Consider the following 112962-nt stretch of genomic DNA (forward strand, 5'->3'; position numbering starts at 1 on the left):
TTGGCCCGTGCCGCCCTCGCGACGACCGCCGAAACGGTTGTCGTGTCGAGGACAGGCACGGATCGCGGCGCACGCGCGGGATCACGCTAAAACGATTTCAGAAACGCGCATTCATAAATCTTGACTTGCCCCGTGCCGTCCGCTCTCGCCTCGCCGCGCAGGCAGCAGACGGGCGGCTGGCCCGCGGCCTGGCAGGGCCGATCGCCCACCCCCTCGAGCGTCCCGGTCTCGTCCTCGAAGAAGTAGAAGTATTTCTTGCCGCCGCGGACGTCCTTGCCCCGGGCGTCCACGACCCGGACGACCAGATCGATCGTGCGGCCGACGTGCCGGCCGAGGTCCTTGATCCGCAGGTCGGGCCGCTTGCCCTCGTAGAGGGCCAGCGGGTCGGAATCGGGGCTGAAGCCCAGCGACTCCAGGAGCATCTTGGCCTTTTCCCGGGCGTCCAGGTCCGAGTCGGGCTCCACCCCCTCGATGCCCTGGACGTAGCGCAGGACCTGCCGCGTCCGCCGGGCCTCGAGCGAATCGAAGACGCCGGCCTTGACCAGCGAGAAGAGCTCGGCTTTGGAAAGGCCGAGCCGGGCCAGGGCATCCTCCAGTGAGCGGTAGGGGCCCGACTCGGCCCGCGCCTCGACGATCCGCTCGGCCGTCTTCCGGCCCAGCCCCTTGATCGAAAGGAAGCCGACCCGGATCGCCCCCTCCTCGACCTGGAACTCGAATCCGCTGCGGTTTATGTCCGGACCCAGGATCCGCAGGCCCAGCCGCTTGGCCTCCTCGACGTACTCGGCTAGCCCGTAGTAGCCGCCTCCGGCATTGAGGACGGCCGTCATGTAGGGAGCGGGGTGGCGGGCCTTGAGGTAGACGGCCTGGTAGGCCATGGCCGCGTAGGAGGCGCTATGGGCCTTGTTGAAGGAGTAGGAGGAAAATGTCTCGAGCCCGGCCCAGAGCTTGTCCAGATCGGCCGCCGCGTAGCCGCGGGCCCGACCCTGCCCCAGAAATCGGGTCCGCCAACCCTCCAGAGCCGGCGTCCCCTTGCGCTTCAGAGCCCGCCGCAGGCCATCGCCTTCCTCGGGCGGGAAACCGGCCACCCGCTCGGCCACCTGCATGACCTGCTCCTCGTACAGCAGGAGCCCGCCCGTCTCCGGCAGAATCCGCCCCAGAAACGGATCGGGCGTCCCACCCCGCCCCTCCCGGCTGCGCAGCAGCGTCTCCTTCATCCCGCTCTCGGTCGGACCCGGCCGGATGAGGGCCAGGGCCTGGACCAGGTCGCGGATGTCGGCCGGCTTCATCCGCCGCAGCAGGTTCATCATGGCCGGGCTCTCAACCTGGAAGCAGCCGATCGTCCGGGCCTCCTTGAGCAGGGCGAAGGCGGCAGGGTCGCCGTCGGGGATCGTCGGGAGGTCCAGCCCGACCCGGGTGGCGGAGATCGCCGCCAGCCCCCGCACCGAGAGCAGGTCGAGCTTGATCAGCTTGAGGTCCTCGACGGCGTCGCGGTCGAAGTGGGACATGGCCAAGCCCTTGGCCGAGACGGCCAGCGGCAGCGAGCGGTCGGCCGGGGCGGGCGTCAGGATGACGCCGCCGACGTGAAGCGAGACTTCGCTGTGGACGCCGGTCAGGTCGGAGGCCAGGTTCCAGACCTCCAAATAGCCCGGCGGCGGCGGACCTTGGCGCAGGTGGGACGGCTCGGCGAAATAGGGCGCCTTCCGGCTCAAGGCCCGCGACTCGTCGGGCGGCAGGCCGAAGGCGCGGGCCGTCTCGTAGAGGGCGGAGCGGGCCCCGTAGCACTTGAGGCTGCAGACGAAGGCCGCCCCCGTCCGCCCCGCCCCGTAGGTCCGCAGGACATAGTCCAGGATCCGGTCGCGGAAGCGGGAGTCGAAGTCGAGGTCGATGTCCGGCGGGTCGTCCCGGCCGGCGTTGAGGAAGCGCTCGAAGTAGAGGTCGAAGGCGGCCGGGTTGACGTGCGACAGCCCGAGCAGCCAGGCCAGAAAGGACGAGGCGCCCGAGCCCTTGAGGTTGTGCAGGATGCCGTTGCGGCGGGCGAACGAGACGACGTCATGGACGATCAGAAAGTAGGGGCCGAAGCCCGACCGCTCGATCACAGCCAGCTCGCGCAGGGCCCGCTCGCGCTCGCCCCAGCCCAAGTCCCGCCGCGTGCGGAGGCGGGCCAGGACCTCCTCGCGCAGGCCGACCGGGAAGAGGTCGGACGGCAGAGGCGGCACGACGCGCGTAAAATCGAAGGCGCAAAGCCCGGCCACGTCCCGGGAGGCCCGAAAGGCCTCGGCCGCCTCGGGGCCGAGCTTGCGCAGCGCCAAGGCCTCCTGGTCCGGCCCGAAGCGGCCGAGCGAGCGCCCCAGGCGGGCCCACTCGGGCGGATAGGGGATCTTTTGTTCGAAGGCCCGCAGCAGGACCAGCCGCTCGGGCGAGCGGACGAATTTGAGCGGGTTGGCCCAGACGAGCGGCAGACCGTTTGTCCGGGCCAGCTCGCGGGCCCGGCCGAAGCGGGCTCCGTCGACACCGATGTAGAGGCCGCCCTCCCCCGCCCCGGACTTCAGCCTCTCGACCAGGGCGCGGAAGGCCGTCCCGCCGCCCTCTTCGCCGTTCGTCCACTCGTCGGCCGACGACGACGACGATGCTTTGATCGCCCTCGCAGCCGCGGTTTCCGTCGGCAACGAGGGTGCTTTGATCGTCCTCGCAACCACCCCATCCTCCACTCTTGGAGGATGGGGTGGAAGCGAGGGGAGGAGGATCGTCACCAACCCCTCCAGGACCCCGGCCTCGCGGATCCGGCGGCGGTTGAGAATCTCCATCAGGTTGGCGTAGCCGGCGGCGGCCCGAACCAGAAAGAGGAACGGCCGCCCTTCGACCTCAACCTCGCAGCCGAAGAGCGGGGCGAATCCGGCCGCGGCGGCGGCCCGCTTCCATTTGGCCCAGCCGTAGATGTTGTCGACATCCGAGAGGGCCATGGCCCCGGTCCGGCGCTCGGCCGCCCAGGCGGCCAGTTCCTCGAGCGTCGCCCCGCCCCGGCCGCGGCTGAAGGTCGAATGAACGCGCAGAGGGACGAACATGCGCCCTACCGGGTCAAGGACGCCGTCTTGAGGATGAAGCCCCGGCCGGGATCGAAGGGATAGACTTCGTCGAGCATCTTTTCGCGGACGGTCAGAACGGAGCCGAAGCCGTATTTGCCCCGGACCTCGTCCAGTGCGGCCCCCAGCCGCTCGCCCTTGTCCGAAGCCCGCTCGAAGAGGGGCAGAGGCTTGGTTCGGACCAGCTCGGAGGCCTTGACCCCGACCAGCCGCAGGGCCAGGCGCGTCCCCTGCAGGAGCGGCAGGAAGAGCTCCTCGGCGATCCGGAAGACGTCCCCCATCTCCTGGCACGGCGTCAGCAGCAGGCGGCGGCGGACCTCGGTCCGGAAGTCGGAGGTGCGGGTCTTGACCTCGATGACGTGGGCATAGCAGCGGCCCTGCCGCAGGGCCAGGGTCAGGCGGTCGCAGAGATAGGCCAGGTGGGCCAGCAGGAGGCGCTTGTCCCAGAGGTCCTCGAGAAAGGTCGTCTCGCGCGAGACGGACTTGGGGACGGACGAGGTGACGATCGGCCGGATGTCGATGCCGCGGGCGTGGAGGTAGATGTCGTCGCCGCCCAGGCCGAAGATCGAGTGCAGGGTGCTCCGCGGCAGGCCCCACAGGTCGCCGATCGTCTGGACGGCCAGCAGGCGGAGCAGGACCTGGGTTTTGGGGCCGATGCCGGGCAGGCTGTCGATGGGCAGCCCGCGCAGGAACTCCTCTTCGCCGCCGGGCGGGATCTCGAAATATCCGGCCGGCTTGGCCTTGCGGGTCGCCAGCTTGGCCAAGGTCTTGTTGGGGCCCACCCCGACCGAGACCCTGAGCCCGGTCTCGCGCTCGACGCGGGCCTGGAGGTCCCGGGCGGCCCGGCTGAACGAGGGGTAGAGGTGGCGGCAGCGGGTCAGGTCGAGGTAGGCCTCGTCGATCGAGGTCTCCTCGACGTCCGGGGTGGCCTGGCGAAGGATGCGGAAGAAGCGCTCGGAGAAGGACTGGTAGAGCTGGTAGTTGCCCCGGACAAAGACGGCTTGGGGGCAAAGCTTGAAAGCGGTCCGCAGGGCCATGCCCGAGTGGACGCCGAAGCGGCGGGCTTCGTAGGAGCAGGTCGAGGCGACGCCCCGCTCATGCGGCAGGCCGCCGACGACGACGGGCAGGCCCTGCAGGGCGGGGTTGAGGAGGACCTCGACGGAGGCAAAGAAAGCGTCGATGTCGACGTGGACGATGAAGCGGCGGGAGGCGAAGGCGGGGACGGCCGGAAGGAGGCGGACGGGAGCCTCCGCGGCGGCCACCAGGGGCAGGTCCAGGCGCAGAGCCGGGCGGACGGCCCGCTCCGCCGCCGCCCGGGCGGCCGCCGACGTGCCGTCGAACCGGGCCGGACCGAAAGCGGGTGCGGCGGCGCGGGAAGGACGGGAGCCCAAGGCCCCGTGGTTCGCGTTCATATGCCCTCGAGACATCCGGCGGCCGGCGGACTCCGACCCGCGGAAGTCAGAAACATGTCGTTCGTCCGGGATTTATGTCGGAAAGCAGTCTTGACGGTGGAAAAGACGGCGGCCGCGCGTCCTCTGGAATCTCGCTCCGGCGATTTTCTCTCGCCGCCGCGAGGAGCGGAACGGCGCGGCCGCCCAAATGGGAAGGAAATGGGGCATGGTTAGTACTTTCGGAGGACCCCGACGACCCGGCCCACCACCCGCAGGTCGTCGACCTCGAACGGGGCGAAGGCGGGGTTCTCGGGGACGAGGAGGGTCCGGCCGTCCTCGCGCCGGAGCCGCTTGAGGGTGACCGAGCCGTCCTCGAGCTGGGCCACGATCATCTCCCCGGAATTGGCGGAGTCGGTCCGCTCCAGGAGAACATGGTCGCCGTCATCGATGTAGGCGTCGATCATGCTCTTGCCCTCGACCTTGATGCAGAAGACGTTGCCCCGCCGCCGGCCGATCATCCAGTCGGGAATGTCCATGGACTCGCCCGAGACGTCAAACGACTCGCGGGGAGCGCCGGCGGGCACCAGGCCGAGAAGCGGCACGCGGACCCGACCCTCCGCCCCGGCCGGGCGCGCGGCCAAGCGCAGCTCGCCCCGCTCGCGCCGCAGGTAGCCCTTGTGCTCCAGGCTGGCTACGTGCTTGAACACGGCCGAGGGGCTGGCGATGCGGAGCCGGGCGCCGATCTGACGGATGGTCGGCCCATAGCCGTGTTCGAGAATGAAGGCCTCGACGGACTCCAGGATGTCCCGCTGGCGGGGGGTCAGCTCGCGGCGCATTGTGTTCACCATTTTGTTCACCATCGGTATAATAGGCGCCGGGAAGGCCTTTGTCAAGGGCCGGATAGCCTCTAGACACGAAAATTATTTCTCCCCCAAAATCTCGACTTGACAGCGCCTTGACCCCCTATATATAGTAGAAACGCGTTGTTAGATAATATTTTGAATTTTGGGAAAGTCAAGGCGACTAAACCTTTCTAGGGGGGCCGGGGACGAGAGAGACGGTATTCGACGGTAAAAGCCGAGGGCCAAGCATGACGGTGAAGGCGACCGATTCGTCTGTTCAGGCCAAGCCTCATCTCGTCATCGCCCATGAGGATGCCTCCAAGCGGCAGGCGTTGCGGGCCGCTTTCGAGCCCGATTTTTCCGTCCACACCGCCTCGAGCTGCCGGGAAGCCATCGGGTTCCTGGGCCGGCTGGCCCACATCGACGCGTTGATCGTCGACCGCCATCTTCCCTCCGCCGAGACCGGTACGTTGCTGCGCTACGTCCAGGAGATGGTCCGCAACCCCGAGACGATCGCCAAGCTCCTGCTCTCGGACAACGGCGCCGGCCGGGAAGCGCCCGCTCTGCCCGTCAACGGCTGGGTCGACGAGGTCTACGAAGGCGGCTTCGACGCCGACCGCATCCGGCGCCGCCTGCGCTCGCTGATCATCCGCAAGACGCGCGAGAAGCGGGGCATCATGCGCGCGCCGCTCGGCCCGGCTGCGGTCGAGGCCGACATCGGCCTTATCGGCCGCGTGCCGGTCGAGAACATCAGCGAAAACGGGATGTTCGTCAAGGCCGTCCTGCCCCGCGATTACATCCACCCGATCACCATCCGCATGCCCGACGGGTCCACCCTGCTGGCCACGGGCCGGGTCGTCCGGATCGACGAGGCGGCCGGCGGCACGGGCATCCAATTCCTGTTGATGGAGGAGGATAGCCGGCGGATCCTGCTGCGTCTGATCGCCGATTCCCAGATCGAGAAGGATCTGCCCGACCTGCGGGCCAAGTACCCGTTCCTGCGCCGCGACAGCATCGTGGCTTTCTCCGATCCGCCCCGGATCGATGTCCTCCTCTCAGAGGCGTTCGGCCGGCCGGAGACGGAGCTGACCGTCATCGGCGCCGGCCAGCGCTCCCCCGTCATCCTCCGCCCGGCCGGGATCGAGCCGGGCCGGATGTGCCGGCTGATCGGCGAGGGGCTGGCCGGCCGCTTCAAGACGTCCGACTCGATCTTCGTCTCCTTTCAGTCCGGCTACGCCACCTATACTTTCGAAACCGTCGTCTACCGGATCGACGACGGCGGCCGCGGGCTGGAATGCCTGTACCCCCGGATCCTCTTCTATTCAGAGAAGCGGGCCGCCCGGCGGGCCGCTTCGGATGAAGCCCTGGAGCTCGAGATCACCCTGCCGCCGCCGTTTCAACGGACCATCCGGGGCCCGGTCGCCGACATCAGCACGGGCGGCGCGAGCTTCCTCACCGGCGACCGCGAAGTGGCCCTCCTCATCGGGACGCCGCTCGCCTCCATCCGGATCATCCACGGCGGGCGGGTCGTCCGCGACGTCCGCGGCGAGATCCGCAATGTCCTCAAGGTCGACGATGGCAACGGCGGCCTGCTGCGCTACGGCGTCCAGTTCGGCATCGCCCGCATGGCCGTCCAGGCCGGCGAGATGCCGAGCTTCGAAGCGGCGGCCGAGAAGCCGCGCACCCGCGACACCGAAAAGCTGCGCCGGGGCCCGCGCCGGCAGTCCGATCTGAGCGAGCTGGCCAAGCGGCCGCCCCGGGTCGTGCGCCTGGAGAACGCGGCCGGCGAGGAGATCGTCGGACTGCTCAACACCTCGCTTGAGCTCGACGGCGGCCCCGTCCCCGTCGTCATCATCCCCCCCGCCTTCGGCAAGACCAAGGAAACCCTGTTCGCCCTGGCCGAGACCATCGTCGAAAACTTCTACACCCGCGGTAAGCCGGTGGCCGTGCTCCGGTATGACGGCGTGCGGCGCAAGGGCGAGAGCTACAAAGACCCGGATGCGTCCGAGCCGCCCTTCGAGATGATCCACGCCAGCGTCAGCCAGGGCGCCGACGACATCAAGGCCGTCCTGGACTGGCTCGACCTCAACCCCATGCTCAAGGCCAGCTCCATCGTTTTGGTGACCTTCTCGCTGTCGGCCCTGGAAGCCCGGGTCGTCCTCCGCCAGGAATCCTACCGGCGCAAGATCGGCTGCTGGATCTCCTGCATGGGGACGATGGAGTTCCGGGAACTGATGAACCGGGTCAATTGCGGGCTGGACCTGCTGGAGCAGTTCCAGCTGGGGATCGACCTCGGCGTCATCCCCATCCTGGGCAATCTCATCAGCATGGGCCCCTACGCCTCCGACGTGGTGGCCAACCGGGTTGCAACCCTCGACCAAGCCCGCGAGGACATGGCCCTCATCGACCTGCCGATCACCTGGATCTACGGCGAGCACGACCACTGGGTCAAGGCCGAATTCGTCCGCGATATCATGAGCGTCCAGGTCGACGCCCCGCGCGAGGTCGTCTCGGTCCCGCTCGGCCACAACGCCAGGACCTCCGAGGAGGCCCTGCAGCTGTTCGGGACCATCACCGATCAGATCCACCGCTTCCTGACCCGCGATTCGATCCGCCCGGCACCGCCCGACAAAGCCAACATGGAAATCATCCGCCGGGCCGAAAAGGACCGCCTGCCGGCCCGCCGCATCAAGGACCGCCGGGCCTACTGGCAGCGATACCTCGTCGGCGAGGACCGCCTCATCGGCTTCGACGTCATGGCCCTGTCGGACGACTACCGCCAGCTCATGGAGGACCAGCGGCGGGCACTCGACCTCCAGCCGGGCGACCGCTTCCTCGACCTGGGCGGCGGCACCGGCAACTTCGCCGAGCACCTCCTCGACGGCGGCCATCCCCTGCCCACCCTCCTAACGATCGCCGACCTCATCCCCAAGGCGATGGCCCGAGCCGCCGGCAAGCTCCTGTCCCGCTTCCCCGCCCTGCGCGAGTCCGGCCGCTTCGGCCTGCTGGCCCTGGACGCCGAGCTTAACCGGTATATCCCGGTGCGCCGCTTCCTGGACGGCGAGATCGGCCGCTTCAAGACCTTGGCCGAGGAGCGGATCGAGAATCTGGCCCTGGCCTCGGCCGAGCGGATCGACGCGGCTTTCTCGCCGCGCCTGCACCGCCTCCTGCGGGGCGAGACGATCTCGGCCGCCGACGACCGCTGGCTGAAAAGCCGCTTCGACATCCCCGAAGTCAGGGTCATCGTCGACTTCAACCTGGCCGTCCGCCAGCTCCAGGGCCGGGCCGGGGGCGAGGCGGGCTTCCGCAAGCTCGGCTTCCCGGGCGGCCTGCAGGCCGCCGCCCACCTGCCCGTGCGCCCCGGCGTCTACAACAAGATCCTGATGAGTCTCGTCCTCTCCTACATCTTCAACCCGGTCGAGACGCTGGCCGAGGCGCGCCGGATCATCGCGCCCGAGGGGCGGCTCGTCCTCTCGACGATGCGCCCCGACGCCGACGCCTCCGGCCTCTTCACCCGCCTGGTGGCTAAGATCGAAGCGGCCCCGGACTCGGATTTCCCGGGCCATCGATCCAAGGCCTTCCTGCTGGAATCCATCCGGTCTTTCCTCAATGACGCCCAGGCCCTGGTCGAACTGGAGGAGGCCGGCACTTTCGATTTCTTCGACCCCGATCGCCTGGCCGCCCTCCTCGAAGAGGCCGGCTGGGAATCCCTGTGCACAATCCCCTCTTTCGGAAACCCGGCCCAGGGCTACATCGTCGTGGCCCGGCCGAGAGCCGTCCATGGATGACGCCAAGCGATCCTTCGAAGAGCGGCTGAACGCCGAGTACGACCTGAAGGGGCGGGTCCGGCTGGTCATCCTCCTCAGCGCCATCCTGTACCTCTCGTTCCTCATCCTCGACGCCATCTACGCCTCGAACCTCTTCGGACTGTTCCTGGCCATCCGCCTGATCGTCCTGGCCGCCCACGGCGTCCTCCTGCTGATGCTCTCCCGGATGAAGACCCACCGCGGCTGCGCCAACCTGGCCATCGCCCTGACCGTCTTCGACGTGGCCGGCATCGCCATCATGATTCAGTTTCTGGGAGGATTCACCTCCGGCTATGTCCAGGGCCTGTACCTGATCATCCAGGGCATGGTCGTCGTCGTGCCGCTGGCCTTCCGGGAGACCGTCGTCCTATATGCCTTCATCTGGGCCAGCTACGCCGTGCCCAGCCTCTTCAACATTGCCCGGGCCGCGGGCGACTGGCGCGACATCTTCTCCAACCTCTTCTTTCTGACGGCCATCGTCCTGATCGGCGTCTTCGGCTCCTACATCATGGACATGATCCGGCGCCGCGAGCTGCGCAGCCGGGTCCAGCTCGAGGAGACATCGGCCAAGCTCCAGGAATCCAACCTCAAGCTCAGGGCCCTGGACGAGCTCAAAACCCAGTTCTTCGCCAACGTCAACCACGAGCTGCGCACGCCGTTGACCCTGATCCTGGCCCCGCTCGGGCCTATGATCGAGGGCGGCCTAGGCCGGCTGACCGCCAAGCAGAAGGACAGCCTCCTCGCCATCCGTCAGAACGGCCTCAAGCTGCTCAAGCTGATCAACAACCTCCTCGACCTGACCAAGCTTGAAGCGGGCAAGATGCGGCTGAAGACCAAGTCGGTCGATTTCGTCGACTTTGTCAACAGCCTACTGGCCTCGGTCAAGCCGCTGGCCGACCGCAAATCGATTCGGCTTTACTTCCAGCATCCCTCGCATGACCTGCCGCTGGTCATCGACCCCGACCAGTTTGAGAAGGTCGTCCTCAACCTGCTTTCCAACGCCGTCAAGTTCACCTCGGAGGGCGGCCGCATCACCGTTTACCTGGACGAATCGGCCGAGGCCGTCCAGTTCATCGTCGAGGACAGCGGCATCGGCATCCCGGCCGACATGCTGGATACGATCTTCGACCGTTTCTCCCAGGTCGACGGATCGCTGTCGCGGGCCCACGAAGGCACGGGCATCGGCCTGTCGCTCGTCCGCGAGCTGGTGGCGCTGCACGGCGGGAAGGTCCGGGCCGAAAGCGAGCTCGGCAAGGGCTCCCGCTTCGTCATCGACGTCCTCAAAGGCGACGCCCACTACGGCGATGAGGTCCTCGACCGCCGGATGGCGGATATGCCGGTGACGTTCAAGAAGCGGTCCAGCGACGCCGGCCAACCCAGGGTTCAGGACATCGTCACCGACTTCCGCAAGCTCCAGCTCATGGACTTGGAGCGCGATGAGCTCCTTCCCGCCGATAGCCAGTCGACCCGGTCTCACGACAACAACATCGTCGTCATCGACGACAACCCGGAAGTCCTCAAGCTGATGAAGCTGTTGCTGGAGGACGAGTTCGACCTCCACCTGGCTTCCTCCGGCGAGGAGGGCCTGAGTCTCATCCGGGACAAGATGCCCGACATCGTCATCAGCGACGTCATGATGCCGGGCCTGGACGGCCACGCCCTGACCAAGCGGATCAAGTCCGACGAATCGCTCCGTCACATCCCGGTCATCCTGGTCACGGCCCGCTCCGGGGCGGAGATGCTGAACCAGGGCATCGAGGCGGGCGCCGATGACTATCTGCCCAAGCCCTTCGACTCGGTCGAGCTCAAGGCCCGCATCCACAACCTGCTCCGGATGCGGCGGGCCGAGGCCGACTTGGCTCTGGCCAACCGCAACCTCAAGATGCGGACCTCGGACTTGGTCGAGCGCCAGCGCTCGCTGTTTCTATCCATGGTCCGCTCGCTCGTCTCGGCCTTGGAGGCCAAAGACAAATACACCCGCGACCATTCCAGCCGGGTGACCGAGTTCTCCATGCGCATCGCCCGCTCGCTGAAGCTCGACGAGCGCGAGCTGAACGACCTGGAAATGGCGGCGATCCTGCACGACGTCGGCAAGATCGCCATCCCGGAGCGCATCCTGCACAAGAAGACGCCCTTGACAGACGAAGAATACTCCATCATCCGGCAGCACCCGGTGATCGGCGAGAACATCCTCAAGCCGGTCATCGAATTGCAGCAGATCGCCCGCATCGTCCGCTTCCACCATGAGCGCTACGACGGCCGCGGCTACCCCGACGGCCTGAAAGGCCAGGCCATCCCGATCGGGGCCCGGATCATGTCGGTGGCCGATACCTACGACGCCATCACCTCGAGCCGGCCGTACCGGGACTCCGAGTCGCACAACTACGCGCTGAAAGAGATCATCAAGTGTTCGGGCCTGCAATTCGACCCGGAGATCGTCGAGCACTTCATCGAGGTCCTTAAAGCCGGTCCGGCCGCCGGCCTTACGGACTCGGGGACGCCGCCCCTCTTCGAAAACGAGCCGAGCTGACCCGGCTCAACCCTCGTCGCCGAAGCTCGTGCCGATCGTCCGGGCCGCCGCGATCAGCGGATGATCGAGCGACACCAGCCGCGGCCCCCGGCCCGGCACGGACAGCGGGACCGAAGTCATAGCCCCTCCCCGAACGGCGACCATGCGGCCGAACTCCCCTGCCGCGACGAGCCGGACGGCTTGGTCGCCCAACCGGGTGGCCAGGACCCGATCGGCCGCGGTCGGCGTCCCGCCCCGCTGGACATGGCCCAGGACGACGGCCCGCGTCTCTGTCCGCGCGGCCTTCTCCAGCTCGTCGGCCAGGACGAATCCGATGCCCCCCAGACGGATCGGCTCGGCGCTTCCGGCCACGATCTTGCGGACGACGACCTGGCCGCCCAGCGGCCTAGCCCCTTCGGCCACGACGACCAGGCTGAAAGCCTTGCCCCGCCGCCGCCGATCCAGGATTTTGGCCGCGACGGCCTCGATCCGATAGGGAATCTCGGGCATGAGGATGATGTCGCCGCCGCCGGCAACGCCGGCATGGAGCGCGATCCAACCCGCCCGCCGGCCCATAACCTCGACGATCATGACCCGGTGGTGCGACTGGGCGGTTGAGTGCAGGCGGTCGACGGCCTCCGTGGCGATCGAAACCGCGGTATCGAACCCGAAGGTGACATCGGTGCCGCGAAGGTCGTTGTCGATGGTCTTGGGGACGCCGACGACGGGCAGGCCGTCGTTCTGCAGCCGGGCCGCCGAGGCCAAAGTGCCGTCCCCCCCGATGAGAATCAGGGCGTCCAGCCCGATCTTGCGGGCGTTTCCGAGGAGGCGGCGCGAGACATCCCGCACTACCATCTGGCCGGACTTCAGCGTCGCATAGCGATAGGGGTCGGCCGTGTTGGACGTGCCCAGGATGGTCCCGCCCAGCGTCAGGATGCCCGAGACGTCGGCCGGCCGGAGGCGGCGCCAGCGCCCTCGGATCAGGCCCTCATAGCCGTCCTTGATGCCCACGACATTCCAGCCATGCTCCATGAGCGCGGCTTTGGCCACGGCCCGGATGACGGCGTTGATGCCGGGGCAGTCGCCGCCGCCCGTCAGCAGGCCAATCGTTTTCTTGCGTTGAATCATGGGCCGACTATAGAGAACGCCGGTCGGGCTGTCAATCGGGAAACGGCCGCGGCTTCCCGCACCGCCCCTCGATCTGGTATCATCCCGGCGAACAATTTCTTCGGGAGGATCCCCCATGACCCATCGCCGCCGCCTGTTCGCTTCCCTTTTGGCCCTGGCTCTGGCCGTCCCCGCGCTCGGAGCCACCGGACTCCGCTTCGATAAGTCCGAGTACGCGGCCCGCCGGGCCCGCTTGATGGACAAGATCGCCGACGGCACGGCGGTCCTCTTCGGCGCCCAGCCGATCGCGAGCTACTATCCTTATGCCCAGGCCAACGATTTCCTCTACTTGACCGGCGTCGAGCTGCCCAATGCCGCTCTGTTCGTCGACGGCCGAACCCGGACAAGCAGCCTCTTTTTGACCACGACGGAGGCTGCGGTACGGGCCGAGGGCCTCGACCCGGCCTTCGCCGCCGACCCGCGGGCTTGCACCGGGATCGAGCGGGTGCTGCCCGCCGAAAGTCTCGGCCCGATGCTTGCCGCCTTGGCCGGGCGCGGCCCGCTCTACGTCCCCTTCTCCCCCGAGGAGCTCTACCGCGAGGCCAGCCGGGAAAAGGCTTCGACCTTCCTCGGCAACGCCACCCTGAACCCGTGGGACGGACGCCTGACCCGGGAGATGCAGTTTGTCCGGATGCTCAAAGAGCGCTTCCCCCAGGTCGAGGTCCGCGACCTCTCGCCGCTCGTCTGGGATCTGCGGACGATCAAGTCGCCGGCCGAGATCGCGGTCCTGCGGCGGGCGGCGGCGATCGGCGTCAAAGCCCATACCGAGATTCTAAAGGCCGCCCGCCCCGGGATGCGCGAGTTCGAGCTGTCGGCCGTGCTCAACTATATCTGCGAACGGGAGGGGGCGCAGGAGAGCGCCTATGGGGTCATCATCTGCTCAGGCGAGAACCACCCCTATCTCCACTATGCCAAGCACGACCGGCTTTTGCGCGAGGGCGACATCCTCGTCGTGGACGCCGGCCCCGACTTGGATGCCTACGATATCGACATCACCACTTCCTTCCCGGCCGGGGCCGCCTTCACCCCGCGCCAGAAAGAGGTCTACGAAGCCTGCCTGGCGGTGCACGAAGCCTGCCTGGCCGTCTACCGGCCCGGGCTGACGGCCGCCCAGTGCCGCCAGGAAGTGGACGAGATTCTCAAGAAAAAGGGGTTCGACCTGACCAAAGACTACTTCCGCGGCATGCGGGGCGGATTCGGCCACTATGTCGGCATGGCCACCCACGACGTGGGCGGCAGCCCCCAGGCCTTGAAGCCCGGCATGGTCTTCGCCAACGAGCCGCTGGTTGTTTTGGCCGCCGAGGAAATCGGGATCCGGGTCGAGGACACCGTCCTGATCACCGAGACGGGCTGCGAAAACCTGACCGCGGGCATCCCCCGCTCGGTCAAGGAGATCGAATCGGCTAAGAAGACCGACGGCATCCCGCAGATCCTCAAGAAAAGCGGCCGTTAACGGCGGCCCGCGTCAGCGGAGGACTTTGCGGGCCTCCAGCCGAAAGCCCTTCTGCCACAGGACCAGGCTTTCGATCCGGCCGTCGGCGGCGCGGAAAAACTGGATCCGAACATAGGGATCGGTCGAATAGAACAGCGTCTGCCCCTCGGCGTAGAACCGGGTCGGCGCTTGGCCGGTCGGGGTGATGACTAAATAGTAATCCTCCGGCCGAACCTCCAGCACGTAGCTTTGATCGACCTCATAGCGCCCCGCAAAATCCGCGTAGGACTCTTGGGCCAGGCGCAGGACCGGCTTCTCGACCGGCTTGTAATCGGGCCATTCGTAGGCCGAGGAAAAGCCGGCCAGGATCTCCTCGATCAGGACATCCCCGTTGTCGCTGTTGGTCATGATCACGGCCCCTTGTCTCTTGGTCGGATAAACGACCATGGTGCAGGCGAAGCCCCGGGTCGTCCCCGAAGCCCGGAAATGAATCCCGTCGCCTTGGCCTTCGACAAAGAAGCCCAGGCCGAAGTTTTCGACCTGGGCCCGCAGCAGGGCCCGGGCCGCCGCCGGCGGGAGAAGCTTGGCCGGACGCTCCTCGGCGGCGGCCAGCAAGTCGAGGACGATGGCGGCGTAGTCGGACGGAGTCGTCCATAGTCCCTTGGCCGCATCTTCAGGATAGGTTGCGCCGCCGCCGGGCACGGCCTGGCCCTGGCGCAGAAAGCCCGCCGCCGTGGACGGCCGGAGGTCTTCGGTCAGGCTCGAGCCGAACGCGGAGTGGGCCAAGCCGAGCGGCCGAAAGATCTTCTCCCGGACCAAATCCGGATAGGCGCGCCCGGTCAGATCCTCCAACAGCACCTGGACGACGACATAGCCGGCCTCCGAAAGCCAGGCTTCGAGGCGGGCGCTTCGCTTAGGCGCAACCCACAGGGGGCCGTTCTTGGCGGGCTTGTCTCCGGCCAGAATTTGGGCCAGGCTGGGCTTCGGCTCGTCCGGGCCGTAGCCCGGCAGGACCTGATCCGAAAGGCCGGCCGCATGGGACAGGAGAGTCCGCAGGGTGACCCCGCCCGGACCGGGCTCGAACTCGCCGGGAAAGCGCCAGGTCCGCAAGCGGGGGCGGATGTCCTCGTCCAACCCGATCAGACCGTCCTCGACGAGCCGCAGGACCAGAGCCGCCGTCACCAATTGGGTCAAGCCGCCGGCCTGGAACATCGTCTCAGGCGTCGGTGGAGCCTCGACCTGCGGGTCGCGACGGCCGTAGACGCGTGTCCATTCCAGCCGGCCCTTGTCGAAGGCGGCCAGGCTGACTGCGGGAACCTTATAGAAGGCCATGCGCTCCTCGAGCCGGAGCGGCTCCGGCCGAAGGCCCTGCAGATAGACGGAGCGGAGCAATCCTCTCTCGACCGCCTTGGCCCGTTGCCGGGCCAGGCCGGCTTGGGCGTCGCAGCCGACCGCCGTCATCGCCACAAGCACGGACGCGGCGCCGAAGACGAACGGAAGGGGTTTGCTCATGGCCTTTTCCTTCCCGTCGGCCCGATCCGGAGGATGAAAGTTGCGATATCCTCCACGACGGCCCGGGCGACATTGCCTTGAACGCTCAGGTATTCATCCGGCGTCGGGAGGCCCCGGCCCTCGATGAACAGATGGTTGCAGGCAGGGTAGATCTGAAACGAGACGTTCGGCCGGCCGACCAGGGCTTTTTTCCAGTTCTCGAAATCCTCGACCGTCACCTGATAGTCCCGACCGCCTTGGAGGACAAGGAGCGGCTGCTCGATCGCCCGGGCGGCGGCGGCCGGGTCGTATCCTTTCAAATCGAGCCAATAGGCGGCGGGGGCGTTGAGCCAGCGGGCGGCCGATCCCCGATCGCTCTCTCGCAAGCCCTGGATCGCGGCGGCTTGGGCTTTCAGGTCGTTCAGCGTTTTTTGTTCGGCCTCCGAGACCGAGCCGTCCAGCGCCGATAGATATTGGATCTGCCGGATCATGGTCTCCGGGAGCGGCCTGGTCGCGCCGGCCAGGATGATGAATCCGGCCGGCTCCAAATCCCGGACCGCCGAAGCGATTCGAGGCAGCAGCATTCCCCCCAAGCTGTGGCCGAGAACGAAGATGCGGCCGGGATCGATCCCGGGCGTCCGCCGCAATAGCCCGACTGCCGCCGCCGCGTCGTCGATCGTCTCCTCCTTGACGGTGAAGAAGGCGGCCTTGGCGTCGGCGGCGATCTTCGGCCCATGGGCCCGGGTCCGTTTTTCGTAGCGCAGGACCGCGATCCCTCTGGCCGCCAGCCCCCAAGCCAAGTCCCGGAACGGCTTGTTGGGTCCGATCGTCTCGTCCCGGTCGTTGGGACCCGAGCCGTGGACGAGGACAAGCGCCGGGAAGGAACCGCCGCCGACGGGCCGGGTGAGGGTCGCCGGAAGGGCCCATGGACCCTCTCCGACGGTAAGGGCGATCTCTTCGAACCGATCCCGGGGCGCATAGTCCGGAGGCCGATCCACGGCCGGCGGGCGGACGGGCACGAGCTGGAAACCGGTGATCCGGCCTTCCTTGTCGAAGACGACCCTTACATCCAGCGCGGTCTTCTCGAACTCGCAGGTCACCAGGACGATGGCATAGGCGCCGAGCGTATCGCGGCGCGACGCGGTCCGCCGCCTGAACGAGCCCAGCCGCGAAGGGAGATCCTTCCAGAACGCGGCCAGCTTGTCGGGGCCGGAGACGCCGCGCATCACGGCGTCGAAGTCGCGGGCGGCCGACTCGAAATCGCCCCCCGCCAAGGCGTCGATAAAGGCTTCGGCCTTAAGGATGAGCGCATCCGGCGCCCGGGATGTCCGGCCGGCCGCGAGGCCCGGCAGCAGGGCCGCCGCGAGAAGTCCCGCGGCCCATCGCAAATGAGGCATTTTCGTCTCCCTCGGAAATGTTGCGGCCGGTGCCGATCCGACCTTGCTCATACGTTCGCGGCGCTGAAACCCCGATTTTCAAATCGGGGTCATAAGCGCCGCTCGGTATTAACCCTGTTAATACCCCGGGCTCGGCTTCCGCCCCGGCGGTTCGACGACGGGGTTGCCGTCCTCATTTGCGAACGGATGAGGGCGGGCTTCAGCCCGGAGTATCGAGCGGGTTTATTGTAGCGAAATTGACGGTTCGGAGCCAGGCCGCGACGGCTCCGTCAAATTCGACGCTCGCGGCGGACAAACAGAAATTCCCCGAGCTGGTAGAGGACGGCGATCGCGGCGCCTCCCAGGAGGGCCCAAATGCCCAGATCAACCCGGTCCGCCACTCCGAAGACCGCGATGAACGCCATCAGCCAAGCCCTGTTTTCGGCCGTCTCCGCCATGCGGCCATCCTTGCGGTAGGCCTTGATCAGGTAAAACAGAGTCAACTCCAAGTAATAGAGCGTCATGGCCAGAAGGCCCAGCCCCAATTGACGAACGCTGCCGAAGCGCGCATATTGCCCGGCCGTCGCGGCCCCCAGAAGGGCAAACTCGCCAACCCGGTCGAAGATGATATCGAGGGCCGCGCCATATTCGCTCTCCTGCCGGCGGGCGCGGGCCAGCATGCCGTCTGCACAGTCGATAATCGAGGACATCTGGGCCAGGATTCCGCCCGCAGCGAAAGACCAGCGTGTCCCCCCCAGGAAGAAGCCGGCCCCGGCCAAGCCGACCAGAAAGCCGGCCCAGGTGACCTGGTTGGGGGTCAGCCGGGTCCGAAAGAGGGCCTTGACAAGGAGAGCGGCCAGAGGCCTGTTAAGGAACTTGTTGATCCGCAGGGCGGGCGGAGTCCAGCGGGCCTCCTCTTTGGCCACGGCCGTTGCGTAGTCGAAGTCAGTCGCAGAGGAGGGGGGCGATGCGTCTTCGGGCATTCTCGTAATCCTCGGGCGTATCGATCTCGATCCAAGGCCGGCCGCCGGTCGCGATCAGGCCGAAAGCGTTCCGGCCGTCCTCGCCTTCCGCCGCCAACCGGTCGAATCCCGACTCGAAATAATGGCTCCGCTCGCCGCGGGCCTCGAAGTCCTCGAAGACCCGGACAAGGTCGGCCGCCGTGGCCGCTCCGATCTTATTCAGGCCGATCGCTTCGCCCAAACATTCGGCGGGCGCGAGATGCTTCCCGATCCGGACGACGCGGCCGTCGCGGGCCGCAACCTTGACTTCCTCGGAGGCCAGGCGACTCGTGTCGTCCATGACTACGACGTTCGTCCCCGGGTGGCGCAGGAGGTCGTCGAGCAGCGTCCCGTCGAAGACAACGTCGCCGTTGATCTGAAGGCCATCGAGCCCGGGCGAGACGGTCAGGGCGATCCGCAGGGACACGGCCGTATTGGTGTCCTCGTAGGCCGGATTGGAGACGAAGCGGAGGCCGGCCGTCCCGCTCCGCCGGGCCTCGGCCTCGACCATCTCGCTGCGGTATCCCGTCACGAGCAGAATGTCCTCAAGGCCGGCGGCGCGAAGCGCCGCCAGGCACCGCGCCAGAATCGTCCGGCCCCCGACTTCAAGGAGGCATTTGGGGCGGTCGTCCGTCCAAGGCCGAAGCCGTTGGCCGCGGCCGGCGCAAAGAACGATGGCTCTCATGCGGGCGGCCTTTTCACATTTTCCAGGTTCCGGCCACGGTCAGGTTGGTCCCGGTGATCCGGGCCGCCTCTGCCGAGGCCAGAAAGCGGACCGCCGCCGCGACGTCCTGTGGTGTGCCCAACGGATGCCGCGCAGCGTCGAGCCCCGACGGCCGAGCGCCGACCGTCAGCAGCCCCGGCGAGACCATGTTGATGGTGACGCCCCGGGCCGCTTCCGCGGCCCCGGCGGTGCGGGTCAGAAGGAGCAGTCCGGCCTTGGCCGCCGCGTAAGCCAGAATGCCGGGAAAAGCCGCCTCCTGTTCGACCCGGCCATAGCCGAAGAACACGACTCTCCCCCACTTCCGCCGGCGCATACCGGGCAGGACGGCCAAAAGGAGGCCGTGGGCCGAAACCAGGTTCGAACGGAACATGCCGTCCCAATCGGCCGGGGTGAGCCGATCCCATCGCTTTTGCAGGAAAGGGCCGATCGTATGGACCAGGATATCGATGCGGCCGCAGCACCGCCGAACCCGGGCGGCCAGAGCGGCGGGACTGGCGTCCCGGTCCAGAGCGGCCCGGATCAGGAAGGCCTCGGCGCCGCCTTCCCGAACGCCGGCCGCAGCGCGGAGCGCGCCGGCCCGGTCGGCCCGGTATTGGATCGCGACCGCGGCGCACTCGCGCCCCAGGGCCGCAGCCACGGCTCCGCCGACGGCGGATGAGCCCCCCGTTACGAGAGCGATCCGATTCGTGCGCGCCTGGGACATCGGTGATTCCGGGCTTAGTATCGCCGATCCCGGGTTTGATTTCAAACGGAGGGCTGTGCTATAAGAAGCGTCTTGCCGGCCGACCCCGCAAAATCCACGATCGAGGCGACCATGACCCAGACTATGACCCGCATTCTTGTCACCGGAGCCTCGGGCCAGATCGGCACCGAGCTGCTCAAAGCCCTCCGCCGCAAGCATGGCGGAGCGAACGTCCTGGCTACCGACATCCAGCCGTTGGCATCGCCGGAGATCCGGGAATCCGGCCCCTTCGAGTCGCTCGACGTGACCCAGGCTGCCCGGCTCGACGAGCTCATCGCCAAATACCGGATCGACACGGTTTACCACTTGGCCGCCATCCTCTCGGCCACCGGCGAAAAGAACCCCCACCTGGCCTGGGACGTGAACATGAACGGCACGTACAACGTGCTGGAGGCTGCCCGCCTGCACGGGCTCCTGCGCGTCTACATCCCCTCCTCCATCGCCGCCTTCGGGCCAGAGACGCCGCGCGACCGGACGCCGCAGGAGACCGTCCTGCGGCCGAAGACGATGTACGGCGTGACCAAGGTGGCGGGCGAGCTGCTGGCCGATTATTATGTCCGGCGCTTCGGTGTCGACGTCCGCGGCAGCCGCTTCCCCGGCATCATCAGCCACGAGACCCTGCCCGGCGGCGGGACGACGGACTACGCGGTGGCCATCTTCTATGAGGCCGTCAAGAACGGCCGCTACACGTGTTTTTTAGGCCCTGAGTCGTGTCTGCCCATGATGTACATGCCCGACTGCCTGAAGTCGGTCCTCGACCTCATGGAGGCGGATTTCGCGCGGCTCCGGCATCACGCCGATTTCAACCTAGCCGCCATGAGCTTCACCCCGGCCGAACTGGCCGCCGAAATCCGGCGCCACATCCCGGGCTTCGCGATCGACTACAAGCCGGACTTCCGACAGGCCATCGCCGACTCTTGGCCGCGGTCGATCGACGATTCCGCGGCCCGCGCGGAATGGGGATGGTCGCCGGACTTCGATCTCTCCGCTATGGTCAAGGACATGCTGGCCGTCCTGGGCGCCCGGCATGCCGCGGGGAAGCTGAACTACTAGTGTCCCGTCTCATAAATTTCAATCCCATAATCTCCCTGGAGACGGGACACTTCCAGGGGGGAGACGAGCTCCCCCCTCGGCGCTCCGCTGACCCCCTGAGGTGGGCCTCGCCGCCCCCCTCATACTCCCCGGCGGTTGTGCGTCCAGCTTGCTTGGGACTTGGTCAATGAATATCCGAGACGCACAACTAAGCTAGAAGCGCAGCGAAATCCCGGCCGCGGCGTCGAATCCGCCCAGGAGGATGTCGTCCTTTCGCTGGGTCGGGCCGATCTCCAGCCGGGAGAAGATCCCGAGAGGTCCGATCAGCGCGAAATCCAGGCTGGCCTCGAAGACCGCCCCGAATGAGGTCTTGTCGGCCATGAAGCCCGCCGCCGGCCAGGTCTCCCGGCAGGTCAGCCAGGCCGCCCCCGCCGCGGCGCCGAACGTCCAACGCCCCACAACCCACTCGTAGCCCACGCCCCCGCGGTAGGAGCGCAGCTCGAGGCGGACGCCGTAGGCCTCGCCGTCAAAGTTCGTTCCGATATCCGCCGCCTCGCCGTTCGCCCGGACGCTCCGGTATCCGGCGAAAACCGACCAGCCGCCGGCGAACTGGACCGAGGCCCGAGCCTGCAGGCCGAGCAAGGGGCTGCCGTAGATCTGTCGCAGAAGGCTTTCGCTGGGCAGGAAGGCCGAGGCGCCGAGAGCAAGGTTGAAGCGGGGACTCGCGGCCCGGACCGGAGCGGGCAGAAGAATCGCGGTAGCCGCCGCCAGGGCCAGAATCAGGCCGCCCGAGCGTTTCCGGATATTCAGTTCCATGTGGCCTCCGAATCGGCGACCTCGATCGAATAGCGGCTTTCGCGCCCCTGCGCGTCCACCGCCGAGACCGCGTAATAATAAGTGACGCCGGCGTCCAGAAACCGGTCCATGATCTCGGTGGCGGTCTGGGGAGCCGTGGTCAGACGCTCGTAGGGGCCGCCGGGCGTCGTGGTCCGGTAGACGTGGTACCCGACGACCGCGTCGGAATTGGCGTTCCAGCGCAGTCCGACGGTCTTGGTCCGGATATAGAGGGACCGGCTGATGCGCGAACGGACGACAACACCCGAGGGCGACACCGGCGTGCTGGCGGGCCGAGCCAGCTCGGCCGTCGTGGCCAGGGAGGCCTGGACGGTCCGCAGGGCATAACCCATGGTCAGGGTGCTCAGCGTATCCGTCGTCTTGTGATAGTAGGGGTTTCCGGGCTCCTCGTTTTCGATGGCGCAAAGGGCGGCGTAACCCGCGTTCCAGAACGGCGACTGGTCGCTGTACGGCCAGGAGGAGACGGCTACCGTATTGACCGTCAGCCCCGCGTAGGCGGAGGCGGCGGCGACAAAATGGCGGGCCAGATCGGCCGAGGGGGTGTTGCGAACGATGTCGAGCATCCACGGCGAGCGGTCCGGGAAAGCGATCATATCCATATTGATCACCGCCAGAATGACCTCTCCCGCCGCCTGGGCCGCGGCGGCGTAGTGTTGGCTGCCGTAGAGCCCCCACTCCTCGGCCGAGAAGCAGATAAACTTGACGGTGTAGTCGAACGCCGACCCGGCCAGGACGCGAGCGATCTCCAGGACGGCGGCCGTTCCGCTGCCGTTGTCGTCGGCCCCCGGCGCCAGGGTGGTGCGCTGGTTGCTCGTCGAATCATAGTGCCCGCAGACGATGATCTCGCGGTTCGGCTCGACCCGGCCGGGCAGTGTCGCGACGATGTTGCGGGTGGCGTAGCTGCTGAAAATGAACGGATCGTACTCCGTCCGGAGGCCGAGCCGGCTGAAGGCGTCGTAGAGATAAGCCCCCGCGGACTCGCACGCCGCCGTCGAGGCGTACCGCGTTCGGAATCCCTCCAGGTCGCTGATCGTCGCCGTCAAGCGGGCTTGCGAGACTTGGGCCACGAGCTGGACGATGGCCGGATCCAAGGCCCGCGCCGGAAGAGCGGGGAGAAGAGCCGCCGGCCCTCCCGCCTCGCGCAGCGGGATGGCCGTGTCCAGGAAGACCCGGGCGATCTCGAAATCGGCCGGCAGAATTTCGCGGGCCTCCCTGTCGCCGGCCCAGAAGAGCGCCGTCGCCGCGTCCAGCCGGACTGTCCGCCCCAACCGCTCCAAGACCGGCCAATCCCCCTGGCCGCGGACGCGGACCAGAAAATAGGCTTTCTTGGCCGGCTGGGCGTCCAGGATCTCGAGCCCGACGCCCGCGTCGGCCAAGCGTAAAGCGGTCTCTTCCGGCAGGACGGCCAGCCAGGCGTCCTGCAACTCGGCCACGGCAAAGAGCCCGGGTCGGATATCGGGGGGAACGAGAGGAAGAGAGGCGAACTCGATCCGGACGAGGACCGCTTCCGTCGAAGCGGCGCCGAAGCCGAGGAGGCCCAGGAGGCCGGCCGAGCCCAGCAGAAGGAGGGCAAAAAGGCGCTTGGTGGTCATGGGAAGGGATCCTTAATCATGCTCCCGTCATTATTATATACGATCCAGATGAAGGAATCCGCCACACCGGGAGGCGGCCGGCCTTGCCAGCCTGAAATCCTTTTGCCAAGTTCACGACAACATGTTATACGATGCGGGAAAGGAGTCCGCCATGCCTCTGCCGCTTTTTTTCGCCGCTCTTCTCCTGGCCCCGTCGCAAGCGGGCCCGGCCCCTGCCGTCCGCCCGGCCCACACCTTTTCGATCGTCGCCCGGGACAAGGCGACCGGCGAGATGGGAGTCGCCGTTCAATCGCATTGGTTCTCGGTCGGATCATCCGTGCCTTGGGCCGAAGCGGGTGTCGGAGCCGTGGCCACCCAGTCTTTCGTCGAGGCCTCTTACGGACCTCTCGGGTTAGACCTGATGCGAGCCGGCAAATCGGCGGCCGAAGCGCTGGCCGGGCTCATTCGAACGGATGCGGACGAAGCCGTCCGGCAGGTCGGCATGGTGGATGCGACCGGCCGTGCGGCAGCCCATACCGGGCGCAAGTGCATTGCCGCGGCGGGCCAATTCGTCGGCGACGGCTTCACCTGCCAGGCCAACATGATGCTGAAGCCGACGGTCTGGAGGGCCATGGCCGACGCGTTTCAGTCCGGCAAGGGCGAGCTGGCGGACCGGCTGATGGCGGCCCTGGAAGCGGCCCAGCGCGAAGGCGGCGACATTCGCGGCCGGCAGTCGGCCGCCCTGATCGTCGTCAAGGCGAAGGCCAGCGGAGCGCCCTGGAAGGATCGCGTCTACGATCTCCGGGTCGAAGACGCAGCCGACCCGATCGGCGAGCTCAAGCGCCTCCTGCGGCTGGCCAAGGCCTACAACCACATGAACGAGGGCGACGCCCGGCTGACCGCCGGCAAGACGGACGAAGCCATGAAGGAATACAGCCTCGGCATGGGGATCTATCCCGACAACCCGGAGATGATCTTCTGGCCGGCCGTAACCTTGGCGGCGACGGGCAAGGTCGCGGACAGCCTGCCGCTCTTCCGCCGCGTCTTCGCCATCGATTCGAACTGGATGGAGTTGCTGCGGCGGCTTCCCGCGGTCGGCCAATTCCCGGCCGATCCGGCCTTGATGAAGCGGGTCCTGGCGGTCGGGCCGGTTAAATGATAAGAATTTTCGCTAAATTCCATGGAAGGCGGTTCGGCGTGTCGCCCCGGCAACGCTTTGGTAGTCCTCGCTAGGACAAATTCCTATTCAGTCCTCGCGAGGGCGGCTTCGGGCTCTACTCGCCTTTTCCCACAGCTCTCTTCGGCGCCTCCAGCGCTTCGCAGTCCTCGTAGGGACGTCGCTTCGGCAGTCCCCGCGAGGATTGGCTTCCCTCAGAGAGTTATGGAAAAAGGCGCCGCCCTCGCAATTTCGCCGTTGGCCGGCACTCCGAACCACCTGATCTCCTTGGAATTTAGCGAAGATCTAAGAATTGAGGTTGGGGTAAAAAATTCAGCCGCCCAGACCCAAGGCCTTGCGGAAGAAATTGGGCAGGGCGAAGGCGGCTTCGTGTATTTCCGGGTTGTAGTACCGGAGCCGCGGGACGGGTTTCTTGCGTCGAGGCCCGAGCGGCGCCACGTCATCCGAGAGATAGACGAAGCACCATGTCCCGCCGGGGTAAGTCGGGACGGGGCAGGTATAGAAGGCCGCGTGCTTGAACATGGCTTTCAGGAATCGATACTTGGCCCTATGCTGAGCCTGGTGATAGAGCAGCGCGCCAGCTTGGGCCGCGATGATCCCGCCCGGCTTCAGGATGGCCTTCAAGGCGGCGTAGAATGTTTTCTCGTGCAGAACCGTGGACGGCCCGACCGGGTCGGAAGAATCGACCAGAATGACGTCGAAGCGGTCCCGGGTCGAGCGGATGAAGGCGTTGCCGTCGGCCACCGTTAGCTCCGCGCGGGGATCGGCGAAATCCTTTCGCAGCCAGGGATAGAACCGTTTGCAGACATCGATCACCTGGCCGTCGATCTCGCATAGCCAGGCCTTGCGGACGGGATGGCGAAGAACCTCGCGCAAGGCTCCGCCGTCGCCGCCGCCGATGATCAGGACGTCGAGCGGCCGGCGGTGGAGGGTCAGGGCCGGGTGAACGAGCATCTCGTGGTAGAAAAATTCGTCCGCGTCCGTCGTCTGGACGAGACCGTCGAGCAGGAGAACGCGGCCGAATGCTTTATTGCGGATGAGCTCGATCTTCTGGAACTTCGATCGGCCCTGGTACAGGGTCCGGTCCACTTTGAAGAAAATCCCGTGCCAGGGAGTTTGATTCTCGCGCGCTTCCTTCATGGCCGCCTCCTCGGGATCGGAAGCGGATCCGATCCCGGTTCGCTTCCGACGGTGCCGGAATTATACACGAAATCCGGCGCCGCCCCTCTCAGTACATCGTCCGCAGGGAGATGCCCCGATAGTACTTGCCCAGGATGTCTTCGCAAGAGGAGCCCTTCTGGGCCATGCGGAAGGCGCCGATTTGGCAGAGGCCCACACCGTGGCCCCAGCCTTTGCCGCTGAAGACAAAATGCGAGATCGATCCGTCGGGGCCGTACTCGCGATCGATGACGAACAGATTGTCGCGCAGGTTGAGCACCTGGCGGATGCGAAGCCCCCGGATCTTGATCTGGCTTTCCTGGCCCACGAGGGACAGCTCCACGATCCGCTTGGATTCGCCGCGCTTGAGGGGCAGCAGATCGATCAGCCGCCCGACCGGATAGAACAGATTGACCCGCTCCTGGAGCTCCTGGCGCGTCAACCGGACCTGCCAGCGGTGGAACGGCGACGTCGCGTCGAGGACCGCCGAAGACGGCGCCTGCACGATCTGAAGCAGCCGGATCTTCCCGTCCGTCTCGATCCAGCGGACGATATCACCGGCCAGCAGGTCGAGGCTGGAGACGGCGGAGACAGCCCCGCCCGTTTCGCGGAAGAGAACGGCTCCCGGCACAACCTCGAGGCTCTTGTCTCCCCCGTCCGTATGCAGAACGAGAGTGTTCGCGCGCATTTCGTGCACCGACCCCTGCCGATAGAAGTCCTTATAAGTCGCCAGGACCTTGTGGATGAGATACGCCGCTTGGGCCCGGCTGACGCCGCGGCCGCGGTCGGTCCAGCGTTCGGAAACGGAGGCCAAGCCGGCGGAAAGGAAATAAGCCAGGGCGGACCGCTCCTTGGCCGTCAGGTTCGGCACAGACTGCAGGGCCCGGTCGGCTTCGCCTGGCACGGTCAGGTTGTCGACCCGATCGTTCCAATCGAAGGCCGTAACGAGCTGGGCGGCCAGCATTGGGAAGTCCAGGGAGGCCGACTCGGACGGGGCTCGGCCGGGCTTTTTCCCCAGCAGGGCGGCGGCCTTCGTCATCCAGCCCCAGGCTTCCACGGTCGTGGCCGGTGCCTTCCACCATCCCGCATCCATCTCCCATCCCAAGACGCCGAGGGAGGTCAGGGCCGCGACGGAGGCCGAGACATCGGCGTTGTCGACGATAAGCGCCGGGAACACCGTCGGCGTCTTGATCGTCCACCCCTCTTCATCGTTCTGGATGCATGGGGTGCTCTTCAGGTAGGGCATCGGCCCGCCCTCGAACATGGCCTCGACGTTCTCGGTGGCGCCGCCGCAGGTGCTCATATAGAGGGCGTTGATCAGCTTGCCGTCATAGACGGCCGCCAGGCCCCGGGTCTGCTCGACGGCGCGAGTGCTCAGCGCCTGTTCGGCGCTCAAGCCCAGATAGACCTGGGAGACGGGCGTCGCATATAGATCGAACCCGAGATCGTTGAACTGGCCCAGGTTCTTCAGCGCATACGTGCGCGCGGCCACGGCCTGGGCTTTTTGAGCTTCGATCTCGGTGAAGAAGGACGGCGGAAGCTCGCCGGGGACGACCCCTTTCAGGTAATCCTCCATATTGAGGATATTGATCAAGATCAGCCCTTTGCGGCTTCCCCGCAGGACCAGGATGCCGCGGTAGGTTCGCCCCTTGTAGCTGAGAAAGCTCTCGCTTGAACCCGGAATGAAGTAGAGGGCGGCATCGGCATTGAGGTTGATGAGATGGCCGTTGACTTGGACCCAGTGGGGGTGGTTCTCGGTTTCGGAAACCTCTTCGCGGACGATCCAGGCCTCGACGAACCCCAGGCTTGCAGCTCTTTTGATGAAGGCCAGGGCGTCGCCCCTAGTCAGAAAGTCGCCGATCCGGACGAAATAAGCCGGCTCTCCCGCGGCTTCGGAATCCTGGCTCACGGCGACCCTTTGGGCAATCTGGGAACGGATGGCCCGGGCGGCTCCTTCGGCCTCTTCTTTTTTTCGAAATTGGGCAACCTGGACAAGGAATTTTTCGCTTAGCTTGGCCTGCTGGCCCTGGATGTGGGCCTGGGAGGCATCTTCGGCCAAAAGCTTGTAGGCGCCGTCGACCTGATAGATCTTCATCCCCGAGGACGACTTGACGAGGATGTCCTCGATGTTGACGCCGAGGGCGATCCGGATGACCGGCTTGGCCATGGGATACCCCTGGAAAAAGAGGTTTTCTTCGCCGAATTCCGCCGGCCTTCCGGCGAAGAAATAGAGCAGGACGAACACGAGAAAGACGGATTTATGGTGATCGGTCAGGATTCTTCGCATGCCAAGGCCTGTTCTTTAAGGCGGTCCCTTCGGCCGCTTTTTCACTCCTCAAAAATAATCCATATATGTGGCCGCTTGCGGCACATATACCATATATGGGGGTTGCTGACAGCAATAGAGACAAAATGATATCCGATCCGGTTTGGCATGTCAATCCCTTCGTTCCCCCCTTGTTCGCTTTTGACTTTTCCCCTGTTTCGGATATAATCCCGTTTCTTAAATTTCATTGCGAGGACGGTCCATGTCCAATATCGGCTCCTACGATGAACGGTATGCGGATTTCTCCTGGAAGATCGCGGAAAAAGAGCTGGATTACACGCCCGGCGGCGTTGTCAACATCGGTTGGCACTGCTCCGACCGCATCTGCCTGCAGGGCCACGGCGACAAGCCCGCGCTCCTTTGGGAGGGACTGGGCGGAGCCGAGAAACGATTTACTTACAACGACATCCGTTTGGCCGGCAACACCATCGGCCAATTCCTGCGCGGGCTCGGCATCGCCGCCGGCGATCGCGTCTGCCTGTTCATGGACAAGGTGCCCGAGCTCTACTTCGGAGTCCTGGGCATCCTCAAGATCGGCGCCATCGGCCAGCCTCTTTTTTCGGCCTTCGGCGACGAATCGCTCTATGTGCGGCTTGAAAACGCCCAAACCAAAGCCGTCATCACCCAGCGCAAGCACGCCCCCAAGATCCGCAAGATCCTGGACAAGCTCCCCTTTCTTGAGCACATCATCATCGTCGATCACGACGGCAAGGCGCCTCTCCAGGCCAAGGAAATCGCTTTCCATCTGGACAAGACCGTCCCTGTCGAACACCTCGATATCCATCCCACCCTGGCCGAATCGCCGTCGCTTCTCCACTATACTTCGGGGACGACGGGGCAGCCCAAGGGCGTCAAGCATGTCCACTATTCCCTGATCTCCCAATACCTGACGACCAAATGGGTCCTGGATGTCCGCCCCGACGACGTCTATTGGTGCACCGCCGACCCCGGGTGGGTCACCGGCACCTCCTACGGCATCATCGGCCCCTGGAGCCTGGGCGTGACCCAGTGCGTCATGGACACGGGATTTTCGGCCGAAGCCTGGTACAAGTTCATCGAAAAGCACAAGGTCACGGTCTGGTATTCGGCCCCGACCGCCATCCGCTCGCTGATGAAAGCGGGCGAGGAGATCATCAAAAAGTTCGATCTGCGAAGCCTCCGGCTCCTGGCCAGCGTCGGCGAGCCCCTCAACCCCGAGGCGGTCATTTGGTCCGAGCGCGTCTTCGGCCGGGCTTTTCTGGACACCTACTTTCAAACCGAGACCGGCTCGATCATGATCACCAACTATCCCGGGATGAAGATCAAGCCGGGCTCGATGGGCAAGCCCTTCCCCGGCATCGTCTCCACCGTCCTTGACCCCAAGCTCTACGAGCCGTACCCCGAATCGGGCAAGATCGGCCTGATCGGCATTAAGCCCGGCTGGCCGGCCATGATGCGGACCTACTGGAACAACGAGGAGACCTACCAGAAGAAGTTCAAGAACGGCTGGTACATGACCGGCGACCGGGCCAGCCTGGACAAGGAAGGCTATTTCTGGTTCATCGGCCGCGACGACGACATCATCAACACCGGCGGCCATCTGGTCAGCCCCTTCGAAGTCGAATCGGCCCTGATCGAGCACCCGGCCGTGGCCGAGTCCGCCGTCGTCAGCAAGCCCGATCCGATCAACATGGAAGTGGTCAAGGCCTTCGTCACCCTCAAGGCCGGGTTCACCGCCAGCGCCGATCTGGACCTGGAAATCATGAACTTCATCCGCAAGAAGCTCTCCCCCCTGGCCATGCCCCAGGAAATCGAGTTCACACCGTCGCTGCCCAAGACCCGCAGCGGCAAGATCATGCGCCGGATTCTCAAAGCCAAGGAATGGGGCGAGGAGATCGGCGATACCTCCACCCTGGAAGACGATTGACACTCATATCCCATAAGGAGTCATCCATCATGGCCGATGAACTGAAGGACGTCGTCCTCAAGTACGTCATCGCGGAGTACTCGGAGGAAGGCAGCGACCCGATCAGCTTCGACACCCCCCTCATCTCGGGCGGGATCGTCGACTCGTTCTCCATGGTCTCGTTGAAGCGGTTCCTGGAAAACAAGTATAAGATCAGCATCCCCGATGATCAGGCCACCCCCGAGGCCTTCGACACGGTCGACAAGATCGCCGTCCTGGTCCGGCGCTTCACCCAGGCCTGATCCCGCCCCGCCCGCGTCACCCCGAACGCAAGGAGTCAACCCATGTCTTACAGCGAAAAAACCCGCGGTCTCTACCAGAGCGTCATTCAGGGCATGAAGGATGCCGGCCTGCTCAAGCAGGAGCGCTATATCCATTCGCCCCAGGCCGCCGAGATCGAAGTCGAGTTCCCTTCGGGCTCGGCCCTGAAGAAAGTCATCAACATGTGCGCCAACAACTACCTCGGGCTGTCCAGCCATCCCGAGGTCGTCAAGGCCGCCCACGCCGGCCTGGATTCGCGCGGCTACGGCATGTCCTCGGTCCGCTTCATTTGCGGCACGCAGGACATCCACCGCGAGCTGGAGCAGGTCACGACCAAGTTTCTGGGAACCGAGGACACCATCCTCTTCCCCTCCTGCATGGACGCCAACGCCGGCGTCTTCGAGGCTATCCTGACCAAGGACGACGTCATGATCTCGGACCGCCTGGTCCACGCCTCGCTCATCGACGGCATTCGTCTCTGCAGCGCCATGCAGGACACCTTCAAGCATTCCGACATGGCCCACCTGGAGCAGAAGCTGGAGATGCACCAGGACCGCCGGCTGCGGCTGGTCATCACCGACGGCGTCTTCTCGATGGACGGCGACACGGCCAAGATGGACGAGATGGTCGCCCTGTGCGAGAAGTACGACGCCATGCTGCTGGTGGACGACTCGCACTCCTCGGGCTTCATCGGCAAGACCGGCCGCGGCACCCACGAGAAGTACGGTGTGGTGGGCAAGATCGACGTCATCACCACGACCTTCGGCAAGGCCCTCGGCGGGGCGACCGGCGGCTGCGTCTCCGGGCGCAAGGAGCTGGTCGAGATGTGCCGCCAGAAGGCCCGGCCTTACCTCTTCTCCAACACCATCGCCCCGGTCGTCGTCGAGGGCATCCTGAAGGTCTTCGAGATCCTCAACGCCTCAACCGAGCGCCGCGACAAGCTCGAGCGCAACGCCGCCTACTGGCGGAAGGGCCTGCAGGAAGCGGGGTTCGTCCTCAAGGAAGGCGACACCCCGATCGTCCCGGTCATGCTCTTCAACGCCAAGCTGGCCCAGGATTTCTCCCGGGCCCTCTACGAGGACGGCGTCTACGCCGTGGGCTTCTTCTTTCCTGTCGTCCCCCAGAGCCAGGCCCGCATCCGGACTCAGCTTTCGGCCGGACACGAGATCCACCACTTGGACAAGGCCCTGGACGCTTTCGTCAAGGCCGGCAAGAAGTTCGAGATCCTGGGCAAGACGCGCCAGGAGATCATCGACCGCTTCGGGATGTGATCGACACCCAAGGAGGGTTCCGACCGATGGAGAACAAGCTAGCCAACCCCGCGCCGCTCGGCCTGATGGGCTTCGGGATGACCACCGTCCTCCTGAACATCCACAACGCCGGGTTCTTCCCCGTCAGCGCCATGATCCTGGCCATGGGCATCTTCTACGGCGGCCTGGCCCAGGTCATCGCCGGCATCATGGAGTTCCGCAAGGGCAACACCTTCGGCACGACCGCGTTCACGTCCTACGGCATGTTCTGGCTGACCCTGGTCGCCATCTGGGTCATCCCAGGGACCAACGCCCCCAACGGCGGCGCCACCCCGGTGCCGTTCATGGGCTGTTACCTGTTCATGTGGGGGCTGTTCACCTGCTTCATGTGGTTCGGCACCTTCAAGAAGAACCGGGCTCTCCAGTTCGTCTTCCTCAGCCTGACCATTCTCTTCTTCCTGCTGGCCGCCCGCGACTTTCTGGGCTCCCCCGCCATCGGGCGGATCGCCGGCTTCGAGGGGATCATCTGCGGCCTGTCGGCCATCTACCTGGCCATGGCCGAGGTCCTGAATGAAGCCAAAGGCCGGATCGTCCTGCCGATCTGCGAGATCAGGAAGGGCTGAACGATTCGCAGATCCGTCCCTCCCTCATCCCGCTGATCCGTGCGGGGTGAGGGAGGCGGCGGCGGACGATTAAAAGAAGTAGTAGACCGCGCCCAACAGGCGCAGGTTGCCGACCCAATCGGCGTTCCCCACCTTGCCCGTCGTACCGGGCGTGCCGTATGCCGCAGCCGTGTATTCGACCTCTCCCGCCAGCCGGAGCTTGCCGGAGTTGATCAGGACGCGGGGCGCCACCCGATACAAGGCGTCGATATCGAGGCCCCGCCCGTACTTGGCGCCGCCGATCGACTCGCCGGCGCCCAGATTCTTGGACCACCCCACGAACATCCCGGCCTGAAAGGCCGTCCCGTTAGTGGAGAAGTCGCTCCAGACGGAGACGACGTCGAACGAGGTAAAGTCGACCAGGTCCCGGATCGTGTCGGTGACGTCATGAACGGCATACCCGCCCAGCATCGTCAAATGGTAGGGATTGCCGCCGTAGAAAGCCTCGACCTTCAGCGTCGCCGGCTTGGTCCGAACCTTGAAATAGGCCATTCCGGCCCAGTCCGAGACTTTGTCCCGGGCGGCATACCCAGTCCCGGAGACGAGCCGCGGCCGCAGCGCCAAGTAGTCCCCGGCCGCGCCCAGGAGAAGCTCGCACCCGGCCGGGCAGCTCCAGGCGTACTGGAGACGAAGGTTGAACTCAGGTTGGACGGCGTTGCGGGCGTAAGCCGAGCTGGCGCCCTCGGGCCCGAACGAGACGAAGTCGCGCTGAGCCAGGGCTGTGGCCTGGAGGCTCCAATGCCCCAGGGTCTGGGTCAGGCGGATCTGGGGCGACCGGTTGAACGGCTGGAACGGCGCCCCGGTGTTGAACGAGACAACGTCCGGGTAGCTTTCGGTGACGAACAATGGGTGCCAGTACTGACCGACCATGAGCTCGGTCGTCTTCCAGGACAGCTTGACGAACGCGTGGCGGAGCCGGAAGCCGTTGATGTCGGCATCGGACGTGCCGAAGAACTCGGCTTCGATCAGGCCGGACGTCTTGGCCCCGAAGGCATCGGGGCCGGCGATCTTCCCCTGTAGCCGGGTCTGGATCGAGAGCATGTGAAAGCTCGAGGCGGCGTTGAGATCGCGGCCGTCCTTGTCCAACGCTTCGGCCTTGGGATAGAGCAGATAGTGGCCTTCGCGCAGACTGACCGTCTGGCGCGAATCATATAAGAGATCCGTCTTGATGAACCCGGAAAACGAGATTCCGAACGCGGGCTTGCTCTCGGTCTGGGCGAAGGCCCCGGACGCGAGAGCCGCGACGAGCCCTAGACCGACGATGAAGCGGGCATGTTTCATGGCTGTTCCTTTGCGCCGTCGAATCCGATCCAACCCGGTTTTTATATCAGAATCCGGGCCCGAACGGAAACCCGTATCAGCTTAGCCGACGGCCTCCCGCCTCGGGTCCCAGCCGGGGACGGGGGCGGAGCGCGGCTTCTTCGCCAAACAGGGTGTTCAGCTGCGGCGAAAACCTTTCGGCTATTTCCGCGGCCGTGGTCCGGTCCTCGATCGCCAGCCCCAGAACCGCCGCGCCCCTCTTCCGATAATAGTCTTCCAGCGGCGCCGTCCGGACGTCATACAACCTCAAGCGGGCGGCCACGGCCCCCGGGTCGTCATCGGCCCGGCCGGCCCTGTCCCCGCCGGTATCGGCGCGGATTCGGGTCACGATGACCTGCGGCGAAGCTTCGAGCTTGACGACGGCTCGGATCTCGACGACTCTTTCCAATCTCTCGGCCTGTCCGGCATGGCGCGGCAGGCCGTTGAGGATCAGGATGTCCTTGCCGCCGAGGGCCTGCTCGCGAACGAATCCGGCCAGAATCTTCAGAGCGATCGGGAATTCGGCGTCTTCGAGGAGAGCTCCGGATCGAAGGGTCCGCCGAACGATCTCGATCTCGACGGGATCGAGGAGCGCCCCCGTGCCTGCCTCGGCCCGCAGCCGGGCTCCGAAATCGAAATGACGGCAGCGGCGGCCGGCCAAGCCCTGGCCGTGCCAGAAATCCCCCAAGGGGGACTTCCCCGCCCCGGTGGGCCCTAAAATCAGTACGGCCGGAATGCGCACGATCCGGATGATAGCATATCCTCCCCTGTTCCGCCTCGCCATGCGGCCGGAATTCCCCTATAATAAACTTCCGCCATGCACCGCTCCCGAAGCTTCGTCCTCGCCGCCGCGCTCGCCGTTATCGTCCCCTGCGCCGTTGCGGCGGACCGAACCGCGGACGCCGCGACCCACCCGAGCCTCTCCGGACAATCCGGGACGCGTGTCGTGCGGGACAACCTGGATCGGTCCGTAGCGATCCCGGCCCGGGTCCGGAGGGTCCTTTCCCTGCAGCCCGAGATCACACGCCTGATCGTGGCGCTCGGCGCCGGGGAAAACCTGGTCGGCATCGATCATTTCCTCCGCTCCAACGATCCTCTTTTTCCCATCGTCTTCCCGGCCGCCGCAAACCTACCGATTGTTTCCCGGGCCGACTATAACGTCAATTTGGAGACGGTGGCCCGTCTGGCTCCCGACGTGATCTTCGCGGCGCCCGAAGATCAACGCATCGTCCGGGCCTTAGAAGACAAAACGGGGATCCCCACCGTCGCCCTTGCCTCGCTCGGCCGCTTCGACCGGCTACGGGGCGAGATCCGGATGCTGGGGGAAATCCTCGGCCGGAGCGGCCGGGCGGATGAAATCCTGCGGCTCTACGACGACGTCCTCGATCCGATACGAAAGAAGACCTCCGGCCTGCCGCCGGATGCGAGGCCCCGCATCTATCTGGCGTTCTGGGGCGAAAAGACCCGCACCCCGGTCGCCTACGAGCCCGTGGACGCGGCCGGGGGGACGAACGTGGCCGCAAACCTTCTGCCCTCATTTTTGGGAACGCTGATCGCCAGCGTCGGCATCGAACGAATCCTGGCCTGGGATCCCGACCTCATCCTCGTTCAGGGGAACTATCCGCCCTCCCAGCGCCGCGTAACCACCGAAAGCTTTCGGGCCGACCCTCGATTCCGCTCCATCCGGGCCGTCCGCCAAGGGCGCGTCCGTTACACCTTCGGCTTCTGGAACTGGTGGGATCCGGCCGAAGCCTTGGTCGAAACGGCCTATCTGGCCGCTCTCTTTCATCCCGATCTGTTCCCCGATTTCAGCCTGGAGAAGTCGGGCAACGCCGTCTTTCGCGCCGTTTACGGCCGGGACGGGCTTTTCTCCGCCCTGTCCGACGTCCTCGGCTGCCGGGAATGGGTTCATGCGCGATAGGACCAAAGCGCTCCGGATATTCATCTACCTTCTCCCTCTCGGCCTCTTCGTCGCCTCCTTTTACATGGGGCCCTTCAGGATCTCTCTGTCCGATCTCTTCAAAACCCTCCTCTCGCCGCTTGTCCCGGCCTGGAAATCCTCCCTACCGGCCGCTTATGCCGGCATCGTCTTCGGCATCCGCCTGCCGAGGATTCTATTGGCCCTCTCCGTGGGGGCGGCCCTGTCCGTCTCCGGCGCCTCGCTGCAGGCCCTCTTCAAAAATCCCCTGGTCAACGAGTATATCCTCGGCATCTCCTCCGGGGCCGGCTTCGGAGCGGCGCTGTCGCTCGTCTTTCTGCCCCTTTTCCCGCCCCAGCTTCTGGCCTTCATCTTCGCCGTCGTCGCCGTCCTGCTCGTCTTGGGCATCGCTTCGCGCTCGGAATCGCCGACGGTCTCCCTCCTCTTGACCGGAGTCATCATCTCGGCTTTCTTCACCGCGCTTCTTTCTCTGGTCGAGTTTTTCGCCGACCCTTATTCTCTCCAAGCCCTGTTCTATTGGTTGATGGGAAACCTTTCGCTGCCCGGCTGGCCGCAGCTTTTCGTCTCCCTGCCGCTCATCCTGGCCGGGATGCTGATCCTGATCCTCATGCGCTGGCGGCTCAACGTCCTCTCGATGGGCGACGACGAAGCCAGCTCGCTGGGTGTCGACATCCGGAGAGAAAAGCTCCTGGTCGTTTTCCTAGCCACCCTGATCACCGCCGCCGCCACCTCGGTGGCCGGGATCATCGGCTGGATCGGCTTGATCGTGCCGCATCTCGTCCGGATGATGGTCGGGGTCGAGAACCGCCGCGTCGTGCCGCTCTCGGCCGCCCTGGGCGCAAGCTTCCTCCTTGTCGCCGACGACGTCACCCGCAGCCTGGCTTCGTTCGAAGTCCCGGTCGGCATCTTCACCAGCATCATCGGCATCCCCCTGTTCATCCTTCTCCTGCGCCGCTCATCCAAGGTGTGGCTGTGAGCTTCGAAGTCCGCGGTCTCGATTTCCGCCGGCCCGGCTTCGAGATGAGCGTCCCGGCCCTGACGATCGAGGCGGAGCGGCTGACGGCCATCGTCGGCCCGAATGGAGCCGGCAAGACGACCCTTCTCAAGTGCCTGGCGGGATTGCTTCCGGTCCCGGCCGGCTCCGTCCGTCTGGACGGCGCGGTCCTGGCTTCGCTCTCGGATCCCGCCAGAGCCCGCCGGCTCGCCTTCGTGCCGCAGGAGCAGGCCTCCGCGTTCAACTACGCCGTGCGCGATTTCATCCTCATGGGACGGGCCCCCTACCTTGGGCTGTTCGCCTCGCCTTCCGCCGCGGACGAAGCCCGGGCGGCCGAGGCCCTGACCTTCGTCGGGCTGCCGGAGTATGCCGAACGTCCATTCTTCGATATGAGCAGCGGCGAGCGCCGGCTGATCCTCATCGCCCGGGCCCTGGCCCAGGCGACACCGATCCTCATTCTGGACGAACCGACGACTTTTCTCGATCCGCGCCACGAGTCCGGTGTGATGCTCCTGCTGCGCCGGCTGGTGGACGAGCGCGGCCAAACCGTCCTGGTCACCCTGCACAACCTCGACATGGCCGCACGTTACGCCGACGCCCTGATCTTCATGAAGGACGGGATGATCGTAGCCCAGGGCCCGCCCGGAGCAGTCTTGAGCGAGGAGCTCCTGCGGCGGGTTTACGATATCCCGATGCGGATCATCGAACACGAAGGCCGGACTTTCATCGTCCGCTGAAGGCTTCGTGGCCTTGCCTTTCCGGCCCGCTTCGCTATAATTAAAGCGAACAGACAGCCGATCCTTTCCTTCCCCTCCCGAGCCCCGGCGGGGGGCTAGTGTATCGCGAAGGTCAAGGCCGATGATGAAGAAAATGAAGCTCAAGATCCGCTACCTCAACGGCAGCCGGCTCTATTACGCCTTCTTGGCCGGAGGCAACGCGGTCATCCACGACCAGGCTTATCTCAACCGGATCAACGTTTTTCCCGTTCCCGACGGCGACACGGGGACCAACCTGGCCTCGACCTTTCGGGCCATTGCCGAAGGCGCCGAAGTCAAGCACTCGATCCGCGACACCCTGAAGTCCATCGCCAACGCCGCGCTTTACGGCGCCCAGGGCAATTCGGGGCTCATCCTGGCCCAGTTCCTCTATGGGCTGAGCAAAGAGGTCGGCCACGAGTGGATGCTGACGACCAAGGCCTTCGGCGAGTCCGTCCGACAGGCCGCCCAGCATGCCGCCAAGGCCATCCTCCACCCCGTCGAAGGGACCATGATCACGGTCATCCATGATTGGGCCGAGGCTGTTTACCAGCGGCGCCTGCACACCGCCGATTTCGAGGAGCTCTTCTCGGATTGCCTCCCTGCGGCCCATGAATCCCTGCGCGACACGCCCAAAAAGCTGGCCGTGCTGGCCAAGGCCGGGGTCGTGGACGCCGGGGCCAAGGGATTCGTCGATTTCCTGGAGGGCATCCTCCAATTCATCCAAAAGGGACGAATCCTGCGCGTCGAGAAGACCAGGCTGGAGTGGGCCCCGGAGGAGATCAAGACCCCCTCGCGCGACAAGGCGCTCCATAACCGCTATTGCTCCGAGGCCCTGCTGACGGGGGCCGATCTTGACGGCGATGCCATCCGGGCCATCGTGGAGCGGTACGGCGATTCCGCGGTCGTGGCCGGATCGGATGAGCGCATCCGCATCCACGTCCATACCAATGCGCCAGCCGATCTCTTCTTCGAGCTCAAAGACCAGGGCGCCATCACCCAGATCAAAGTCGACGACATGAAGAAGCAATACGAGGCCGCCTGGGCGCCCAAGTCCCGGGTGGCGATCGTCACCGACTCGGCCTGCGATCTGCCGCAGGCGCTCATGGACGAGCGGCAGATCCACTTCGTGCCCATGAACATCACCTGGGGGCGGCAGCTGTTCCTGGACAAGCTGACCCTGAAGGCGGACCGGTTCTACGACCTGCTTGAAACCGAAAAGGAGCATCCCAAGTCCTCCGTCCCGGCCCTTAAGGTCTTCCAGAACGCTCTTTCCTACCTGGCCGGCCACTACGACTCGGTCGTCGCCATCACTCTGGCCCAAGGCCTGTCGGGCACCCACGGAGCCTTCCACAAAGCGGCCGAGTCCTTACCGGGCAAGACGATCAGCGTTATCAATTCGAATTCGATCTCGGCGGGCGAGGGACTCCTGGTGGCCCGGGCTTCCGAGCTGGCCCTAGCCGGCCGGCCGCACGAGGAGATCGTCCGACTGGTCGAATCCTGGGTGACCAAGACCCGTATTTTCGTCGATGTCCTGACCCTGAAATACTTCATCCGGGGCGGACGGGTCAGCGCCGTCAAGGGCTTCCTGGCCCGGATGCTCGCCGTCAAGCCCATTCTGGTCATCGACGAGCACGGCCAAGCGACCCACGCCGGAAAGTCGTTCAACCGCAAGGGCAACATGATCAAGATCCTGTCCCGGGTCAAGCGCTTGGCAACCCACGACCGGGTCTGGGGATATGCGCTCGTCCACGCCAAGAACCCCGAGCGGGTCAAGGCTTACGAAGCCAAGCTGACCGAGCTCCTCGGCCGGCCGCCCGCCTACGTCATGGACGTCTCGCCCGTCATTGGCGTTCACAGCGGCGTCGGCGCCGTGGCCGTGGCCGTTATGATGGAGTAGGAGGAAAGCCGCTTTGTTGGCCTATCCGGGACTGACGGCGGCCGTCGTCTTGGCATTCATGACGGCGCTCTTCCTGATGGCCCTAGCCCGGCGGGATAATTCCATCATCGACATCGCCTGGGGTCCAGGCTTTCTGCTCGTGGCCGGCCTCCACCTCGCGCTCCCGCCCGCTCCGACGCCGCGCCAGATCCTGGTTTCCGTGCTGATCCTGGTCTGGGCGGCTCGATTGGCCCTGCACCTCGCCCGCCGGGCCAAGGGCCGAGGCGAAGACTTCCGCTATGCCGCCTGGCGCAAAGCCTGGGGCCGATGGTTCTTGCTCCGCAGCTACCTCCAGATTTTTCTGCTGCAGGGGGCCTTTCTCCTTCTCGTGGCCTTGCCCCTCCCGATCGTCCACGCGGCCCCCCCGGTTCCCTGGACGGCCCTTGACGCCGCGGGGTTGGCGCTCTGGGCGTTCGGCTTCGCCTTCGAGTCCGCCGCGGACGCCCAACTGGTCCGCTTCCGGAAGAATCCGGAGCGCCGCTCCCGGTTCCTGACGACCGGGCTGTGGCGTTGGAGCCGGCATCCTAATTATTTCGGCGAAGCGATCCAGTGGTGGGGATTGTTCTTGATCGCCGCTTCCGTCCCGGGCGGTTGGAGAGCCGTCATCAGCCCCTTGGTCATCACCCTGCTGCTGCGCTATGTCTCGGGCGTCCCTCTGCTCGAGCGGAAGCACAAGGGCGACCCCGAATTCCAGGCCTACGCGGCCCGGACCAACGCCTTCTGGCCTTGGTTCCCCAAAGCCGAGCGCAGATTAGCACCGCGAGTTCCCTAAAAATATTGGTTTTTCTCCCGATTCCGGGAAAATCTAAGCGGAACGGAGTATCGGCCAACGGCGAAACCGCGCGGGTTTAGACTTTTTCGCGAACCTCTTCGAGGGAACCCAACGGGCGCCGAGGGATGTTTGAGCACGTGACAATCATCGGAAACGAGACAGAGTGGAAGGCCAGACAGGATAGAAAGATCGAAGATGCGGAGTTCCGCAGGCGCCGAGAAGAGAAACGCGAAAAAGGCGTGAAAAACCCGCGCCGCCGGGTCGATACTCCGGACCGCGTTTCCCGGAATCGGGAAAAGAACTTTATTTCAGGTCAGAAGTGCAATGCGGGCAGCGCGTCGCCTTGAGCGGCACGACCGACAGACAATACGGGCATTCCTTGGTCGTCGGCGCCGCCGGCACCGCTTTCGGCTGCCGGCGAAGCGCGTTGATCCACTTGACGATCACGAAGACCGACAGGGCTACGATCAAAAACTCCAGAATGGCGTTGAGGAAGATGCCGTAGTTGATCGTCGCCGCGCCCGCCGCCTTGGCCGCGGCCAGGCTCTCGAACGGCCGCCCCGACAGGTTGATGTACAGGCCCGCGAAATCGACCTTGCCGAGAAGGAGGCCGATCGGGGGCATCAGGACGTCGTTGATCAGAGAAGATACGATTTTGCCGAAGGCCGCGCCCATGATGAAGCCGATGGCCATGTCCAGAACGTTGCCCTTCTGGATGAACTCCCGGAATTCCTTGATCATTTCGTCCTCCTTTCGTTCAGTGCCGCCCTGAATCTAAACCCTATGCGCTCGCCCGTCAAGCCCTGGCTCCGGCGGGAAAAGGACCCGAATCCGGGAACCCATTTGAGGTCGGGGCGGGACCCGGGCTATAATCCCCTCTCCAACCGGCTCAAAGGAATGCCCATGAAGACCCGCCTTGTCGTTCTCCTGGCCCTGCTCACGGCCGCCCTGCCCGCCGCGGCCGACATCCTCAGCCTGTCCCACGTCTTTCTGCTCGGCCGGACGCTCAAAGACACGGATGGCGACAAGCTGCCGGACAAGATCGGACTCTGGGTGGTCCTCCCGGATTCGCCCGGCGCGGCCGAGCTGGCGGCCGCAGCCGACATCGCCGCCCGGGCCAACTTCGATTGCCTGGCCCAGGATTTCGAAATTCTCAAGCGCGAATCCGAGGCCGGCCGGATCGACCGCCTCGACAACGTCATCCTGCTGGGGACGAACGTCAAATGGCTCCGGGACGCGCTGAAGGACGGGGACATCGAAGCGCCCGCGCTGGGCCCGAATCAGGGCTTCGTCTCCGTCTTCGCATCGAAGGCCCAGACCGGGCTGTTCGTCATCGCCTCCTCCGAAGACGCCCTGCTGCAAACCGCCCGCGCCTTCTTCCTGCGCTGGCCGTATCTGTGGGACATCTGGGGGCGCGAGGAGGGGCATACCTACGCTTCGCTCGAGCGCGACATCGAACAGCTCCTGGCCGGCGATGGCATCGTCTTGCAGCGGACCGTCATCAAGTCGGTCCAATACGAATTCCCGCCGGATCTCAGGGGAGCGACGGCGGGCAAGCTGGCCTTCCGGGCCGGCGAGGTCAAGAACCTGACGGCCGAGATCTTCCTGACCGATGAGGACGAGCTGAACCGGGCGGGCCGGGCTTTCGAAGGCTTGCGGCAATCCCACTTGCGCGGCCAGAAGACCGAGCTTCTTTCCTACCCGGGGTGCGCCAAGGTGACCGTGCGCCTCCTCTTCGGCAAGACCGCGGTCGAAGCCGTCCTGCCCCGGACCGGCCTGCCGAAGCGAATGTTGACGCCGGTTTTCAAGGACGTCCCGCGCCCCGACAGTTCGGGCCGCGATTTCGATCTGACCGGACTCTTCGGCTTGAAGGGCCTCTATACGGACGGCGACCACGACGGCCTTCCCGACGGGCTGGACAGCCGGATCGTCATTCCCTCCCAGACTCCGCCGCACGGCGTCGTTTCGCTGGCCTCCCGGCTCGTTTTGGGGACGGCCGGGGCCACCTTCCCCCTCGTCGCGATCGACAAAGAGATCGAGCATCGCCAATCTTTAGTCGCCCCGATCCTGGTCGGCGCCAATGCCCTGACTCAAGAGCTCATCCGGATCGGCAAGCTGGCGCCGCCGCCGCTGGAACCGGGGACGGGCTGGGCCTCCGTCGTCCCGGCCGCCTTCAACAAGTCGACCGCCCTTGCAGTGTTGGGCGGAGACGGGATCGGATTGGACAAGACCCTCGAGTACCTGGGCCGAACCTTCCCCTATTTCGAAGCCTTCGGCCCGGGCCGTCCCCAGGTCGGCGACGTCCCTCGCGACATCGACGGATTCCTCAAAGGCGGGCGAGGCGCGGCGGAATCCCACCTCCTGCCCGCCTTGGCCAAGGCCCTGGACGACCTCAAAGACAGGCCTCTCGAATCGCTGCGGGCGGAGATTTCCCTGCCCAAGCCCAACCCTCGCTTCGAGGAGGAGGTCAAGAGGATGTTGGCCGCTCTCAAACCCGCTTCCAGCGAGATCAACCTTGCGCCTCTCACCCAAGGGCGCCGGGTTTTCGAAAAAGAGAAAGCCTTCGACTGGGAGGGCGAGCGGGCCGTCGAGGCGGTCCGGGCGGGCCTCAAAGGCGCCGCCGACGATACGGCCCCGATCAAGATCAGCCTGGGAGTCTCCGAATCGCCGGACATCCGGCAGCGCCTGAAGCAGCGGATTGAGACGCTGTGCCGGGAAGAGTTTCAGCGGACAGCCGAGGTGGAAGTCCTATCGGCCTATAAGCAGGGCTTCTTCTGGTTGACCGAGCGGGTGGCGCCGGCCCTCAAGGGCAAGGGCGCAACCCAGGTCGTGGTCCGTTTCGCCAAAATCGAGGAGGACTTCCGCCGGCCCAAGCGCTTCTATGCGGAACCGTCCCGTTGGCTGCAGGAGCTGTACCCCGCCGACGAGATCCTGGCCCGCGAGCTCGGCCTGCCGATCGATAAAATCCGCTTCGAGATCAACCCCGACCCCACCGCCGTCTATGACGTCACGGCCCTGGACGCCAAAAACGCCGTGCTTTTCGAGCAGGGTTTCTCGCCCCGCACCAAGACCCAGCCCTATTTGCGCCCCGTCCCGGAGTGGGGCGACGTGACCCTGACCACGGGTTGGGTCCGCCTCGAACAGGCCGGCCGGGTCCTGGCCGACGCCCCGCTCGCCTCCGATCTGGAGGAGATCTGGTCCTACTATCAGGACGAAGTCCTGGCCCCGGTTCAGGCGCAGATTCTGCGCCAGACGGGCCAGGCCCCGACGTTCTCCAAACAGCCCTTCTTCAAGCAGCTGAAAATCGAGATCTGGGCCAGCGAGCCCGACTTCCGTCTCGGCCTGGATGAAGAGATGGTCAGTTCGCTCGAGTCCCTGCATGACGAGATTTATTTCGATACCCTGGACTTCCTGCGCGGGATGATCGACCTCGACGGCGGCGAGACGGATCTTCCCGAAGATACCCAGAGAATCTCGGCTCCGGGCAACGTCCTCCCGATCATCCATGGCTCGACTGAAGGCGAAGCCCCCCGGATCAAGGTCGTCTTCGAGGATTGGCCCGACGAGACGCCCCGGATCAACCTGAAGTGGAGGGAAACGGGCCGCGAGGAGGCTTCCCGGCGCATCGCCTTTCCGGCCTTGGCCGCCAAGCCGGTCCGGATTCCCTGGCTGCTCTATAACGGCCTGGAGGAGAGGGTCGGCGAGCTGGCGGTGGACCTGGAATTCGAGCGCGAGTCCGATTACCTGGCGCTGGTCGACCTCCTCGGCTCATACCGCGATCTGGCCGGCAAAGGGATGCTGGCCGATCCGATGGCTTATCCCCGCCTGGACGCCTTACGCCTGCGATTGAAGTGCGGCCGCTTGAGCAAGGAGGAAAGCCTGCCGGTCGCTCCTCCGGATGCCGCCGTCGCGGCGCCCCCGCCCCCGGCCAAGCCCGGCCAACCGATCATCGATACGACCCGGGTCCTCTCGCCCGAGATGGTCGAGGCGGCCATCCGCAAGCTGTCCGGGCTCCCCGCTCTGCGGACCTGGATCGGCGGCCGCTCCTATGAAGGCCGGGCCGTTCCCGTCATCGAGGCCTACCGGCCGCTCGGGACCTATGTCTCGATCCCCCGCCTCGTCGCCTTGAAGCCGACCCTGTTCCTGAACGGACGCCAGCATGCCAACGAAGTTTCCTCGACAACCTACATTCTCAAGCTGGCCGAGCTTCTGGCCCGCGACCCCGCCACCTCCGAATATCTGAGCCGGATCAACTTCGTCCTCCAGCCGATGGAAAATCCGGACGGAGCGGCCCTGGCCGCCGAGCTGCAGAGCTTGACGCCTTTCCACAGCCTGCATGCCGGGCGCTACGGGACTCTGGGGCTCGACGTCGGATCCCCAGCCGGCTCCCGGCCCGTTCTGCCTGAAGCCTCGGTCCGGCGCGACCTGGCCGCCAAGTGGGCGCCCGATATCGCCCTGAACCTGCATGGCTATCCCTCCCATGAATGGGTTCAGGCGTTTTCCGATTATTCCCCCTATCTGTTCCGCGACTACTGGATCCCCAAAGGCTGGTTCGCTTATGTCCGGGGCTTGAGCCTGCCCCTGTATGATCGCTACAAGGAAGCCGGGGACGATTTGCGGGGATTCATCACGGCCGAGATGAACGCCGATCCGCGCATCAAGGAGTCGAACCGGAAATTCTACGAGCGCTACGCCCGCTGGGCGACCCGCTGGCAGCCTTTTGCCTCCCCGCTCGAGACGTACGAGGGGGTGGCCCTCTTCGCCAAGCGGCGCTCGGGTGCGGAGAACCGATTGACCGCCCGCGGCCAGGTCACTTATGCCGAAGGAACGCCGGAGCTCATGGATGAGACGGCCTCCGGGGCTTGGCTGGATTTCCTTTCGGGGCAAGGGCTGGCCTTCATCCGGGCCCACCTCAAGTACCTTTCCCTGGCCCGCTTCGAAACGGCCCGCATCGAGGAGGAGGTCGGCGATCGGGTCAGAATCCAGCTCGTCCGGGGACGACCGGGCCTGGTCAGGCTGCCGGGCAAAAACTAACCGGGACGCGCGAGTGTTTAGGAATTGATTCGTCCTTGAAATACTGTTAAGATTGAGGACACTAATTCCGGAGCCGTCCGCCGCCATGGAAAACAGGGAAAACCTTCTCGTCGCCGGGCCCGATGCTTCGCTCTTCGATCAATTGGCCGCCACCCCGGTGGCCGAGATGTTTCAACTCTCCTTCTGCCCTTCGCGGGAAGATCTTTCCGCCTTCATTCGTGAAAACAGTATCCGCTTCGTTCTGCTCGAAGTCCGGGACGCATCCGATCAGGACGCCGCCAAGCTGGCCGAGATCAAAAACTCCGATCCTCTACTGAACGTCCTGATCTCCGGCCCACCGATCCACCCGGAGGAGGCTTTGGAGTGGATCCGGCGCGGGGCCTCGGACTATCTGGAAAAACCCGTCAGCGCGGAAACGGCCCGGGCCGCCCTGCGCAAGGCCCTCGATAAGCGCGAGCTGCGGCGGGAGACGTTCCTCCTGGAGCGCAAGCTGGAGAAGAAATACGTCTTCCAGGGCATGGTCAGCAAGAGTCCCTACATGCTCGAGGTCTTCGGCCTGATCGAAAGCGTGGCCCGTCATTTCGCCAGCGTTTTAGTGACCGGCGAGACGGGCACGGGTAAGGAGCTCGTGGCCAGGGCTTTGCATGCCCTGAGCGAGACCAAGAACCGCCGCTTGGTCATCTGTGACTGCGCCTCGATCCCCGAAACGCTCTTCGAATCCGAGCTCTTCGGTTACGTCAAAGGCGCCTTCACGGGAGCCGATCGAACCAAGCGGGGCTTGTTCGAGGAGGCCCACGAAGGCGTCATCTTCCTGGACGAGATCGGCGAGATCCCCCTGCCCGTCCAAGCCAAGATGCTCCGGGTCCTGGAAAACCGGCAATTCCGTCCCCTCGGCTCCAACGACGTCCGCTACGTCAACGTCCGCGTCATCGCAGCCACGAACCGCGACCTGCCCGAGCTCATCCGCCGAAGCGCCTTCCGGGAAGACCTTTATCATCGGTTAAACCGGGTCGAAGTTCATCTTCCGCCTCTGCGGGAGAGGCCCGAGGATATGCCGCTGCTGGTGCGCCATTTCCTGGACGGGACCAACAAAGCCTTCGGCAAGTCCGTCAAGGGCCTGTCCCGTGACGTCCAAAAGCTGTTCCTCAAGTACGATTGGCCCGGAAATGTCCGCGAGCTCGAGAACGTCCTGCAAAGCGCGACCATGACGACGCATCGGGATTTCATCGACGTCTCCGATCTGCCTAAGGCGCTGCGGGAGCAGGCTGCGGCTCGGCCCCGGCCCGCCTTTGGAGACCGGGACAACCTCTCCACCCTCGACGATCTTGAAAAAGAGTATATCGCCTATCTTTTGAAGCTCACGGCCTTCAATCTCAAGCGGACAGCCAAGGTCCTCAACATCTCGCGGACCACTCTTTACAACAAGATGGCCAAGTACGGCCTGGTGCGCGAACCGCGGCCGCCGTCAAAGCGCAAGCCCACAGCCCCCAGGCCCGGCGTCTGATACGTTCTCTCGTTCGATACGTCCTGGGCGACGGATGAGAATTTCATCGGACCTCCCGGCGCCGTCGTGTCCAGGCGTAGAGCGGCCATCCGGCCAGGATGATCGCCGCTCCGACACCCGACCGGCCTGGCGCGGAAATGAAGACGTTGAGGACGACGGCAGCCGAGACCAGGGCGAAAAGGGCCGGGACCACGGGATACCCCCAGGCCCGATACGGCCGGGAAGCGTCGGGCCGCTTACGGCGCAGGACGATCAGGGCGACGGCCGTCAAGCCGAAAAAGATCCAATCGCCGAAGGTCACATACTGCAGGAGCCGGCCGTATCCGTTGGTCAGAAGGAGCCCCGAAGCCCAAGCCGATTGCAGAACGATGGCCGCGACCGGCGTGCCCCAGCGCGGGTGGCTCAAGGCGGCGGCCGGCAGGAACATTCCTTGCCGGGCCATGGCCTGATAGACCCGGGCTCCGGTCAGGATGAAGACGTTCGTGATGCCGAAGGTGGACACGATGATGGCCACGGAGATAAAGCGCCCTCCCCAGGGGCCGACCATGGCGCCCATGGCGTCCGCTGCCAGCCGGGACGAGCCGGATATCGCCGCGAAGGGCAGGGCCTTGACGTAGACGGCGTTGGCCAGGACGTAGACCGTGACGACCAGGCCCACTCCGGTCAGAATGGCCAGGGGCATCGTCCGTTCAGGCCGGCGGACCTCCCCGCCCACGAAATTCAGGTTCTGCCAGCCGCCGTAGGAGAAGAGAACCGGCATGAGGGCCAAGCCGAGGGCCTGCCACACGCCTCCCCCCAGACCATCGGGGAAGAGCGGCCCCAGGTGGACGGCGGCCGGCGGATGAAAAACAAAGAACCCGACCGCGATCAGGACGAGCAGGGAGGCGAACTTAAGCGTTGTGAAGATATTCTGGACGATGCTGCCGGGGCGGAGGCCGAGGATGTTGACGAGGGACAACGACCAGAGCAGGCCGGCCGCCAGCCATCGCGTCGTCCCCTCCCCCAGCGGCAGAAACACGCCGATGAAGCGGGCGCAGGTGAACGAGACGGCAGCGATGGCGCCCGTCTGGATGGTGCTGAAGAGCGTCCAGCCGAACAGGAATCCCAGCCAAGGCGAAAAGGCTTTCTCCAAATAGACGACCTGCCCGCCCGATTGGGGGAACATCGCCCCCAGCTCGGCGAAACAGATGCCCCCCAGAACGGCGATGAAGCCGCCGATCACCCAGACGAGAAGGAGCTGGGAGGAGGTCTGCAGGAAGCGGGCGCTTTCGGCCGGATTCATGAAGATGCCGGAACCGATCATCGCCCCGCTGGCAATCATGGCCGCGTCGAAAACGCCGAGCCCGCGCTTCTTCGTCATGGCCTTTATCCATACACCTTTTGGGGACGGCGATGCAACGGAAAAACGCGCCTGGCGAATCCTTTTTCCTCTCCTCTCGTAAAAAAGATACAATACGTTTCTAGGACTAAGGAGCTGACCATGAAAAGAGCGATTTCCCTAGGCGTGGCCCTCGTTCTGTTCTCGGGTCTGGCCGCCACCGCCGGCGCCCAGGAGGCCAAGGATATCCTGGCCAAGATGATCGAAGCCCAAGGCGGCCGCAAAGCCCTGGAGAGCGTGCGCACATCGACCGCCTCGGGATCGATGGAGTTGGTCCAGATGGGCATGTCCGGCGGCGTTACCATGTACCAGAAAGAGCCCGACAAGCTGCGGATCGACATCGAGCTCATGGGCCTGATCATCACCCAGGCCACCGACGGCGCCCAAGCCTGGATGACCGACCCGCAGTCGGGAACGACCCAGGAGATGCCCGAGGCCATGGGCAAGAGCTTGAAGCGGCAGGCCATCGGCAGCGACGCCCTGCTCGCCCCCGAAAAGATCGGCCTCGTCTACGCCGCCAAAGGCCGTGAGAAGGTCGGCAACAAGGATTGTTATGTGCTGGAGCAGGCCTTCGCCGACGGCACCACGGCAACCCTTTTCGTCGACGCCGCGACGGGGCTTCTGCTCAAAAGCAAGGCCAAAGCACAGGACCCCATGACGGGGGGCGACGTGGAGACCGAAACGCTGTACGAGGATTACCGCAAAGTCGGCGAAACGACGGCCTTCTTCAAGATGACCACCTTCCAGAACGGCGCCGAGTATGTCCGCCTGACCTTCAGCAAGATCGAATACAACGCGCCCCTCGAGGACGTCTTCTTCAAGATGGCTAAATAATTAGACGGCCGTGGTCGTCTCGATCTCTTTAAGCACGGCGTGGGCCAGCCGGAGGGCCCGCAGGCCTTCCTCGCCGCTGACCTTGCCGGGGCGGCCGCCGTCGATGCAAGTCAGGAAATTCTGGATTTCCTTCTTCAGCGGCTCCTCCTTGCGGATCTTGAAGGTCTTGATGTCCGTCTGGCGGCCGCTCAAAGGGAAGACTTTGACTTCCTGATCAATATAGTCGATCGAGTAATAGGCCGTGGGTTCGAAGATCCGCAGCTTGCGGACCTTGCCCTGATGAACGCGGCTCGCAGTCAGGGTGGCGACGCAGCCCGATTTGAACTCGAGCCGGGCGTTGGCGATGTCTATTTTCTCGGACAGGACGTGGATGCCCGAGGAGCGGATGACCCCGACCTCGTCCTTGATCAACGCCAGGATGATGTCCAGGTCGTGGATCATCAGGTCCAGGACCACGTCGACGTCGAGGGAGCGGGCCGAGAACGATCCCAGGCGCTGAACCTCGATGAATTTGGGGTCGGAAATCATGTTTTCGACGGCCTCGACCGCCGGGTTGAAACGCTCCAGATGGCCGACCTGGAAGACGAGGCCCTGGCGCTTGGCTTCGGCCACCAGCTCCTCGGCCTGGGCCACGGTCTCGGTGATGGGTTTCTCGACCAGAACATGCTTGCCCCGCTTGAGCAGCTCGAGCGAGATGGCGTGGTGCTCCGAGGTCGGGGTCGCCACGATGCCGGCGTCGATCTCGTCGATCATCTCCCGGTAATCTTGATAATACTTGACGCCGTGGCGGTTGCCGATCTCAAAGGCTTTCTTGAAGTCGATGTCGGCTACGGCCCGCAGCTCGCATTCCTCGAGATAGGAGGCGATCCGGGCGTGCTGCATGCCCAAGTACCCGACTCCGACGATTCCGACTTTGACCTTGTCCATGATGTTTCCTTTGCCGCCGCCGACGCGGCCCGAAACTAGTGCCCCGTCTTATATATTCCAATCCCATACTCTCCCTGGAGACGGGACACTTCCAGGGGGGAGACAAGCTCCCCCCTCGGCGCTCCGCTGACCCCCTGAGGGAGGCCTCGCCGCCCCCCTCATACTCCCCGGCGGTTGTGCGTCTGGCATGCTCGGGACTTAATCAACGTATTTCCGGGACGCCCAACTAGGAGCGCTTGGCCAGGACGGCCAGGCCGTTGGCATCGGCCAAGGCCAGGGATTCGTCCTTCTGGAAGAACGGCATCCGGCCGGCCTCGAAACAGAGGGCGGCGGCCCGGACCCGGATCAAGCCGCGGAACGTCTCGAGCCCGACCGCCGGAATGTCGATCCGCGGGTCCTGGCGGGTGCGGGCCACTTTGATCACAACGACGCCCTTGCCGGCCAGCCGGCCGGCCCGCTTGATCGTCTCGTTCGTGCCTTCCAGGCCTTCGATCGCGACGACGGCCCGATCCCTGACGACCAGCGTCTGGCCGATGTCTTCGTCCGCCAGGCGGCGAGCCCGGTCCCAGCCGAACTCGATGTCCTCGAGAATGGCGGGTGTCGGCGGAGCCAGGCTGAGAAGGCCGGCCGGGCAGAAATACGGCTGCAGGAGGAAGGAGGGATCGACGACCGTCACCCCCTGGGCTCCGAGGTAATCGATAAGCGATTGGATCAGCCGGGTCGGCGTCTTGTCGCGGATCTGGGCGATGAGTTGGAAGAGCGCGTCGTCCATCGTTCCCTTGGGCTGCAGGACGGCCCGCGGATCGATGGCTCCGGTCATGACCGCCCGGCGGACGGATTGTCCCTTGAAGAACGAGACCAGCTTGTCGAGCTCGGTCAGCCCGAACCATTCGAAGGCGGCGGCCCGGGACTTGAGGTCGGCCTGGGCTTCGCCCCGGACGCCGGCCACGACGCACTCGAACCCCTGCCCGACGGCTTCCTCGAGCGCCAGGAGCGGGGATTCGCCCGCCCCGGCGATCAATCCGATTCGCTCTCCCATGTCTCCGCCGTTTTTTTGACCAGGCCGCGCTTGGAGGCGGCGATGAAGTCCAGGATTTCCTCCCGGTCGGGACCGGGGGGGATGGTGCTCCGGATGGCTTCTACGGCCTGAGCCGTGTTGAGCCCGGAATAGAACAGCAGCTGGAACATGGACTTGATAGTCCCGATCCGCTCCCGGTCGAAGCCCTTGCGGCGCAGGCCGACGATATTCAGCCCGAAGACGCGGGGCGGACGCTGGCCGACGACCCGACTGAAGGGCAGGACGTCTTGGGTGATGACCGTATAGCCGCCCAGAAAGGCGTAGCGGCCGATACGGCTGAACTGGTGGATACCGGTGAAGGCGCTGAGCATGGCATGATCGCCGACGTGGACATGGCCGCCCAGGGTCGCGCCGTTGATCATGATCGTCCAGTTCCCCACCCGGCAATCGTGGGCGATGTGGGCGTAGGCCATGATGTAGTTGTCGTCGCCGATCGTCGTCAGCCGCTCTTCCTTGATCGTGGCCCGGTGAACGGTGACGAACTCCCGCAGGACGTTGCGGTCGCCGATGACGACCTGCGTTTCCTCGCCCTTGTAGCCGATGTCCTGCGGCGGCGTGCCGAGGACGGAGTAGAAGCCGACGACGTTATCGGCCCCGAGTGTGGTCCAGCCGTCCACGATGACGTGGGCCTCGAGCCGGGTCCGGGGTCCGATGGCGACATGCGGGCCGACGATGCAATAGGGCCCGATCACGGCCGCGGGATCGATCCGGGCCGCCGGATCGACGAGCGCCGTCGGGTGGATAGACGCGTTATTTGGAGACATTGAGCTCCTCTTTCTCCATCAGGGAGGCCCACATATCCCCTTCAACCGCCAGATCGCCGTCGACGAAGGCCCGGCCGTGGATGAGGTGGAACCGGCCCCGGATCTTGGCCAGCTCGGCCTCGAGCCAGAGTTGATCGCCCGGGACGACCGGACGCCGGAACTTCATATTGTCGATCTTGCTGAAGAGCATGAATTTGGTCTGGGGGTCGGGAACCGAGTGGTAGATCAGGATCCCGCCAGCCTGGGCCATGGCCTCAACGATCAGCACGCCCGGCATGATCCTGGCCATAGGAAAGTGGCCCTGGAAGAACTCCTCGTTGTAGGTGACGTTCTTCAGGGCCCGGATGGACTTCCCGTTTTCCAGGGCCAGGACGCGGTCGACGAGCAGAAAAGGATAGCGGTGCGGCAGGAACTTGAGGATGTCCTCGATGTTCAGGACCGCGCTACTGGTCATTTGCTCGGGACGGCCTTGGAGGCGTCGTAGCGCTTGATGACCTCGGCGGTCACATCGATGACCGGGTTGGCCCAAGCGGCGCCGCTCTTCTGCAGATCGAAAATGATGTCGTAGCCGCGCTCTTTGCCCATGGCTTCGACGATCGGGATGAGCTCGTCCTGGACCTTCTTGAACAGGCGGTTGGTCAGGTCCTGCATCCCGGCGTAAGCGTCTTCGGCCATCCGCTTGCGGTCGGTCGTCTTCTTGTCCAGGTCGCCCTGCATCTGGAGGGCGGCCTCTTCGGTCAGGGTCAGGCGCTGGGTGTTGAGCCGGGTTTGGAGCTGGCGAATCTCGTCGTCCAGCTTGGCGATGCCCGCTTGGTACTGCTTGTCGCGCTCCTGGATGCGGGCGATGACCTTCTTGCCTTCGGCCGACTTTTCCAGAACATCCTGCGAGTTGATGACGCCGATCTTGGACTGGGCGTAAAGGGCGGCGAAGCCGCCGCAAACAGCGATCATAGTCAGGGCGGCGATAAATTTCCGCATGGTCAGACCTCCTAAGTCATGTTCGGGACGGGGTCCCGCGGGGTTCAGAACGTGGTTCCAATCGCAAAACGGAACGCGATATTGGAATCGGATTGGTAAATCCGGCGGTTATTATACGAAAAAATCAGGCGGAAAGGAACCCTGAGGGCCGGCACGAAGATGCGGGCCTCGAGTCCGGTCGAAGTATAGACGTCGGTTAGGCTGATTTTGCCCTCGTGCGGCCAGGCATTGCCCCGGTCATGGAAGGCGATCAGGTAGAGCGGGCTCTCGATACCGCCGACGTGCAGGATGGCCTCGAAGTTGATGATCAGCTCTTTCTCGCCGCCCGTGTTTGTCCCGCTCTCGGAGCGGGGCCCGATGGTGTAGATCTCGTAGCCGCGGACGTTGCGCTCGCCGCCCAGGAAGAAGCGCTCCCAGAACGGGACCTGGGTATCGGTGGTCCGGAGGATCTCGGAGTATTCGAAGTGGGCGCCAAGCGAGAGGACTCCTTGCTTGATCGGCTGGAAGTGGGTGAATTCCAGGCGCGGCTTGAACAGATCGACCTCGCCGCCGAGGAACGACCCGGCGTACTTGAACGACAGGGAATACATCGTGCCCGAAGTGGGCGTTAGGGGGCTGTCGACCGTCGACCGGTAGATGGCCGGCATGATCGAGCTCATGTTGTACTTGCCCCAGCCGAACAGGCCCATGTAATAGGGGTCGATCCAGGAGGTCGTCGACGTCCCTTGGTCGGCGGCCTGGGAATCCGGTTCGGTGATGTTCAGGATCTGGAAGCTGTAGGTCAGGCTGCCCCGCCAATAGCCGATGATCCGGGCGCCCAGATTGAAGTCTACACCCTTGGATTCCTGGTTGTAGAGCCAGGGCAGATAGGTGGCCCGGTTGTAGATGCTGAACCCCGCGCTGACGGGCATATCGAAAAGGTAGGGCTCGGTGAAGCCGATGACGTAGTTGCGGATGCGGGCCCCATACTGGGCGGTCAGCTCCAGGTTCTCCCCGGCCCCCAGGAAGTTGACCGTGGTGTAGCTCAAGGCGATGAACGTCCCTTCATAGCCGCTGTAGCCGGCGGTGAACTGGATGTTGTTGCGCTGCAGCTCTTTGATCGGCATGCTGACGTCGAACTTGTTGGGGTCGGCGGCCGTCGGCTTGATGTCCGGCTCCTTCTCCAGGTCGACCAGACCGAGCTGCTTGACGCGCAGGACGCTGTCCTTGAAGACGGCCAGGCTGAAGATGTCGCCTTCCCGCATCAGCATCTCCCGCCGGATCACTTTGTCTTTAGTGAAGATGTTGCCCTTGAAATCCATGCGGTGCAGATAGCAGAGCTCGCCTTCGAAGATCTGGTAGGTGACGTTGACGACCTTGGACTTGGGATCGAGGCTTTCAACGGGCATGACCTGGGCGTATAAGTGGCCGTAGTTCCGGAACAGCTCACCCAGGTCCTCGATGCTCTTCTCCCGGATTTTGGTACTGTAGATGTCGCCCTTCACGAGCTTGATCTTGCTCATAATGCCGGAGATGGTGAAGGCCTTATTGCCCTCGACCTTGATCTCCCCCACCCGGTAGAGGTAGCCGGCGTTGACCGGGACCGTGATCTTGACCATTTTCTGGGGCTTGCTCCAGAAGAAGATGGTCCGCTTCGACATGTCCTCGATCTTGGGCTCGCCGACGGTGGCCTCCATGTACCCGTTTTCCTGGTACACTTTCTTGACCAGGGTCAGGTCGTCGGCCAGCTTGTTCTGTTTGTAGACGTCCTTGCCGGAGACCCAGGCCAGCAGGGAGTGCGGCTTGTTCTCCTTGAGGGCGCCGCGAAGGAGGCTCGGCGAGAGCTTGACCTTGCCGGTGAACTCGATGGCCCCGATTCGGACTTTGGGGCCCTCGTCGATCTTGAAGGCCACGTCGACTTCGTTCTTGCCCGTCTTGTTGGTGACGACCTCGACCTTCGCCGCCCCCAGCCCCTTCTCGGCCAGCAAGTCCTCGATCGTCTTGCGGATCCGCTGCAGCTTGTTGGGGTTATAGTTGCTGTAGGCCAGCAGGTATTCGTCCTTCTCCTTGAGCTTGTTGGTGATGTCGTCTTCCTTGACCTTGCGGCCCGTCTTGTAGGTGATCGACTTGATCAGCGGTGTCTCTTCGACGGTGATGGTGATGATGCGGCCCTTGGGGCTGACCGTCTGGCCGATCTTGATGTCCGAAAAGAACCCGGTCGACCAGAGGATCCGGAAATCCTTCTTAAGCAGATCCTCGTTGAAGTAGTCCCCCTCCCGCGAGGTCAGGTAGTACATGATCGTCTCTTTCGTCACCCTGTCGTTGCCGACAATGTCGATCCGTTCGATCAGCTCCTGGGCCAAGGCGGTCAGCGGGAGGAGTATCAACAAGGCGATCAAAAAAAGCTTTCTCATGATCCTATCCTTATAGCATAAACCGGGGCCATTTCAAAAACCGGGCCGCGCCCGGAACCTCTCGGAGGAGAGGTATCTTCATCAAGAAGCTCGATTTTTCGTCGTCGCCGCCGGGTCCGGCTCGGGCCGTGAATCTCGATCGCTCATACCATTAAGAACGCGTCGGAGGCTCGATCCGTTTCAATTCGCCATGCTCCATCATAAAGACCTTTCCGCAGTATCTGGCGACGTTTTCGCTGTGCGTGACGATCACCGCGGTCAGGTTCTTGCGGCGCTGGAGGCCGACGAGCAGGCTTAAAATATGCTCGCCGGTCTTCCAGTCCAGGTTGCCGGTCGGCTCGTCCGCTAAGAGGAGCTTGGGTTCGCGGCTCAAGGCCCGGGCCAGGGCGATGCGCTGCTGCTCGCCGCCCGAGAGCTGGGCCGGGCGCAGGCGCGCCTTGTCCTCGAGCCCGACGTCGGCCAACAGGACGGCCGCCCTGGCCAGGGCCTCGTCCTTGGGCGCGCCGCCGATCATCAGGGGCAGGGCGATGTTCTCGCAGGCGGTGAACTCGGGCAGGAGATGGTAGAACTGGAAGACGAAGCCGATTTTGGCATTGCGGGTTCGGGCCAGCTCCCGCCAATCCTTGGCGTAGAGATCCTCCCCGTCCAGATAGACCGTGCCCTCGCTGGGCCGGTCGAGGGCGCCCAGGAGGTTGAGAAGAGTCGTCTTGCCGACGCCCGAAACGCCCATGATGGCCGCCACATCCCCCGCCTCGAGCTCCAGGGTCAGACCGCCGAAGACCCTGAGTCGTCCTTCGGGCAGGGGATATTCCTTGCCCAGGTTGACGGCGCGGACGACGGGTTCACTCATATTTAAGGGCCACCACGGGATCGACTTTGGCCGCCCGCCGGGAGGGGAAGAGGGTCGACAAGAGGCTGACGGCGAGGGCGACGCCGAGGATCAGGGCCAGGTCCCAGGGCTTGATGTGGAACGGGACGTAGGAGATCTGGTAGATGTCGACCGGGACGCGGATCAGCTTGAGAGCGTTGGCCAGCAGGCACCAGCCGAGCCCGAGGACGGTCCCCAGGATCGTTCCCGAGACGCCGATCATCGAGCCCTGCAGAAAGAAGACCCGCTGAATGTGCCGGGGGGTCGCCCCCAGGGACATCAGGATGCCGATGTCCCGCGTCTTCTCCATGACCATCAGGATGAGGGTGGCGATGATGTTGAGGGCGGCCACGATGACGATCAGGGCGATGGTCAGGAAGATGATGGTCTTTTCCAGCTTCAGGGCGGAGAAAAGCGACTTGTTGAGCTCGGCCCAGGTCGTGACGTAGACAAGCGGGGGCAGCTTGGCCTTGAGCGTCTCCTTGAAAGCCGGGGCGGCGAAGACGTCCCGGATCATGACCTGGAGGTAGCTGACCCCGCCGACCATGTCGAACCACTTCTGGGCGACGGCCAGCGGGATGATGGCCGTCCCCGAATCGAACTCGTACAGTCCGGTGGCGAAGATCCCGCTGACCTTGAAGCTCTTGATCTTGGGAACGGCGCCGATCGGGCCCATCCGCGAAGACGACGACAGGACCCGGATAACGTCGCCGATACCGGCGCCCATCGCATAGGCCAGGTCGTGTCCCAGGAGGATGCCGTCGCGGCCGCCCTCTTCGGGGAGTGTGCCGGACTCCAGCTTGGCCAGCCAGGGGGATTGGGTCCGCTCGAGGCGGAGGTCCATGCCCTTCATCATCGCCGGCTGGGTCTTGAGCGGACCGACGAGGAGGACCATGTTGAGAGCCACGGGCGAGACGGAGACCACACCGTCCAAGCCCCGGATCGTCTCCGCCATCGCGGCGTGGTCGGCCAGGGAGCCGCCCGACACGTCCGAGACCATAAGGTGCGAAGTGGCGCTCAAAATCTTGGCCTGGACGTCCTCCTGGAAGCCCGTGATCAGAGCCACGGCGATGATCAGAGCGGCGACACCGATGGTGATGCCCAGGGCCGAGATGAAGGTGATGACCGAGACGAAAGCCTGTTTGCGGCGGGCCGTCAAATAGCGGCGGGCGACAAAGCCTTCAAATCCCATGGCCGGGGTTTCCTCGCCTCACTCCCGCGGCCGCAGCAGCGGGAAGAGGATGACTTCGCGGATCGATCGCCGGTTGGCGAGGAGCATGGCCAGGCGGTCGATGCCGATCCCCTCCCCGCCCGTCGGGGGGAGACCGTACTCCAGGGCCTGGACATAGTCCAGATCGATGGGATGGCTTTCGTCGTCGCCCTTGGCTTTTTCTCCGGCCTGCTGTTCGAAGCGCAGCCGCTGCTCGACCGGGTCGGTCAGCTCGGAGAAGGCGTTGGCCAGCTCCATGCCCGAGATGAACAGCTCGAACCGGGCCGCTTCGTCGGGATGATCAAGGGCCGCCTTGGCCAGCGGCGAGACCTCCTTGGGGGGGTTGATCAGGAAGGTCGGCTGGACGAGATGGTGCTTGACGCGCTTGTCGAAGATGACGTCGAGGGCCCGGCCGTAGGTCAGGGGCTTCTTGTCCGGGGCCATCTCCTCGCCCAGCCGGATGACGGCGTCCCGGTCGTCGAAGGCGCCGGCCGAGAGCCCGCCGTAGCGCTCGAGAGCCTCCCGGAAGCGGAGCCGCGGCCAAGGCCGCTTGACGGAGATGACGGCGTCGCCGTAAGGGAACTCGTCCTTGCCCAGAAGGTCCCGGACCAGGCCGCCGATCAAGTCTTCGGTCAGATCCATCATGTCGTTATAGTCGCTGTAGGCCTGGTAGAACTCGAGCATCGTGAACTCGGGGTTGTGCTCGGCGTCGATGCCCTCGTTGCGGAAGTTGCGATTGACTTCGTACACCCGCTCCAGCCCGCCCACGACCAGCCGCTTGAGGTAGAGCTCGGGGGCGATGCGCAAAAAGAGATCGATGTCCAAGGCGTTGTGGTGGGTGACGAACGGCCGGGCCAGGGCCCCGCCCGGAACGGCCTGCATCATCGGCGTCTCGACTTCCACATAGCCGCGGCCGTCGAAATAGCGGCGCAGGTAGGTGACGATGGCGCTGCGAAGCCGGAAGACCTCGGTCGCCTCGGGGTTCATGATCAGGTCCAGGTAGCGGCGCCGATACCGGATCTCGACGTCCTGCAGGCCGTGCCACTTTTCGGGCAGCGGGCGGTGGCACTTGGCCACGAACTGGAAGGCGGAGACCAGAACCGTCAGCTCGCCCGTTCGAGTCCGGAAGACCTCGCCTTCGACCGCGATCCAGTCGCCCAAATCGAAGAGGAAGAACCGCTCATAGACTTCCTTGCCCACGCCGTCTTCGCGGATGTAGGCTTGAAGCTTGGCCCGGCCGTCCGAGATGTGGAAAAAGGTGGCCCGGCCCATCTGGCGGATGGACAGAATCCGCCCCGGGACGCGGACCCGGGGCTTCGCGGCCTCGAGGTCCTCTTTTGTCCGGGCTGCAAACTCGGCCGCCGCCGCGGCGACGGAATGGGTCCGCTCGATCTTGTGGGGAAAGGGGTCGATTCCCGCGGCGACGAGCTTTTTAAGCTTTTCGGCCCGGGCCAGCTCCTGATCGTTTCGCCGCTCCTCGGCCGGCGATTCGGACGGGAGGGCGCTTGGGTTCGGGGCGTTCGGTTTTTGGTCTTGGCTCATGGTCGTCGACTTTCGTGGTGGATTCCTTGTCGGCCAGGCTTCGGCGGACGGCGTCCAGGACGCCGTTGACGAAGTCGGCAGACTCTTCGCCGCTGAAGCGTTTGGCGATCTCGATGGCTTCGTTGATGACGATGGCCGGAGCCACGGTCTTGCCTTCCTCCAGCAGCTCCAGGACGGCCAGCCGCAGGATGTTGCGGTCGACCGGGGTCATCCGGGCCACCCGCCAATTGCGGGAGGTCGCTTGGATCAGGCCGTCCAGCTCGTCCCGCCGGGAGGAGACCCCGCGGACGAGCCAGGCGGCGTACTCGGCCTCGGCGTCGGGCGCGGAGCCGGCCGCGGACGCGGCCGCGTCCGCCGGGGAGGGCAGGATGTCCGGACCTCCCTCGTTGAACTCGAGTCCGTAGAGAGCCTGAAGCGCCCGCTCGCGGGCCGACCGTCTTTTCCCCATCGGGGGCCTACAGCTTGGCGTCCTTAAACAGGTTGAGGGTCTCGATCAGGGAGAAGGCCGCGTCCCAGCCCTTGTTGCCGGCTTTGGTTCCGGCCCGCTCGATGCCCTGCTCGATGGTGTCCACGGTCAGCACCCCGAAGGCGACGGGGCGGCCGTGCTGCATGGCGATCTGGGCCAGCCCTTTGGTCACCTCGGCGCTGAGATAGTCGAAATGAGGCGTGTCGCCCCGGATCAGGGCGCCGATGCAGAGGAGTCCGTCGAACTTGCCCGAAGCGGCCAGCTTCTCGGCCGCCAGCGGGATCTCGAACGACCCGGGCACTTTGTAAACGCTGAGATCGGCCTCCTCGGCCCCCAGCTTCTTCAGGGCGTCCAGGGCGCCGTCGAGCAGGCGTCCGGTGATGAACTGATTGAACCGGCTGGCGACGATGGCGATCTTGAAGCCCTTGGCCTGCAGCTTGCCTTCATAAATTTTCATGCCCGTTCCTCCGAACCCGTGGAGTCCGCTTATTCTACAGGGAATCGGCCGGCTTGTAAATGCGGGAAGGATATGCTAATACCTTGCTTCTCGGCATCGTCCCATCCGCCGCCAAGGAGATCCGGAGATGAGTCCCTCTTCCGCCTATCCCCGTGTGCCGCTCGACCAGCTGCGCTGGCGCTGCGATCCCGCCGGCCTGCCCTACGACACCAGCTCGCTTTGCCCGGCCTGCGAAGAGATCATCGGCCAGGACCGCGCCCTCAAGGCCCTTCTGACCGGGCTCGACATCAAAAGCCTGGGCTATAATATCTTCATCACCGGGATGGCCGGCACCGGCCGCACCACCACCATCAAGCAGCTCCTGGAGCGGCTGGAAAAGGGCGATCGGCCGCCCGACGACATCCTCTACGTCAACAATTTCAAATATCCCGACGAGCCGAGCCTGCTCTTCCTCCCGGCCGGCAAGGGCAAGCTCTTCGTCGCCGAGTTGGTCGACCTGCTCGACAGGCTCAAAGCCAACATCCCCGAGTTCCTCAAGAGCAAGTACTACACCGACAAGCGCGACGCCGTCATCGAGGAGCAGCAGGGCAAGCAGAAGGCTCTCCTGCAGGGCTTCGAGGAGGAGACGGCCAAGGAGGGCTTCTCGGTCATCCAGGTCCAGATGGGCCTCTTCGTCAAGCCTGATCTGATCCCCGTCATCGACGACCAGCCGACCCCCTTCCCCAAGGTCGAGGCCCTGGTCAAGGAGAAGAAGCTCCCGGCCGAGCGCTTCGAGGCTCTCAAAAAGGCCTATGAAGCCCTCTCTCAAAAAATGGAAAGCGTCTTTGAGCGCCTGCGCGAGATCGAGGAAGAGACCCGCCTCCGGCTCAAGGCCTGGGACGCCGAATCGATCGCCCCGACCATCAAGGGGGCGGTGGCCGAGATCAACGCCCGCTTCCCTCATCCCCGGGTCCCCGAGTACCTGGCCGAGGTCGAAGCCGGCCTGATCGGCGCCATCGAGATCTTCAAGAACCAGAAAAAGGACGAGGACAAGAAGGACGCCCCGCCCGGCGATCCGATGCTCGATTACCAGGTCAACCTGCTGGTCGATAACGGCGACCTCAAGCACTCCCCGGTCATCATGGAGACCAATCCGAACTATCTCAACCTGTTCGGTTCGATCGAGTCGACCATGAACCGCTTCGGCCTCCTCCAAACCGACTTCACCAAGATCAAAGCCGGCTCTTTCCTCAAGGCCAACGGCGGCTACCTCGTGGTCAACGCCCTGGACGCCCTGGTCGAGCCGGGCGTCTGGGCCACCCTCAAGCGGACCCTGCGCAATCAGGTCTTCGAGCTCCAGAACTACGCCGCCCTATTCCTCTTCTCCTCGGCCCGGCTCAAGCCGCAGCCGATCAAGATCAACGTCAAGCTGGTCATGATCGGGGACGAGGAGATCTACAACCTGCTTTATTCCATGGATGAGGACTTCCGCAAGGTCTTCAAGATCAAGGCCGAGTTCGACTCGGAGATGGCCAAGTCCGAGGACGCTATCAAGGACTACATCCGGTTCATCAAGAAGATCGGGGACGAGGACGGGCTCCTGCCCTTCGACCGGACCGGCATGGCCGCCGTCATCGAGTACGGGACCCGGATCGCCGGCCGGCACAAGAAGCTCAGCACCCGCTTCAACGTCATCGCCGACGTGGTCCGGGAGTCGAGTTACTGGGCCGGCAAGGACGGCGGGACCGTAGTCTCGGACCGCCACGTCGAGCAGGCTGTGCGGGAGCGCTTCGAGCGGGTCAGCCTGATCGAGGACAAAATCCAGGAGATGATCGAGGACGGCTCCATCATGATCGACACGGCCGGAGCGGTCGTCGGCCAGGTTAACGGCCTGGCGGTCTACAGCATGGGCCAGTTCGCCTTCGGCAAGCCGGCCCGGATCACGGCCCGGGTCTCGGTCGGCCGGGCCGGCATCGTCGACATCGAACGGGCCGTCGATATGAGCGGCTCCAGCCACAGCAAGGGCGTCCTGATCCTGGGCGGCTTCCTGCGCGGCCTCTTTGCCCGGAACAAGCCCTTCGCCTTGTCCGCCTCGATCGCCTTCGAGCAGAGCTACTCGGGGATCGACGGCGACAGCGCCTCCTCGACCGAGGCCTATGCCCTGCTCTCGGCCCTGGCGGGGCTGCCGCTGCGCCAGGATCTGGCGGTCACGGGGTCGCTCAACCAGAAAGGCGAGATCCAGCCGATCGGCGGCGTCAACGAGAAGATCGAGGGCTTTTTCGACGTCTGCCAGGCCAAGGGCTTGACCGGCACTCAGGGGGTCCTCATCCCCCACCAGAACGTCCAAAACCTTATGCTGCGGCCCGACGTCGTCCAGGCCGCAGCCGAGGACCGCTTCCACATCTACCCCGTCCATTCGATCGACGAGGGCATCGCCATCCTGACCGGCCTGCCGTCCGGCGCCCGCCGCATCGACGGAACCTGGGAGCCGGGCTCGGTCAACGACTTGGTGGATCAGGAGATCCAACGCCTCTCCCGTGCGGCCAAGGCCGCCGGCGAGGACAAGGACGCGGTGAAAGAATAGTCTCCCCGGCCGGCCTAAGAGCCGGCTTGATTTTCCGCCCGATCGCGTGTCATGATGAGCGGCCGGGCGCCCTGCAAGTCCGCGTCGGCCGCAAGCGGCGCGGCGAAAGGAACGAGACATGGATCAAGCCGAAAGACCGCGCAAGCAAGGCCTGTTCATCACCATCGACGCCAACATCGGGGCGGGCAAGACCAACGCCTGCCACGCCATCAGCTCGGCCGCCACCGCCAGCGGCTGGCCGGCCCGGGTTCTTGAGGAGCCGACGCACAGTCCCAAGTTCACCTATTTCCTCAACCATTACTACGACGACCTGCGCACCGGAAACAACACCGGCGGCGGCTTCTCCATGCAGATGTTCATGCTTTGCCAGCGCTACGAGCAGCACCGGCTGGCCGTCGAGCTGGCCTGGGGCCCGCAGGGCCAGGTGGTCATTCAGGACCGACCGATCTACGGCGACACCGTGTTCGCCACCACGGCCATGGAGCGCGGCTTCATGACCCACCAGGAGTTCGAGCTGTACGTCGACGTCTTTCGCAACATGAGCCGCGACGTGATGCCGCCCGATATTTTCGTCTTTCTGGACGTCGCCCCCGAGGAATGCCACCGCCGCATGGAAAACCGGGCTCGCGGGGAGGAAGCCGGCGTACCTCTGGACTACCTGCAGCACCTGGACAAGAACTACAGGCTGCTGCTGCAGGAAATGCGGCGGCGCGGAGTGCGGGTCATGGTCATCGACTGGAGGGAGTTCGGCCCTCCGGTGGATGTCTGGAAGCAGATCCTGCGGATGTCGATGTCGTCTGATTCCTGGTACGAGCAGCTGGCGTTCTCGTTCGCCAAGCATCCCCGAATGCCGGTGATGCCGAACGGCGGCGAGACTAAGCCCGACGCGGCCGGCTAATTCTTTTCCAGAATCAGCAGCCACCCCTTGCCCGGCTCGACGGGGATCGGCTCGTCCGCGGCGAACGAGGCGGCCAATTGAAAATTGGGGATTTCCGGCGCCCGGAGCTTCGCTTTCCGCGGATCGAGCCCAAGGGCCTTCCAGTCGATCCGAAGCCGCGTCCGGACCGGTCCCATGGCCCAGCTGGCCAGGGCGATCATCGAGCGTCCGTCCCGCCGGTAGACAGTGGCCAGAACGCCCGGGTCGTCGGCTCGAACGGGGCAGTCCTCGGTCCACCAGCCGCTCATCCGGGATTCGCCGAGACCGAAGGCGTCCCAAACCTTCCATAGCCGGGCCGGGTCGTTGCCCGACCAGGGCAGCCGATTGGTCATCCCGAAGACCATCCCCCGCCAGGGGTTCCCGCCGTCCTGCAGCATCTCCCCCATCAGGCCGAAGGGAAGCCCCGAGACCTCGACCAGCCAATAATCCGCCGGCGTGCCGTTGTAGTCGAAGTACTCGCCGAACCACAGACGGTTGAGGTAAGGAAAGTGCTCGAGGTAGAGGGTGGCGCTCGAGACGAATCCGTCCCGGGGGTTGTACTGGTTGGCCGAATGGAGGTCGATCAGGGCGTCCGGCCGGTTGCGGTCGAGAACTTTGCGGACCCGTTTCATGGTCGTCCGGTCGAAAGCCACGTCGTCCAGATAGAGGCCGTCGATCCCGATCTTGCGGGCCAGCCAGTCGAGCCCTTCGATGTAATAGTTGTGCCAGCGCGACATGCCGCTGTTGATGACGGCCGCGTCCTTGAGCTCGGGGACGAACCAGGCGGCGATGTAGTCGGCGCCGAGGTGCTCCTGGAGCCAGGCGTATCCGCCGCCCGGCCCGGGCGTGAAGATCTCGTGCCCCAGGCTGCGCAGGGCGAAGATCTCGGACGCCCGGTTGCTGAGCTCCCGGACGGTGTCGTAGATCTTGACCCGGAACCCGCGCCGATGGGCCTCGTCGACATAAGCCTTCATCTCGGCCGGGCGAAGAAAGGGATAGTTGATATAGGGGTTGATGGCGTTGGCGTGATGGATGTTGATCGTGTTGGCCCCGCTCGCGGCGACTTCGGCCACGGGCTTATAGGCGTGCATGAAGCGGGTCGCGAAATGAGCCTTCGGGTCGATCGTCTTGAAGGGCGTCAGAAGAAGGATGAAGTGGAAGTGGAGGTCGCGGCCGGGCTCCAGGGTTCTTGCACCGCCGGACGCGGCGTAGAGCACCACCCCCGGCTTCCCCTCGCGGACTTTGACGGTCCCCTTGCCCCCGTTCCACCAGGACGGTGGCAGGTTGAGGGGCTTGCTCAGGTAGAAATTGGTGTTGAGGGGCCGGCTGTAGTTCTCGGCCCGCAGGCCGACCTGCATCCCGGCGTTGACCTCGCCCAGCCAGAGCGAATCCTGATTCTTTTTTTGGTCCCAAGCCCACTGCAGCTCCGCCGGTCGGAGCCCGCCCTTGACGCCGAGGCCCATCATATAGCGGGCTGCGGCCGCCGCCCAGGGGATCTCCAGGCGGACGTCTCTTACGGCCATGATCTCATCGGCCGCCAACCGGACCTGAAATTCGAGATAGCCGTCCATCTCCATCCAGGCCCGCCCCTCCATCCGCAGGCCGGGAGCCGTGTTTTTAAACTCCCAATCCACGCGGCCGGGAGCCTTCTTGGTGAAGACGACCCCCTCAGGCTTCCATTCGAACGGCCGGCCTATGCCGTCCTCGACGATCAAGGCCATCGGGCCGGCCAGCACGTCCTTGGGCTTGTCGGTCAGCCGGGCGACATCCGACGCGAAGTAGCTTCGGATCGCCGCCGGCAGGCCGTCGAGCCCGAGACTCACCGTCCGCCCCAGGCAGCCCAGGGTCTGGCCCCGGACGGTCAGCGGGGTGAACGGCTTGACGACTTCGTCATCCATGGCCAGGGTCGAATCGAGCCAGCGGAGTCTGGACATCCGGGCCGGATCCGCATCGCCTCCGTCGGTCCGCAGGGCCGGTCCGACGGCCAGAGCGAGCCGCACGGTCTGGGCCGCCCGCCCCTTGGCCGATACGGATACGTCGCCCTCATAGCGTCCGGGCCGGCAATTCGCAGGCACCTGAACTCCGCACCAAAGCGCCTGGACCTTGCCCTCGCCCACGGCCACGGACTTGTAGAGCGGCGTCCCGTCCCAGTCCGTCCCCCCCGTGTTGATACAGCGCAGAGCCGAGGCCGGGATCGTCCCACCGGCGGCGGACCGGAGCGGCGAGAAGCCCACGGTAACTTCTTCCAACGCCCCGCCGCAAGCCCAAAGCCCGACCTGGAAGGCGAAAAACTCCCCCCGTGCCGCCTCCCCCGCGAGCTCCGGCCGCGGCCCCTCGACGACCCACTTGTAAGGCAAGTCATCGACCATGCGGATCGAGCTCCGCCGATCCTCGGGGAATAGAAGGAACGGTCGGTCGGCGAAGCGCTGCCGCAGGGCCATCGTCTCTTCCGGAAAGGCGATGAACTCCATGGGCGTGAAGGCATCGAAAGCGTCAGCGGACTCAAGAGCCCCGGGCTTGGCTTCGGGAAAGCGGCCCGTGTCCGTCGCCGAAGCCGGCAAGCCGTTGCGGGCCAGCCAGGCTTCTTCGGCCGTCCGCTCCGGCTCCCGGTACCGTGCGGTCGGGTAGTTCCGGCTCCCGGTCAGCCGGTAGGGCATATAATAGAAATCATATTCGCCCGGCCCCGAGGCCGGTTGAAAGACAAAGACGCCGGCGGCCCGATCCACGGATACGGCGACGACATTGGCGATCCTCGCGCCGGCGGCGTCAGTGACGATGACGGCCTTCGTCTCGGGCGCCGGATCGCGACGACGCCAGGGAATCCTGATCCGGACGGCATCCGCGGCCGCAGCAACCCGGACGACGGCCCTGTGGTTGCCGAGGGCCGAAACGTCCCAGGCTTCGCCCGCGCCGGTTCCGGGACCGGCGGCCACCGGTCCGAGAGCCAGCCGGGCGAACAGAGCGGCCAGTCCGATCTTGGATAGGTTTGTCATGGCGTCACCTCGAAGGAGTTGGCGGCCGGAGCGCCGCTCCGCAACCGCGCTATTCGTCCAGCAGATCGATCTCGGCGATGGCCCAATGGCGCCCCGAAGGATGCGATTCGGTCAGGGTGATCCGCAGGAACCGGGCCGTCGCAGGCACCCGCGAGACAATCGATCGGACCATCGACAGATCCTCAACCTCGGACTTCTTCAGGATCGGGAAGTAATTGCGCCCGAAGTCGAGTCCGGTCCAAACGACCCCATCCAGTGAGGTCTCGACGTCGAAGTTGCGGGGATAGGACAGGGGACGGTTCTGCTGCCGAAGGACAATCTGCCGGAAGCTCTCGATCCGGCCCAGGTCGATGCGGACGAAATCTCCCCGCTGTTGGGGAAACCCGGTCGACCAGTAGGTCTCCGGCCGGCCGTCGAAAGCCAGCCCGATCGAAGCCGCGTTCAGGCTGGCGCGGCCTCGCCAGATCGACCTGTCCCCCACCGAATGCAAGGCCGGGGCGCCGGGATCGTGGCTCGCCGCCCAGGGCAGGATGCGGTAAAGAACCGACCCGTCCGCTTCGGCCACCGGGTCGGCCCGGTTCCGATGTTTGACCATCCGGCGGAGGAAGAGCGCCCTCCGCTCGGCGGGCATGGCGCCGACATGGGCCAGGACATAACCGACCTGCAGGCTTTCCAGCAAGTCGAGCGCTGCCTTGCTGGGGAATCCCTCCATCGCCTCGCGGACGATCCGATAGGCGGGCGGAGCGTACCCGCTGTACCCGTTGACAAGATGCTTCCAATGAAAGGTCGAGTAGTAGACCGGCCAGGCGTCCTTCCATTCCTCGTCGTCGCGAGTCGGCATGGGGATTTCGACCAGGGAGGCATCATCCGGAAGAGCCGCAACGGCACGGTAGATGGCCGGCACGCCCGAGCCGAGCGGGATCGAGATCATCGGCAAAGGGACGGACCACGATTCGATCAGGACGAGAACGGCCAAGCCGGCCACGATCCCGACGCGGCGACCGCCGGGCCGGCTTCGCAGCCAATCGGCCAAGGTGTAAGCCGAAAAAATAGCCAGGCAGAGGATGACCAGGACGGAGAAGCGGCTGGCCGCCCGCAGGCTTTGGAATCCGGGCAGCCAGTTGTAGGCCCAGGCATAAGGACCGGTCAGGATCTTGCGGCCGAAAATGCGGATCGAAGGACCGAACGACAGCAGGAAAGCGGCGGCGCCCGCGGCGGCGAAGCAGCGGGCCGAGGCGGACGCCGTCCGCGCCAAGCGCGCCAGCCGGCCGCGAAAACGGCGGTCGCCGACGAGGCGGGCGGCGAACGATAGAATCAGAAGAACCAGAGGATCCTCGATCCTGCGGCTCGAAAGCTTGAACCCGGCCAGGGTTGAAGAGAATGTCGGCCGGCTCGCCAGAAAGACGACGATCAGGAGAAGCCCGGCGTTGATTGCGTTCCAAAGGGCAAAAAAGACGCGATAGCGCTCGGCCGGAGGAGGGAGCGGGAGGGAGGACGATCTTCGCGCCAGCCGCGCCAGTCCCCAAGCGGTTAGAACGATTGCGGTCAGTCCGGGAAAAAGCTGCCATTCCACACCGCCGAGCCGGCCGAAGAGGCCTCCCCAGACATGGTTCCAGGGCGGAACGGCCAGGTAGTGTTGGAGCTGGGCGGAGTAGAACTCGACCTCCCATTGCGGCCGGATGAAATGCATCCGGGCATGAACCCGCAGAAAAGGCAGTATGTAAGGAGTGAGGCAGGCCCCGACCAGACCCGCGAAAGCGGCCGCTCGGGCCCAGAAACGGCCCTGCCGCCAGAGGCCCGTCTTGGCCAGGCTGTAAACGGCGAACACGGCCGCAAAAAAGGTGAAGAAGGCGCCGTAGTAGGCGCAGCTCAAGACCTGGAGAATGTAAAAGGCCGCCATACCGAAGGTGTTGCCCCAGGTCGGCCGCTGGAAAAACCGGTGCATGAAAAGGAGGGTGAACGGGATCCAGGCGAAATAGAGAATCTCGAGATGGCCGATGTGGGCGAAGCGATAAGGGCAGAAGGCAAAGATCAAGCCGGCCAGAAAGGCGGCCGGCTGCGAGCCGGTCAGCCTTTTGGTCAGGGCATAAGCCCCGGCCGCGCAGAGGAAAAACGAGAGGAGGAAGAGCAGGTTGAACAGCACCACCGGATTTTTCGTCAGCAGCCTGATCGGCGCACCGATCAAGGTCAGGCCGAAGAGCGGATCGCCGTAGAAAAGGACCCCTTGATAGGGATAGAAAATGTTCGCGTTCCAGAACGATTCCGTCCCGCCGATGACGCGGTAGTTCCAGGACAAGGCGTACATAGTATAGAGGGAATCGTGCGGGTCGCCGGCGATTTGGGTGGAAATCCTGGCGGCCACCGGCCAGGTCAGGAGGATCGAGACCAAGGCGAACGCGACCAGGATGGCCGCATCCCGCCGCCAACCCCCGGTCGCTCCCGTCCGCCCCATGGCCTCCCCTAGGTCAGACCCACCAGGCTGCGCAAAGATCGGACCTCGGCCCGCTTAAGAGGTCGGCACTGGCCGCGGGGAAGAGCCGCCAGCGTGAGCCCGGCGAACTCGACGCGCTTGAGCGAGCGGACCCGATGCCCGACGGTCTCCATCATCCGGCGCACCTCGCGCTTGCGCCCCTCGTGGATTTCGACTAGAACCACGCTCTGGCGGACGTTGCGGCGCAGAACCCGGACCCGGCCCGGCGCCGTGCGCCGGCCGTCCAGCCGGATCCCCTTCTCCAGCCTAGCGGCGCTTTCGTCGGTCATCTCGCCGTCGACTTCGACCGAGTAGATTTTTTTGATCTCGAACCGGGGATGGGTCAGCCGGTAGGCCAGATCTCCGTCGTTGGTCAGCAGAAGCAGTCCTTCGGAATCCAGGTCCAGGCGGCCGATCGGAAAGACCGCCTCGCGCATCTTGGGCAGCAGCGACATGACCGTCGGCCGACCTTCCGGATCGTCCCGGGTGACCAGGTATCCGGCCGGCTTGTTCAGGGCCAGGTAGACGAGGACCCGGCCCGGCTTGACGGCGCGGCCGTTGAGCGTGATGCGATCCTTCTCGTCATCGACCTTGACGCCCAGGTCCTCCACGGTTCGGCCGTTGATCTGGACGCGCCCCTCCCCGATCAGGCGGTCGGCCTCCCGGCGGGAGGCGACTCCCTGCATGGAAAGGTATCGATTCAGGCGGAGGATCATTAAAAATGGAACTGGAGGCCGCCCCAGAGGGTGAAGTCCCCCAGGTCGAGATCGATGTTCTGGATGCTCACGGAGACCTTGTGCCAACGGCCTTCCGCGGTCAGGCTGAAGCGACGGCCGAGCCTCAGGTCGAGGCCGGCCCCGAAATTGAAGCCGCCGTCATTGGCCTTGTCGATGTTGTGGATGTCGGCCGTATAATAGCCGTAGCCGAGGGTGACGAACGGCTGCAGGAAGAGCAGGGGGAAGTACAGCTTGCCGTTAACCCCGATGTAGCTGTAGTCGTTGGCCGCCTGGTCCCAGTTGGGGATGATCGTGCCGCCGCCCAAGATGATGTTGTGGGAGGCCCGGAAGTAGTTGAGCTCGACCCCGATCATCAGAATCCGCAGGCCCGCCCGCAGACCATAGACGAAGGTCGTGTCCGTGTCGAAAGTGGTGGTCAGCGTGCTCGGCGACTGGGCCGACGTGCCGCCGAAGGCTCCCAGGTAGATCCCGACCTGGGAGAACGCGGGAACGGCCAGGGCGGCGAGGAGTGCGGAGGCCGCCAGGATTGTCCGTCCTTTTCTCATGGCGCCACTCTCCTTCCTTCTTCCTTCCTTTGCCAGCCTCCCCATTGTCGGCTCCGGCCCGGCTTTTGTCAAGGCAGCGCCGGCCTAAACTCCCGCGTTCCGAATCCGTATCATATCCTGTTAGAATAGACCGCCTTCGGGAGTGACATGTCCAAGATCCATTGGGGCGAATCGTTTGGGATGGCCATGGGGTCTCTCTGGACCAACAAACTGCGGACCTTCCTGACCCTGCTCGGAATCATCATCGGGGTCCTGACGATCATCGCGGTCGTCTCGGTCATCCAGGGCTTGAACACCTATGTCTACACCAAGATGTCCTTCTACGGGGCCAACGACTTCTCGGTCTCCAAGTTCTCCATGATCGGGACCTCGCTGAAGGATTTCCGGGAGCAACTGAAGCGCAAGGACCTGACCCTGGACGAGATGCGCCTGCTGCGGGAGCGCTGCCGGTCGGCCGAGCTCGTCGGCGCCAGCGTCAGCACCAACCGGACCGCCAAAGCCGGCGCCCTCTCGATCAAGGGGACGGAGATCCGCGGCGTAACTTCGCTCGATCACCTGATCGGCTCGGTCGTCGAGTTGGATCGCGGCCGCCACATCCTCAAGGAGGAGGAGGACCGCTCCCGGCCCGTCTGCGTCATCGGCTCCGAAGTGGCCGAGAATCTCTTTCCGGGCCGCGACGCCCTGGGCCGCTGGATCAAAGCCGGCGGCGACAACTTCCTGATCGTCGGCGTGGGCAAGGCCAAGGGCAAGATCCTCGGGTTCAGCCAGGACAACTACGTCCGCATTCCGATCACGACTTTCCTTAAGGTCTACGGCTCGCGCCGGTCAATCGACATCAACATCCACACGGCCGGGCAGGCCGAGATGGCAGCCGCGCAGGAGGAGGTCCGGACCCTGTTGCGGAGCGCCCGCAAGAGGGACTACACCGAACCGGACGACTTTTCCTTCCGGACCTCCGAAACCTTCATCCAGTTCTACAAGACCGCCACCGCGGGCATCTACTTTGCCATGATCGGCATCGCCTCGATCGCCCTGCTGGTCGGGGGAATCGTGGTCATGAACATCATGCTCGTCTCGGTCACCGAACGGACCAAGGAGATCGGCGTGCGAATGGCCATCGGCGCCCGGCGCAAGGACATCCTGGCCCAGTTTCTGATCGAGGCCACCGCCATGGCCGGCCTGGGCGGCCTCGTCGGCATCGGCCTCGGCCTCCTGCTGGCCAAGGGCATCTCGGCCGCCACGGCGATGCCTTCGTCGGTCGACCCCGTCTCGGTGGTCATGGCCATCCTGATGTCCTCCTCGCTGGGCCTGTTCTTCGGCATCTATCCGGCCAACAAAGCCGCTAAGCTCGACCCGGTCGAAGCGCTGAGGTCCGAACTATGATCCGCCAGGGCATCTTCAAGGAAATCCTGTCCATGGCCTTCGATTCCCTGCGCAGCCACAAGCTGCGATCCTTTCTGACCCTGCTCGGGATCATGATCGGGGTCATGACGGTCATCGGCATGGTCTCGATCATCCAGGGCCTGAACGCCTCTTTCCTCAAGGAGCTGCAGGCGGCCGGATCGGACCTGATCATGATCCGCAAGTACGAGCCGGTCCAGATGGGCCGCATGGATGAAGAGCTGCGCCAGCGCAAGAACCTGACCTATGAGGACGTCCAGGCCCTGGAGCGGGAGTGCCCGCTGATCAAGGCCGTGGCCGTTAACCTGACGCCCAGCTTCTTCCAGGCCATCGAGGTCAAGTACCGCGAGATCAAGACCGACAACGCCATGATCGTGGGCATCAACGAGAAGTTCCCGATCGTCTACAATATCTATCTGCCCAAGGACGGCCGCTTCCTGACCGAATCCGAAGTCCTGCACAGCGCCAAGGTCTGCCTGCTGGGATCCGAGACGGCCGAGAATCTCTTTCCCCACCTCAACCCGATCGGCCGCGAGATCCGGGTCGGGCCCGAGGGCTTCACCGTCGTCGGCGTCCTGGCCAAGCGCGGCCAGATGTTCGGCCAGAGCCGCGACAATCTGGTCGCCATCCCAATTACGGCCCTGCGCAAGTCCTTTCCCTACGATCCGGAAAGCATGGAGATCGCGGCCGTCCCCCGCAAGCCCGAGCAGCTGCAGGCCGCCATCGGCCAGATCACCGGCAAGCTGCGGCAAAGACGCAAAGTCCCCTTCGGCAAGCCCAACGACTTCGCCGTCTTCACCCAGGACACCATCCTCGACCTTTATAACCAGATCACCGGGGCGGCCTACCTGGTGATGATCGTCATCTCCTCGATCGGCCTGCTGGTCGGGGGCATCGGGGTCATGAACATCATGCTGGTCGCGGCCAAGGAACGAACCCGCGAGATCGGCATCCGCAAGGCCCTGGGCGCCCGCTCCAAAGATATCCTGCGCCAATTCCTGATCGAAGCCATGGTTCTGACCGGAACCGGGGGCCTGCTCGGCACCTTGGTCGGATTCGGGATCGCCATGATCGTGCGGGCGACGACTCCCCTGCCGGCCGCCGTCACTTCCTGGTCGATCGCGCTGGGCCTGTTCGTTTCGATCTCGGTCGGGCTTTTCTTCGGCATCTTTCCCGCCCGCCGGGCGGCCAAGGTCGATCCGATTATTTCGCTGCGCTACGAATAGCCTCGGCCGCGCGTTCCAGGGCGGCTGCCGCGTCCGCCTGCGGCTGGCCCGCGATCTCCACCAGCGACGCCCCTCCGCCACCCTTGCCGGCTACGAGCGGCGCCACCAGCCCGACCAGCGTCCGCAGGTCGAAGGCCAGGGACTCCGCCCGGGCCAAAACGATCTGAAGACGCTCCGGCGACCGGGCCGCGAACAGGGCCGCCCGCCCGCCGCCGCGAACGAAGCTCAAGGCCAGCGCCCGGACCGCCTCGGGCCCCCGGTCGTCGAAGATCCGGATCAGGATCGCGTCGCCGCCGGCGGACGCAGCCAGCTCGGCCCCTTCGCGCTCGGCCGCCGCCGCCTCGAGCGCCCGCAACGACTTCTTCATAGATTTGGCTTCGCCGGCCAGCTTCTCGACCTGGCCTGGCAGCTCGGCGGGCGGGACGTTGAACCGTCCGACGAGGTCGCGGACGACCCGGGTCCGGACCTGGAATTCGGTCAAGGCCCGGCCGCCGCAGACGAAAGTGAAGCGAAGGTTCCCCCGGATCTTCTCGGCGCCGATGATCTTGATCAGCCCGATCTCTCCCGTCCGCCGAACGTGGGTTCCGCCGCAGGCGGAAAAATCGAACCCGGCGACTTCCACCACCCGGATCGTCCCCTCGACCTTGGGCGGCCTGCGGAGCGGGATCTCCCCGATCCGTTCGGCCGGGACAAAAAAGGTTCGGACCTCGCGATCCTCGAAAACGACTTCGTTGGCCCGCCGCTCGACCCGATCGATCGTCTCATCGCTCGCGTCCGCGAGGCCGATCTCGAGGGTGGAGACCTCGGGGCCGAGATGGAAGGAACGGGTCTCCCCTCCCGCCGTCTCGAGGAAGGCCTGCGACAGGATGTGCTGGCCCGAGTGCTGCTGCATATGGTCGAAGCGCCGAAGCCAATCGACTTCGCCGCGCAGGCTCTCGCCGGGCGCCTCCTTTTCCAGGACGTGCAGGATCGCGCCCTCCTCCTCGATCACCCGGACGACCCGTACGCCGCCCAGTCGCCCCAAGTCCCACGGCTGGCCTCCGGACTCGGGATAGAAGCAGGTCCGATCGAGGACGACGGAAGGAAGCCCCTCGACGGCGCGCCGCTCCAGCACCGCCGCCTCGAACTCGATCTGTCCGGAATCCTCGAAGTAGAGCCTTTCAGTCGTCGCCATGGCAGTCCCTCCTTTCAGATCACCCGGGCGGCCAGCAGGACGAACAGGGCCGCGGCGAAGACCGCAGCCACCGGCCGCCAGAGAATGCGATAGACGTCCTTGAGCTCGGCGTGGAAGTACTCGGCCGTGAAAGCCAAACACAGATGAGCGGGCGACAGCAGGATGCCGACGAAGCCGCTGACATAGGCGAACAGGAGCAGGACCATATCGGGCCGGCCGCGGCCGATGATCGGAGCCAGCAGGGGGAAAGCGATCGCCACGAAAGCCTGGTTGACGCCGGTCAGCAGGCCGATGAGAAACGGCGCGGCAAAGAGGAGGACATAGGTCCAAAGGCCCCCGGGCGGAACGGCCCGGACCACGGCCTCCAGGGCGCCGCTCGTCTCGAGCACCTGCTTGAAGACCATGACCGACGCCGTCAGCAGGACGATCCGCGGCGTGACGCTGCGGCGGAAGACCTCCCAGCGGGTCTTGAGGTCCATTCGCGACAAGGCCTGGCTGAGCAGGCAAGCCGCGGCCAGAGCCGGCAGCATGGCCATCCGGAGACCGAAGACGAGCCCGATGGTCAGGACGATCGGCCAAATTGAGGCCGCAACGCGGACATAATCCCCGATCGAGGCTCTTCGGCGCGGCGACCGGGGCCCGGCCGGCACCTGGCGGAACAGGACCGTCAACCCGGCCGCGGCGGCGATGACGGTGAAGGGCGCTTGAACGAGGCAGATCCGCCCGATCGGCACTTCAAGGATAAGGGAAGCCAGAATCAGGTTCGTGTAGAGGGGCCAGCTGTATTCCCAGATGTGACGGAACCAATAATTAAGAAACGTCATCCAGGCCGGCGAGAGGCCGTAGGGCCGGGCCGCCTCCTCGACGATCGGCGCTCCCATCATGGCGCCCGCGGTCATGGGCAGGAGCCCGATGAAGGCCGAGGGGACGGCCAGGATGAGCCGGGGATCCCGGACGATGGCCTTGAGAGCCTCAACCATGCGCCGGAAATGGCCGCCCGCCTGGAGATAGTTGCCGAGGTAGAGGACCAGGACGAGAATGCCCAGGAGGGTCAGCGTCTCGCCGGCGATCAGGGTTCGGCCCGCCGTCCGGAGGAAGACACCCGCCGGCATCCGGAACAGCCCGGCCGTCAGGACCGCGTCGGCCAGCAGAGCCAGGCCGAGATCGACCTTGAGGCGAAGCAGGAGGAGGAGAAGGATGATGACGGCGGCGGCCTTGAGCAAAACGGGCATGGCGGCGTCTTCCGGCCGCGGATTATATCATAGGCGGCCAAGGACCCGGGTGGCCGTCTTGAAATGAAGCTTGGCCACCTGGCCCAAAGCCGCGGCCCCGTGGCGGGCCAGGAAGGCGGCGGCGGACGACTCGACGGGTGGACCGGCCCCCTTGTGAAGGTCCACCTCCCACTGCCGCGACAGGGCCGCCAGCCGCTTGACGAACTCGGCCCGGGCCAGGATGGAGGCGGCCGCGACGGCCGGGTCCGATTCTCCCCCCGGCCGCTGCAGAAGCTCGATCTGGCGGCCTTTCTTCATCAAGGCCTGCAGGACCAATCGTTCGTCGCCGAACTGGTCGGTGATCGCCTTGGACGCGTCCACGCGCTCCAGGATGTTCTCGATGACCCGAGCGTGGCCCCAGGCCAGAAGCTTGTTCAAGTTGCGGAACTGGTCGTAGAGCTCATTGTATTTCTCGGGCCCGATAGCCACGATCGAATGGACGTATCCGGCCCGCAGCGTCTCGGCCAGGTCCCGGATCTTCCTGTCGGACAGGGTCTTGCTGTCGCGGACGCCGAGCTCGGTCAGCACCGGGCCTTGCCCCTCGGGGCAGAAAAATCCGGCGATCACCAACGGCCCGAAGAAATCGCCCTTGCCTGATTCGTCCGTGCCGATATGGCCTGCGGCGGGCGGGAAAAGCGCGACTTGACTCATCGACCGCCCTCCCCCCGCAAATAAGCGTCCATTCCGACTGCGGCCCGCCTGGCGTCGCCCATGGCCAGAATGACGGTGGCCCCGCCGCGGACGATGTCGCCGCCGGCGAAGACGCCCGGCACGCCGGCCGCCAGGGTGCCCGCATCCACCTCGATGGTGCCCCAGCGGCCGCGCCGAAGCTCCGGCTGGCAGTCGAACAGAAGCGGGTTCGGGCTTTGGCCGACCGCAACGACGGCCAGATCGATCTCGGCTTCGAACTCCGAGCCGGGCACGGGGATCGGCCGGCGCCGGCCGGAGTCATCGGGCTCCCCCAGCTCCATCCGCAGACAGGTCATCGAGCGCAAACGCCCCGCCGCGTCCCCCTCGTAACGAATGGGCGCCGTCAGGAGATGGATTTCGACCCCTTCCTCCTCGGCGTGCTTGATTTCCTCAACCCGGGCCGGCATTTCCTCGCGCGACCGCCGATAGATGATCATGGCCCGCTCGGCCCCCAGCCGGCGGGCCGTCCGGACGGCGTCCAGGGCCACGTTGCCGCCGCCGATCACCGCCGCTTGCCGAGCCCGCGGCACGGGCGTGTCGACCGCAGGAAAGGCGTGGGCCCTCATCAGGTTGACCCGGGTCAGGTACTCGTTGGCCGAATAGACGCCGACCAGGTTCTCGCCCGGAATCTTCATGAAGTTCGGCAGCCCCGCTCCGGTGCCGATGAAAAAAGCCCGGAAGCCCTCGGCCCTCAAGTCGTCCAGCGTCGCCGTCCGCCCGACGATGAAGTTCAGCCGGAATTCCACGCCCCGGGCGCGCAGGGCCTCGACTTCGGCCCGCAGAACCGCTTTGGGCAGCCGGAACTCGGGAATGCCGTAGACCAGGACGCCGCCCGGCTCGTGGAGGGCCTCGAAAACCGTGACCGCATGCCCCATCCTGGCCAGCTCTCCAGCCGCGGTCAGCCCGGCCGGTCCGGAGCCGACGACGGCGGCCTTGGGCCCCTTCGCGGCAAAGCGGACGGGCGGCGCGGGCGATCCCTCGGCGCCGGCCCTTTCGAAGTCGGCGGCGAAGCGCTCCAGATGCCCGATCGCCACAGGGATGCCGGAGGCCCGCTTGAGATTGCAGACCGCCTCGCACTGCGTCTCCTGCGGACAGACGCGGCCGCAGACCGCGGGCAGGGAGTTCGTCTCTTTAAGCGATCGGCCCGCGGCGGCGAATTCGCCCCGCTCGATCAGCTTGACGAAAGTGGGAATGTCGATCACCACCGGGCATCCGGCCACACACCCGGGAACCGCGCAGTCGAGACAGCGCCGGGCCTCCGCCTGAGCCGCCTCGGCGCCGAAGCCCAGGTTGACTTCGCCGAAGTCGCGGCCGCGGACGACACCCCCCCGCTCCGGCATCGGCTGTCGAGGGATCCGCATCCGTTCCTTGGGCGGCGCTTCGCGGCGCAGAGCGCGGCGCCATTCCCGGTCGAACTCGGTTTTGATCCGGTCCCGGTCGGCGGGCTCGAGGGGTCTTTTTTCTTCGGCCATGTCCGTTCCCTAGGGTAAGGTCTCCCGCTCCCACCAGCAAAGCGACCGGATCTCGTCGTCGAGGTAAGCGGCGCGGCGGCGGAAGAGCTCCGGCCAATCCACCTGGTGGCCGTCGAAATCGGGCCCGTCGACGCAGGCAAATCGGGTCTTCCCTCCGATTGAACAGCGGCAGGCGCCGCACATCCCGGTCCCATCGACCATGACCGGGTTGAGGCTGACGATCGTCCGCAGGCCCAGCGGGCGGGTCGCTTCGGAGACCGAGGCAAGGAGGTAGGCGCAGCCCGAGACCATGACCCGGTCGATTCGCTTCTCGCCGGCAGCGACACCCGCGACTGTCCGCGACGCGAATTCCTGGGACATGCCCCCGAGATCGCGCTCCGCCGTCATGACCCGGTCGCAAAGCTCCCGGAAGCGCTCCTGCCAATAGAACAAATGTCCGGCTTTGACGTCGGCCAGGAGCAGCAGCCGGTTGCCCGCCGCGCGCAAAGCCCGGGCCGCAGGATAAAGAGCGCCGATGCCGTAGCAGCCGGCTACGAGGAGAACGGTGCCGAAAGCCGCGATCTCGCTCGGCCGCCCCAGCGGCCCGGCGCAGGCGGCCAGCGCATCCCCCGCTTTCAGTCGAGCCAGCTTCTGGGTGGATGTCCCGACCAGAAGGAAGACGGCCGAGACGGAGCCTTCGGCGGCGTCCCAGTCCGCGATCGAGAGCGGGATTCGTTCGCCGTCCGGATCGGCCATGACCATGATGAACTGCCCGGGACGGCATCGGCGCGCCACTTCGGGCGCGTGGATCCGGATCAGATGAATGTTCGGGACCAGCCTGCGGCGTTCCAAAATATGCGCCATCTATCGTCTCCGGATCGCCTTCAGGCTCTTTAGAGCCGTCCCGGCCGACAACCCATGGAAGCCGTCCGGATCACCGAGGGGTTCCGCCGGCTCATCGGCCGCGGCGGCCGCGGGGATCGCCGCGAATCGCCCGGCCGGCCGTTTCGGCCAGGCCAGGAAGACGGGATTATGCCCCGGCCGGGACGCCGCCGCCCCGGCGAACGCGGGCACGGTCCGCGCGATTTCGGACATGATTTCGTCGGCCGAAGCGGGCCCGGGGCTTCGGCCGATCGCCCGCCCCAGATCCGCAGCGATCCGCCAGACGGGTCGGGCTTCGCCCGGAGGAGGAACGGCAGCCCGGGATTGTTGGATCCGACCCTCGCGATTGACCCAAGTCCCGTCCTGTTCGGCGAACAAGGTGCGCGGCAGGACGACGTCGGCCCGCTCCGACGACCGGCCTTCGAACGCGGCCAGAGCCACGACAAAGGCCTCCGGCCGGACCGCGGCCGGCGGGACATCGGCGGCCAGCAGGAGTCTCCCCGCCGCGGCCATTGTCTCGCCGCAAGTCGGGCTTGCCGCCTCGGCCCCGAAGAGCGCCGCTCCTCCCCTGGCGTTCGCTTCCCAAGCGATCGGGACAAGCTCCGCACCGACGAGCTCGGCCAGGTTCCAAAGCGCGGCGGCGTTTCGCCGACCGGACTCCCCAGCGACGAAGCGGGGTCCGAAAACGAACGCGGCGGGCTTGCGCTTGTCCAGGATACCCGCGATCCTGACCGTCTTTTCGTCCGGATGAGCCCGGCGCTCCCTCCGGTTTCCCTCCGATCGGACCCGCAAGGCTTTCCGCAGCTCGGCCCAGCCGGACTCGCCGCGCTCCGCCGCCGACCCGGACAGCTCGGCCAGAAGATCGAGCAGGAATTCGGCGGCCTCTTCCGAGCCGGCCCGGACCCTGACTTTGGCCGAGCGATCGAGACAGGTTTCGTGGGGGCCGAAGACGATGAGCCGGGCCCCCCGACGGACGGCTTGAACGACACCAAGCCCGACCATCGGCGCCGTGACCGGAAGATCCTCGTCAAAGACGACGATGGCTTTCATGCCGGCCAAGCCGGCATGGGGCAGATCCGGCAGGCCTTCGGCCGGGCCGATCCCGGCCGCCGCTTGGATTCGGCCGAGCGGGGCGGGCGACCCGGCCAATCGGAATTCAGTGGAACCAAAGCCATCCCTGGTCAAGGCCCGCAAAGCCCAAAGGTCTTCGCAGGAATCCCAGGCCGAAACGATCGCGGCGAACGGGCCGGAGCCGGCGCGCAGCCCCGCCACGGCGGCGGCCAAAGCTTCGTCCCACCCCGCCGGGATCAGATGCCCGGCCCGGCGGATGAGCGGCGTCATCGACCGGCCGGAAAAAGCATGAATCTCGGCCGTCAGGAACCGCCCTTTGACGCAGGCCTGGCCCCGATTGGCGGATCCGTCCGCGGGCCGCGTCCCGACCAGCCGGCCCCGGTCCAGCTCGGCCTCAAGAAGGCAGCCCTCAGCGCAGAGCGCGCAGACGATCGGCTTTATTTCGTCGACTTTCCGGTAGCGGACGGATCGTTCGAGGAGCGCGCCCGTGGGACAGACGTCGACGCAGGCGCCGCAGAATCGGCAGCCCGCCTCAAGAAGAGTCCCGTCCAGCGCGGTCCCGACCGCCGTCTTGCCTCCCCGGCCGATGAAGGACAGGACCGAAGCCCCCCGCAGATCGCGGCAGACGCGGACGCACAGGCCGCAGAGAATGCAGAGGCCGGCGTCGCGATCGATCAGGGGGTCGTCCCGCCGAGGTTCGGCAGCCCGCGGCGCCTCCGGGAACGCGGTCCGTTCCAAGCCCACGGCCGCCGCCGCGTCCTGCAGCCGGCAGTTTCCATCCTTGGGACACAGGACGCACCCCGTCGGCTCGCCGGTCTTGCGGATGCCGGCCTTCGGCTCCCGGCAATCGCGCCGCTCCTCGCAGAACAAGCAGGCCGACGGGTGCTCGGCCAGGATCATCTCCATCACCCCGCGCCGCAGGGTCCGCAGAGAGGGCGTATCCGTGGCCACGCGCATGCCGTCCTCAAGGTTGGTGGCGCAAGCCGGAACCGGTTCCCGGCGGCCCGCGATCTCGACCAAACACAGACGGCAGGCCGCGGCCGGGTCCAGGCGGGGATGATCGCAGAGGGTCGGGATGGAGATGCCCAGCCGCCGGGCTGCCTCCAGAATCGTCGCCGATCCGGCCGTCTCGAAAGGCCGCCCGTCGATGACGGCTTTCATGACCGGCGCCTCCCGCGGCCCGGGGCTTTTCGCTCGGCCTGAACCGGCCCGGAGCGGACGGCGCGGATGCCGGGCGGACAGGCCTCAACGCAAGCCCCGCACTTAATGCAGAGAGCGGGGTCGATGGCATGGACGGTCTTGGGCCGGCCCGCGATCGCATCGACGGGGCAGATCTTGCGGCACAAGCCGCAGCCGGTGCAGAGCGCCGGGTCGATGGTCAAGGAGATAAGCGCCCGGCAGACGCCCGCGGGACAGACCCGGTCTTCGACATGGGCCCGGTATTCGTCCCGGAAATAGCGCAAGGTCGAAAGGACGGGATTGGCCGAAGTTCGTCCCAGGCCGCACAGCGAGGCGGCCTGGACGGTCACGGCCAAGGCTTCCAGCCGATCCAGATCGGAATTCACGGCCAGGCCGGCCACGATGCGGTCCAATATCCCGCGCATCAGACGGGTTCCGATCCGGCAGGGAGCGCACTTGCCGCAGGACTCTTCCGCCGCGAAGCCCAGGAAGAAACGGGCCACGTCGACCATGCAGGAGCGGTCGTCCATGGCGATCAGGCCGCCCGAGCCCATGATCGAGCCGGCCCGGGCCAGGGCTTCGAAATCCACGGCCACGCCGAGGCCCGCGGCGGGCAGACATCCGCCCGAAGGCCCGCCGGTCTGGACGGCTTTAAGGGTCCGCCCAGGCAGGGCGCCGCCGCCGATATCGTCGATGATGTCCCGCAGGGAGACGCCCATCGGGACCTCGACCAGGCCGGTCCGGCGAACCCGGCCGACCAGCGAAAAGATCTTCGTCCCCTTGCTTTTCTCGGTTCCGACCGAGGCGAACCAGCCGGCGCCCCGGTCGATGATCGGTACGACGCTGGCCCAGGTTTCCACGTTGTTGATCGTCGTCGGCCGGCCCCACAGGCCGGATTCGGCCGGATACGGCGGCCTCTGCCGGGGATGCGGACGGCGGCCTTCGATCGAGGCGATAAGAGCCGTCTCTTCGCCCGAGACGAAAGCGCCCGCGCCCTGCACCACTTGGACGTCGAAGTGGACCTCCGATCCCAGGATGTTCTCCCCCAGCAAGCCGAGCTCCCGGGCCCGCTCGATGGCCCGCCGGATGTTGGCCACGGCCAAGGGATACTCCGCGCGGACGTAGACGTATCCTTCCGAAGCGCCCACGGCATAAGCCCCGATGATCATCCCCTCCAAGACCGAATGCGGGTTTCCCTCCAGCAGGCCCCGATCCATATAGGCGCCCGGGTCGCCCTCGTCGGCGTTGCAAACGACATATTTCGGGCGTCCGGCCGCATCCCGGCCAAGCTGCCATTTGATCCCGGTCGGAAAGCCCGCGCCTCCCCGGCCGCGCAGGCCCGAGGCTTTGATCTCATCGATGACGCCGGCGGCGGACATCTCGAAGAAAGCCTTGGCCAAGGCCCCATAGCCGCCTTGTTGGACATAGTCTTCGATCCGCTCGGGGTCGAGCCGCAGGTTGGCTTCGGTCAGGCGCCGCAGCTGCTTGCGGTAGAAGGGCAGGTCGGCCAGATGGGTCACCGCCTTCGACCGCGGCCCTTCCTTATAGACCAACCGCTCGACGATCCGGCCCTGGAGCCCGGTCTTCTCCACAATTTCGGCCGCGTCGGCAGGCCCGAGGCGGCCGTAGAAGTAGCCTTCCGGTTGAACGACAAGGCTGGGTTCCCATTCGCAATAGCCGTGGCAGCCCGTGATCAGAAGTCCGATCCGGCCGGAGAGGCCGCGGCTTTCGATGGCCGCCCGAACCGCCTCGGCCAGCTCCATGGCTCCCGAGGCCCGGCCGCAGGTCCCCGCCGTAACGACGATCGTTCGGGCCGGGGACGAGGCCTCCTCGCGCAGGCGCGCCCGCCAATCCTCCAAATGGCCGGGATGGGCCAGACGCATCATGCCTTCCGCTCGACCCGCCGCAGGCCGAGGACGATCTCGCGGGCCCGGCCCGCGGTCACCCGGGCTTCGAAGCGGCCGTCCACGTGCAGGACGGGGCCGATGGCGCAGCAGCCCAGGCAGTTGACAGTTCTCAAGTCGATCTGGCCGTCGGTCGTCGTCTCGCCAGGCCGAATGGCCAGGGTTCGTCCCAGCTCCTCGGCCACGGCATCGCCGCCGCGGACATGACAGGCCGTGCCCAGGCAGACCTCGACGACATGGCGGGCCGGAGGCCGGAGATGAAAGCGGGGGTAAAAGGACAGGACGCCGTAGACTTCGCTGGAGGTCATTCGAACGTGTTTGGCCACCGCCGGCAGGACCGAGGCCGGGACATGGCCGAAACGGTCCTGGATGCGGTGGAGGATGCCGACAAGGTCCCGCGGCCGCGAGCCCGCCTCGTGCAGGATGTCGCGGATATCGAACGAGTCGCTCATCGCTTCTTGCCGGCGGAAAAAAATATAGCAGAATCGAAAGGCTTCGGCAAACGGCCGGGCTTCACCGCCGATAGACCACGGTCCCGCCGCAGATCGTCGCCCGGACCCGGATGTCCTTGATCGCGGCCGGCGGCCCGGCCAAGGGGTCCTTGTCCAGGACGACCATGTCGGCCAGGCGGCCCGCCGCCAGGACGCCCTTGCGGGACTCGGCGAATTCGGCGTAGGCGCCGCCCTGAGTGAAGGCACGGACGGCCTCCATGAGACCGATCTTCTGCTCGGGCACCCACCCTCCGGGCCGCGAGCCGTCGATCGGGGCCCGGGTCACGGCGGCGTAGAGGCCCTGAATCGGGTCCATCGGCGCCACCGGCCAATCCGAGCCGAAGGCCAGCCGAACGCCTTGATCGAGAAAAGTCCGGAAGGCATAGGTCGTCCGGGCCCGCTCCGGCCCGATGCGCGCTTCGGCCCAGCGGCCGTCGTCGATGGCGTGATAGGGCTGGACCGAGGCGATCACACCCAGGCGGGCGAAGCGGGCGAAATCGGCCGGCCGCAGGTGCTGGGCGTGTTCGATCCGGAAGCGGCGGTCGCGGGTCGGGCCGGCGCCAGCGGCCTTCTCGAAGGCGTCCAGAATGACCGCGACGGCCCGATCGCCGATGGCGTGGATCGCCACCTGAAGCCCTCCCGCGTCGGCGGCCGCGATGCGGGCGGCCATGACCCCCTCGGGAAACATCTCGCCGTGGAAGAGGCCCTTGTTGCCCGGTTCGTCGCTGTACGGTTCGAAGAATGCCGCCGTGCCCGAACCCAGCGAGCCGTCGGCGAAGCCTTTCAGGCCGGCGAAGCGCAGCCAGTCGTCGCCGAACCCGCTCTGCAAGCCGAGCCGGAGGACTTCGTCGACCCGTGCGATCGGGACATAAAAGTAGATGCGCGTCGTCAGGCGCCCGGCCCGCCGGTATTCCTGGTAGAGGTCGAACCCGGCCTCGCCCGAGACGTCGTGGACCGAGGTGACGCCTTTCTCCGCCGCGTAGCGGAGGGCGGCGTCGAGGGCCCGCCGTCGCTCGGCCTCGGCCGGCGCCGGGACGACTCGAAAAACGAGGTCCATGGCCGCGTCCTTGAGGATGCCGGTCGGTTCGCCGCTCCTGGGATCGCGGACGATCTCTCCCCCGGGCGGCGCCGGTGTCGTCCGGGTGACGCCGGCCATGGCCAAGGCCAGGCTGTTGCAGAGCACCATGTGGCCGTCCAGCCGGTTGACGCAGACGGGATGATTGGGTGTGGCGGCATCGATCCACTCCCGCCGCGGCAGCTCGACCGGCCGGAACAGCTGATGATCCCAATCCCCGTTCAGGATCCATTCCCCTTTGGGCCGGGCCTTGGCCTCGGCCGCGATCCGGGCCGTGAACTCCTCCCGCGAACCGGCGTCCCGGAGCTTGACGGAGAGGAGGGCCAGGCCGCCGTTGAGGAAGTGAACGTGGCTGTCGACGAATCCGGGCAGGACGAAGCCTCCGCCCAGATCCTCGCGCCGGGTTTGCGGTCCGGCCAGGGCCAGGATCTCAGCCTGCGTCCCCACCGCCGCGATCTTCCCGTTCCACACAGCCACGGCCTCGGCTCGGGGCTTCTCCGGGTCCAGAGTGAGGAAGGAACCATTCAGGTAAACCGCGTCCGCCTTCATGACCGCTCCCTTCCGGCAGGCCTCGCCGCCGATCACCAGTCCGATGACCGCCGCCGCGATAAGAATCCGTTGCTTCATGCCGTCTCTCTCCCCGGCCGGACGGCTTGACGCCGCGGCCCGTCCGCCCGCGGTCACTATAGGTTCCGAGGGGAAGGAAGTCAACGGCGTCGGTTGACTGGCGGCCCGTCTTCGGCTAATAACATAGGATATGAATCCATCCACGCTCAGTGTCTCCTCCCCCGGCCGCATGTGCCTCTTCGGCGAACACCAGGACTACTTCGGCTTGGCCATCATCGCCGCCGCCCTCGATCTGCGCATCACCATCGCCGGGACGCGCCGGACGGACGGACGGATCATCATCGACATGCCCGATTTGGGTGAGCGGGAGGAGCTGACGGCGACCGCCGAGATGCCCTACGACAAGAAGCGCGACTACCTGAAAAGCGCCGTCAACATCCACCGCCGGGCCGGCCTGCCCCTCTCGGGCTGGGATTGCCGCATCACCAGCACCATCCCGATCAACGCCGGAACCTCCAGCTCCTCGGCCATGGTTGTAGCCTGGAACAAGTTCTTGCTGGAGGCGGCCGGCGATCCCCGGGCCGCCGACCCGCGAGCTCTGGCCGAGCTGGGCTTCGACACCGAAGTGGCCGAGTTCCGGGAACCGGGCGGCAAGATGGACCATTACGCCTCCGCCTTCGGCGGTGTGGTCTGGATCCGCTTCGACACCCCCATGGGCTTCGACCAGTTGCGCAATCCCCTGGGGACGTTCGTCCTGGCCAATTCCCTTCAGAAGAAGGACACCACCGGGACACTGGGCTTCATCAAGTCTCACGTCCTGGCCGGCGCCGCCCGCGTCGCCGAGCGCATCCCCGGCTTCGATCTCAAGTCCCCTCTCAGCGGCGAAGTCCGGCGGGAGATCGAGCTCCTGCCGGCCGACGAAAGCCGGTTGCTCCTGGGCACGCTGCTGACCCGCGACCTGACCCGGGAAGGCGCCCACTTGTTCCAAGCCCCGGCCTTCGATCACCGCCGCTTCGGCGGCCTGCTGACGGCCCAGCACGCCGTGCTGCGCGACCGTCTCCGCATCTCGACCGACAAGATCGAGGCCCTGATCGCGGCGGCCCTTGACGCCGGGGCCTTTGGTGCTAAAATAAACGGCTCCGGCGGCGGCGGCTGCATGTTCGCCTATGCGCCCGTCAATCCCGACCGCGTCGCCGCGGCCGTGGCCGAGGCCGGAGGCCAGGCCTTCGTCGTCCGAGTGGACGAAGGGGCTCGGCGCGAATCCTGATTCCGGAGCCCCCATGATCGACGCCACGCATATCCGCAAGAACATGATCCTGAAGATGGAGGACGGCCAACTCTGGCGGGTCGTCGAGATGCAGCTGATCACACCCGGCCGCTGGAAGGCCATGGTCCAGACAAAGCTACGGAGCCTGAAGGACAATTCGGTCAAGGACCACCGCTTCCGCTCGGTCGACCGGGTCGAACAGATCCACCTCGACGCCGTCGATATGGAGTTCATGTACCAGAACGGCGACGAATACGTCTTCATGAACCACCAGACCTACGACCAGGTCCAGCTCACCGCCGAGGCCATCGGCGACTCCGTCAAGTATCTGGTCCCCAACGTCGTCTTCAGCATCGAGAGCTTCGACGGCCTGCCCGTCAACGTCATCCCCCCGACGTTCATGGAGATGAAGGTCGCCTCGACCGAGCTGTCGATGAGGGGCGCCACGGCCGCCGCCTCCTACAAGCCGGCCACCATGGAGAACGGGCTGATTGTTCCCGTCCCCCCGTTCGTCAACGACGGCGACGTCATCCGCATCGACACCCGGGAGGACAAATACCTGGAGCGGGTCAAGTAACGTCGGCTCGCCCCGCCGGGCCGGAGCTCAGATCGCCCGTTTGAAAGTCGCGGTGTTCCCGGCCGCATCCCTGACCAGGATCGTGACCAGATTGTCGCTCCCCGCCGCCAGCGGAATCTTCAGCTTGAAGCTTTCGGTCCGGCCGTCGCAGATCCCATCCTCGGGAAAGACGATCCGCCAGTCGTCCGGCCGCAGCAGGTAGCGAACTTCCTTGACGGCCGAAAACTCGTCCTCGACCGCGAAGCTCAGCAACAGGGCCCCGGCTTCTTTCCGCGTCTGCAGGTCCTTGACGACCGGGGCCGCGTTGTCGACCAGGAAGGCGGAGCTCGTCTTCTCGACGGAGCGGGCCGTCTCGGCCGGGTTGGAGGGCAGGTCCGTGGCGACGATTTTCAGGGCATAGATGCCGTCGGCCAATGGAGTCGTGGCGAAGGCATAGAGCGTTTCCGTCCAATGATCCTCGAGCAGGCGCCAGCCGGCCTCGCCGTCGGCCCGAAGCCAGACGGAGTACGACAGCGCATCGGCGTTTTCATCGTCCGCCTCCCAGACCGCGGTCTGGTAGCCGCGCCGCTCGACCTTCTTGGCCATGGCGAACTTGAGGTCGTCGTGTCGGCCCGAGGGGGCGTCGGGCGCCCGCCGCTCCAATCCCCAGATGATCTCGTCCTGATCGATCGGCTTGAGATAGACTTCGCCCGGCGGCAGAAGATCGAGCTTACCGATGGCCGGAGGCATATTGGCTTGGAGGTAGGCCATCGTCAGCCGGGCCAGCGAAGGCGTCCCTCGCGCCGTGCCTGTCTTGAGCAAGGCCCGGAGCTGGAGGTATCGGCCGCGGGGGCTGAGGACGGGCTCGCCATCCGCCTTGGCATAGGGCGGCGACCAGTCCGACCAGGACGGGCCCGGCTCGGCGGTGTTGCCGCTGCGGGACAGGATCTGGACGACCGCCCCCTGGGGCAAGACCGCCTCCCATTGGACGCGGCCCCAGGCCGCCGGCGTCCTGGCGTCCAGCACGGGGCCCAGGTACTCGCCTTCGGAGCGGGGCTCGGGGGAAAGGACGGAGATCTCGGGCGGGTTGTTGGACAGGAGATGGAGCTTCGTCTCCACTGGGATCAGAGCGAAAATTTGTTCGGATTCCTTTTGCAGGACAAGCGACAGCTTCTCGTCCTTGTCGACACCGTAGAGCCGTCCCTTGGGGCCCGTCCCGATGAAGAGCTTCTGCTCGGTCTCGCTCCAATGGAGGGCATAGACCATCTCGTCGGCCGAACTCCAGATCCGCCGGACCAAACCATCGGGGCCGATCTTGAAGACCGCGCCGGGCTCTTTCACAGGTGCCCCGGCGATCGCCGGGCGGGCCGACGGAGCGGTCTCGGGAGCGGCCGCGACCGACGCTGTCGACGCTGTCCCGGCGCTGGCCGAAACGGAGATGACGACATCGGTCTGGACGGGCGGGGCGACGGCCGCCGGCTCCTCCTTGTGCGACCGGGATGTTCCGCCCGCCCCGGCCAGGATGGCGCCCTGGGCGTCGATAGCCAGGGCCCGAACTTCTTCGAACGGAGTCTCGAACAGGACTTGGCCGCGCCCGTTGCGGCCGATTTTATAGACGACGCCCGGTCCGCCGCTGCCCGCGATCAGGTCGCCGCCGCGGTCGCGGCGCAGGCAAAGGATGTGGTTCTCGGCCGACTTGAAAACCATCCGGCCCTGGCCCTCGGGCAAGATCTCATAGATTCCGCCGGCCTCGCCCACGGCGGCCAGGAGGTTCCCGGTGCCCTCGAACTCGAGATCCCAGATGTACTTCTCAGCCGGATTGAAGAACTCCGTTCCCTTACCCTTCTCGGGAATCCGGTAGATCTTGCCCTGCGGCGAAGTGGCTGCGAACAGAACGCCCTTCGGATCGACGGCCAAGGCCGTGACATCCATCTCGGCGGTCTGGAAATAGAGCTCGTTCGGGCCGTTCTTGGCCCGCCGGAAGACACGCCCGCCATGGCCCGTCCCGATGAAGACGGCCCCGTCCGGAGCGGCCAGGTAAGACAGATAGAACTCTTCCGTCGGCCCGGCGATTTTCTCTTCGCGCGGGGCCAGGGTCAGAGACCCTTCGGCCGAAAGCGAGACGCCGTTGGATTTGCCGCGCAGCCAGTCGTCGTAGGTCCGGAGGGTCCATCGCTGGGGAGCGACGGCCCAAGTCCAGGTCGCGGCGGCGACGACTGCCGAAACGAATGTCAACAGGGCTATCGAGTTCTTTCTCATCGTCGTTCTCCTTGCTCCCGAAGGCGGGAGGGCGGCCAGCGGGGTCATTTGCGGATCTGGATCGGCACGACGGCCTGTCCGGCGAAGACGAACGGGACGGGCACCTGATATTCGGTCAGAGTCGAGGTGGAGAGGTCCGTCGGGGCGGAGGCCGCGGATCGCGGCGAAGTGAACATGGACTTCAAGCCGGGCGGCAGGTTGGGCATCTCCTCGCCCCGCAGGAACAGGCCCGGCTTGGAGGTCAGGATCTTGAAATAGATCCGGTTGCTCTTGCGCAGCCCGCCCAGCAGGCGGATGAGCTGGGCCAGGCTTCGCGGCATCAGGCCCCGGGACCGGTACTGGCCCGATTCGATTTGGGCCATGGAGGCCGCGTCGCCGACGATCAGGTGCATTTCCGAGCCGGCCGGGAGCCGAGGCGCCTGGAACGGGATCTCTTCCATCTGCGACTCGCCCCGGTAGCTTCGGTAATAGACGCGGAGCGTGATCATTTCCCCGGGCGATGCCTCGTACTTGTCCAGCCAGATCCGCTCCAGCCGGGCCAGGCGCAGCCCCTCGATCGCCCGGACGTTGATGTCGATGCGGTGGATCCCGACCTCGGCCCATTCGTTATTGGTCAGGAAGTAGGTCACGGCCGTGGCCAAGCCGGACAGATCCGTGACGGCCGCGCCGAGAGTGGCGGAAAACATGTCCTCCAGGTGGACGCTCTGCCCGTCGTTGAGGAAGATGTCGCCCTGCAGCTCGAGGGTCAGATCGCCCAACGACCGCTCCTCCGAGCCCAGCAGCGCGGCCAGGCTCATGTTCAGCAGCAGGGGCGTGAGGAGCTTGTCGGCGACGAGGCCCAGCTTGAACTCTCGGAGCTTGCCGCCGTCCCCGATCAGGTTGACGTTGACCGGGACGAACTTGGGCGGCCGGCTAAGTAGGCCGCGGGCCCCGGCTGTCCGGTCCTGGACGAACGATCCGACCTGCCCTCCCGCGACGGCCAGCTTGGAGGGATTGTCGAGGGTCGGGATGATCGTGATGACTCTGGCCTTGGCCATTCCGTATCCGACGCCGCCGAGGTTGTAGAGAGGATGGCCGAAAGCCAGGACTTTGTCGCCGTCGACATAGGTGACCGTACCGACGGCCGAGACGTCCAGATCGCCGGTCACGAGCTGGAGGGCGACCGCGTCGCCCTCGCGGAGCGTCAAGTCGGCGGCCAAAGGCTTCTCGGCGGACTGGACGCCGCCGCCGAGCATGGGTTGGAAGCCCAGCGGGCCGAGGAGGGTCCGCACCCGGTCGAGCTGCCCCGGGGCGAACCCGCCCAGAAGGAGCGGCACCTTGAGCGGCGACAATCCGCCCGTCGAGCCGGCCGCGGCCGGACCGAGGCGGGAGCCCGGCGCAGACAGCAGATCCTCCAAGCTCAACCGGGAAGCAAGAGCCAACGAAGGCGGGCCCGGCGAGGCGGGCTTGGCGGATTCGGCCGGGATGGCCAGCATCTCTTCGATCGGAGTCAGGCCGGCAATAGGTTCCTTGGAGTAGGGAAAGCCGTAGGCCACCGCGCCGACGAGCTTGCCGTCGATATAGACGGGGCTTCCGCTCATGCCGGCGATGATGCCTCCTCCGGCCAGGGCCTTGTGCCCGGAGAGGCGGGCGATGATGATGCTCCGCTTGGGATTCGGATTCGAGAGGATGCCCAGGATTTCGACGTCGAACTCCTCGATGGCCGTCCCCGCGAATACGGAGCGGCCCTTCCCTTTCATGCCCGCCCTGACTTGATCCAGCGGCAGAATCGGCGTCGCCGCGCCGGCCGCCATGGCGGCCAGGAGGAGCCAGGCGACGGCCGCCGCGACGCGACGAGGGGCTGCGGTCACGAGCGTCTCCATGCGTTCCTCCTCGGGTCCGTCGGCGGACCCGGCCGGACCGGCCGGTTTGACCGGGCGCCGGCGCCGGTTTAGAATGGGTCGGCGCACGCCATGAAAGTCCTGCTGACCGGCGGAACCGGGTTCATCGGAAGCCACCTGGCCGAAGCCTTGACGGCCTCGGGGCACGAGGTCTATGCGCTCGTCCGCGATCCCGGAACCCTCAAGTTCCTGAAAGGGATCCCGATCCGACTCGTGCCGGGCGGCCTTCTCGATGCGCCGGCCTTCCCGCCCGGCCTCGACCGGGTCTTCCATCTCGCGGGCCTGACGAAAGCCTTGAAAACCGAAGCGTATTTTAGCGTAAACCGTTTCGGCACGGCAAGCTTGTTGGAAACCCTGGCCGCCCAAGGCCAATTCCCGCGCCTCATCCACTTGTCCAGCATGGCCGCCGCGGGCCCCTCCATCGGCGGCCGTCCCCGCCGGGAAGACGACCCCCCGGCCCCCGTCTCGCCATACGGCCGCAGCAAGCTTGCGGGTGAAGCCGAGGTCCTGGCCCGGGCCGATCGGTTCCCTTCGGTCATCATCCGGGTCGGCGCCGTGTACGGACCGCGGGACGAGGAGTTCGCCCGCTTCTTCCGGATCCTCAAGCGCGGCATCCTGCCCTGCTTCGGGCCCGGGCGGCAGCCGATCTCGATCTGCTATGTCAAGGACCTCGTCCGGGCTTTGATCCTGGCGGGCGAAGCCGGGGTGCGATCCGGCGAAATCTTCCAAGTCGGAAATCCGGACGCCTCGAGCTTCGAGGAAATCGGCCGGCTGGCCGCCCTCCATCTTGGTCGCCGGGCTCGCCGCCTCCGCATCCCGATGGCCGCCGTCAAGGCCGCGGCCCGCCTCTCGGACGCAAGGTCGCGCCGGACGGGCCGGGCCAGCCTCATCAACCGGCCCAAAGTCGCCGAGCTCGAACAAACGGGTTGGGAGGCGGATGTCGGGAAGGCCCGCGCCGAATTGGGCTTCGAGACGACATATTCCCTGGACGCGGGGCTGGCCGAGACCCTGGACTGGTGCTTGGCTCAGGGCCGGATCTGAATGTCCGGGGAGACCAGGGCGGTGCGGGTGGAATAGGTGGCCCGGAAGCGGACCGCTCCCTTGCGGCACCACCCTTCGGCCCGGGAGACGGCGTAGAATCCGACCTTGCCTGTCAGGACATGCACGCCTCGCGGCGCCCGGGCCGCCACGGTGAAGGGGACCTGCAGAGGCTTTTTGAAGCTAAGAACTTGGCGGCCGTCGATCGTCACGACTTCGGCGTCGAGGTCGGTGGCGCTGAAGAAGGGCTTGGGGAAGACTAATATTTCGCTGGGCTCGAATTCGATGGTGAAGGACGGGTGAGGACTGATCGAGAGCCCGCTTTTGACCACGACCTTAAGCAGGACCTTGCCCTCCTGGCCGCGGACGAGCCGCAGCGGAGTGATGCCGGCCTCGACGCGGACCAGCCCGCCCGCCGTCTGCCCGGAGAGGCCCCCCCCCGTCGCAAGGGCGAGTCCCAGCAGGAAGCTTCGGCGGCGCATGGTCTCCTTAGTTTAGGAGCCGCCCGAAGCCGAGTCAAGCGGTTCAGCCGGATTCTCCGCTTTACATTTCGATTTTGCCTTCATTATAATGAGCGGCATCTCCGAGGTAACCTATGACCCGACGCACGATCATCACCGGGACCGGCCATTACGTCCCGCCCCGCATCGTCACCAACTTCGACCTGGAAAAGCTGATGACGACTTCCGACGAATGGATCCAGCAAAGGTCGGGCATCAAGACCCGCCATCACGTCGACTTGGGCGTCGGAAGCTCGGACCTGGGAGTCGAGGCGGCCGCCCGGGCGATCGAGAGCGCCGGGATCGACAAAGCCGGCCTCGACTTCATCATCGCCGCCACGGTTTCGCCGGACTACCTGTTCCCCGGCATCGGTGTCCAGATCGGGGCCAAGCTGGGCCTCCCCGGCATCCCGGCCTTAGACGTCCGGGATCAATGCAGCGGCTTCCTCTACGGCCTCTCCGTCGCCGATCAGTACATCCGGACCGGAACCTACAAACGCATCCTGCTCGTGGCTTCCGAGGTTCAATCCACCAATCTCGATTTCTCCGATGAAGGCCGGGATCTCGCGGTCTTGTTCGGCGACGGCGCCGCGGCCGTCATCTGCGAGCCGTACGACGGGGACGACGGCCGCGGCCTGCTCTCGACCCATCTCTGGGCGGACGGCCGCTTCGTCGAGGAGCTCTGGCAGCCTTTTCCCACGGTCAAGGACAAGCATTACATCCACCAGGGCTTGATCGACAACCATCTGGCCGTTCCTCATATGGACGGCAAACGCGTCTTCATGAACGCCTGCGAGCGGATGCCCGAAGCCGTTATGACCGCCCTCGAAGCCAATGGGCTGACGATCGGCGATGTCTCCCTGCTCATCCCCCACCAGGCCAACGACCGCATCTCGCAGATGGTGGCCAAGAAGCTTCAGATCCCTCTCGACAAGGTCGTCCGCAATATCGAGCGGTTCGGCAACACCACCGCCGCCTCGATTCCCATCGCTCTGGACGAATCGGTCCGTGAGGGCCGCCTCAAGCCCGGCGACATCCTGGTCTTGACCGCGTTCGGCTCGGGCTTCACCTGGGCGTCCGCGGTCATCCGATGGTGAACCCCGGATTTCCGCCGCGCCCCATCTCTGGCACGATAATTGCTGCTTTATCAAGCGTGAACACAGGTCCGGCTTCGTCCACCTGGAGCCGATCCCGCGCCGGATGGCCGCCGCCCCTGGAAATTGCATTTTTCGACTTATCTGTGCTAGGATGCCCAAGATATCCCAAGATCTCTTGAATACAAATTTCTTTACAATGAGGAGGAGGAGGTCATGAGGAAAAAGCTTATCCTGCTGCTATGCGGGATCGGTATCCTGGCCGGATCCGGATGGCTGCTCTCGCAAGCCAGCGGCGAGGATGCCAAGTTCATCAAGATCGTCGATTCGTACCTGGACGAATACTGGAAGTTCTATCCCACGGCCGGCACGGCCGTCGGATTCGCCAAGTACGCCGACAAGCTCGAGGATTTCAGCGAGGGCGCCATCGAGAAGCGGGGCACGGCCCTGGACGGATTCAACAAGGATCTGGTGACCAAGGTCGCCGCCGACAAGCTCAGCCCCGAGACCCAGGTCGACCGCGAGATCCTGCTCGATGCCATCGACTTTGAGCTCTTCCGGCTGGAGAATCTCGTTCCCCAGCAGTACAATCCCCTCTTCTACAATGAGATCATTCTCAACAGCCTGCGCGGGCTGCTGGGCAAGGGTGTCACCGACGCCAAGCTCGCCGCCGCCACGGCCCGGGCCAAGGCCCTGCCCGGCTTCATCAAGCAGGCTAAAGAAAACCTTAAGACTCCGCCCAAGGAGTACACCGATGCGGCCGTCAAGCAGTTCGCCGCCATCCTCGACTATTACAAGACCGAGCTGCCCAAGGCGATTGAATCCGTCAACGGCGAGGCCAAGGCCAAGTTCCAGGCCGAAGCGGCCAAGGCCGTGGCCGCGGTCGAGGACTGGGGCAAGTTCCTGGCCGGCGATCTGCTGGCCAAGTCCACCGGCAACTTCCGGCTCGGACCCGAAGGCCACACCAAGCTCCTCCGTCTGACCGGGCAAAACAATATCCTGGTCCAAGAGCTCATCGATCGCTCCAAGGCCGACATCAATAATATCAAGGTCGAGATGGCCCGGATTTGCGTGTCCTACTACCCGGTCATGTACCCCGCCATTGATCTGGCCAAGCTCAACGCCGGCAGTGTGGAGGCCGGCCAAAACTATGTCATCAGAGGTGTTTTGGACAAGATCAAGGGTGATCACATGAACCGGGCCGACTGGGTGGGCCAGGTCAAGGCCTCGGCGGCCGAGATCAAAGAGTTCGTGGCTAAGACCAAACTCCTCGACGTGCCCGACGTCGACCTGACGATCGACGCAATGGAGCCCTTCCACCAGGGCCTGACCTGGCTGAAGCTCGCCGGCCCCGCTCCCTACGAGACGGCCGGCCCCTTCAGCGTCCAGGTTCAGCCCATCCCGGCCGACTGGACGGACGAAAAGGCGAATTCCTTTCTCGAGGAGTTCAACCACTACTATCTCCCGTTCTGGACGATCGAGCGAATCTACCCGGGCTCTTTCTTCCCCGCCGCCATCACCCGCAAGAACGCCAACATCCTGCGCAAGCTTCACCCCAGCCAACCGCTCATCGCCGGCTGGCCGCTTTATATCGAAGACACGTTCATCTACGCCGGCTTCGGCGAGTACGATCTGCGCCTGCGCCTGAACCAGCTCAAGCTCATGCTCAAGGCCGTCATCGACTTCCAGATGGAGCTCAACGTCCATCAGGGCAACATGACCAAGGAGCAGGTCGTCGCCTATATGACCAAGCAGGGCTTCATGACCCCGGCCGAGGCCGAGCGCAAGTGGGACATGATCGTCCTCAACCCCGGCTTAGCCGTCTATCCCTACATGGGGCTGCAGGAAATTCTGGATCTTGAGAAGGCCGCCAAGCAGACTCAAGGCCAAGCCTTCAACAAGAAGGAATTCGCGGCCAAGCTGCTGAGCTTCGGACCCATGCCGCTGCGGTCGCTGAAGAACAAGTTCGCCCAGTAAGGGCGCGTTGTCCCGCCATCCCCCGCTCATCCTTCCCCGCCGAAGGATGAGCGGGGGTTTTTTTTGAGCCGACCCATGAGCGACGAAAAGACTCTCCCCTCCGATCCGCATCCCGCGCCCGCGCCGGACTCCATCTTCCCCGATACCCACGCCCATTTGGATATGCCGGAGTTCGACCCGGACCGGAATGAAGTACTGACCCGGGCCCAAGCCGCCGGCATCGGGGCCATCCTCTGCCCCATCGACATCTCCTCCGAACGGAGCCGGCGAATCACGCTGGAGCTCCTCCGAACCCAGGCTTGGATCCGAGCCGCAGCCGGCCTTCATCCTCACCAGGCCAAGGACTGGTCGCCGGCCCGGGCCGAAGAGATCGTCGGCCTGGCCCGATCGGGCTCTCTCGTCGCGGTCGGCGAGATCGGCCTCGACTATCACTATGATTTTTCCACTCCGGCCGAACAGCGCCGGGCTTTTGCCGAACAGCTCGCCCTGGCCGAGACCCTCGGCCTCCCGGCGATTATCCACAGCCGCTTGGCCGGGTCGGATATCCGGTCGGCCGTGGACGGGGAAAATTTCTCGCGGGGCGGCATCCTGCACTGTTTCACCGAGGACTGGCCGTTCGCCGCGTCCATGATCGACCGCGGCTTTTGGATCTCCTTTTCGGGCATCCTGACTTTTCCGAGCGCCGGGAATCTGCGCGAAGTCGCCGCCCGGGTCCCCCTCGATCGGCTGCTCGTGGAGACCGACGCGCCGTATCTGGCTCCGGTGCCCTACCGCGGACGCGTCAAGCGCAACGAGCCGGCCTTCGCCGCGGCGACAGCCCGGTTTCTGGCCGGCTTGCGCGGACTCGATCCGGCCGATCTAGCCCCTTCGCTGCGCCGGAACTACGAAGCCTTCCTGGTTTCGCGGCCGGCCCCGGCCGTTTGACCCCTTTCCGGGCTCCGTGCTAAGATGAACGCCCCGCCATGGATAATTCGCCCGTTGCCGCCGCCCTCAGCGACCTTTACCGGCCCATCCTCCCCGATCTGGCGCTGGTCGAGGACGAGCTGAGGCGGGTCGTGCCCGCAGCCAATCCCCTGCTGGCGGAGATAGGCGACTATCTGTTTCTGCTCGGAGGCAAGCGGATCCGACCCGCGCTTCTTCTCCTCTCGAACCGCCTATTCGGCCTCCCCGACGGAGAATCGGTCTTCTGGTCAGCCATGATCGAAGTCCTCCATACGGCCAGCTTGATCCACGACGATATCGTCGACAACTCCGACCGGCGGCGCGGCCAGGCCACGGTTCACGCCCGCTGGGGGGCTAACATCACCGTCCTGCTGGGCGATTTTCTTTACATCCAATCCATCCTGCTGGCGCTGCGCAAGCGCAACTACGCCCTGATCGACATCCTGGCCGGCGTCACGGCCGCCATGATCGAGGGCGAGCTCGTCGAAACCTCCTGGAGCGGGAAGCCGGATATTCCCGAACCCGTCTACCGTGAGATCCTGAACAAAAAAACGGCCTCCCTCTTCGCCGGAGCCTGCCGCATCGGGGCCGAGCTGGGCCATGCGACCCCGGCCCAATCCGAGGCCATGGAGGCCTTCGGCCGCTGCCTCGGGATGTGCTTCCAGATCGTCGACGATTGGCTCGATTACGCCGGCGACGCCGGCACTCTGGGCAAGCCCGTTCTTTCCGATCTCAGGGAAGGCCGATTCACCTTGCCGATTCTGAGGTGTCTCAAACGCCTCGAGGGCGAGCCGAAACGGCGGATCCTGGCGCGGATCGAAAGCTTGGCCTCCGATCCCGAAGTCGGTCCCGAAATTCTGGACGCGGTTCGAGCCACGGGCGCCCTGGCGGAGACGCTCGAGGAAGCCCGCCGGAGCGCGGCCGAAGCCGAAGCCATCCTCCGAACCCTGCCCGAAAGCGAGGCCCGAGAGGCGCTACTCGGCTTGATCGGCTTGCTGCTCAACCGGGATAAATGACGTGCTGGAAGTCGAGATCAAGATTCGGATCGGCGATCCCAAGGCGATGCGGGACCGCCTGCTCGGACTGGGAGCCGCGCTGCGCCGGGAGCGGCACCGGGAAAACAACGTCCTCTTCGATTTCCCCGACGGTCGCTTGAAAGCCGGCGGCCGCGCTTTGCGGCTGCGCCTGGCCGGCCGGCGGGCCAGCCTGACCTTCAAAGGTCCGACCCAAAAATCGAGGCGCTTCAAGGTCCGGGAGGAATTCGAGACCGGGGTCCGCGACCTGGTTCAGGCTCGCAAGATCGTGCGGGCGCTCGGCTTGCGGCCCGTCTTCCGCTACGCCAAGATGCGGACCGCTTTCCGGATGGGCAAGGTCTCAGTCTGCCTGGACGAAACCCTGTTGGGCAATTTTCTCGAACTGGAAGGCGAACGGCCGGCCATCGCCAGGCTGGCCGAAAAATTGGGCTTCCCGTCGCGGGAGTGGATCACCGCAGGCTATGTCCGGATGCTGGCCGAGGCCGGCTATCCGGAAGGGACGACTCACTCCTCGCCGTGCCCCTCGTCATCCTCATGGGCGGTGTCGTCGAACTCGGCCCCCTCTTCCTCAGCGGCCTCCGCCCCTTCTTCGGCTTCGTCGTCGTCCGCACCGGCGGCGCCGTCCAAATCGTCGATCTCGTCGTCGGGGGTGAAGACCTGTTCGTCGGCCTCGAGGAGGTCCTCGGGCCGGTCCTGAATGATGTCGAAATCGACTAGGCCCTCGCGGACTTCAGCCTGGGCGATTCGGATGGGATTGCGGGATTTCGTCCGGATCTTCACCTTGGCGCCTTTGAGGAGCTGTTTGGCGCGCTTGGACGCCACGATGACGAACCGGAATTTGCTGTCGAGCTTGCCATACGTCTGCAAAGGCGCGATCTCCTTGGGTTGAAAGTGGATGAAGGCGTCCATTTTAACAGAATCGGCCCGGCAAGACAACCTTGAGTTTTAGCCCCGATTTCCCTAAGATGATAGTTTCCATGGACGCCATCGAACGCGACGAGCCCGACCGCGACCCGGTCCATGCCCGTAAGACATCCCGGCCTTGTGCCATCGAGGACGGCGACGCCCCGGCCGGCGGCTGGACCCGGCTGAAGCGCCTGTTCCGGGGGCGGGCAGAACGGCGGGCCGCCGAGATCGAGGCGATCCCTCCCCTGGAACCGGAATCCATCCCCGAGCCGCCCGAGGAGATTCCCCCGGCCGACGATGGCCCCGACTCCTTCTGAGCTTTGATATGACTCCCCCGCTCCCGACTCTCCCGTCGATCCGTGTCCGCGGCGCCCGCCAGAACAACCTGCGTTCGCTGGACACGGACATCCCCCACGACCGCTTGACGGTCGTCACCGGCGTCTCGGGGTCGGGCAAGTCGTCGCTGGCCTTCGACGTCGTCTTCCGGGAGGCCCAGCGCCGCTATCTGGAGTCCTTCTCCGCCTCGGCCCGGCTGGTCATGGGCAAGCTCCTGCGGCCGGAAGTGGATCACATCGACGGGCTCCGCCCCGCCGTCGCGGTCTCCCAGCGGACGACAGCGTCCGGCCCCCGTTCGACGGTCGGCACCCTGACCGAGCTCCTCGATCTGCTGCGGCTCCTGATGGCCCGGATCGGCCGGCCGCCCGCCGGATTCCCCCTGAAGCTCGAGCGGAGCCTGTTCTCCTTCAACTCCCCCCGGGGCGCCTGCCCGGCTTGCCGCGGATTGGGGGTCGAGGACGCCATCGATCCCGGCCTGATCATCGCCGACCCGGCCAAGACCATCCGGCAGGGAGCCTTGGCGTTGACGACCCCGGCTGGTTATATCATCTACAGCCAGGTGACGATGGACGTCCTCGACGTCGTCTGCCGGGCCCACGGCTTCGACGTCGATACACCCTGGCAGAACCTGGACGAAGAGGCCCGCCGGATCGTGCTGCACGGCTCGGATCGGGTCCGTATCCCTTTCGGCAAGCATCCCTTAGAATCCAGGCTGCGCTGGACGGGGATTACGGCCCGCCCCAGGCAAGAAGGAACGTACAAAGGCATCCTGCCGGTCATGGAGGCCATTCTCCGGACCAAGCGAAACGACGGCATCCTGCGCTATGCCCGGACGATGCCTTGCGCCGCTTGCGCGGGCCGACGCCTCCGGCCCGAAGCCCTCCAGGTTCTTTTCCGGGGTCGTTCGATCGCCGATTGGACCCGCCTGACGATTGGCCGGTTGGCGGCGGACTTCCAAGGCCTGACCTTCGAACCGGGCGAGGCCGCGGCCGGCGAGGCCGTGCAGCGCGCGTTGATCGAACGGGCCGCAATCCTCCTCCGGCTCGGCCTGGGCCATCTCGCCCTGGACCGGCCGTCGTCCACCCTGTCGGGCGGAGAGGCGCAAAGAATCCGCCTGGCCGGCCGGGCCGGGAGCGGACTGCGCGGCGTGCTCTACGTGCTGGACGAGCCCACCGCCGGACTTCATCCGTCCGAGACGGCACGGCTGGTCGACGTCCTGTGGACTCTGCGCGACGCCGGCAATACCGTGCTCGTCGTCGAGCACGACGAGGACGTCATCCGGGCCGCCGATCACGTCATCGAGCTCGGGCCCGGGCCCGGACCCGCGGGCGGAACCGTCGTGTTCGCCGGCCCGCCCGGCGAAAGGCCCCTCGCCGTCGCGGCTACCGGGTTCGCGCCGACGCGGCCCGGGACCGGCGCCCTGATCGTCCGCAACGCCCGCCTGCGCAATCTGCGCTCGGTCACGGCGGAGCTCCTGACCGGCGCCCTCAACGCGGTCTGCGGGCCGGCCGGGTCGGGAAAATCCACCCTCGTCCGTGAGGTCCTGGCCGCCCGCCTGCGGACCGGCGCTTTCGGGCCGGGCCTGGATGCCGACGGTGTGGACGTCCCCTTCCCCCGCTTCCGGCTCATCGAGATCGACCAGACGCCGATTGGACGGACGCCGCGCTCCAATCCCGCTACATACACGGGAGTCTCGGACCGGATCCGGGATCTTTTCGCGGCCTCGCCGGAGGCGGTCGCCCGCGGCTTCGGGCGCGGCCGCTTCTCCTTCAACACCCCCGGCGGCCGCTGCGAGCGATGCCTGGGCGCCGGCTGGGAATCGGTGGGCATGCATTTCCTGGGCGACGTGGACGTTCCCTGCCCGGCCTGCGAAACGCGCCGCTTCAATCCGGCGACCCTCGAAGTCAAAGTCCGCGGCCGGGACATCCACGAAGTCCTGGAGATGACGGTCGACGAAGCCGCCGTCTTCTTCCCCGAGCCCGAGCGGCTCTCCCGCGACCTCGGCTGGATGTCGCGCCTGGGCCTGGGATATCTCAAGCTCGGGCAAAGCTCCACCACCCTGTCCGGCGGCGAAGCCCAGCGGGTCCGGCTGGCCGCGGAGCTGATGCGCCCCGAAACCGGGACCATGATCTTCCTCCTCGAGGAGCCGACGACGGGCCTCCACCGGCGGGATACAGACGCGCTGCTGACCGCCCTGGACGATCTCGTCCGCCGCGGGCACACCGTCATAGCCATCGAGAACGATCCCTGGTTCTTGAAGTCCGTCGATCGGCTGATCGAGCTGGGGCCAGGATCGGGCCCGGACGGCGGATCAATCGTCTTCGCCGGCCGGCCGGCGGACGCGGCCTGCCGGGCCGATTCGCCCATAGGCCGATCGCTGGCCGGCCTGTTCGCGGCACCGAAGGACGCGCCTCGGCCGATAGCCCCGCGCCGCACGAAATCGGTCCGGACCGAGACGGCCCGGGAGCCGATCTGCCTGACCGGCGTCACCACGCATAACCTGCGCTCGATCCGGGCGGAATTCCCGTTCGAGAAGCTGACGGTCGTCGCCGGGCCCTCGGGAAGCGGCAAATCGTCGCTGGCCTTCGACACCCTGTTCGCCGAATCCCGGCGCTGCTTCCTGGAGAGCTTTTCGACCTATGTCCGGGACCGCCTGGATCCCGGCGAAAAAGCCGATTTCGAATCGGCCCGGGGATTGACGCCGCCCCTGGCCGTGGGCCCCCGGACGGCCGGACGCCATCCGCGGTCCACGGTGGGAACGATGACCGAGATCCACGACTACGCCCGGCTGCTTTATTCGCGGGCGGGCCGGGACGAAGCGGGGAACGAACCGCCCGGGCTGTCGGCGGCGCATTTCTCCTTCAACACCGAGGAGGGCGCCTGCCCCTGCTGCGGCGGCCTCGGCCGGCTCGCGGCCGCCGACCCGGAAGCTTTGATCACCGACCCCGCAAAGCCGCTCGTCGACGGGGCTATGAACGGGACGAAGACTGGACGCTTTTATGGCGATCCCTTCGGCCGCCATATCGCCGCGCTGAAGGCCGCCGGTATGGCCGCCGGAATAGATTTCAGCCTCCCCTACCAGGCGCTCAGCCCGGAAGCCCGGCGCTTGGCTTTTCGAGGCACGGACGATACCGTTTATGACATCGTCTGGTCCTATAAGCGCGGAAATCGCCAGGGCGATTTTAATTTCCGCGGCCCCTGGCCGGGATTCGCCGGCTTGATCGAGGAGGAATACGCCCGCAAGCACGGGGATTCGCGCGGCGAATCCCTGAAGATGTTCCTGCAAAACGCCCCCTGCCCGGAATGCGGCGGCCGCCGGTTGAAACGAGAAGCCCTAGCGGTGACCTTCGGCGGACTCTCCCTGCCCGGGTTCAGCGCTTTAAGCATCGAGGACGCCGAAGCCCGGCTTTCCGAAAATGAAGTCCTCGATACGCTGGGACCGAAAGCCCGCGCGGCTGCCGAAGCCCTTTGGCCCGAGATTCTCCGCCGCCTGGGACTTCTGCGGCAGGTCGGCCTGGGCTATCTGTCGCTCGACCGGCGAGCCGAGACTCTATCCGGCGGAGAGCATCAGCGCCTCCGCCTGGCCTCCCTTTGGGGCGCCCGGCTGACGGGCGTCACCTTCGTGCTCGACGAGCCGACCCGGGGACTCCACGCCCGCGATACCGAGCGCCTGATCAGCTCGCTCCGCGGGCTGGTCGGGGCGCGCAACACCGTCGTGGTCGTTGAACACGACCTCGACGTCATCTCGGCGGCCGATCAGGTCATCGAGCTCGGTCCCGGGGCGGGCAAGGCCGGCGGGCTCATCACGGCGCAGGGCTCGCCCGCCGCTCTGCGAGCCGATCCCGCCTCCTCCACCGGACACGCTTTGCGGTCGGCCGGGAATCGTCCGGCTCCCCTGCCGGCCGATCCGGCGCCCGGGTTGATCGTTCGCGGCGCCCGGGCCAACAACCTGCACAGGATCGACGTCGAGATACCGGCCCGGGCCCTGACCGTCGTCAGCGGCGTCTCCGGCAGCGGCAAATCCAGCTTGGTCAAAGGCGTCCTGCTTGCGACCGCCGAGGCCGGGCGGCCCATCGAGTGTCTCTCCGTCGAAGGCTTGTCCCGGTACGCTCAAGTCGTTTCCGTGGGCCAGGAGCCTCTCGGCGCAAGTCCGCTGGCCACGGCGGCCACCTATTTGCGGGTCTTCGACCAGATCCGCGGCCTGTTCGCGGAGACAGATGACGCGAGGCGCCTGGGCTTGGGCAAGAGGCATTTTTCCTACCTCACCGCCGCCGGACGCTGTCCCGCGTGCGAAGGCTCGGGGGTCATCAGGCCGGGACTCGATTTTCTGGCCGAGACGGAAGCGATCTGCCCTTCCTGCGCAGGCCTGCGCTATCGGCCGGAGGTCCTCGAAGCCCGATGCCAAGGGCTTACGATCGCCGACGTCCTGGCGCTGCCCCTTGAGAAGGCCGGCCTCGTTTTTGAGGATCGGCTTGTGCGGGACGCCGTCCGGGCGGCCGGGGAAACGGGGCTGGGATACCTGCAGCTCGGCCGGACGCTGGACACGCTCTCGGACGGAGAGGCCCAGCGGCTGAGGTTGACGGAGGCGCTCATGAAGCCTTCCCCCGGCGAGACTCTTTATCTTTTCGACGAGCCCACGGCCGGACTTCAGGCGGCGGAAGTCGAGGGGTTGGCGAGAATTTTCGCCGGGTTACTTGGCCGAGGCCATACCCTGGTTGCCGTCGAGCACGACTTGGACCTTATCGCCAGGGCTTATCGGATCATCGATCTGGGCCCGGAGGGCGGGAACGCGGGCGGCCGGATCGTCGCCATCGGCACGCCCTCGGAAGTGGCGGCCGCGGCAGACTCGGCCACCGGAGCTGCCTTGCGGCGTCGATTCGGGTACGGTCAGAACGCGCCCAATTGACAGTGCCGGATGGGGACGCCCAACGAGTCGGCGACATAGCCAGCCTGGATGCGGTCGACGCCGAACCGTTCGGCTTCCCGCCAGATCGCCAGGCACGACAGATCGCCGCGGCCGTCGCGTGCCGCGAGCAGCGCTTCCTTCAAGCCGGAGGGGATGGGACGCTCGGTAGCGCCGGCGGCGGCCCAACCCTTGGCATGCCCAGGGAAGCCGAACAGGCCGAGCTGGCAGCGGGTCAGACGGATGGCCAGCGCGTCGGCCGTGCGCCCGACGTCGCCCGGGCCGACTCCCAAGCGCCCCGCGGCGTCGAAAGCGGCCTGACAAGGCAACAGCCCGCTTTCCAGGCGGCCGCGAAAGTCAGCAGCGATCGCCGGATCGGCCGTCAAGTCGGGAGGTAGCTTTTTATCGTCGAGGGCCATGGAAGTCTCCTTGCCCCCTATCCTAGACGAGCCGTCCCGGCGCGTCAATAAACCCTGTTAATACTGAGCGGCGCTTCATCCCCCGATTTTAAAATCGGGGTTCGAGCGCCGCGAACGTGCCGGATCGGACCCCGCGTGGCCGTGCTATAATACAGCCTGTTCTCCGACCCGCGCGTCCTAAAGGCGAACCCAAGGCGCCCGGGCGAAGCGCCGGCTTCGGCCGGCCAAGGCCTGGAGGGAAACGTCCCGGCCTCCCGCATCGGAAAGGAGACATCATGCCGATCAAGACGATGCGCCGGATCGCCGGCGCGGCAGCCATCCTGGGAGCGTCCCTGGCGCTCCTTCCCGTCGCCGGGCACGCGAGCGCCATCGGCCAATCGCCCCTCGCCTTCACCGATGCGGCTGGACGCCAAGTCAAGCTGGCCGGCCCTCCCCGCCGGATCGTGGTCATCGGCGACGGCCCCTACATTCTGGCTCATCTGCTGTATATGTTTCCCGAGGGCCGGGCCCGGATGATCGCCATGGAGAGGAAAGGACGAACGGCCAGCGAATTCCTTCCGCTCGTCGATCCCGAATTCGCCAAGAAGACGTTCCTCGATCCCAACCCTGGCCCGGAACAGATCGCGGGGCTCCATCCCGACCTCGTCCTGACCCGCGGCTCCGTTCCCGATCCCAAGGCCGAATCGCTGGCCGCGATCGGCATCCCGGTCGCCCAGCTCGGCCTGGAAACCCCGGCCGAGTACGAGCGCGACTTGAAGACGCTCGGCCTCCTGCTCGACAATCCCAAACGGGCTGAAGAGATCGCAGCCTACTACCGGGGCCGGCGGACGGCCGTCGAATCCGGTCTGGCCGGCCTCGCCGACGCGGCTAAGCCGCGCGTTCTCCTGGCCATGGCCATCGCCCGGGCCGGCAAAGTCGCCGTTCAAGTGCCGGCCCGCAGCTGGATGCAGACGCTTCAAGTTCAGGCTGGGGGGGGGCTCCCGGTCTGGCTCGATTCCGCCCATCCGGCAACCGGCTGGACGGTCATCAATCTGGAACAGATCGCGGCCTGGAATCCGGACCAGATCTATATCGTCTTCTGGCATTCCATGGATCCCGGCAAGGCCTTGGAAGACTTCAAGGCCGATTCGCGCTGGGCGGCCTTGAAGGCCGTTCGGGTAGGCCGCTTGATGGCTTTCCCCGCCGACATCTACGGCTGGGACACGCCGGATCCGCGCTGGATTCTCGGCCTGACCTGGCTGGCCGCTCGGATTCATCCGGATAAATTCCCAAGCTATGATGCCGGCGCCGAAATGGACCTCTTCTACGGCACTCTCTACGGGATGAATCACGCGGAGGTGGAAGCCAAGATCAAGCCCGCGGTCAAGACGGATCTGCGCTGAAGGGGCCTGGATGAAACGAGCGTTCGCGGTCCTGGCGGCGGGCCTTCTGATCGTCTTGGCCGTTTCCATGCTGCTGGGGCGCTATCCCGGGCCCGGCTTGAGCTCGCCGGCCGCCATCCTGCACGATCCGTTGGCGCTCGATCTCGTCGCCAGCCTCCGCCTGCCGCGCATCGCCGCCGCCGTCCTGCTGGGCATGGTCCTTTCGGCCTCGGGGCTCGTCTTCCAAATGCTCTTTCGCAACCCGCTCGTCGACTCGGGATTCCTGGGCGTCTCCCAGGGCGCTGCCTTTGGCGCCTCGGCGGCGATCATCTTCGCCGCCGGCTCGGCGGCCGCCGTCCAGGCCGGCGCGGCTCTCTTTGCCTTCCTGGGATTGGCCATGAGCTACGCCTTGTCGCGCCGGATCCGATTCGGCGGCGGCATCCTGCGTTTGGTCCTGGCCGGTATCGCCGTAGCTTCGCTCTTTTCGGCCGGCACGGGCATGCTCAAGTATCTGGCCGACCCGCATCGGCAACTGCCCGACATCACCTTTTGGATGCTCGGCGGGCTCTGGAACATCACCTGGCCGGACGTCCTGGAGATGCTGCCGGTCAGCCTGGCCGCCCTGACCCTGATGTTTCTGATGCGCTGGCGGCTGAACCTGCTGGCTTTGCTCGAAGAGACGGCCTTCTCACTGGGGGCCGCGCCGCGGCGGGAGCGCCTCGTGCTTCTCATCGCCGCAGTCGCCGCGACCGCGGCCGTCGTGGCCAAAGCCGGACAGATCACATGGGTGGGCTTGGTCATCCCCCATATCGCGCGCCGCCTGGCCGGCTCCGACGCCCAGAAAGCCTTTCCCGTCTCTCTCGTCCTAGGCGGCCTCTTCGTCCTCGTCTGCGATGACCTTTCGCGCACCCTGCTCAGCGGCGAGATCCCGCTCGGCATCCTGACCTCGCTCTTCGGCACGGTCGCTTTCCTGATCCTGCTCATCAAGCAGCGCCCGGGAGTCCGCAATTGAACCCGGCCGATCCGATCGTCGTCGTGGAAGGCGTCTCGTTCGCCTATGGGCCGGGCGCGCCGAGCGTCTTGTCCGGAGTGTCCTGGCGATTCCGCCGGTCCGCCGTAACGGCCTTGCTGGGTCCCAACGGATCCGGCAAGACGACCCTGCTGAATCTCATCCTGGGCTGGCTGACCCCGGCGAGCGGCCGCATCATGATCAACGGCCGGGAGCCGGCCTCGTCCACGCGGCGAGAGTGGAGCCGCCAGGTGGGCTTCGTCCCCCAGGACGAGGCTCCCGCCTTCGAGCTGGAGCTCGGGGAACACGTCCTGCTCGGGCGGGCTCCTCATCTGGCGCTGTTGGAAAGACCGGGCGAAGCCGACCGGGCCGCCGCCGCCGCCGCCTTGGAACGGACGGGGTTGACAGCGCTTCGAGATCGGGCCGTGCACGCCTTGAGCGGGGGCGAACGGCAGCTGGCCGCGATCGCCCGCGTCCTGGCCCAGGCTCCCGACGTCTATCTCCTGGACGAGCCCCTATCTCACCTCGACTTGGCCAACACCCGCCGGATTCTGAAGATTCTGGAGTCCATCCGGAAGGAGGGCCGGACCGTCATCCTGACCACACACGATCCCAATATCGCGGCGCTCGTAGCGGACGAAGCCATTCTCCTGCGCGGCGGCGAGATCGCGGCGGGGGGCCCTCCCGTCGATGTCTTGACTGAGGAACGGCTGGGGTTTGTTTACGGAGTCCCGGTCGACGTCCGCATGATCGAAGGCCGTCCGGTCGTCCTGCCGCGCCTTTAAAAGAGCCGCCCGGGACGACGATCAGGCCGGCGGATAGGCCGCTTCCAAATCGTCCAGGAGGCGGTGGAAGCGCTCGTGGCTCCCTCCCCCGATGATCTCGTCCTCGACCCGTTCGAACTCCTTCGACAGCCCGGCCTGGACGGACTTCGCCAGAAGCCGATCGGCCATGGGATAGAGGATGAAGTCCTCCTTGTCGATGTGCGGGCCGAGGAGTGCGGCGTAGCCGCGAGCCTGGGCGACGAAGTCCGCCGCCGCCGCCCGATCCTTCCGCTTCAGCCCCGGTAGGGCGGCAGCGGCCTTCCGGACAAGCTCCCGCCCTCGCGTGTGCTCGGCTTTCATGACGCCGATCGGGCCGCCTTGATCGGGGACACCGGCGGCCACCATGGCCGGGAAGAGCAGGTCCTCTTCCTTGCCGTGGTGGCACTTGTCGGCAAAGACCCGGATAAATTCGACGGCGGCGTCCAGATGGGCCGGATCGACGGGGCTCCCGGCCTCGATCCGAGCGCAAGCCCGGGTCAGGATGCCCAGCATACGCTTGATGGCCTGATGTTCAATTTTAAGCTCTTCGGTTGGTGTCGGCATGGTCGCCCCCGATCAAAGGATCTTGCCGCTCGTCGTCGGCTTGGGCGTCTTGACGACGAGGACGCGGACCCGGGTCATGCTTTCGTTCAGGATGCGGTGGGGAACGAGGGCCGGGCTGTCGACCAGAGTCCACGGCGCAATCGTCCGGCGTTCGCCTCCGACCTCGACCGTGGGCTCTCCTTCCAGGGCGAAGAAGAACGCGTCCACGGGCGTTCTATGGAGCTTGAGGGATTGCCCCGGCTCCAGGGTAATCATCACGGCCGCCACGTGCTCGGTATCGTGCAGCGGCCGGACGCTGACTCCGTGCGGGTTTTCGGCCTCGGGCGCCAGCAGGGCTTGAATCATTTTCATCTTGTCCTCCGAACTTGGGATTTCAAGCCCAGCATAATCCGGAAGCCCGCTCGGGTCTTTGACTTCGATCAAATCCGGCCGGATCAGGGCCCGTTCAGGCGTAATGGGCGTCGAGCACCGCTTTCCACTCCTCGACGGTGCGGACGGCCACGAAGGCCATCCGGATGCGCTTGGGATGCGGATGAAGCCGGCCGTAGCTGATGCCGAAATGGCGCATGACGAAAGCCGCCTTGTACTCGCCGTACTGCTCCACGGCCAGGGCGAAATGGCGCTCCATGACGGCGCGCTGCTCGGCCAGCGAGGGCACGACCGGCTCCCGGCCGGCGGCCAGGTCCCGGGCTTGGCGGAAGAACCAGGGATTGCCGATCGCCCCGCGGGCGGCGGCGACGCCGTCGACGCCGGTCTCGGCAATCATGCGCAGGGCCTCCGCAGGCGTCCGGACATCCCCCGAGCCGATGACGGTCCGACCGGGAAAGGCCTGCTTGACGCGCCGAAGAAAATCCCAGTCGGCGGGACCCGTATACATCTGCTCGACCGCCCGGGCGTGGACGCAGATGGCGTCCGCGCCGAGCTCGAAGGCGCCCCGGGCGATCTCCCAAAACGCCGCGCAAGCATCGTCATCCAAGGCAAATGATTTTCGCAGCTTGATCATCAGCGGCCGATCGGGAACGGCCTCGCGCACCGCCCGGACGACCGCCAGCGTTCCTTCGGCGTCGGCCATCATGTGGCCGCCGCGCTTGCGGGAGACGACCTTTTTAACCGGGCAGGCGAAATTGAGGTCCACGACGTCGAACCCCAGATCGCACAGGGTGCGGGCCGCCTGGGCCATGAGGTCCGGGGCCGAGCCCATGATCTGCCCCCCGACCGGATGATCGCCGGCATCGCTGCGAACGAGATGGCGTCGGAGCTTCCCCTCGTGGAGAAGAAACTTGTCGAGCATCACTTCGGTCGTGGCGAAGGGCGCCCCGAGATCCCGGCAGATCGTCCGGTATGGTAGATCGCTGTATCCGGCCAGGGCCGCCAGAACAACCGGGAAATCGATCGTCAGCGGTCCGAGGCGGAGGGGCGGAAGCGGGGCGTTCACGGCGGCAGTATAGCGGGTCCTCCGGGGAGCCGCAACTTCCCCGCCGGCGGCGTTTCTGCTATGATAACGCCTCTTCACCCCATGAAAACGATCATCAAGGCCGAGAATCTGGTCAAAAAGTACGGCGACTTTACCGCCGTGGACGGGATTTCGTTCGAAATCCAAGAAGGCGAGTGCTTCGGGTTCCTGGGGCCCAATGGGGCCGGCAAGACGACCACTATCCGCATGATCCACTGCGTCTCCCCCCTGACCTCGGGCACGATTCTGGTCGACGGCCTGTCCGCCTCGGTCGACAACCGGGCCATCAAGGCCATGACCGGAGTCATCCCGCAGGAGATCACCCTGGACATCGACCTGACCGTCCGGGAGAACCTGCTGGTCTTCTCCCGCTTCTTCGACATCCCGCGGCGGGAGGCCCGGACCCGGGTCGACGAGCTTCTTAAGTTCGTCGAGCTCGAAGCTAAGAAAGACAGCAAGATCGACCAGCTCTCGACCGGCATGAAGCGCCGCCTGCTGGTGGCCCGGGCCCTGATCAACCACCCCCGACTGATCATCGCCGATGAGCCGACCACAGGACTCGATCCGCAGGCCCGCCACCTCATCTGGCAGCGGCTGCGCCAGCTCAAGTCCGACGGCGTGACGGTCATCCTGACCACCCAATACATGGACGAGGCCCAACAGCTCTGCGACCGCCTGGTGGTCATGGACAAGGGCAAGATCTTCAAGGAAGGTTTGCCCAACCGCCTGATCGAGGAGGAGATCGGCCGCGAGGTCATCGAGATCCGGATCGGGCCCGAGGAGGACGAGCGCTTGATCGAGGCTCTCGGCGGCGGCGTCTGCGGCCACGAACGGGTCGGCGACACGCTCTATTTCTACTGCCGCGACGGCCACGACGTCCGCAAGAAGCTGGTCGAGCTCGACCTGCCCCGCGTCGTCCACCGCCCGGCCACCCTGGAGGACGTCTTCCTCAAGCTGACGGGACGGAGCCTCGTCGAATGAACATCTCCTACCGCGTCGGCCACGTCTTTATCCGCAACCTGATCTCGTACAAGCGCTATGTCCTGACCACGTTCATCGCCAGTCTGGTCCAACCCCTGTTCTACCTGGTCACCTTCGGCATCGGCATGGGCGCCTACATGGGCGCCTTCGGCGGCAAGGGCTACCTGCACTTTCTGGTCCCCGGCGTCATCATCTCCTCGGTCATGATGTCCGCGACCTTCGAGTGCCTGTTCGGGACCTTCGTCAAGATGGTCCACGAGAAGCTCTACGACTCGCTCGTCGCGACTCCCGTCTCGGCCGAGGACGCCATCACCGGCGACATCCTGTGGGCCGCCTTCCGGGGCCTCATTTCGGGCGGGCTGATGATGGCCGTCGCCGGCGTCATGGGCATCTTCCCCGCCTCCCTCTGGAGCTTCCTGCTCGTCCTTGTGGTCGTCCTCCTGGTCGGCGTCCTGTTCGCCTCCCTGGCCATGATCGTGACCTCCTATGCCCCCAACTTCGATTTCTTCAACTACTACACCGAGCTCGTCATCACCCCGATGCTCTTCTTCTCGGGCGTCTTCTTCCCTCTGGATAACTTCCCTGCCTGGATGAAGACCCTGGCCCAATTCTTCCCTTTGACCCATGCCGTCAAGATTTCGCGGGCGGTCTATTCGGGCGTCTACCCGACCAGCATCCTGTTCAACATCGCGGTCGGCGCGGCCCTCGGCACGGTTGCCTTCGTCTTCGGCGTCAAGCGGATGAAGAAGCGGCTGATCAAGTAAACGCGGGAGGGGGCTGCCGATCAGGCCCGGGAGGCGTAAGGCAATTCCCGAAACGCCACGGTAAAGGTGGTCCCGTTCGCCCGCTCCAGTTCGATGGTGGCCTCCAATTGGCCGACCAGCAGGTTCACGATCTGGAACCCGAAGCTTTTGGCTTGACGAAAGTCCAAGCTTTTCGGAAAGCCGATGCCGTCATCCGCTATCCGGACTACGACGGCCCCGCCGGGCGCCCGGCGCAATCCGATTTTGATGATCCCCGTCCGACCGTTCGGAAAGGCATGCTTGATGGCGTTGGAAACCAATTCATTGAGAATCAGTCCGAGGGGATTGGCCGAATTGATATCCAAGGTCATTTCCTCGAATTTGGCGTCCAAGCGGATTTGCCCGGGGTCCACCTTATAGACGTGGAACAAGTGGAGGGCCAAGCTCTGGATATACTCGGCCAATTCAATTTTTGAAAGATCGCGGGATTTGAAGAGCTTTTCGTGGACGAGGCTCATGGCTTGGATGCGGGTCTGGCCTTCTTGCAAGATCTCGCGGCACTCCGGGTTTTGGGTGTGCCCCGCTTGAAGACGGAAAAGGCTGGAAATGACTTGCATATTGTTCTTCACCCGGTGGTGGATCTCCCGAAGCATCACCTCTTTTTCGCGCAAGGACGCCCGGATGACCTCTTCGGCCTGATGACGGTCGGTGACGTCGGCCAGGAAGTTCAGGGAGGCCGGACGGCCTTCCCAGTCGATCAGGACGGCGCCGATCTCGACCCATTTGACGACGCCGTCGCGGGCCACCAAGCGGAAAATGTAGCGGGGTAAAATCGCATTGCCGGCCAGCCGGCTCCGATAATTCGCCACGACCATCTCCCGGTCGTCCGGGTGAATGAACTCGGCAAACGGACGCGCCAGGAGCTCCGACTCCGGATATCCGATCATCCGGACGGTGGTCGGATTGACGAATTTCAGGAGCCCCTCCTGGGCCACGATGACGGCTTCGCCGGCGTTTTCCACGAGCTGGCGATAGCGGGATTCGGACGCCAGGAGCGCCGCCTCCGCCCGCTTGCGCTCGGTGATATCGTCGATGATGCCGTCAAAATACTTCGCTTGCCCCTGCTCATCTTTGCCGAGCACCGCCGATACGGAACCGTAGAAAGGGCTGCCGTCCTTCTTTTTCAGCCCCAATTCCTCCCCTCTGACAAATCCCTCTTTGAGCATTTTCTTGTTAAATCGGTCCCTGTCGCCCGAAGATTGATAAAGGTCCGATACATTGAGAGCCAGGAACTCCTCTCGATCTTGATACCCGAACATCGCGATGATGGCCGGGTTGGCCTCAATGAATTTGCCTTCAGGCCCGACCGTGTTCCGATAGATGCCCAAGTTGACGTTTTCCGTCAGGCTCCGATGCTTGGCCTCGCTCTTTCTCAGCTCATCTTCCGCCCGATTGCGCTCGGTGACATCGCGAACGATGGCCTGAAGATAGGATTTCCCCCCGATATCAAATGCGTTCAGGCTGACCTCTGCATCAAACGGAGTCCCGTCGTTGCGTCTGTGCCGCCACTCGAAAAACTGCCGCCGCCCTCCAAGCGCCGCCTCGATTTTCTCCCGGGCTTTCTCTGAGGATTTCCTCCCGTCGGGCTGAACATCCGGGGAGAACCGATCGGGAGGTTGCCCGATGATTTGTTCCCGGGTGCAGCCGAACATCTCCAAGGTCTTCTGGTTGCAGTCGTAGAAGAGGGTCCGGTCCATCAAAAATATGGCATCGTTGGCCGTTTCGAAGAGGAGCCGGAACTTGGACTCGCTCTCCAGCAGAACCTTCTCGGCCTGCTTGCGCTCGGTCACGTCCGAAACGGCGCCCAGCCACTTCACTGGTTTTCCCGATTCATCCCGAACGACGGTTCCCCAATCATGCCAATAGAGAAAGGTTCCGTCCTTCCGTCGGACCCGGCATTCCACGGAATACGGCTCCTCGGATTTCAATCGCTTCTCGATGGCCGCTAGAACGCGCTCCCGGTCCTCGGCATGGAACAGGCTCGTATACCCTTCCCAGGTCCGGGGGATCTCGTTGGGTTGGTAGCCGAGGATCTCGTCGACTTGTCCGAGCCATTCCATGCGCGAACCGAGATCCCACTCATAGATCAGATTCGTCGCCGATTCCGCGGCCAGACGGTAGCGCTGGCATTGCGACCTCTCTTGCTCGAGAGCCAAGCGCAGTCTGGCGATCTCGGAAGCCAATTTTTCCGTTTCCGGGGGCTCGGCTCGACTATTCAATCCATCAGACATGGGGCATCCGCTTTCCGTCGATCTCTTTATTTAAAGAATAGGCCCGCTTTGTAACAATGTCAAACGAAGAGGCCGGGGCGATCAACCGGAATTCGTTGCAAGACCGTCCTTCACTTGATGTTTGCGGTCAGGCGCCGGAACGATTATAGTCGATTAAGGTGTGGTTTGCCCATTGGCCCAATCATCCGTCCGACGGGAGTCTTTTGCGCCGCCAGCGGAAGATCCTGTTCAACGGAATAGGGCGCATCCCTAACCGGGTGTGTTTTGTCTGTTCGGACGAAAGCAACGCGCGGCCGCCGGGCGGAGTTCTATCAAGATTGGAGGAATCATGAGAAAAACCGCTTTGACTCTGTTCATTGCATTCGGCCTGGCTGCAGCCGCTGCCTTCGCCCAGACACCCGATTTGAGCGGGGAATGGAAGCTCAATTCCGGACGGAGCGACTTGGGCGATATGGCCGCGGCCGACCCCAGCATCACCCTGTCGATTCGACAGGAAGCGGGCCTCATCACCATCCGCAAGACCATCTCCATCGTAGGTCGGGAAGTCGTTAAGAATTTCCGGTACACGCTGGACGGCAAGGAAGCGCTCAACGCGGGCGAGAGCCTCAAGGAGCTCAAAGGGGCCGCAGCCTTTGACAAGGGGATTCTGCTGGTGCGCTCCGAACAGGAAGGGATGACGATGACCAGCACCGGCGTCGGCGAACCTGAGATCGAATACTTCAAATACAATTCGGTCGAAGCCTTCTCCTTATCCGCCGACGGGAAGACGCTGACGCTCGTCCATGACCAACAAATGCCCGACGGGGCGCGAAGGCTGACCTACGTCTTCGAGAAGCTCGGGAGCTAGATCCCTTTTTCCTTAGGCCGGGGCTCCGGCCCGACGCCGATGGCGCCTGTAACGATCATCGGCTTTTAACGTGGAACTCCGCGAGGATTGCCGGGCCATCCGGATTCGAGGGGGGAAATGAAAAATGACCCGTGTAGGACTCGAACCTACAACCCGCAGATTAAGAGGGCTAGGCTTGAGATACTTTTCATGCTGATAATAAACGAGTTTCACTAACGACCTTTGGCAATTGTGGCTGATTTGTGGCTGTCGGTACGGATTTGG

Annotated in this window: 86 protein-coding genes, 1 pseudogene and 1 riboswitch; of the genes and pseudogenes, 37 read left to right on the plus strand and 50 right to left on the minus strand. The window is 65.3% G+C overall.

Annotation, left to right across the window (positions count from 1 at the left end; genetic code table 11):
- Positions 1-86: 86 nt before the first annotated feature.
- The 3 genes from NTZ26_12885 to lexA form a co-directional block, all read right to left on the minus strand.
- Positions 87-3062, minus strand: a complete 2976-nt coding sequence (locus tag NTZ26_12885) for a PHP domain-containing protein (GenBank protein MCX6561396.1) — start codon at positions 3060-3062, stop codon at positions 87-89.
- Positions 3063-3067: 5 nt separating this feature from the next.
- Positions 3068-4492: a DNA polymerase IV gene (dinB, locus tag NTZ26_12890; protein MCX6561397.1), complete on the minus strand. Its 1425-nt coding sequence runs from the start codon at positions 4490-4492 to the stop codon at positions 3068-3070.
- Positions 4493-4701: 209 nt separating this feature from the next.
- Complete coding sequence (gene lexA, locus NTZ26_12895) at positions 4702-5319, minus strand: transcriptional repressor LexA (GenBank protein ID MCX6561398.1); 618 nt, start codon at positions 5317-5319, stop codon at positions 4702-4704.
- A 242-nt stretch (positions 5320-5561) separates the two neighbouring features.
- Here lexA and NTZ26_12900 point away from each other — a divergent pair, with 242 nt between their 5' ends.
- Positions 5562-9101 carry a PilZ domain-containing protein gene (locus tag NTZ26_12900; GenBank protein ID MCX6561399.1) on the plus strand — a complete coding sequence of 1180 codons (3540 nt, stop codon included), beginning with the start codon at positions 5562-5564 and terminating at the stop codon, positions 9099-9101.
- Positions 9094-11649 (plus strand): ATP-binding protein, encoded by a 2556-nt coding sequence (locus NTZ26_12905; protein MCX6561400.1) that lies wholly within the window; start codon positions 9094-9096, stop codon positions 11647-11649. Before NTZ26_12900 ends, NTZ26_12905 begins: the two co-directional genes overlap by 8 nt.
- A gap of 6 nt (positions 11650-11655) precedes the next feature.
- Here the strand turns inward: NTZ26_12905 and NTZ26_12910 are convergent, their stop codons facing one another.
- The gene (locus NTZ26_12910) at positions 11656-12756 is read right to left on the minus strand and encodes an ATP-dependent 6-phosphofructokinase (protein ID MCX6561401.1); all 1101 of its coding nucleotides are present in this window, start codon (positions 12754-12756) and stop codon (positions 11656-11658) included.
- Between the two features lie 115 nt (positions 12757-12871).
- On the opposite strand from NTZ26_12910, the gene NTZ26_12915 reads away from it, so the two are divergent.
- Positions 12872-14248 (plus strand): aminopeptidase P N-terminal domain-containing protein, encoded by a 1377-nt coding sequence (locus NTZ26_12915; protein MCX6561402.1) that lies wholly within the window; start codon positions 12872-12874, stop codon positions 14246-14248.
- A gap of 12 nt (positions 14249-14260) precedes the next feature.
- Here the strand turns inward: NTZ26_12915 and NTZ26_12920 are convergent, their stop codons facing one another.
- The 5 genes from NTZ26_12920 to NTZ26_12940 form a co-directional block, all read right to left on the minus strand.
- A complete protein-coding gene (locus NTZ26_12920) occupies positions 14261-15739 on the minus strand; it encodes a serine hydrolase (GenBank protein ID MCX6561403.1) in 1479 nt (492 codons plus the stop codon).
- Positions 15736-17115, minus strand: coding sequence for an alpha/beta fold hydrolase (locus NTZ26_12925; protein ID MCX6561404.1), 1380 nt, complete (start codon positions 17113-17115; stop codon positions 15736-15738). The genes NTZ26_12920 and NTZ26_12925 overlap by 4 nt, the downstream gene beginning before the upstream one ends.
- A gap of 269 nt (positions 17116-17384) precedes the next feature.
- Positions 17385-18077, minus strand: a complete 693-nt coding sequence (locus tag NTZ26_12930; GenBank protein MCX6561405.1) for a CDP-alcohol phosphatidyltransferase family protein — start codon at positions 18075-18077, stop codon at positions 17385-17387.
- Positions 18040-18780 carry a phosphocholine cytidylyltransferase family protein gene (locus NTZ26_12935; GenBank protein ID MCX6561406.1) on the minus strand — a complete coding sequence of 247 codons (741 nt, stop codon included), beginning with the start codon at positions 18778-18780 and terminating at the stop codon, positions 18040-18042. The genes NTZ26_12930 and NTZ26_12935 overlap by 38 nt, the downstream gene beginning before the upstream one ends.
- A 13-nt stretch (positions 18781-18793) precedes the next feature.
- Positions 18794-19522 (minus strand): SDR family oxidoreductase, encoded by a 729-nt coding sequence (locus tag NTZ26_12940; protein ID MCX6561407.1) that lies wholly within the window; start codon positions 19520-19522, stop codon positions 18794-18796.
- A gap of 123 nt (positions 19523-19645) precedes the next feature.
- Between NTZ26_12940 and NTZ26_12945 the strand changes: the two genes are divergently transcribed.
- A complete protein-coding gene (locus NTZ26_12945) occupies positions 19646-20614 on the plus strand; it encodes an L-threonine 3-dehydrogenase (protein ID MCX6561408.1) in 969 nt (322 codons plus the stop codon).
- A gap of 192 nt (positions 20615-20806) precedes the next feature.
- On the opposite strand, the gene NTZ26_12950 is transcribed toward NTZ26_12945, so the two are convergent.
- Positions 20807-21409: a hypothetical protein gene (locus NTZ26_12950; GenBank protein MCX6561409.1), complete on the minus strand. Its 603-nt coding sequence runs from the start codon at positions 21407-21409 to the stop codon at positions 20807-20809.
- On the minus strand, positions 21400-23040 hold the full coding sequence (locus NTZ26_12955) for a M28 family metallopeptidase (GenBank protein ID MCX6561410.1): 1641 nt from the start codon (positions 23038-23040) through the stop codon (positions 21400-21402). Before NTZ26_12955 ends, NTZ26_12950 begins: the two co-directional genes overlap by 10 nt.
- Positions 23041-23191: 151 nt before the next feature.
- Here NTZ26_12955 and NTZ26_12960 point away from each other — a divergent pair, with 151 nt between their 5' ends.
- Positions 23192-24178 (plus strand): DUF1028 domain-containing protein, encoded by a 987-nt coding sequence (locus NTZ26_12960; GenBank protein ID MCX6561411.1) that lies wholly within the window; start codon positions 23192-23194, stop codon positions 24176-24178.
- 330 nt (positions 24179-24508) lie between these two features.
- Here the strand turns inward: NTZ26_12960 and speE are convergent, their stop codons facing one another.
- Positions 24509-25336, minus strand: a complete 828-nt coding sequence (gene speE / locus NTZ26_12965; GenBank protein MCX6561412.1) for a polyamine aminopropyltransferase — start codon at positions 25334-25336, stop codon at positions 24509-24511.
- Positions 25337-25424: 88 nt separating this feature from the next.
- Positions 25425-27641, minus strand: coding sequence for a SpoIID/LytB domain-containing protein (locus NTZ26_12970; protein ID MCX6561413.1), 2217 nt, complete (start codon positions 27639-27641; stop codon positions 25425-25427).
- A gap of 241 nt (positions 27642-27882) precedes the next feature.
- Between NTZ26_12970 and acsA the strand changes: the two genes are divergently transcribed.
- Genes acsA through NTZ26_12990 form a run of 4 tightly spaced genes read left to right on the plus strand, consistent with a single transcriptional unit; the run spans position 27883 to position 31759 of the window.
- The gene (acsA, locus tag NTZ26_12975; GenBank protein ID MCX6561414.1) at positions 27883-29586 is read left to right on the plus strand and encodes an acetate--CoA ligase; all 1704 of its coding nucleotides are present in this window, start codon (positions 27883-27885) and stop codon (positions 29584-29586) included.
- A 29-nt stretch (positions 29587-29615) separates the two neighbouring features.
- The gene (locus NTZ26_12980) at positions 29616-29867 is read left to right on the plus strand and encodes an acyl carrier protein (GenBank protein ID MCX6561415.1); all 252 of its coding nucleotides are present in this window, start codon (positions 29616-29618) and stop codon (positions 29865-29867) included.
- 42 nt (positions 29868-29909) lie between these two features.
- Positions 29910-31157 carry a glycine C-acetyltransferase gene (locus NTZ26_12985; GenBank protein ID MCX6561416.1) on the plus strand — a complete coding sequence of 416 codons (1248 nt, stop codon included), beginning with the start codon at positions 29910-29912 and terminating at the stop codon, positions 31155-31157.
- Between the two features lie 26 nt (positions 31158-31183).
- Entirely contained in the window at positions 31184-31759 is a 576-nt protein-coding gene (locus tag NTZ26_12990; protein MCX6561417.1) for an acetate uptake transporter, read from the plus strand.
- Positions 31760-31828: 69 nt separating this feature from the next.
- On the opposite strand, the gene NTZ26_12995 is transcribed toward NTZ26_12990, so the two are convergent.
- Entirely contained in the window at positions 31829-33079 is a 1251-nt protein-coding gene (locus NTZ26_12995) for a hypothetical protein (GenBank protein MCX6561418.1), read from the minus strand.
- 76 nt (positions 33080-33155) lie between these two features.
- Entirely contained in the window at positions 33156-33785 is a 630-nt protein-coding gene (locus tag NTZ26_13000; GenBank protein ID MCX6561419.1) for a nucleoside monophosphate kinase, read from the minus strand.
- A 129-nt stretch (positions 33786-33914) separates the two neighbouring features.
- Here NTZ26_13000 and NTZ26_13005 point away from each other — a divergent pair, with 129 nt between their 5' ends.
- From NTZ26_13005 to NTZ26_13025, 5 genes are all read left to right on the plus strand, one after another.
- On the plus strand, positions 33915-35018 hold the full coding sequence (locus tag NTZ26_13005; protein ID MCX6561420.1) for an ABC transporter substrate-binding protein: 1104 nt from the start codon (positions 33915-33917) through the stop codon (positions 35016-35018).
- Positions 35008-36012 (plus strand): iron ABC transporter permease, encoded by a 1005-nt coding sequence (locus tag NTZ26_13010; GenBank protein ID MCX6561421.1) that lies wholly within the window; start codon positions 35008-35010, stop codon positions 36010-36012. The genes NTZ26_13005 and NTZ26_13010 overlap by 11 nt, the downstream gene beginning before the upstream one ends.
- Positions 36009-36767, plus strand: a complete 759-nt coding sequence (locus NTZ26_13015) for an ABC transporter ATP-binding protein (protein MCX6561422.1) — start codon at positions 36009-36011, stop codon at positions 36765-36767. The genes NTZ26_13010 and NTZ26_13015 overlap by 4 nt, the downstream gene beginning before the upstream one ends.
- 133 nt (positions 36768-36900) lie before the next feature.
- Complete coding sequence (locus tag NTZ26_13020; GenBank protein MCX6561423.1) at positions 36901-38685, plus strand: DegV family EDD domain-containing protein; 1785 nt, start codon at positions 36901-36903, stop codon at positions 38683-38685.
- A 13-nt stretch (positions 38686-38698) separates the two neighbouring features.
- On the plus strand, positions 38699-39496 hold the full coding sequence (locus NTZ26_13025; protein MCX6561424.1) for a DUF1295 domain-containing protein: 798 nt from the start codon (positions 38699-38701) through the stop codon (positions 39494-39496).
- Positions 39497-39799: 303 nt separating this feature from the next.
- Here the strand turns inward: NTZ26_13025 and mscL are convergent, their stop codons facing one another.
- Positions 39800-40237: a large conductance mechanosensitive channel protein MscL gene (gene mscL / locus NTZ26_13030; GenBank protein MCX6561425.1), complete on the minus strand. Its 438-nt coding sequence runs from the start codon at positions 40235-40237 to the stop codon at positions 39800-39802.
- Positions 40238-40399: 162 nt separating this feature from the next.
- Between mscL and NTZ26_13035 the strand changes: the two genes are divergently transcribed.
- Both NTZ26_13035 and NTZ26_13040 read left to right on the plus strand, forming a co-directional pair.
- A complete protein-coding gene (locus NTZ26_13035; protein MCX6561426.1) occupies positions 40400-44530 on the plus strand; it encodes a M14 family metallopeptidase in 4131 nt (1376 codons plus the stop codon).
- An 85-nt stretch (positions 44531-44615) separates the two neighbouring features.
- Positions 44616-46034: a sigma-54 dependent transcriptional regulator gene (locus NTZ26_13040; protein MCX6561427.1), complete on the plus strand. Its 1419-nt coding sequence runs from the start codon at positions 44616-44618 to the stop codon at positions 46032-46034.
- Positions 46035-46077: 43 nt separating this feature from the next.
- Here the strand turns inward: NTZ26_13040 and NTZ26_13045 are convergent, their stop codons facing one another.
- Positions 46078-47394, minus strand: coding sequence for an amino acid permease (locus NTZ26_13045; GenBank protein ID MCX6561428.1), 1317 nt, complete (start codon positions 47392-47394; stop codon positions 46078-46080).
- Positions 47395-47514: 120 nt separating this feature from the next.
- On the opposite strand from NTZ26_13045, the gene NTZ26_13050 reads away from it, so the two are divergent.
- Positions 47515-48246 carry a DUF620 domain-containing protein gene (locus NTZ26_13050; GenBank protein MCX6561429.1) on the plus strand — a complete coding sequence of 244 codons (732 nt, stop codon included), beginning with the start codon at positions 47515-47517 and terminating at the stop codon, positions 48244-48246.
- Here NTZ26_13050 and NTZ26_13055 read toward each other — a convergent pair whose 3' ends face one another.
- The 11 genes from NTZ26_13055 to ribE form a co-directional block, all read right to left on the minus strand.
- Positions 48247-49173, minus strand: a complete 927-nt coding sequence (locus NTZ26_13055; GenBank protein ID MCX6561430.1) for a Gfo/Idh/MocA family oxidoreductase — start codon at positions 49171-49173, stop codon at positions 48247-48249.
- Positions 49174-49399: 226 nt separating this feature from the next.
- A complete protein-coding gene (gene lpxI / locus NTZ26_13060; protein ID MCX6561431.1) occupies positions 49400-50212 on the minus strand; it encodes a UDP-2,3-diacylglucosamine diphosphatase LpxI in 813 nt (270 codons plus the stop codon).
- On the minus strand, positions 50191-51015 hold the full coding sequence (gene lpxA, locus NTZ26_13065) for an acyl-ACP--UDP-N-acetylglucosamine O-acyltransferase (GenBank protein MCX6561432.1): 825 nt from the start codon (positions 51013-51015) through the stop codon (positions 50191-50193). Before lpxA ends, lpxI begins: the two co-directional genes overlap by 22 nt.
- Complete coding sequence (gene fabZ / locus NTZ26_13070) at positions 51002-51469, minus strand: 3-hydroxyacyl-ACP dehydratase FabZ (protein MCX6561433.1); 468 nt, start codon at positions 51467-51469, stop codon at positions 51002-51004. Before fabZ ends, lpxA begins: the two co-directional genes overlap by 14 nt.
- Complete coding sequence (locus NTZ26_13075) at positions 51466-51993, minus strand: OmpH family outer membrane protein (GenBank protein MCX6561434.1); 528 nt, start codon at positions 51991-51993, stop codon at positions 51466-51468. Before NTZ26_13075 ends, fabZ begins: the two co-directional genes overlap by 4 nt.
- Positions 51994-52037: 44 nt before the next feature.
- A complete protein-coding gene (gene bamA / locus NTZ26_13080; GenBank protein MCX6561435.1) occupies positions 52038-54386 on the minus strand; it encodes an outer membrane protein assembly factor BamA in 2349 nt (782 codons plus the stop codon).
- 151 nt (positions 54387-54537) lie between these two features.
- Positions 54538-55236 (minus strand): ABC transporter ATP-binding protein, encoded by a 699-nt coding sequence (locus tag NTZ26_13085; GenBank protein ID MCX6561436.1) that lies wholly within the window; start codon positions 55234-55236, stop codon positions 54538-54540.
- Complete coding sequence (locus NTZ26_13090) at positions 55229-56446, minus strand: ABC transporter permease (protein ID MCX6561437.1); 1218 nt, start codon at positions 56444-56446, stop codon at positions 55229-55231. The genes NTZ26_13085 and NTZ26_13090 overlap by 8 nt, the downstream gene beginning before the upstream one ends.
- 18 nt (positions 56447-56464) lie before the next feature.
- Entirely contained in the window at positions 56465-58006 is a 1542-nt protein-coding gene (gene lysS, locus NTZ26_13095) for a lysine--tRNA ligase (protein ID MCX6561438.1), read from the minus strand.
- Positions 57897-58454, minus strand: coding sequence for a transcription antitermination factor NusB (nusB, locus tag NTZ26_13100; GenBank protein ID MCX6561439.1), 558 nt, complete (start codon positions 58452-58454; stop codon positions 57897-57899). Before nusB ends, lysS begins: the two co-directional genes overlap by 110 nt.
- Before the next feature lie 7 nt (positions 58455-58461).
- Positions 58462-58929, minus strand: coding sequence for a 6,7-dimethyl-8-ribityllumazine synthase (gene ribE, locus NTZ26_13105; GenBank protein MCX6561440.1), 468 nt, complete (start codon positions 58927-58929; stop codon positions 58462-58464).
- Positions 58930-59056: 127 nt separating this feature from the next.
- Here ribE and NTZ26_13110 point away from each other — a divergent pair, with 127 nt between their 5' ends.
- Positions 59057-61492: an ATP-binding protein gene (locus tag NTZ26_13110; GenBank protein ID MCX6561441.1), complete on the plus strand. Its 2436-nt coding sequence runs from the start codon at positions 59057-59059 to the stop codon at positions 61490-61492.
- Positions 61493-61610: 118 nt separating this feature from the next.
- Positions 61611-62390, plus strand: a complete 780-nt coding sequence (locus NTZ26_13115) for a deoxynucleoside kinase (GenBank protein ID MCX6561442.1) — start codon at positions 61611-61613, stop codon at positions 62388-62390.
- On the opposite strand, the gene NTZ26_13120 is transcribed toward NTZ26_13115, so the two are convergent.
- The 4 genes from NTZ26_13120 to NTZ26_13135 are packed head-to-tail and all read right to left on the minus strand — an operon-like array spanning position 62387 to position 69153.
- Positions 62387-65401: a DUF6067 family protein gene (locus tag NTZ26_13120; GenBank protein ID MCX6561443.1), complete on the minus strand. Its 3015-nt coding sequence runs from the start codon at positions 65399-65401 to the stop codon at positions 62387-62389. The two genes, NTZ26_13115 and NTZ26_13120, sit on opposite strands and share 4 nt — an antisense overlap.
- Before the next feature lie 49 nt (positions 65402-65450).
- Positions 65451-67853, minus strand: coding sequence for a discoidin domain-containing protein (locus NTZ26_13125; protein MCX6561444.1), 2403 nt, complete (start codon positions 67851-67853; stop codon positions 65451-65453).
- Positions 67854-67861: 8 nt separating this feature from the next.
- A complete protein-coding gene (locus NTZ26_13130) occupies positions 67862-68587 on the minus strand; it encodes a pseudouridine synthase (protein ID MCX6561445.1) in 726 nt (241 codons plus the stop codon).
- Positions 68587-69153, minus strand: a complete 567-nt coding sequence (locus NTZ26_13135; GenBank protein ID MCX6561446.1) for an outer membrane beta-barrel protein — start codon at positions 69151-69153, stop codon at positions 68587-68589. Before NTZ26_13135 ends, NTZ26_13130 begins: the two co-directional genes overlap by 1 nt.
- A 147-nt stretch (positions 69154-69300) precedes the next feature.
- Here NTZ26_13135 and NTZ26_13140 point away from each other — a divergent pair, with 147 nt between their 5' ends.
- Both NTZ26_13140 and NTZ26_13145 read left to right on the plus strand, forming a co-directional pair.
- A complete protein-coding gene (locus NTZ26_13140) occupies positions 69301-70536 on the plus strand; it encodes an ABC transporter permease (protein ID MCX6561447.1) in 1236 nt (411 codons plus the stop codon).
- Positions 70533-71780: an ABC transporter permease gene (locus NTZ26_13145; protein MCX6561448.1), complete on the plus strand. Its 1248-nt coding sequence runs from the start codon at positions 70533-70535 to the stop codon at positions 71778-71780. Before NTZ26_13140 ends, NTZ26_13145 begins: the two co-directional genes overlap by 4 nt.
- Here NTZ26_13145 and NTZ26_13150 read toward each other — a convergent pair.
- From NTZ26_13150 to NTZ26_13190, 9 genes are all read right to left on the minus strand, one after another.
- On the minus strand, positions 71758-72954 hold the full coding sequence (locus NTZ26_13150) for an alanyl-tRNA editing protein (GenBank protein ID MCX6561449.1): 1197 nt from the start codon (positions 72952-72954) through the stop codon (positions 71758-71760). The genes NTZ26_13145 and NTZ26_13150 overlap by 23 nt on opposite strands.
- Positions 72955-72968: 14 nt before the next feature.
- Positions 72969-74186, minus strand: coding sequence for a DUF401 family protein (locus tag NTZ26_13155; GenBank protein ID MCX6561450.1), 1218 nt, complete (start codon positions 74184-74186; stop codon positions 72969-72971).
- Positions 74187-74213: 27 nt separating this feature from the next.
- Complete coding sequence (gene rnhC, locus NTZ26_13160) at positions 74214-74876, minus strand: ribonuclease HIII (protein MCX6561451.1); 663 nt, start codon at positions 74874-74876, stop codon at positions 74214-74216.
- Positions 74873-76387 carry an NADPH-dependent glutamate synthase gene (gltA, locus tag NTZ26_13165; protein ID MCX6561452.1) on the minus strand — a complete coding sequence of 505 codons (1515 nt, stop codon included), beginning with the start codon at positions 76385-76387 and terminating at the stop codon, positions 74873-74875. Before gltA ends, rnhC begins: the two co-directional genes overlap by 4 nt.
- Before the next feature lie 9 nt (positions 76388-76396).
- A complete protein-coding gene (locus NTZ26_13170; protein ID MCX6561453.1) occupies positions 76397-77230 on the minus strand; it encodes a sulfide/dihydroorotate dehydrogenase-like FAD/NAD-binding protein in 834 nt (277 codons plus the stop codon).
- Positions 77231-79480, minus strand: a complete 2250-nt coding sequence (locus NTZ26_13175) for a molybdopterin-dependent oxidoreductase (protein ID MCX6561454.1) — start codon at positions 79478-79480, stop codon at positions 77231-77233.
- Entirely contained in the window at positions 79477-81384 is a 1908-nt protein-coding gene (locus NTZ26_13180; protein ID MCX6561455.1) for a 4Fe-4S binding protein, read from the minus strand. The genes NTZ26_13175 and NTZ26_13180 overlap by 4 nt, the downstream gene beginning before the upstream one ends.
- A complete protein-coding gene (locus tag NTZ26_13185) occupies positions 81381-81854 on the minus strand; it encodes an NAD(P)H-dependent oxidoreductase subunit E (protein MCX6561456.1) in 474 nt (157 codons plus the stop codon). The genes NTZ26_13180 and NTZ26_13185 overlap by 4 nt, the downstream gene beginning before the upstream one ends.
- 61 nt (positions 81855-81915) lie before the next feature.
- Positions 81916-83595, minus strand: a complete 1680-nt coding sequence (locus NTZ26_13190) for an amidohydrolase (protein ID MCX6561457.1) — start codon at positions 83593-83595, stop codon at positions 81916-81918.
- Positions 83596-83725: 130 nt separating this feature from the next.
- Here NTZ26_13190 and NTZ26_13195 point away from each other — a divergent pair, with 130 nt between their 5' ends.
- Entirely contained in the window at positions 83726-84802 is a 1077-nt protein-coding gene (locus tag NTZ26_13195; protein ID MCX6561458.1) for a hypothetical protein, read from the plus strand.
- Positions 84803-84815: 13 nt separating this feature from the next.
- Positions 84816-85379 (plus strand): elongation factor P, encoded by a 564-nt coding sequence (gene efp, locus NTZ26_13200; protein ID MCX6561459.1) that lies wholly within the window; start codon positions 84816-84818, stop codon positions 85377-85379.
- Positions 85380-85406: 27 nt separating this feature from the next.
- Here the strand turns inward: efp and NTZ26_13205 are convergent, their stop codons facing one another.
- Both NTZ26_13205 and NTZ26_13210 read right to left on the minus strand, forming a co-directional pair.
- Entirely contained in the window at positions 85407-87617 is a 2211-nt protein-coding gene (locus NTZ26_13205) for a hypothetical protein (protein ID MCX6561460.1), read from the minus strand.
- Positions 87618-87661: 44 nt separating this feature from the next.
- Positions 87662-89479 (minus strand): hypothetical protein, encoded by a 1818-nt coding sequence (locus NTZ26_13210; protein MCX6561461.1) that lies wholly within the window; start codon positions 89477-89479, stop codon positions 87662-87664.
- A 90-nt stretch (positions 89480-89569) separates the two neighbouring features.
- Between NTZ26_13210 and NTZ26_13215 the strand changes: the two genes are divergently transcribed.
- Positions 89570-90538, plus strand: coding sequence for an NAD-dependent epimerase/dehydratase family protein (locus tag NTZ26_13215; GenBank protein ID MCX6561462.1), 969 nt, complete (start codon positions 89570-89572; stop codon positions 90536-90538).
- Here the strand turns inward: NTZ26_13215 and NTZ26_13220 are convergent.
- On the minus strand, positions 90523-91017 hold the full coding sequence (locus tag NTZ26_13220) for a hypothetical protein (GenBank protein ID MCX6561463.1): 495 nt from the start codon (positions 91015-91017) through the stop codon (positions 90523-90525). The two genes, NTZ26_13215 and NTZ26_13220, sit on opposite strands and share 16 nt — an antisense overlap.
- A 113-nt stretch (positions 91018-91130) precedes the next feature.
- Between NTZ26_13220 and NTZ26_13225 the strand changes: the two genes are divergently transcribed.
- The 5 genes from NTZ26_13225 (at position 91131) to cyaB (ending at position 96779) form a co-directional block, all read left to right on the plus strand.
- Positions 91131-92132, plus strand: coding sequence for a ketoacyl-ACP synthase III (locus tag NTZ26_13225; protein MCX6561464.1), 1002 nt, complete (start codon positions 91131-91133; stop codon positions 92130-92132).
- Positions 92133-92345: 213 nt separating this feature from the next.
- Complete coding sequence (locus NTZ26_13230; GenBank protein ID MCX6561465.1) at positions 92346-94106, plus strand: DUF885 family protein; 1761 nt, start codon at positions 92346-92348, stop codon at positions 94104-94106.
- A 75-nt stretch (positions 94107-94181) separates the two neighbouring features.
- Complete coding sequence (locus tag NTZ26_13235; protein MCX6561466.1) at positions 94182-95030, plus strand: TatD family hydrolase; 849 nt, start codon at positions 94182-94184, stop codon at positions 95028-95030.
- Between the two features lie 38 nt (positions 95031-95068).
- Entirely contained in the window at positions 95069-96064 is a 996-nt protein-coding gene (locus NTZ26_13240; protein ID MCX6561467.1) for a polyprenyl synthetase family protein, read from the plus strand.
- A 1-nt stretch (position 96065) separates the two neighbouring features.
- Complete coding sequence (cyaB, locus tag NTZ26_13245; GenBank protein ID MCX6561468.1) at positions 96066-96779, plus strand: class IV adenylate cyclase; 714 nt, start codon at positions 96066-96068, stop codon at positions 96777-96779.
- A gap of 20 nt (positions 96780-96799) precedes the next feature.
- Here cyaB and rpoZ read toward each other — a convergent pair.
- Positions 96800-96991 (minus strand): annotated as a pseudogene (gene rpoZ / locus NTZ26_13250) (DNA-directed RNA polymerase subunit omega).
- Positions 96992-97059: 68 nt separating this feature from the next.
- Here rpoZ and NTZ26_13255 point away from each other — a divergent pair.
- Both NTZ26_13255 and NTZ26_13260 read left to right on the plus strand, forming a co-directional pair.
- Positions 97060-97305, plus strand: coding sequence for a hypothetical protein (locus tag NTZ26_13255; protein MCX6561469.1), 246 nt, complete (start codon positions 97060-97062; stop codon positions 97303-97305).
- Positions 97306-97313: 8 nt separating this feature from the next.
- Entirely contained in the window at positions 97314-102230 is a 4917-nt protein-coding gene (locus tag NTZ26_13260; protein ID MCX6561470.1) for an excinuclease ABC subunit UvrA, read from the plus strand.
- Here NTZ26_13260 and NTZ26_13265 read toward each other — a convergent pair.
- Positions 102212-102646: a hypothetical protein gene (locus NTZ26_13265; protein ID MCX6561471.1), complete on the minus strand. Its 435-nt coding sequence runs from the start codon at positions 102644-102646 to the stop codon at positions 102212-102214. The two genes, NTZ26_13260 and NTZ26_13265, sit on opposite strands and share 19 nt — an antisense overlap.
- Before the next feature lie 149 nt (positions 102647-102795).
- A riboswitch (molybdenum cofactor riboswitch) is annotated at positions 102796-102932 on the plus strand.
- Between NTZ26_13265 and NTZ26_13270 the strand changes: the two genes are divergently transcribed.
- The 3 genes from NTZ26_13270 (at position 102922) to NTZ26_13280 (ending at position 105801) form a co-directional block, all read left to right on the plus strand.
- Positions 102922-104028 carry an ABC transporter substrate-binding protein gene (locus NTZ26_13270; protein MCX6561472.1) on the plus strand — a complete coding sequence of 369 codons (1107 nt, stop codon included), beginning with the start codon at positions 102922-102924 and terminating at the stop codon, positions 104026-104028. Its footprint overlaps the riboswitch before it by 11 nt.
- Positions 104029-104038: 10 nt before the next feature.
- Positions 104039-105019 carry an iron ABC transporter permease gene (locus NTZ26_13275; protein MCX6561473.1) on the plus strand — a complete coding sequence of 327 codons (981 nt, stop codon included), beginning with the start codon at positions 104039-104041 and terminating at the stop codon, positions 105017-105019.
- Positions 105016-105801 (plus strand): ABC transporter ATP-binding protein, encoded by a 786-nt coding sequence (locus NTZ26_13280; protein ID MCX6561474.1) that lies wholly within the window; start codon positions 105016-105018, stop codon positions 105799-105801. The genes NTZ26_13275 and NTZ26_13280 overlap by 4 nt, the downstream gene beginning before the upstream one ends.
- Before the next feature lie 21 nt (positions 105802-105822).
- Here NTZ26_13280 and NTZ26_13285 read toward each other — a convergent pair whose 3' ends face one another.
- The 3 genes from NTZ26_13285 to NTZ26_13295 all read right to left on the minus strand — a co-directional run bounded on the left by NTZ26_13285 (position 105823) and on the right by NTZ26_13295 (position 107818).
- Positions 105823-106383 carry a hemerythrin domain-containing protein gene (locus NTZ26_13285; protein MCX6561475.1) on the minus strand — a complete coding sequence of 187 codons (561 nt, stop codon included), beginning with the start codon at positions 106381-106383 and terminating at the stop codon, positions 105823-105825.
- 12 nt (positions 106384-106395) lie between these two features.
- Entirely contained in the window at positions 106396-106734 is a 339-nt protein-coding gene (locus NTZ26_13290; protein MCX6561476.1) for a cupin domain-containing protein, read from the minus strand.
- A gap of 94 nt (positions 106735-106828) precedes the next feature.
- Positions 106829-107818 (minus strand): tRNA-dihydrouridine synthase family protein, encoded by a 990-nt coding sequence (locus NTZ26_13295; protein MCX6561477.1) that lies wholly within the window; start codon positions 107816-107818, stop codon positions 106829-106831.
- Positions 107819-107899: 81 nt separating this feature from the next.
- Here NTZ26_13295 and NTZ26_13300 point away from each other — a divergent pair, with 81 nt between their 5' ends.
- Positions 107900-108817: an ATP-binding cassette domain-containing protein gene (locus NTZ26_13300; protein MCX6561478.1), complete on the plus strand. Its 918-nt coding sequence runs from the start codon at positions 107900-107902 to the stop codon at positions 108815-108817.
- Positions 108814-109581 carry an ABC transporter permease gene (locus tag NTZ26_13305; protein ID MCX6561479.1) on the plus strand — a complete coding sequence of 256 codons (768 nt, stop codon included), beginning with the start codon at positions 108814-108816 and terminating at the stop codon, positions 109579-109581. Before NTZ26_13300 ends, NTZ26_13305 begins: the two co-directional genes overlap by 4 nt.
- A gap of 20 nt (positions 109582-109601) precedes the next feature.
- On the opposite strand, the gene NTZ26_13310 is transcribed toward NTZ26_13305, so the two are convergent.
- Positions 109602-111803 (minus strand): PAS domain S-box protein, encoded by a 2202-nt coding sequence (locus NTZ26_13310; GenBank protein ID MCX6561480.1) that lies wholly within the window; start codon positions 111801-111803, stop codon positions 109602-109604.
- Between the two features lie 376 nt (positions 111804-112179).
- Here NTZ26_13310 and NTZ26_13315 point away from each other — a divergent pair, with 376 nt between their 5' ends.
- Entirely contained in the window at positions 112180-112698 is a 519-nt protein-coding gene (locus NTZ26_13315; protein MCX6561481.1) for a hypothetical protein, read from the plus strand.
- Positions 112699-112962 lie beyond the last annotated feature (264 nt).

This window comes from Candidatus Aminicenantes bacterium, from assembly GCA_026393855.1.
GTDB lineage: Bacteria > Acidobacteriota > Aminicenantia > Aminicenantales > UBA4085 > UBA4085.

Excerpts from the sequence above, each read along its gene's own strand:
- NTZ26_13290 (MCX6561476.1), bottom strand. The coding sequence starts at position 106,734 with ATGAAAATGATTCAAGCCCTGCTGGCGCCCGAGGCCGAAAACCCGCAC.
- NTZ26_13235 (MCX6561466.1), top strand. The coding sequence starts at position 94,182 with ATGAGCGACGAAAAGACTCTCCCCTCCGATCCGCATCCCGCGCCCGCG.
- NTZ26_13135 (MCX6561446.1), bottom strand. The coding sequence starts at position 69,153 with ATGAGAAAAGGACGGACAATCCTGGCGGCCTCCGCACTCCTCGCCGCC.
- lpxA (MCX6561432.1), bottom strand. The coding sequence starts at position 51,015 with ATGTCTCCAAATAACGCGTCTATCCACCCGACGGCGCTCGTCGATCCG.
- rnhC (MCX6561451.1), bottom strand. The coding sequence starts at position 74,876 with ATGAGTCAAGTCGCGCTTTTCCCGCCCGCCGCAGGCCATATCGGCACG.
- NTZ26_12910 (MCX6561401.1), bottom strand. The coding sequence starts at position 12,756 with ATGATTCAACGCAAGAAAACGATTGGCCTGCTGACGGGCGGCGGCGAC.
- acsA (MCX6561414.1), top strand. The coding sequence starts at position 27,883 with ATGTCCAATATCGGCTCCTACGATGAACGGTATGCGGATTTCTCCTGG.
- ribE (MCX6561440.1), bottom strand. The coding sequence starts at position 58,929 with ATGAAAATTTATGAAGGCAAGCTGCAGGCCAAGGGCTTCAAGATCGCC.
- NTZ26_13185 (MCX6561456.1), bottom strand. The coding sequence starts at position 81,854 with ATGAGCGACTCGTTCGATATCCGCGACATCCTGCACGAGGCGGGCTCG.
- NTZ26_13180 (MCX6561455.1), bottom strand. The coding sequence starts at position 81,384 with ATGATGCGTCTGGCCCATCCCGGCCATTTGGAGGATTGGCGGGCGCGC.
- gltA (MCX6561452.1), bottom strand. The coding sequence starts at position 76,387 with ATGGCCGAAGAAAAAAGACCCCTCGAGCCCGCCGACCGGGACCGGATC.
- lpxI (MCX6561431.1), bottom strand. The coding sequence starts at position 50,212 with ATGGGAGAGCGAATCGGATTGATCGCCGGGGCGGGCGAATCCCCGCTC.
- NTZ26_13270 (MCX6561472.1), top strand. The coding sequence starts at position 102,922 with ATGCCGATCAAGACGATGCGCCGGATCGCCGGCGCGGCAGCCATCCTG.
- NTZ26_12970 (MCX6561413.1), bottom strand. The coding sequence starts at position 27,641 with ATGCGAAGAATCCTGACCGATCACCATAAATCCGTCTTTCTCGTGTTC.
- NTZ26_13255 (MCX6561469.1), top strand. The coding sequence starts at position 97,060 with ATGGACGCCATCGAACGCGACGAGCCCGACCGCGACCCGGTCCATGCC.
- mscL (MCX6561425.1), bottom strand. The coding sequence starts at position 40,237 with ATGATCAAGGAATTCCGGGAGTTCATCCAGAAGGGCAACGTTCTGGAC.
- NTZ26_12990 (MCX6561417.1), top strand. The coding sequence starts at position 31,184 with ATGGAGAACAAGCTAGCCAACCCCGCGCCGCTCGGCCTGATGGGCTTC.
- NTZ26_13010 (MCX6561421.1), top strand. The coding sequence starts at position 35,008 with ATGCGCGATAGGACCAAAGCGCTCCGGATATTCATCTACCTTCTCCCT.
- dinB (MCX6561397.1), bottom strand. The coding sequence starts at position 4,492 with ATGAACGCGAACCACGGGGCCTTGGGCTCCCGTCCTTCCCGCGCCGCC.
- NTZ26_12980 (MCX6561415.1), top strand. The coding sequence starts at position 29,616 with ATGGCCGATGAACTGAAGGACGTCGTCCTCAAGTACGTCATCGCGGAG.
- nusB (MCX6561439.1), bottom strand. The coding sequence starts at position 58,454 with ATGGGGAAAAGACGGTCGGCCCGCGAGCGGGCGCTTCAGGCTCTCTAC.
- NTZ26_13140 (MCX6561447.1), top strand. The coding sequence starts at position 69,301 with ATGTCCAAGATCCATTGGGGCGAATCGTTTGGGATGGCCATGGGGTCT.
- NTZ26_13300 (MCX6561478.1), top strand. The coding sequence starts at position 107,900 with ATGAAAACGATCATCAAGGCCGAGAATCTGGTCAAAAAGTACGGCGAC.
- NTZ26_13315 (MCX6561481.1), top strand. The coding sequence starts at position 112,180 with ATGAGAAAAACCGCTTTGACTCTGTTCATTGCATTCGGCCTGGCTGCA.
- NTZ26_12920 (MCX6561403.1), bottom strand. The coding sequence starts at position 15,739 with ATGAGCAAACCCCTTCCGTTCGTCTTCGGCGCCGCGTCCGTGCTTGTG.
- NTZ26_12900 (MCX6561399.1), top strand. The coding sequence starts at position 5,562 with ATGACGGTGAAGGCGACCGATTCGTCTGTTCAGGCCAAGCCTCATCTC.
- NTZ26_13240 (MCX6561467.1), top strand. The coding sequence starts at position 95,069 with ATGGATAATTCGCCCGTTGCCGCCGCCCTCAGCGACCTTTACCGGCCC.
- NTZ26_13035 (MCX6561426.1), top strand. The coding sequence starts at position 40,400 with ATGAAGACCCGCCTTGTCGTTCTCCTGGCCCTGCTCACGGCCGCCCTG.
- NTZ26_13190 (MCX6561457.1), bottom strand. The coding sequence starts at position 83,595 with ATGAAGCAACGGATTCTTATCGCGGCGGCGGTCATCGGACTGGTGATC.
- NTZ26_12930 (MCX6561405.1), bottom strand. The coding sequence starts at position 18,077 with ATGCCCGAAGACGCATCGCCCCCCTCCTCTGCGACTGACTTCGACTAC.
- NTZ26_13020 (MCX6561423.1), top strand. The coding sequence starts at position 36,901 with ATGAAGCTCAAGATCCGCTACCTCAACGGCAGCCGGCTCTATTACGCC.
- NTZ26_13130 (MCX6561445.1), bottom strand. The coding sequence starts at position 68,587 with ATGATCCTCCGCCTGAATCGATACCTTTCCATGCAGGGAGTCGCCTCC.
- NTZ26_13055 (MCX6561430.1), bottom strand. The coding sequence starts at position 49,173 with ATGGACAAGGTCAAAGTCGGAATCGTCGGAGTCGGGTACTTGGGCATG.
- NTZ26_13205 (MCX6561460.1), bottom strand. The coding sequence starts at position 87,617 with ATGAGAAAGAACTCGATAGCCCTGTTGACATTCGTTTCGGCAGTCGTC.
- NTZ26_12885 (MCX6561396.1), bottom strand. The coding sequence starts at position 3,062 with ATGTTCGTCCCTCTGCGCGTTCATTCGACCTTCAGCCGCGGCCGGGGC.
- NTZ26_13175 (MCX6561454.1), bottom strand. The coding sequence starts at position 79,480 with ATGAAAGCCGTCATCGACGGGCGGCCTTTCGAGACGGCCGGATCGGCG.
- NTZ26_13260 (MCX6561470.1), top strand. The coding sequence starts at position 97,314 with ATGACTCCCCCGCTCCCGACTCTCCCGTCGATCCGTGTCCGCGGCGCC.
- NTZ26_12945 (MCX6561408.1), top strand. The coding sequence starts at position 19,646 with ATGACCCGCATTCTTGTCACCGGAGCCTCGGGCCAGATCGGCACCGAG.
- NTZ26_13155 (MCX6561450.1), bottom strand. The coding sequence starts at position 74,186 with ATGCCCGTTTTGCTCAAGGCCGCCGCCGTCATCATCCTTCTCCTCCTC.
- NTZ26_13040 (MCX6561427.1), top strand. The coding sequence starts at position 44,616 with ATGGAAAACAGGGAAAACCTTCTCGTCGCCGGGCCCGATGCTTCGCTC.
- NTZ26_12935 (MCX6561406.1), bottom strand. The coding sequence starts at position 18,780 with ATGAGAGCCATCGTTCTTTGCGCCGGCCGCGGCCAACGGCTTCGGCCT.
- NTZ26_13215 (MCX6561462.1), top strand. The coding sequence starts at position 89,570 with ATGAAAGTCCTGCTGACCGGCGGAACCGGGTTCATCGGAAGCCACCTG.
- NTZ26_12940 (MCX6561407.1), bottom strand. The coding sequence starts at position 19,522 with ATGTCCCAGGCGCGCACGAATCGGATCGCTCTCGTAACGGGGGGCTCA.
- NTZ26_13045 (MCX6561428.1), bottom strand. The coding sequence starts at position 47,394 with ATGACGAAGAAGCGCGGGCTCGGCGTTTTCGACGCGGCCATGATTGCC.
- NTZ26_13145 (MCX6561448.1), top strand. The coding sequence starts at position 70,533 with ATGATCCGCCAGGGCATCTTCAAGGAAATCCTGTCCATGGCCTTCGAT.
- NTZ26_13285 (MCX6561475.1), bottom strand. The coding sequence starts at position 106,383 with ATGCCGACACCAACCGAAGAGCTTAAAATTGAACATCAGGCCATCAAG.
- NTZ26_13220 (MCX6561463.1), bottom strand. The coding sequence starts at position 91,017 with ATGCGCCGCCGAAGCTTCCTGCTGGGACTCGCCCTTGCGACGGGGGGG.
- NTZ26_13090 (MCX6561437.1), bottom strand. The coding sequence starts at position 56,446 with ATGGGATTTGAAGGCTTTGTCGCCCGCCGCTATTTGACGGCCCGCCGC.
- NTZ26_13110 (MCX6561441.1), top strand. The coding sequence starts at position 59,057 with ATGAGTCCCTCTTCCGCCTATCCCCGTGTGCCGCTCGACCAGCTGCGC.
- NTZ26_13305 (MCX6561479.1), top strand. The coding sequence starts at position 108,814 with ATGAACATCTCCTACCGCGTCGGCCACGTCTTTATCCGCAACCTGATC.
- NTZ26_12950 (MCX6561409.1), bottom strand. The coding sequence starts at position 21,409 with ATGGAACTGAATATCCGGAAACGCTCGGGCGGCCTGATTCTGGCCCTG.
- bamA (MCX6561435.1), bottom strand. The coding sequence starts at position 54,386 with ATGAGAAAGCTTTTTTTGATCGCCTTGTTGATACTCCTCCCGCTGACC.
- efp (MCX6561459.1), top strand. The coding sequence starts at position 84,816 with ATGATCGACGCCACGCATATCCGCAAGAACATGATCCTGAAGATGGAG.
- NTZ26_13150 (MCX6561449.1), bottom strand. The coding sequence starts at position 72,954 with ATGGCGACGACTGAAAGGCTCTACTTCGAGGATTCCGGACAGATCGAG.
- NTZ26_13230 (MCX6561465.1), top strand. The coding sequence starts at position 92,346 with ATGAGGAAAAAGCTTATCCTGCTGCTATGCGGGATCGGTATCCTGGCC.
- NTZ26_13170 (MCX6561453.1), bottom strand. The coding sequence starts at position 77,230 with ATGGCGCATATTTTGGAACGCCGCAGGCTGGTCCCGAACATTCATCTG.
- NTZ26_12985 (MCX6561416.1), top strand. The coding sequence starts at position 29,910 with ATGTCTTACAGCGAAAAAACCCGCGGTCTCTACCAGAGCGTCATTCAG.
- speE (MCX6561412.1), bottom strand. The coding sequence starts at position 25,336 with ATGAAGGAAGCGCGCGAGAATCAAACTCCCTGGCACGGGATTTTCTTC.
- NTZ26_13075 (MCX6561434.1), bottom strand. The coding sequence starts at position 51,993 with ATGCGGAAATTTATCGCCGCCCTGACTATGATCGCTGTTTGCGGCGGC.
- lysS (MCX6561438.1), bottom strand. The coding sequence starts at position 58,006 with ATGAGCCAAGACCAAAAACCGAACGCCCCGAACCCAAGCGCCCTCCCG.
- NTZ26_13225 (MCX6561464.1), top strand. The coding sequence starts at position 91,131 with ATGACCCGACGCACGATCATCACCGGGACCGGCCATTACGTCCCGCCC.
- NTZ26_12925 (MCX6561404.1), bottom strand. The coding sequence starts at position 17,115 with ATGCCTCATTTGCGATGGGCCGCGGGACTTCTCGCGGCGGCCCTGCTG.
- NTZ26_12905 (MCX6561400.1), top strand. The coding sequence starts at position 9,094 with ATGGATGACGCCAAGCGATCCTTCGAAGAGCGGCTGAACGCCGAGTAC.
- NTZ26_12960 (MCX6561411.1), top strand. The coding sequence starts at position 23,192 with ATGCCTCTGCCGCTTTTTTTCGCCGCTCTTCTCCTGGCCCCGTCGCAA.
- NTZ26_13265 (MCX6561471.1), bottom strand. The coding sequence starts at position 102,646 with ATGGCCCTCGACGATAAAAAGCTACCTCCCGACTTGACGGCCGATCCG.
- NTZ26_13120 (MCX6561443.1), bottom strand. The coding sequence starts at position 65,401 with ATGACAAACCTATCCAAGATCGGACTGGCCGCTCTGTTCGCCCGGCTG.
- NTZ26_13050 (MCX6561429.1), top strand. The coding sequence starts at position 47,515 with ATGAAAAGAGCGATTTCCCTAGGCGTGGCCCTCGTTCTGTTCTCGGGT.
- NTZ26_13275 (MCX6561473.1), top strand. The coding sequence starts at position 104,039 with ATGAAACGAGCGTTCGCGGTCCTGGCGGCGGGCCTTCTGATCGTCTTG.
- NTZ26_13195 (MCX6561458.1), top strand. The coding sequence starts at position 83,726 with ATGAATCCATCCACGCTCAGTGTCTCCTCCCCCGGCCGCATGTGCCTC.
- fabZ (MCX6561433.1), bottom strand. The coding sequence starts at position 51,469 with ATGACCAGTAGCGCGGTCCTGAACATCGAGGACATCCTCAAGTTCCTG.
- NTZ26_12955 (MCX6561410.1), bottom strand. The coding sequence starts at position 23,040 with ATGACCACCAAGCGCCTTTTTGCCCTCCTTCTGCTGGGCTCGGCCGGC.
- NTZ26_12915 (MCX6561402.1), top strand. The coding sequence starts at position 12,872 with ATGACCCATCGCCGCCGCCTGTTCGCTTCCCTTTTGGCCCTGGCTCTG.
- NTZ26_13005 (MCX6561420.1), top strand. The coding sequence starts at position 33,915 with ATGCACCGCTCCCGAAGCTTCGTCCTCGCCGCCGCGCTCGCCGTTATC.
- NTZ26_13125 (MCX6561444.1), bottom strand. The coding sequence starts at position 67,853 with ATGGGGCGGACGGGAGCGACCGGGGGTTGGCGGCGGGATGCGGCCATC.
- lexA (MCX6561398.1), bottom strand. The coding sequence starts at position 5,319 with ATGGTGAACACAATGCGCCGCGAGCTGACCCCCCGCCAGCGGGACATC.
- NTZ26_12995 (MCX6561418.1), bottom strand. The coding sequence starts at position 33,079 with ATGAAACATGCCCGCTTCATCGTCGGTCTAGGGCTCGTCGCGGCTCTC.
- NTZ26_13210 (MCX6561461.1), bottom strand. The coding sequence starts at position 89,479 with ATGGAGACGCTCGTGACCGCAGCCCCTCGTCGCGTCGCGGCGGCCGTC.
- NTZ26_13085 (MCX6561436.1), bottom strand. The coding sequence starts at position 55,236 with ATGAGTGAACCCGTCGTCCGCGCCGTCAACCTGGGCAAGGAATATCCC.
- NTZ26_13115 (MCX6561442.1), top strand. The coding sequence starts at position 61,611 with ATGGATCAAGCCGAAAGACCGCGCAAGCAAGGCCTGTTCATCACCATC.